This is a genomic window from Spartinivicinus poritis, assembly GCF_028858535.1.
GTDB lineage: Bacteria > Pseudomonadota > Gammaproteobacteria > Pseudomonadales > Zooshikellaceae > Spartinivicinus > Spartinivicinus poritis.
Genome location: NZ_JAPMOU010000007.1, coordinates 1 through 115,343 on the forward strand (window position 1 = coordinate 1; position 115,343 = coordinate 115,343).

Annotated in this window: 101 protein-coding genes (1 of these 101 running past the window's edge); 45 read left to right on the forward strand and 56 right to left on the reverse strand. The window is 40.8% G+C overall.

Translation table 11 applies throughout. From position 1 onward, the window contains the following. The coding region (locus tag ORQ98_RS07475) for an IS630 family transposase (protein ID WP_274688167.1) at nucleotides 1–423 on the forward strand (423 nt) is incomplete at its 5' end. A gap of 528 nt (nucleotides 424–951) precedes the next feature. On the opposite strand, the gene ORQ98_RS07480 is transcribed toward ORQ98_RS07475, so the two are convergent. Together ORQ98_RS07480 and ORQ98_RS07485 are read right to left on the reverse strand one after the other, a co-directional pair. Then, on the reverse strand, nucleotides 952–3,024 hold the full coding sequence (locus ORQ98_RS07480; protein ID WP_274688168.1) for a bifunctional diguanylate cyclase/phosphodiesterase: 2,073 nt from the start codon (nucleotides 3,022–3,024) through the stop codon (nucleotides 952–954). A gap of 66 nt (nucleotides 3,025–3,090) precedes the next feature. Further along, nucleotides 3,091–3,957, reverse strand: coding sequence for a type 2 periplasmic-binding domain-containing protein (locus ORQ98_RS07485; protein ID WP_274688169.1), 867 nt, complete (start codon nucleotides 3,955–3,957; stop codon nucleotides 3,091–3,093). A 276-nt stretch (nucleotides 3,958–4,233) separates the two neighbouring features. Between ORQ98_RS07485 and ORQ98_RS07490 the strand changes: the two genes are divergently transcribed. Together ORQ98_RS07490 and ORQ98_RS07495 are read left to right on the forward strand one after the other, a co-directional pair. Then, nucleotides 4,234–4,836 carry a TetR/AcrR family transcriptional regulator gene (locus ORQ98_RS07490; protein ID WP_274688170.1) on the forward strand — a complete coding sequence of 201 codons (603 nt, stop codon included), beginning with the start codon at nucleotides 4,234–4,236 and terminating at the stop codon, nucleotides 4,834–4,836. A 33-nt stretch (nucleotides 4,837–4,869) separates the two neighbouring features. Further along, the gene (locus tag ORQ98_RS07495; RefSeq protein ID WP_274688171.1) at nucleotides 4,870–6,774 is read left to right on the forward strand and encodes an MFS transporter; all 1,905 of its coding nucleotides are present in this window, start codon (nucleotides 4,870–4,872) and stop codon (nucleotides 6,772–6,774) included. A gap of 17 nt (nucleotides 6,775–6,791) precedes the next feature. On the opposite strand, the gene ORQ98_RS07500 is transcribed toward ORQ98_RS07495, so the two are convergent. Further along, nucleotides 6,792–7,835: a DUF4062 domain-containing protein gene (locus ORQ98_RS07500; protein WP_274688172.1), complete on the reverse strand. Its 1,044-nt coding sequence runs from the start codon at nucleotides 7,833–7,835 to the stop codon at nucleotides 6,792–6,794. A 747-nt stretch (nucleotides 7,836–8,582) separates the two neighbouring features. Here ORQ98_RS07500 and ORQ98_RS07505 point away from each other — a divergent pair. Then, nucleotides 8,583–10,067, forward strand: coding sequence for an alanine/glycine:cation symporter family protein (locus ORQ98_RS07505; protein WP_274688173.1), 1,485 nt, complete (start codon nucleotides 8,583–8,585; stop codon nucleotides 10,065–10,067). Nucleotides 10,068–10,135: 68 nt separating this feature from the next. On the opposite strand, the gene ORQ98_RS07510 is transcribed toward ORQ98_RS07505, so the two are convergent. From ORQ98_RS07510 to pomA, 3 genes are read right to left on the reverse strand one after another with little or no spacing between them, the layout of a single operon-like run. Then, entirely contained in the window at nucleotides 10,136–10,708 is a 573-nt protein-coding gene (locus ORQ98_RS07510) for a PilZ domain-containing protein (RefSeq protein WP_274688174.1), read from the reverse strand. Between the two features lie 15 nt (nucleotides 10,709–10,723). After that, the gene (locus tag ORQ98_RS07515) at nucleotides 10,724–11,695 is read right to left on the reverse strand and encodes a flagellar motor protein MotB (protein ID WP_274688175.1); all 972 of its coding nucleotides are present in this window, start codon (nucleotides 11,693–11,695) and stop codon (nucleotides 10,724–10,726) included. Nucleotides 11,696–11,706: 11 nt separating this feature from the next. Next, nucleotides 11,707–12,465: a flagellar motor protein PomA gene (gene pomA, locus ORQ98_RS07520; RefSeq protein ID WP_274688176.1), complete on the reverse strand. Its 759-nt coding sequence runs from the start codon at nucleotides 12,463–12,465 to the stop codon at nucleotides 11,707–11,709. A 145-nt stretch (nucleotides 12,466–12,610) separates the two neighbouring features. Between pomA and ORQ98_RS07525 the strand changes: the two genes are divergently transcribed. The 3 genes from ORQ98_RS07525 (at nucleotide 12,611) to dxs (ending at nucleotide 15,985) form a co-directional block, all read left to right on the forward strand. Continuing rightward, nucleotides 12,611–12,847, forward strand: coding sequence for an exodeoxyribonuclease VII small subunit (locus tag ORQ98_RS07525; protein WP_274688177.1), 237 nt, complete (start codon nucleotides 12,611–12,613; stop codon nucleotides 12,845–12,847). A 9-nt stretch (nucleotides 12,848–12,856) separates the two neighbouring features. Continuing rightward, complete coding sequence (gene ispA, locus ORQ98_RS07530; RefSeq protein WP_274688178.1) at nucleotides 12,857–13,759, forward strand: (2E,6E)-farnesyl diphosphate synthase; 903 nt, start codon at nucleotides 12,857–12,859, stop codon at nucleotides 13,757–13,759. Between the two features lie 306 nt (nucleotides 13,760–14,065). Next, nucleotides 14,066–15,985, forward strand: coding sequence for a 1-deoxy-D-xylulose-5-phosphate synthase (dxs, locus tag ORQ98_RS07535; RefSeq protein WP_274688179.1), 1,920 nt, complete (start codon nucleotides 14,066–14,068; stop codon nucleotides 15,983–15,985). Between the two features lie 70 nt (nucleotides 15,986–16,055). On the opposite strand, the gene ribA is transcribed toward dxs, so the two are convergent. The 14 genes from ribA to glyA all read right to left on the reverse strand — a co-directional run bounded on the left by ribA (nucleotide 16,056) and on the right by glyA (nucleotide 27,940). Next, a complete protein-coding gene (gene ribA, locus ORQ98_RS07540) occupies nucleotides 16,056–16,655 on the reverse strand; it encodes a GTP cyclohydrolase II (RefSeq protein WP_274688180.1) in 600 nt (199 codons plus the stop codon). A 98-nt stretch (nucleotides 16,656–16,753) separates the two neighbouring features. Then, nucleotides 16,754–17,404, reverse strand: coding sequence for a retropepsin-like aspartic protease family protein (locus ORQ98_RS07545; RefSeq protein ID WP_274688181.1), 651 nt, complete (start codon nucleotides 17,402–17,404; stop codon nucleotides 16,754–16,756). Between the two features lie 78 nt (nucleotides 17,405–17,482). Continuing rightward, complete coding sequence (locus ORQ98_RS07550) at nucleotides 17,483–17,971, reverse strand: phosphatidylglycerophosphatase A family protein (RefSeq protein WP_274688182.1); 489 nt, start codon at nucleotides 17,969–17,971, stop codon at nucleotides 17,483–17,485. Nucleotides 17,972–17,984: 13 nt separating this feature from the next. After that, nucleotides 17,985–18,968: a thiamine-phosphate kinase gene (thiL, locus tag ORQ98_RS07555; protein ID WP_274688183.1), complete on the reverse strand. Its 984-nt coding sequence runs from the start codon at nucleotides 18,966–18,968 to the stop codon at nucleotides 17,985–17,987. A gap of 86 nt (nucleotides 18,969–19,054) precedes the next feature. Continuing rightward, nucleotides 19,055–19,531: a transcription antitermination factor NusB gene (gene nusB, locus ORQ98_RS07560; protein ID WP_274688184.1), complete on the reverse strand. Its 477-nt coding sequence runs from the start codon at nucleotides 19,529–19,531 to the stop codon at nucleotides 19,055–19,057. Between the two features lie 5 nt (nucleotides 19,532–19,536). Then, nucleotides 19,537–20,013: a 6,7-dimethyl-8-ribityllumazine synthase gene (ribH, locus tag ORQ98_RS07565; protein ID WP_274688185.1), complete on the reverse strand. Its 477-nt coding sequence runs from the start codon at nucleotides 20,011–20,013 to the stop codon at nucleotides 19,537–19,539. A 6-nt stretch (nucleotides 20,014–20,019) separates the two neighbouring features. Beyond that, on the reverse strand, nucleotides 20,020–21,141 hold the full coding sequence (ribBA, locus tag ORQ98_RS07570) for a bifunctional 3,4-dihydroxy-2-butanone-4-phosphate synthase/GTP cyclohydrolase II (RefSeq protein ID WP_274688186.1): 1,122 nt from the start codon (nucleotides 21,139–21,141) through the stop codon (nucleotides 20,020–20,022). Nucleotides 21,142–21,155: 14 nt separating this feature from the next. Further along, nucleotides 21,156–21,809, reverse strand: coding sequence for a riboflavin synthase (locus tag ORQ98_RS07575; protein ID WP_274688187.1), 654 nt, complete (start codon nucleotides 21,807–21,809; stop codon nucleotides 21,156–21,158). Between the two features lie 7 nt (nucleotides 21,810–21,816). Then, a complete protein-coding gene (gene ribD / locus ORQ98_RS07580) occupies nucleotides 21,817–22,983 on the reverse strand; it encodes a bifunctional diaminohydroxyphosphoribosylaminopyrimidine deaminase/5-amino-6-(5-phosphoribosylamino)uracil reductase RibD (RefSeq protein WP_274688188.1) in 1,167 nt (388 codons plus the stop codon). Between the two features lie 133 nt (nucleotides 22,984–23,116). Beyond that, a complete protein-coding gene (gene nrdR, locus ORQ98_RS07585) occupies nucleotides 23,117–23,578 on the reverse strand; it encodes a transcriptional regulator NrdR (RefSeq protein WP_274688189.1) in 462 nt (153 codons plus the stop codon). A 275-nt stretch (nucleotides 23,579–23,853) separates the two neighbouring features. Further along, nucleotides 23,854–24,900, reverse strand: a complete 1,047-nt coding sequence (locus ORQ98_RS07590; protein ID WP_274688190.1) for a Mut7-C RNAse domain-containing protein — start codon at nucleotides 24,898–24,900, stop codon at nucleotides 23,854–23,856. Nucleotides 24,901–25,192: 292 nt separating this feature from the next. Further along, nucleotides 25,193–25,531 (reverse strand): hypothetical protein, encoded by a 339-nt coding sequence (locus tag ORQ98_RS07595; RefSeq protein WP_274688191.1) that lies wholly within the window; start codon nucleotides 25,529–25,531, stop codon nucleotides 25,193–25,195. Nucleotides 25,532–25,549: 18 nt separating this feature from the next. Next, a complete protein-coding gene (locus ORQ98_RS07600) occupies nucleotides 25,550–26,425 on the reverse strand; it encodes a carboxylate/amino acid/amine transporter (RefSeq protein WP_274688192.1) in 876 nt (291 codons plus the stop codon). A 258-nt stretch (nucleotides 26,426–26,683) separates the two neighbouring features. Beyond that, nucleotides 26,684–27,940: a serine hydroxymethyltransferase gene (gene glyA / locus ORQ98_RS07605; protein WP_274688193.1), complete on the reverse strand. Its 1,257-nt coding sequence runs from the start codon at nucleotides 27,938–27,940 to the stop codon at nucleotides 26,684–26,686. Between the two features lie 399 nt (nucleotides 27,941–28,339). Here glyA and ettA point away from each other — a divergent pair, with 399 nt between their 5' ends. From ettA to ORQ98_RS07640, 7 genes are all read left to right on the forward strand, one after another. Then, nucleotides 28,340–30,001, forward strand: coding sequence for an energy-dependent translational throttle protein EttA (ettA, locus tag ORQ98_RS07610; protein ID WP_274688194.1), 1,662 nt, complete (start codon nucleotides 28,340–28,342; stop codon nucleotides 29,999–30,001). A gap of 494 nt (nucleotides 30,002–30,495) precedes the next feature. Then, the gene (locus ORQ98_RS07615; RefSeq protein ID WP_274688195.1) at nucleotides 30,496–30,873 is read left to right on the forward strand and encodes a PilZ domain-containing protein; all 378 of its coding nucleotides are present in this window, start codon (nucleotides 30,496–30,498) and stop codon (nucleotides 30,871–30,873) included. Between the two features lie 57 nt (nucleotides 30,874–30,930). Beyond that, nucleotides 30,931–32,301 (forward strand): DNA repair protein RadA, encoded by a 1,371-nt coding sequence (gene radA / locus ORQ98_RS07620; RefSeq protein WP_274688196.1) that lies wholly within the window; start codon nucleotides 30,931–30,933, stop codon nucleotides 32,299–32,301. Nucleotides 32,302–32,303: 2 nt separating this feature from the next. Then, entirely contained in the window at nucleotides 32,304–33,104 is an 801-nt protein-coding gene (thiD, locus tag ORQ98_RS07625; protein ID WP_274688197.1) for a bifunctional hydroxymethylpyrimidine kinase/phosphomethylpyrimidine kinase, read from the forward strand. A 5-nt stretch (nucleotides 33,105–33,109) separates the two neighbouring features. Continuing rightward, nucleotides 33,110–33,757, forward strand: a complete 648-nt coding sequence (thiE, locus tag ORQ98_RS07630) for a thiamine phosphate synthase (protein ID WP_274688198.1) — start codon at nucleotides 33,110–33,112, stop codon at nucleotides 33,755–33,757. A gap of 42 nt (nucleotides 33,758–33,799) precedes the next feature. Further along, nucleotides 33,800–35,083 carry a glutamate-1-semialdehyde 2,1-aminomutase gene (hemL, locus tag ORQ98_RS07635; RefSeq protein ID WP_274688199.1) on the forward strand — a complete coding sequence of 428 codons (1,284 nt, stop codon included), beginning with the start codon at nucleotides 33,800–33,802 and terminating at the stop codon, nucleotides 35,081–35,083. A gap of 157 nt (nucleotides 35,084–35,240) precedes the next feature. Continuing rightward, entirely contained in the window at nucleotides 35,241–35,915 is a 675-nt protein-coding gene (locus ORQ98_RS07640; RefSeq protein WP_274688200.1) for a tetratricopeptide repeat protein, read from the forward strand. A gap of 34 nt (nucleotides 35,916–35,949) precedes the next feature. On the opposite strand, the gene ORQ98_RS07645 is transcribed toward ORQ98_RS07640, so the two are convergent. Further along, entirely contained in the window at nucleotides 35,950–36,198 is a 249-nt protein-coding gene (locus ORQ98_RS07645; RefSeq protein WP_274688201.1) for a hypothetical protein, read from the reverse strand. A 170-nt stretch (nucleotides 36,199–36,368) separates the two neighbouring features. Further along, the gene (locus ORQ98_RS07650; RefSeq protein ID WP_274688202.1) at nucleotides 36,369–36,692 is read right to left on the reverse strand and encodes a DUF1820 family protein; all 324 of its coding nucleotides are present in this window, start codon (nucleotides 36,690–36,692) and stop codon (nucleotides 36,369–36,371) included. Nucleotides 36,693–37,036: 344 nt separating this feature from the next. Between ORQ98_RS07650 and miaB the strand changes: the two genes are divergently transcribed. The 5 genes from miaB (at nucleotide 37,037) to lnt (ending at nucleotide 42,647) form a co-directional block, all read left to right on the forward strand. Beyond that, a complete protein-coding gene (gene miaB / locus ORQ98_RS07655; protein ID WP_274688203.1) occupies nucleotides 37,037–38,395 on the forward strand; it encodes a tRNA (N6-isopentenyl adenosine(37)-C2)-methylthiotransferase MiaB in 1,359 nt (452 codons plus the stop codon). Nucleotides 38,396–38,614: 219 nt separating this feature from the next. Next, the gene (locus ORQ98_RS07660; protein WP_274688204.1) at nucleotides 38,615–39,628 is read left to right on the forward strand and encodes a PhoH family protein; all 1,014 of its coding nucleotides are present in this window, start codon (nucleotides 38,615–38,617) and stop codon (nucleotides 39,626–39,628) included. Then, nucleotides 39,625–40,089 carry an rRNA maturation RNase YbeY gene (gene ybeY, locus ORQ98_RS07665; protein ID WP_274688205.1) on the forward strand — a complete coding sequence of 155 codons (465 nt, stop codon included), beginning with the start codon at nucleotides 39,625–39,627 and terminating at the stop codon, nucleotides 40,087–40,089. Before ORQ98_RS07660 ends, ybeY begins: the two co-directional genes overlap by 4 nt. A 13-nt stretch (nucleotides 40,090–40,102) precedes the next feature. Further along, nucleotides 40,103–40,939, forward strand: coding sequence for a CorC family transporter (locus tag ORQ98_RS07670; protein ID WP_274688206.1), 837 nt, complete (start codon nucleotides 40,103–40,105; stop codon nucleotides 40,937–40,939). 127 nt (nucleotides 40,940–41,066) lie between these two features. After that, complete coding sequence (lnt, locus tag ORQ98_RS07675) at nucleotides 41,067–42,647, forward strand: apolipoprotein N-acyltransferase (RefSeq protein ID WP_274688207.1); 1,581 nt, start codon at nucleotides 41,067–41,069, stop codon at nucleotides 42,645–42,647. On the opposite strand, the gene ORQ98_RS07680 is transcribed toward lnt, so the two are convergent. Continuing rightward, the gene (locus ORQ98_RS07680; protein ID WP_274688208.1) at nucleotides 42,644–43,387 is read right to left on the reverse strand and encodes a YdcF family protein; all 744 of its coding nucleotides are present in this window, start codon (nucleotides 43,385–43,387) and stop codon (nucleotides 42,644–42,646) included. The genes lnt and ORQ98_RS07680 overlap by 4 nt on opposite strands. A gap of 153 nt (nucleotides 43,388–43,540) precedes the next feature. Further along, a complete protein-coding gene (locus ORQ98_RS07685) occupies nucleotides 43,541–43,849 on the reverse strand; it encodes a hypothetical protein (RefSeq protein ID WP_274688209.1) in 309 nt (102 codons plus the stop codon). A 275-nt stretch (nucleotides 43,850–44,124) separates the two neighbouring features. On the opposite strand from ORQ98_RS07685, the gene leuS reads away from it, so the two are divergent. From leuS to holA, 3 genes are read left to right on the forward strand one after another with little or no spacing between them, the layout of a single operon-like run. Further along, nucleotides 44,125–46,731 carry a leucine--tRNA ligase gene (gene leuS, locus ORQ98_RS07690; protein WP_274688210.1) on the forward strand — a complete coding sequence of 869 codons (2,607 nt, stop codon included), beginning with the start codon at nucleotides 44,125–44,127 and terminating at the stop codon, nucleotides 46,729–46,731. A 27-nt stretch (nucleotides 46,732–46,758) separates the two neighbouring features. Beyond that, nucleotides 46,759–47,334, forward strand: a complete 576-nt coding sequence (locus tag ORQ98_RS07695) for an LPS-assembly lipoprotein LptE (RefSeq protein WP_274688211.1) — start codon at nucleotides 46,759–46,761, stop codon at nucleotides 47,332–47,334. Nucleotides 47,335–47,379: 45 nt separating this feature from the next. Next, nucleotides 47,380–48,393, forward strand: coding sequence for a DNA polymerase III subunit delta (gene holA, locus ORQ98_RS07700; RefSeq protein ID WP_274688212.1), 1,014 nt, complete (start codon nucleotides 47,380–47,382; stop codon nucleotides 48,391–48,393). A gap of 43 nt (nucleotides 48,394–48,436) precedes the next feature. On the opposite strand, the gene lipA is transcribed toward holA, so the two are convergent. The 13 genes from lipA to ORQ98_RS07765 all read right to left on the reverse strand — a co-directional run bounded on the left by lipA (nucleotide 48,437) and on the right by ORQ98_RS07765 (nucleotide 61,936). Beyond that, a complete protein-coding gene (gene lipA / locus ORQ98_RS07705; protein WP_274688213.1) occupies nucleotides 48,437–49,429 on the reverse strand; it encodes a lipoyl synthase in 993 nt (330 codons plus the stop codon). A gap of 3 nt (nucleotides 49,430–49,432) precedes the next feature. After that, nucleotides 49,433–50,122: a lipoyl(octanoyl) transferase LipB gene (gene lipB / locus ORQ98_RS07710; RefSeq protein ID WP_274688214.1), complete on the reverse strand. Its 690-nt coding sequence runs from the start codon at nucleotides 50,120–50,122 to the stop codon at nucleotides 49,433–49,435. A gap of 13 nt (nucleotides 50,123–50,135) precedes the next feature. Beyond that, the gene (locus ORQ98_RS07715; RefSeq protein WP_274688215.1) at nucleotides 50,136–50,414 is read right to left on the reverse strand and encodes an HP0495 family protein; all 279 of its coding nucleotides are present in this window, start codon (nucleotides 50,412–50,414) and stop codon (nucleotides 50,136–50,138) included. Nucleotides 50,415–50,701: 287 nt separating this feature from the next. Beyond that, complete coding sequence (locus ORQ98_RS07720) at nucleotides 50,702–51,868, reverse strand: D-alanyl-D-alanine carboxypeptidase family protein (protein WP_425347677.1); 1,167 nt, start codon at nucleotides 51,866–51,868, stop codon at nucleotides 50,702–50,704. 180 nt (nucleotides 51,869–52,048) lie between these two features. Then, nucleotides 52,049–52,876, reverse strand: coding sequence for a septal ring lytic transglycosylase RlpA family protein (locus ORQ98_RS07725; protein WP_274688217.1), 828 nt, complete (start codon nucleotides 52,874–52,876; stop codon nucleotides 52,049–52,051). 63 nt (nucleotides 52,877–52,939) lie between these two features. After that, nucleotides 52,940–53,962, reverse strand: a complete 1,023-nt coding sequence (mltB, locus tag ORQ98_RS07730; protein ID WP_274688218.1) for a lytic murein transglycosylase B — start codon at nucleotides 53,960–53,962, stop codon at nucleotides 52,940–52,942. A 236-nt stretch (nucleotides 53,963–54,198) separates the two neighbouring features. After that, complete coding sequence (gene rodA / locus ORQ98_RS07735; protein WP_274688219.1) at nucleotides 54,199–55,359, reverse strand: rod shape-determining protein RodA; 1,161 nt, start codon at nucleotides 55,357–55,359, stop codon at nucleotides 54,199–54,201. Next, complete coding sequence (gene mrdA / locus ORQ98_RS07740; protein ID WP_274688220.1) at nucleotides 55,356–57,230, reverse strand: penicillin-binding protein 2; 1,875 nt, start codon at nucleotides 57,228–57,230, stop codon at nucleotides 55,356–55,358. Before mrdA ends, rodA begins: the two co-directional genes overlap by 4 nt. A gap of 25 nt (nucleotides 57,231–57,255) precedes the next feature. Further along, on the reverse strand, nucleotides 57,256–57,723 hold the full coding sequence (gene rlmH, locus ORQ98_RS07745) for a 23S rRNA (pseudouridine(1915)-N(3))-methyltransferase RlmH (RefSeq protein ID WP_274688221.1): 468 nt from the start codon (nucleotides 57,721–57,723) through the stop codon (nucleotides 57,256–57,258). Between the two features lie 14 nt (nucleotides 57,724–57,737). After that, nucleotides 57,738–58,085, reverse strand: coding sequence for a ribosome silencing factor (gene rsfS / locus ORQ98_RS07750; RefSeq protein ID WP_274688222.1), 348 nt, complete (start codon nucleotides 58,083–58,085; stop codon nucleotides 57,738–57,740). A gap of 58 nt (nucleotides 58,086–58,143) precedes the next feature. Continuing rightward, nucleotides 58,144–59,400: a glutamate-5-semialdehyde dehydrogenase gene (locus ORQ98_RS07755; protein ID WP_274688223.1), complete on the reverse strand. Its 1,257-nt coding sequence runs from the start codon at nucleotides 59,398–59,400 to the stop codon at nucleotides 58,144–58,146. A gap of 194 nt (nucleotides 59,401–59,594) precedes the next feature. Beyond that, nucleotides 59,595–60,188, reverse strand: coding sequence for a DUF2845 domain-containing protein (locus ORQ98_RS07760; protein ID WP_274688224.1), 594 nt, complete (start codon nucleotides 60,186–60,188; stop codon nucleotides 59,595–59,597). Between the two features lie 158 nt (nucleotides 60,189–60,346). After that, the gene (locus ORQ98_RS07765; protein ID WP_274688225.1) at nucleotides 60,347–61,936 is read right to left on the reverse strand and encodes a M28 family metallopeptidase; all 1,590 of its coding nucleotides are present in this window, start codon (nucleotides 61,934–61,936) and stop codon (nucleotides 60,347–60,349) included. A gap of 424 nt (nucleotides 61,937–62,360) precedes the next feature. Between ORQ98_RS07765 and ORQ98_RS07770 the strand changes: the two genes are divergently transcribed. Then, entirely contained in the window at nucleotides 62,361–63,794 is a 1,434-nt protein-coding gene (locus ORQ98_RS07770) for a bifunctional DedA family/phosphatase PAP2 family protein (RefSeq protein WP_274688226.1), read from the forward strand. Between the two features lies 1 nt (nucleotide 63,795). Here the strand turns inward: ORQ98_RS07770 and ORQ98_RS07775 are convergent, their stop codons facing one another. From ORQ98_RS07775 to mpl, 3 genes are all read right to left on the reverse strand, one after another. Then, nucleotides 63,796–64,383 carry an LON peptidase substrate-binding domain-containing protein gene (locus ORQ98_RS07775; protein ID WP_274688227.1) on the reverse strand — a complete coding sequence of 196 codons (588 nt, stop codon included), beginning with the start codon at nucleotides 64,381–64,383 and terminating at the stop codon, nucleotides 63,796–63,798. A gap of 105 nt (nucleotides 64,384–64,488) precedes the next feature. Continuing rightward, entirely contained in the window at nucleotides 64,489–65,112 is a 624-nt protein-coding gene (locus ORQ98_RS07780) for a flavin prenyltransferase UbiX (protein WP_274688228.1), read from the reverse strand. Further along, nucleotides 65,109–66,479: a UDP-N-acetylmuramate:L-alanyl-gamma-D-glutamyl-meso-diaminopimelate ligase gene (mpl, locus tag ORQ98_RS07785; RefSeq protein WP_274688229.1), complete on the reverse strand. Its 1,371-nt coding sequence runs from the start codon at nucleotides 66,477–66,479 to the stop codon at nucleotides 65,109–65,111. The genes ORQ98_RS07780 and mpl overlap by 4 nt, the downstream gene beginning before the upstream one ends. A gap of 381 nt (nucleotides 66,480–66,860) precedes the next feature. Here mpl and ORQ98_RS07790 point away from each other — a divergent pair, with 381 nt between their 5' ends. From ORQ98_RS07790 to fusA, 3 genes are all read left to right on the forward strand, one after another. Next, entirely contained in the window at nucleotides 66,861–68,126 is a 1,266-nt protein-coding gene (locus ORQ98_RS07790) for a 6-phosphofructokinase (protein ID WP_274688230.1), read from the forward strand. Between the two features lie 185 nt (nucleotides 68,127–68,311). After that, nucleotides 68,312–69,448 carry an acyltransferase family protein gene (locus ORQ98_RS07795; RefSeq protein ID WP_274688231.1) on the forward strand — a complete coding sequence of 379 codons (1,137 nt, stop codon included), beginning with the start codon at nucleotides 68,312–68,314 and terminating at the stop codon, nucleotides 69,446–69,448. 767 nt (nucleotides 69,449–70,215) lie between these two features. Then, nucleotides 70,216–72,288, forward strand: coding sequence for an elongation factor G (fusA, locus tag ORQ98_RS07800; protein ID WP_274688232.1), 2,073 nt, complete (start codon nucleotides 70,216–70,218; stop codon nucleotides 72,286–72,288). 110 nt (nucleotides 72,289–72,398) lie between these two features. Here fusA and ORQ98_RS07805 read toward each other — a convergent pair whose 3' ends face one another. Together ORQ98_RS07805 and ORQ98_RS07810 are read right to left on the reverse strand one after the other, a co-directional pair. Then, nucleotides 72,399–73,127 (reverse strand): hypothetical protein, encoded by a 729-nt coding sequence (locus ORQ98_RS07805; protein ID WP_274688233.1) that lies wholly within the window; start codon nucleotides 73,125–73,127, stop codon nucleotides 72,399–72,401. 48 nt (nucleotides 73,128–73,175) lie between these two features. Then, on the reverse strand, nucleotides 73,176–73,802 hold the full coding sequence (locus ORQ98_RS07810; protein WP_274688234.1) for a c-type cytochrome: 627 nt from the start codon (nucleotides 73,800–73,802) through the stop codon (nucleotides 73,176–73,178). Between the two features lie 358 nt (nucleotides 73,803–74,160). On the opposite strand from ORQ98_RS07810, the gene ORQ98_RS07815 reads away from it, so the two are divergent. Continuing rightward, nucleotides 74,161–74,598, forward strand: coding sequence for a VOC family protein (locus tag ORQ98_RS07815; RefSeq protein WP_274688235.1), 438 nt, complete (start codon nucleotides 74,161–74,163; stop codon nucleotides 74,596–74,598). 94 nt (nucleotides 74,599–74,692) lie between these two features. Then, nucleotides 74,693–75,250, forward strand: a complete 558-nt coding sequence (locus ORQ98_RS07820) for a TFIIB-type zinc ribbon-containing protein (RefSeq protein ID WP_274688236.1) — start codon at nucleotides 74,693–74,695, stop codon at nucleotides 75,248–75,250. Between the two features lie 71 nt (nucleotides 75,251–75,321). On the opposite strand, the gene ORQ98_RS07825 is transcribed toward ORQ98_RS07820, so the two are convergent. Further along, nucleotides 75,322–76,962 carry a Vps62-related protein gene (locus tag ORQ98_RS07825; RefSeq protein ID WP_274688237.1) on the reverse strand — a complete coding sequence of 547 codons (1,641 nt, stop codon included), beginning with the start codon at nucleotides 76,960–76,962 and terminating at the stop codon, nucleotides 75,322–75,324. 294 nt (nucleotides 76,963–77,256) lie between these two features. Continuing rightward, the gene (locus ORQ98_RS07830; protein WP_274688238.1) at nucleotides 77,257–78,585 is read right to left on the reverse strand and encodes an NAD(P)/FAD-dependent oxidoreductase; all 1,329 of its coding nucleotides are present in this window, start codon (nucleotides 78,583–78,585) and stop codon (nucleotides 77,257–77,259) included. A gap of 343 nt (nucleotides 78,586–78,928) precedes the next feature. Between ORQ98_RS07830 and ORQ98_RS07835 the strand changes: the two genes are divergently transcribed. The 5 genes from ORQ98_RS07835 to ORQ98_RS07855 all read left to right on the forward strand — a co-directional run bounded on the left by ORQ98_RS07835 (nucleotide 78,929) and on the right by ORQ98_RS07855 (nucleotide 82,212). Beyond that, on the forward strand, nucleotides 78,929–79,171 hold the full coding sequence (locus ORQ98_RS07835; protein WP_274688239.1) for a hypothetical protein: 243 nt from the start codon (nucleotides 78,929–78,931) through the stop codon (nucleotides 79,169–79,171). 16 nt (nucleotides 79,172–79,187) lie between these two features. Beyond that, the gene (gene mtgA, locus ORQ98_RS07840; protein ID WP_274688240.1) at nucleotides 79,188–79,817 is read left to right on the forward strand and encodes a monofunctional biosynthetic peptidoglycan transglycosylase; all 630 of its coding nucleotides are present in this window, start codon (nucleotides 79,188–79,190) and stop codon (nucleotides 79,815–79,817) included. Between the two features lie 229 nt (nucleotides 79,818–80,046). Beyond that, nucleotides 80,047–80,781: a helix-turn-helix domain-containing protein gene (locus tag ORQ98_RS07845; RefSeq protein ID WP_274688241.1), complete on the forward strand. Its 735-nt coding sequence runs from the start codon at nucleotides 80,047–80,049 to the stop codon at nucleotides 80,779–80,781. Then, nucleotides 80,762–81,232 (forward strand): hypothetical protein, encoded by a 471-nt coding sequence (locus ORQ98_RS07850; RefSeq protein WP_274688242.1) that lies wholly within the window; start codon nucleotides 80,762–80,764, stop codon nucleotides 81,230–81,232. The genes ORQ98_RS07845 and ORQ98_RS07850 overlap by 20 nt, the downstream gene beginning before the upstream one ends. 92 nt (nucleotides 81,233–81,324) lie before the next feature. Then, nucleotides 81,325–82,212, forward strand: coding sequence for a TraB/GumN family protein (locus tag ORQ98_RS07855; protein WP_274688243.1), 888 nt, complete (start codon nucleotides 81,325–81,327; stop codon nucleotides 82,210–82,212). Nucleotides 82,213–82,387: 175 nt separating this feature from the next. On the opposite strand, the gene ORQ98_RS07860 is transcribed toward ORQ98_RS07855, so the two are convergent. Both ORQ98_RS07860 and ORQ98_RS07865 read right to left on the reverse strand, forming a co-directional pair. Continuing rightward, nucleotides 82,388–82,684 carry a putative quinol monooxygenase gene (locus ORQ98_RS07860; protein ID WP_274688244.1) on the reverse strand — a complete coding sequence of 99 codons (297 nt, stop codon included), beginning with the start codon at nucleotides 82,682–82,684 and terminating at the stop codon, nucleotides 82,388–82,390. A gap of 352 nt (nucleotides 82,685–83,036) precedes the next feature. Further along, nucleotides 83,037–83,417, reverse strand: coding sequence for a Mor transcription activator family protein (locus tag ORQ98_RS07865; protein WP_274688245.1), 381 nt, complete (start codon nucleotides 83,415–83,417; stop codon nucleotides 83,037–83,039). Between the two features lie 824 nt (nucleotides 83,418–84,241). Here ORQ98_RS07865 and ORQ98_RS07870 point away from each other — a divergent pair. Beyond that, a complete protein-coding gene (locus ORQ98_RS07870; RefSeq protein ID WP_274688246.1) occupies nucleotides 84,242–85,174 on the forward strand; it encodes a response regulator in 933 nt (310 codons plus the stop codon). 10 nt (nucleotides 85,175–85,184) lie between these two features. On the opposite strand, the gene ORQ98_RS07875 is transcribed toward ORQ98_RS07870, so the two are convergent. Next, nucleotides 85,185–86,183 (reverse strand): helix-turn-helix domain-containing protein, encoded by a 999-nt coding sequence (locus ORQ98_RS07875; protein WP_274688247.1) that lies wholly within the window; start codon nucleotides 86,181–86,183, stop codon nucleotides 85,185–85,187. 490 nt (nucleotides 86,184–86,673) lie between these two features. On the opposite strand from ORQ98_RS07875, the gene ORQ98_RS07880 reads away from it, so the two are divergent. After that, nucleotides 86,674–87,720, forward strand: a complete 1,047-nt coding sequence (locus ORQ98_RS07880; RefSeq protein WP_274688248.1) for an AraC family transcriptional regulator — start codon at nucleotides 86,674–86,676, stop codon at nucleotides 87,718–87,720. A gap of 7 nt (nucleotides 87,721–87,727) precedes the next feature. Here the strand turns inward: ORQ98_RS07880 and ORQ98_RS07885 are convergent, their stop codons facing one another. Beyond that, nucleotides 87,728–88,657, reverse strand: a complete 930-nt coding sequence (locus ORQ98_RS07885) for a LysR substrate-binding domain-containing protein (RefSeq protein ID WP_274688249.1) — start codon at nucleotides 88,655–88,657, stop codon at nucleotides 87,728–87,730. A gap of 301 nt (nucleotides 88,658–88,958) precedes the next feature. Here ORQ98_RS07885 and ORQ98_RS07890 point away from each other — a divergent pair, with 301 nt between their 5' ends. The 7 genes from ORQ98_RS07890 (at nucleotide 88,959) to pbpC (ending at nucleotide 100,076) form a co-directional block, all read left to right on the forward strand. After that, nucleotides 88,959–89,198: a DUF1127 domain-containing protein gene (locus ORQ98_RS07890; protein WP_274688250.1), complete on the forward strand. Its 240-nt coding sequence runs from the start codon at nucleotides 88,959–88,961 to the stop codon at nucleotides 89,196–89,198. 238 nt (nucleotides 89,199–89,436) lie between these two features. Next, complete coding sequence (locus ORQ98_RS07895) at nucleotides 89,437–89,670, forward strand: hypothetical protein (RefSeq protein WP_274688251.1); 234 nt, start codon at nucleotides 89,437–89,439, stop codon at nucleotides 89,668–89,670. 383 nt (nucleotides 89,671–90,053) lie between these two features. Further along, the gene (locus ORQ98_RS07900) at nucleotides 90,054–90,518 is read left to right on the forward strand and encodes an Hsp20 family protein (RefSeq protein WP_274688252.1); all 465 of its coding nucleotides are present in this window, start codon (nucleotides 90,054–90,056) and stop codon (nucleotides 90,516–90,518) included. A gap of 289 nt (nucleotides 90,519–90,807) precedes the next feature. Beyond that, nucleotides 90,808–91,674, forward strand: coding sequence for a hypothetical protein (locus ORQ98_RS07905; RefSeq protein WP_274688253.1), 867 nt, complete (start codon nucleotides 90,808–90,810; stop codon nucleotides 91,672–91,674). Between the two features lie 73 nt (nucleotides 91,675–91,747). Continuing rightward, nucleotides 91,748–92,278: an inorganic diphosphatase gene (ppa, locus tag ORQ98_RS07910; RefSeq protein ID WP_274688254.1), complete on the forward strand. Its 531-nt coding sequence runs from the start codon at nucleotides 91,748–91,750 to the stop codon at nucleotides 92,276–92,278. Nucleotides 92,279–92,593: 315 nt separating this feature from the next. Continuing rightward, entirely contained in the window at nucleotides 92,594–97,465 is a 4,872-nt protein-coding gene (locus ORQ98_RS07915) for an alpha-2-macroglobulin family protein (RefSeq protein ID WP_274688255.1), read from the forward strand. Between the two features lie 310 nt (nucleotides 97,466–97,775). Beyond that, nucleotides 97,776–100,076, forward strand: coding sequence for a penicillin-binding protein 1C (gene pbpC, locus ORQ98_RS07920; RefSeq protein ID WP_274688256.1), 2,301 nt, complete (start codon nucleotides 97,776–97,778; stop codon nucleotides 100,074–100,076). A 205-nt stretch (nucleotides 100,077–100,281) separates the two neighbouring features. Here pbpC and ORQ98_RS07925 read toward each other — a convergent pair whose 3' ends face one another. Both ORQ98_RS07925 and ORQ98_RS07930 read right to left on the reverse strand, forming a co-directional pair. Then, complete coding sequence (locus ORQ98_RS07925; RefSeq protein ID WP_274688257.1) at nucleotides 100,282–101,199, reverse strand: MBL fold metallo-hydrolase; 918 nt, start codon at nucleotides 101,197–101,199, stop codon at nucleotides 100,282–100,284. A gap of 354 nt (nucleotides 101,200–101,553) precedes the next feature. Then, nucleotides 101,554–102,765, reverse strand: a complete 1,212-nt coding sequence (locus ORQ98_RS07930; RefSeq protein WP_274688258.1) for a BaiN/RdsA family NAD(P)/FAD-dependent oxidoreductase — start codon at nucleotides 102,763–102,765, stop codon at nucleotides 101,554–101,556. A gap of 225 nt (nucleotides 102,766–102,990) precedes the next feature. On the opposite strand from ORQ98_RS07930, the gene ORQ98_RS07935 reads away from it, so the two are divergent. Further along, on the forward strand, nucleotides 102,991–103,317 hold the full coding sequence (locus ORQ98_RS07935; RefSeq protein WP_274688259.1) for a type 1 pili tip component: 327 nt from the start codon (nucleotides 102,991–102,993) through the stop codon (nucleotides 103,315–103,317). Between the two features lie 25 nt (nucleotides 103,318–103,342). Here ORQ98_RS07935 and ORQ98_RS07940 read toward each other — a convergent pair whose 3' ends face one another. Beyond that, nucleotides 103,343–104,023 carry a class I SAM-dependent methyltransferase gene (locus ORQ98_RS07940; RefSeq protein ID WP_274688260.1) on the reverse strand — a complete coding sequence of 227 codons (681 nt, stop codon included), beginning with the start codon at nucleotides 104,021–104,023 and terminating at the stop codon, nucleotides 103,343–103,345. 61 nt (nucleotides 104,024–104,084) lie between these two features. After that, complete coding sequence (locus ORQ98_RS07945; protein ID WP_274688261.1) at nucleotides 104,085–104,417, reverse strand: hypothetical protein; 333 nt, start codon at nucleotides 104,415–104,417, stop codon at nucleotides 104,085–104,087. A 326-nt stretch (nucleotides 104,418–104,743) separates the two neighbouring features. On the opposite strand from ORQ98_RS07945, the gene ORQ98_RS07950 reads away from it, so the two are divergent. After that, complete coding sequence (locus tag ORQ98_RS07950; RefSeq protein WP_274688262.1) at nucleotides 104,744–107,215, forward strand: DNA polymerase II; 2,472 nt, start codon at nucleotides 104,744–104,746, stop codon at nucleotides 107,213–107,215. A gap of 19 nt (nucleotides 107,216–107,234) precedes the next feature. Here ORQ98_RS07950 and ORQ98_RS07955 read toward each other — a convergent pair whose 3' ends face one another. The 4 genes from ORQ98_RS07955 to ORQ98_RS07970 form a co-directional block, all read right to left on the reverse strand. Continuing rightward, nucleotides 107,235–110,123, reverse strand: coding sequence for a TIGR02921 family PEP-CTERM protein (locus tag ORQ98_RS07955; protein WP_274688263.1), 2,889 nt, complete (start codon nucleotides 110,121–110,123; stop codon nucleotides 107,235–107,237). 57 nt (nucleotides 110,124–110,180) lie between these two features. After that, complete coding sequence (xrtO, locus tag ORQ98_RS07960; RefSeq protein WP_274688264.1) at nucleotides 110,181–111,761, reverse strand: exosortase O; 1,581 nt, start codon at nucleotides 111,759–111,761, stop codon at nucleotides 110,181–110,183. Between the two features lie 153 nt (nucleotides 111,762–111,914). Further along, nucleotides 111,915–113,855: an ATP-binding protein gene (locus tag ORQ98_RS07965; RefSeq protein WP_274688265.1), complete on the reverse strand. Its 1,941-nt coding sequence runs from the start codon at nucleotides 113,853–113,855 to the stop codon at nucleotides 111,915–111,917. A 77-nt stretch (nucleotides 113,856–113,932) separates the two neighbouring features. Beyond that, the gene (locus tag ORQ98_RS07970; RefSeq protein WP_274688266.1) at nucleotides 113,933–114,922 is read right to left on the reverse strand and encodes an ABC transporter substrate-binding protein; all 990 of its coding nucleotides are present in this window, start codon (nucleotides 114,920–114,922) and stop codon (nucleotides 113,933–113,935) included. Between the two features lie 253 nt (nucleotides 114,923–115,175). Here ORQ98_RS07970 and ORQ98_RS07975 point away from each other — a divergent pair, with 253 nt between their 5' ends. After that, nucleotides 115,176–115,343, forward strand: partial view of a response regulator gene (locus ORQ98_RS07975; protein WP_274688267.1) — the beginning only. Its footprint extends 267 nt past the window's final position; 168 of the gene's 435 nt are visible here — the first part of the coding sequence; the start codon lies at nucleotides 115,176–115,178; the stop codon falls past the right edge of the window.

A 115,343-nucleotide genomic window follows, 5' to 3' on the forward strand; every position in this document is an offset into this window, starting at 1 on the left:
TCTCGTTACAATATTCATGGTGCGATGAATGCAGAAACATTGGAAACAGTAGCTCTATTTAGCGAAGACAATGTTAATGCAGATTCAACCATTGATCTTTTTAACTATTTGGAAAGCGTGTATCCACAAGCTAAAACGATTTATGTGATAGCTGATAATGCGAGGTATCATTACTCAGTCACTGTGCAAGACTGGCTAAAAACGTCTAGGATAAAACTAGTATTCCTACCCGCTTACTCACCGGAGTTAAATTTAATAGAGCGTTTATGGCGAGTGTTCAGAAAGAACGTTCTATATAATCGCTACTATGAGAAATATAATACATTTAAAAAAGCCTGTGAAAATTTCTTCCGAAATCAAGATAAATATTATGAAGAGATTTTTTCAATCATGGGTAATGGATTAGCTGAGTTTGCAGATTAGGTACTCAGTTACACCTAAAAATGATTCGTTATGGGTATAGATAAAGGCTAAAGCTTGACTGCTTATATCCGGGCAAAGCAGACGAAGGCTTAAAAGCAACACCCACTGGTTTGTTTGCACAAGCTACCAGTAGTATGGTTCCACTAATAATGAAGAGAATAAGATAAGTAAGCTTTTTCATTATATATCTTTAGTTGTGCTGTTGTATTACCAATAGATCATTCAAGTTTAATACATCTAGTCACTCACTTTATTAGCTTAGGGGCTGTTAACACTCTACCCTAATACATAAAGCTCTAACCTCAATTAGCCCGACTACCTGAGCGAATAGTATTAACCTAAGCCCGCTACTGAAATCAACTCCTTAAGGTATAAGAGACCACAAAATTAAACAGTTGTTCCATTCTTGCTGATATGGTCATAAACGTGTTACAGATTGGTAAAAAACGGAGGGGAAAGCAGGTTTGCAAACTATTAATCATCAAAACTAGGCAACAGCAGAGTAAAACTCAACCAAATAATAAAAATTCAGCTATTAGCTCGTTTTTTAGGTTTTTTTTCATCTGGTTCTATATGGACGTATCCACCGCTCTGATCCATCCAGATTTCAAACTCTTCAACACTCATCGGTTTGGCAATAAAATAGCCTTGTGCAATATCACAGCCTTCTGCTTTGAGAAATTCATACTGTTCTTGGGTTTCAACCCCTTCGGCAATCACTTCAAAGCCTAAGCTGTGAGCCAGCTGAATAATTGAAGAAGACAAGGCAGCGCTTTTCTTATTATGAGGGACCAACCTTAAAAAGGATCGGTCTAACTTTAACGTACTGAATGGGTATTTCTGTAAATAACTTAATGAAGAATACCCCGTACCAAAATCATCCAGTGACAGTCGAATACCAAGTGAAGATAATTTTAATAAATTATCAACTGACTGGGATCTATTATCAAGCAGCAATCTCTCCGTCACTTCAATTTCTATTGCCGATTTTTTAACACTATATTTTTTTATTTGCTGCGTAAGGCGATCAACAAAATCGGCTTCTTGCAACTCTCTAGCTGAAATATTAAGTGCAATTCTAAACCCTTCCTCCCAGTACAAACTCCACCTAACAACCGTTGCAAATACCATTTCCGTCACCTGATCACCTATACGTACAATCAAGCCATTTTCTTCAGATAAAGGGATAAACCTATCAGGTGGCGTTATTCCCTCCTCTTTATTAAACCATCTAATTAATGCTTCTCCACCTACCACTTTATTCGTTTTCATACATAACAATGGCTGATAATGAATAGTAAACTCATTATCAGATATTGCTTTACGCAATCTTGAACTAATTTCTAAACGCTGCTTAGCCCAAGAGTTCATTTTTGGCTCAAAATATTTATGGCAGTTTCTACCTGCTGCTTTAGCAGTATATAATGCCGCATCGGCATTTTTAATTAATTCTTGCACCGTATTACCGTCTGTAGGGTATATTGAAATACCAATACTCAAAGTAACATAAATTGGGTTTCCGGAAATATCGATAGACTTTACAAAACTCATCTTCAGCTTTTCAATCACCACTTCAATCGCATTAGGTGTTTTTAAGCTGGTTAATACCAGCAAGAACTCATCATCTCCCAATCGACAGGCTATATCTTCTTGCCGGATAGTATTTCTAATGCGATCTGCCGCTTCAATTAGTAAACTATCGCCTGCATCATGTCCTAATGAGTCGTTAATATCCTTAAAGTGGTCGATATCTAAATAGATAACACCTAATGAATTACTATACCGCTTTGACTGTGCTAACAGTAACTCAAGCCGATCAAGCGCACACTTTCTATTAACCAGCTTGGTTAATGAGTCAAAGTTTGCTTGTTGAAATAATTTTTGCTGATTTTCTTCTTTTTGTTTTACTTCTTCCTCCAACTGCTTTTTCATTTTGGCAATCGTTCTAAATAACTCAGATAATTCATCATCACCTTTAATATTCTCAGCATGAAAGTCTTTCATATCAATATCATTCATATCATTCAACGAGAATGAGGATGCAAAATGAATAACCTTATTGATCCTTAGCACAATTAAGTAATAAATAATAATAAGAATAAAAGTTGACACTAAAAATGTCTTAAAAAACTGCGAAACCAAAATAAATACTGATCGATCAATTAGCCGCTGATAAACTCTCTGTAAATCGACAACAACGGTAAGCTCACCTAAGGAGTTTATTTTTCCTTCCACCTCATAATTAATTTTAAATGTTTTTGCTTTAGGGTATCTAACCCCACCAGTATTTTGCTTCGAATACTCTGCTCCATCTTCAGCAACAAACTTAACCGATGAAATATCAGGTAGTTGTGCAATCCCCTCAAGCAAACCGTTCAGCGTATCGATGTCATAATTCCAAACTTGCTCACCAATTGCTGTTAAATAGCTTCGCTCAATATTTCTCAATCGTTCGTCTATAGCACTTATATCTGCATTATAATCAGAGTAAACTTGCGCACAAATAACAAATAGAGTAACGATGGAGCTAATTAATAGAATACGTGCCAAAGATTTTGCGGCTAAAGAATTTCGTCTAGTTAGTTTTTTCCATATTAACATGACTATCTGACACCGCTAACTAACTCTCATTAGCATTTTACCTATTGCATCAAGTTTATAACCTGATCACTGCTGCTTTGTATGCCAGTATTCACCGGGTATCGACATGGTTTCCTGGCTCATTAAAGGATTATTAATCACAAGTTTCAACCGTCCCTCAATATTGGCCTTCTCAAACAAAGCAACAATACTCGGGTGACCACTGAAAAATCCCATAAAGCTACCGTCTTTATAAGCTTTTTTTAACCCTTTCGTTAGTGCCTGAGCAATTTCAGGATGATTAGGACTGACAAAGAAAAATATTGCAAAAGGATAAACAAGTAAAATTTTAGACTCAACTGTTATATTAGGGCTAGTTGTTTTAAACTGCTCTACTTCATCCCAAGCTTCATTCACACCTCTTGGAAAGTAATCAACCCTGTCCCCAGCATTAATAATATCAAAAATGGTTTTATATTTTCTAGCTATTGTTTTAAGGCTGGCATTTTTAAGAATTTTGATATCTGACCAGCCAATTCCCTGCACTGCAACCATTTTTTTTAGATCATCTATTGTTTTAATCTGATTAAATCGTTCCTGATCTTTTTTATGGATAATAAATACTCTATGCCCAAGCAAGCCTCGAAGTATCGGTATACGTACTGGAATCAACTGTTTTTCTTTTTCTATAGAAGTCCCCATCCAATATACATTGACCTGATCACCTTTATTTAACATTGTTTCTAGGCGAGCCTGAGATGTATCAAGTGTTACTTTTTTTAATTGATATTGATAACCAGACTTCTCCAAAGCAAACTCAAGTAATCGATACTGGTAATCAAATGCAGCTGCTCGATAAGACAGTACAGGCACTGTGACATTTAATGAAGATGCGTACACCACACTACACTTTATAAAGAAACTGATTAGTACTGCACCTAACTGAATACTCATCAAAGCAGTCTCTGTAATACAAACCTATGCTTTACTATAGTAGCTGTGACTTTAATGTGTCAGTTTACTTCAGATCAGCCTTATCCAAATATAATCAATAAAAACTATAAATATAAAATTTTCTATAAGTTTTAATAATAAAAAACGTTCGAACCATCAAGCCCATACTTACTTGCTATTCGAGCTTGTATCGATCGATTAAATCAACTACTCTAATTGAACATCGTTCAATTAGAGTAGTTGATTGGAGTAACCACTCCAACCCAAAGCAGAGTTATGGCAAGAAGACACGAACATACCCAGGAACAAATCAAGGAAATGGTTTTAAGTGCAATTGAGCAGTTACTTGATGAACTGCCTGCAGACAAGCTTTCTGTACGAAAGATCGCCACTATTATCAACTACACACCTGGCACTCTATACACCTTGTTTCAGCATCAAAACGATATGCTGCTACAGGTCAATGGTCGAACGCTAGACCGACTATATAAGCAATTGACCAATAGTTGTTCTCAAAATGATCAGTCACCTGAAAAAGCTATCGGTACGCTCGCTAAATGTTACTTACAATTTGCAGTGACCGAACCCAACCACTGGACTTTAGTCTTTACCCACAAAATGTCTAACGATGAGCTTGTACCAGAGTGGCATCAACAAAAGATAAACCGACTCTTTCAACTAGTTGAAGATCAACTAGCTCAACTCTGTCCTAATAAGTCAACAGAAGAGATTCAGCTTACCGCACGCACACTTTGGGGCAGTGTTCACGGCATCACCAGCTTGGCATTAGGTGATAAGTTGTTTATTAGCAATACAACAAGCGCCGAATACATGCTAGAACAATTAATACATCATTTTTTAGCAGGGCTCACCAGCTAAGGCACCCCTGATAAGCATAAAGGAGTAGTAACCATGCACCCTAATGAGGAAAAAAGTCAGTTTGGCTTATTGAAGCGGCGGCGCTTTTTGCCCTTCTTTCTTACCCAGTTTTTTGGTGCCTTTAATGACAATATCTTTAAAAACTCTTTGGTTTTTTTAGTCACTTTCAATATTTCTCAATTTGGTAATCAGACTGCATCAATTTCTGAAGACATTTTAATTAACACAGCTGTTGGCTTGTTTATTTTACCCTTCTTTTTGTTTTCAGCTTTGGCAGGACAAATAGCTGATAAATATGAAAAATCGCAAATTATCCGGCGAGTTAAAATCCTTGAAATATGCATTATGCTTACCGCTGCCGTTGCCTTTTATTTTAATAATCTTTGGTTACTGTTGTTTATCCTGTTCTTAATGGGTACCCAATCTGCTTTTTTTGGCCCGGTCAAATACGCCATTATTCCTCAACACCTATATGAAGATGAGTTAGTAGGTGGCAATGCCTTTGTTGAAATGGGTACTTTCCTCGCCATTTTGTTTGGCACTATTGCCGGTGGTTTATTGGCCAGTTTAGAAATGTCATCTACTTGGATCTCTATATCCGTCATTGTATTTGCCATTATTGGTTATATTTGCAGTCGTGAAATCCCTGAAGCACCTGCCAGCGCCCCTTCTCTAAAAATCAGCTGGAACCCAGTTACCGAAGCCTGGCGCATCATCAAACAAGCTAAGCAGTCTCATTCAGTATTTCTGTCAATTATGGCTATTAGCTGGTTTTGGTTTTTAGGCGCGGCTTATTTAACTCAACTACCTAATTTCACTGAAGAAATATTGCGTGGTGCTGAAGGGGTAGTCACCTGTTTGCTGGCTGCCTTCTCTATTGGCATTGGCTTAGGCTCAATGTCTTGCGAGCGCTTGTCTGGTCACAAGATTGAAATTGGCATTGTACCTATTGGTAGTATTGGCTTAACTATTTTTGGGGTTGATTTATTTTTTGCCACACAACCAAGCAATTCAGCAGTACTGTTAAGCTTTACAGAGTTCTTCCAAACCGGCAGCAACTATCGTGTGCTGATTGACATGACCTTAATAGGCTTTTTTGGCGGTCTGTTTATCGTACCTTTGTATGCCTTGATACAACACCGCACCCCAGAGGAATACCGAGCCCAGGTAATTGCTGCTAACAATATTATCAACTCGATGTTTATGGTGGTGAGCGCATTATCCGGCATTTTATTTATTGGCGTTGCAGGACTTACAATCACTCAGTTTTTTCTGGTATTGGCTTTACTGAATGCAGTCGTAGCAGTGTATGTATACTCAACCGTACCTGAATTCGCCATGCGTTTTTTAATCTACATACTCACTCACACCATGTACCGCGTTCGCAGTGAGAACATCAGTAAAATACCTGATGAAGGCCCTGGTGTGATTGTCTGCAACCATGTCAGTTATGTAGATGCACTCTTACTAGCAGGCACCTGTCACCGGCCCGTCCGCTTTGTGATGTATAAGCCTATTTATGATCTACCAGTACTGAATTTTATTTTTCGAGTTGCTAAAGCAATTCCGATTACTTCGCGCCACCAAAATCCTGATGCCTTTAATACTGCGTTTGATCATATTTCTGAAGCCCTCAAAAAAGGGGAGCTAGTATGTATTTTCCCTGAAGGTAAACTCACCAAAGACGGTGAAATTAATGAGTTTAAAAAGGGCATCGAAAAAATTATCGAACGCGATCCAGTCCCCGTCATCCCAATGGCATTACGCGGTTTATGGGGTAGCTTTTTCAGCCATAAAGGAGGCCATGCCCTGACGAAGCGCCCAAAACGCTTTTGGTCCAAAGTGTCAGTAATAACTGGAGACTTAATTCAACCAGAGGCCGTCTCCGCAGATAAGTTACAGGAGGTTGTGCTCAATCTCAGAGGAGAATCACTATAATATAGCTGATGTATAACTTAGGATTTCATGGTTTCCACCACTGACAAATCCTGCAGTGCCTTGCGACCAATTGGAGTCAGCTGCCAAACAGAGCGAGTCCGACTTGAGCGCAAGGTATCCTTCCGAATCAACCCCATTCGCCGTAGATGCAAGCGAATCATTCGCAGAGAAGTGTCAGTAAACTGGAAGTCATTAATTGCATGAACTTCCTGATTTTGTTCATAAATTGTGTTAGCGAAACGCTCTTCCAAAAAGTGCGCTAATGATTGCTTGATCCTATCTTCAGAGGCGCTTTGCTGCATATGATTAACAAACGCTGTAAAAATATCCTGCCAAAGTAACGAAGCCTTTTCAGTAATCAACTTGCAGTTACCCTGAATATAAATATTACAAATATAAGTTAGCTCAACAGACTGCTTAAGTAAGGCAACAGAGCGGTTTTGCTGTAGCATGTCAGGATAGTTCAATGCATTTTTTACTTCCTGTAACTCAGTCAGTTGCTCAGAAAAGCTCATCTTTGCTGTTTGCTGACCTTGTTGCTCTGGTAGCGCATTAGCTCTTACCCAGCCAACAGCCTCGTGCTTATCCATAAACTGTGGCAAATATTGACGCAGTGACATGATTAAGCTGTCAGTGGTATCCCAAGATAAGTGCTCATGCTTCTGCAAAGACTCACGAAACACCCTAAAACGGGCGACACCATCAGCCGTTCTTTCTTTTTTATTAGGCGCGAGCGGATAGCGTGGATCCCGGATAAAGCACAAAATCGGCTTCTTTAACGTATTTGCATAGGTATACTCACGATGCAAAAAGCTAATCCCACTTTGAGTTAAAGTGCCATAGCGCCCAGAGAGCAACAAAACAACATAGTCGCTTTCATCAATTTGCTGACGCACCTTTGGCCAGCAATCGTCGCTATCATTATCAAACCCTGGGATAAATTCAGGCCCGACAGGAATACAACCCAACCCAAGTAGGGCGAGAAACACCTGCTGGCGCTCATCTACCAAATCACGATAGGTAGAACTAACAAATACTTGAAACCGTTTAGACGTTGACATCCTCTATATCGACCTGACTGTGTGAGAGGTAGAGCTTTAGCATTGCAGTCTATTCAACAATTATAGCGATAAAGATCATACTTCTAGTAGCGTTCTTTGCTATTTTACCCATTCAGGCATTTCCTTAAGCCCATAGCGCCAGTAAGACGCTCACTAAAAACTCATCAATAACCGCTATCTAATGACACCAGCATGCCAATATTTGTTCTGTACTATAATTATTCAAGCTTGGTAATGATTACCTTATCTGAATAAGTCTCTTCTTACTCAAGTTTCAGACATTCTGACTAAATAGCCAGGCCTGACTAAGCATCTAAGTTCACATACAGATAGGTAGTTATACTGAGTTTGTTGAACTTATTTATCTACAAAACAAACTGAAGGCCTTAAGAAGCGTATTCCGCCCCTCATATAGATCACATTTCAAACATTTTCAAAAAAAATGTTTCTATATTAAAACACTTGTTAGATACAAAGCATATGTAGTCTGACAGTATAAATTTCAGCATCAAAATTAAACAATAAGTTATTATATTTCAATAAGTTAACTTTTTTCTGTCTTAATGTCTGGCACTATCAAATTATACCTCACAAGCCTCATCCGCCATATTTTTAATTTCATGTCACTACGTATAAGTACTATTTAAAAAGCGATTTACCACCATTATGCTTCGCCTCCTTATGTATGTCTTATCGGCAATGTCACTATGCATCGCCAACTTAAGTAGTAAAACAAAGGTATGCAGTATGAGTACAACAGAAACAGTGACCAGCCTTGAAGCTTTGGAACAAGCGCTTAGCAGCTTTGTTGACGCCGGTAACGGCCTTATCTGGGGTAACCTTCTGATTTGGTTGCTATTAGCTGCAGGGATTTATTTCACAGTTTTTTCAGGCTTTATTCAAATCAGACGGTTTGGTTATTCAGCTAAAGCCTTGTTTAGCAGCCGCCAAAGTAGTGATGGCAACATTTCCTCCTTCCAAGCATTTTGTACCAGCTTAGCAGCACGAGTAGGCACAGGAAACCTAGCTGGGGTAGCAACAGCTATCTATGCAGGTGGTCCAGGCGCTATTTTTTGGATGTGGGTAATCGCCCTGCTTGGTATGGCTACCAGTTTTATTGAATGTACCCTGGCCCAAGTCTACAAAACTGACAGTGGCGATGGCACTTTCCGTGGAGGCCCTGCCTACTACATCCAAAAAGGTCTTGGCCAGCGCTGGCTAGGCATTGCATTTGCGATCAGTTTGATTATTGCATTTGGCCTGGTGTTCAACGCAGTTCAGTCAAACACTATCTCAGCAGCGATGCAAACAGCATTCAATGCAGGCGACATCAAGTTTGTTGACTACTACATTGGCTTCGCCATTATCATTGTTGCGGCTATCGTGATTTTTGGCGGCATCCGCTCTATTGCCCGTTTTGCAGAATATTGTGTGCCTTTTATGGCTCTGCTTTACCTGCTAATAGCGCTAGTCGTTATCTTCATGAATATCGATAAACTACCTGGCGTGTTTTCTACTATCTTCGACCATGCTTTCAAATTGGAAAGTGCTGCAGGTGGTGCTGCCGGGTGGATGATTAAAGAAGCCTTTATGAACGGTCTGAAGCGCGGTTTGTTCTCTAACGAAGCAGGTATGGGTAGTGCACCAAACGCTGCTGCTGTTGCTAGCCCAAATCCACCTCACCCAGCGACTCAAGGGATTGTGTCAATGATGGGTGTATTCATTGATACTATTGTTATCTGTACAGCGACTGCCGCTATCGTGCTGCTGTCTAATCAACTGGTACCCGGTAGTGAGCTAAGTGGCTCTAACCTAACTCAACAGGCCCTTACTGAGCATGTTGGCACCTGGGGTAGCTACTTTATCGCCTTCGCTATTTTATTGTTTGCTTTCACATCTATCGTTGCAAACTATTACTATGGTGAAACTAACTTGATGTTTATCAAGGAAAGCAAAGCTTTACTGTTTGCTTACCGCATAGTTGTACTTGGTATGATCCTATTTGGTGCTGTAGCAAAAGTAAGCCTGGTTTGGAATATGGCGGACTTGTCCATGGGTGTAATGGCTATCATTAACATTGTTGCCATCTTACTGCTGTCGAAGATTGCGTTTACAGTATTGAAAGATTTTGACGAGCAATTGAGGGCTAACAAGAAGCCTGTATTCGATCGTAAGAAATTCCCATTCTTGGATCGCACTATGGATCCAAATGTGTGGAACAAAAAAGACTAGTTAAGTAGAAAAGCTGTCTTATTTACAAGACCCAATAGCAGATGTTATTGGGTCTTTTTTTATGGTCTTCATTTACGCTGTTTTTTTTGTTTTAACAGCTGCCCTTGTTGTTTGACTACGTATTGAATCAATAACTCCTGAGCATCTGGCTCAATATCGCAAAAGTCCACTCTCACCAAAAACTGCTCAAGACTCTCTGTCTCTTCAAGGTCACTACAGCTCACTACCTTTGCCAGTGCGATTAAAGGTTGTTCTTGTTGTTTTAAAGTAACTTCTAAATACAACAGTTGATCTTGCTGCAAAGATTTCATTGTTCGAAATGCCATACCACAAGCACTGATATTCACATCCATTGACTTAATCAAATCAGGCAGCGTGGTATCTGTAGCAATTAGCTCAACCAAACCGTTTATTTTGGCATTTAGTAACCAGGCTACATCAGCAGCTTCTACTGAAACCTGTCTTAAACTATCAATAGCCTCAGTCAGTTGCTGCTCGAGACCAGGGCAAGGTACCGCTTGCGAGTCAACAATAGGTGCACCACCTGTTTCTTTAAACTGTTCCCATTCTTGCTCAGTAACCACCTTAAAACGAAGGCCCACTTTATCATCTATGCGAAAAAAACGGCGGCGCTCTTCCATCGTCCTAAATCTCAGTTAAAAAATCTCATCTGGCGTTAAGAAAAAGTCAGGCTCTTTTTCCTGTAGTTTTTCAAATAGATCCTTATCTTCTGCTTTTAACTCATTCAAGCCATCTTTTAGCTCTTTATCCTCTCCCTGTTTTATAACAATTTCTACTCGACGATTTTTTGCCCGATTGCTTGGTGTTTCGTTATCCACCAGAGGCCGAGTATCAGCCAGGCCTTTAATTTGAAACCGGCTTTGATCCATTCGAGAGTCTGCCATCAACTCATGCGCCACAGAAACCGCTCTAGCTGATGCAAGCGCCCAGTTCGATGGGAATTCTTCTGTATCGATTGGAATTGAGTCAGTATGCCCTTCGACAGAAATACTGCCGGTATGCTGAGAAAGCACATTGGCTATTTTGGCCATCACAGGAATAAAGTCTAACTGCAACTCTGCAGAGCCTGAAGGAAAAGAGCCTTTCTCTTGAACCCGAATCACTATTTTTCGTCCTTTGGTTTCTACCTCAATATTCCCTTTATCAATTTCTTCCTGAAGTGAGTTGGCCAGTTTCATAGCCTCCTGATCCAACTCATCTTGCAACTCCTGCATAATTTCAATCAACTCTTGAAATTTTTCATTCTGAACACCATCAGCAGCCTCAAATTGTTCAGCACTAGCCTCCAACTCTTGCTTGGTTATATCTGTCGTATGTTGTTGAACGATATTGAGTGGGGTAGGCTCAGGACGCCCAGGGCTGAACTCTTGCTGAATAACACTGGTACCCTTGGGAATATCTTTTTGCTTAATAATATTCTGCACACCGAATGCACTGGCCATGGAACCCGCAATTTGCTTGTATTTTTTAATATCCATTTCAGAGAATGAGAGTAATAAGACAAAAAAGCACATCAGCAATGACATCAGGTCAGCAAATGTCATTACCCAAGCAGGTATCCCGGCCGGGCACGGCGGGCATTCGCACTCTTCATTATCATCAGCCATAGCTTAACCTTTCAGCCTTCCTCAGAGCCACGCACTCCTTCAGGCAGATAAGTTTTCAGCATGGTTTGAATCACTCGGGGGTTTTGTCCTTCTTGTATAGCTAGCAGCGCATCAATAATGAGTGACTTACTTAAGGCTTCTTCATCTCGACGAATAGACAGCTTGTCAGCTATAGGCAGAGCAAACATGGTAGCCAGCATTGCGCCATATAAAGTAGTTAACAGTGCAACAGCCATAGCAGGCCCAATTGACTTAGGATCAGACATATTGGATAACATCTGCACCAAACCGACTAAGGTACCAATCATTCCCATAGCTGGGCCTACATCGCCCAAAGCAGTAAATATTTTTGAGCCTAGTTCATGGCGAGCAATCGCTAGTCGCATATCCTTGGAAAGCACAGCCTTAACCACTTCAGGGTCATGGCCATCCACCAGCATTTGAATACCCTTTTGCAAAAACTCATGTTCAACTTGCTTATCTTCAAGTGCCAGTAAGCCACCTTTCCGTGCCGTTTCAGCCAGATCGATAATCTGTTCCATCAACACATTTAAGTCGACAGAATTAAATTTAAACGACTTACCCAGCACACCAAAAGCACTTAAAAATTGCTTTAAAGTAAACTTCATTAAAACGGCAAAAATACTGCCTACGATAACTATTAGCAGTGAGGGTACGTTAACAAATACCAGCACCGAACCGCCTAGCACCATCGCCGCCAACACGATACCAAATGCGCCAAGTAGCCCTACCAGTGTCGCAAGATCCACCGGTACACTCCTTAATTTATAAGGTTGAAAGTTTGTAGAGATGCCCCAGTTTCAAAGTCTAGTCAGTTTCTTAAAAAACGCACCCCATTGACCGGCAAAGCAGGGTTCGGTACTGTTGCCAACCATCAACAGGGGGAGCATATCTATGGCTAGAAAAAAAGCCTCAATCTCATTTGAGAAATCGCTGACCGAGCTGGAAACACTAGTCGAACAACTTGAATCAGGTGAACTTTCCTTAGAAGATTCATTACAAGCTTTTGAACAAGGTATTAAGCTCACTCGTGAATGCCAGCAGGCTCTAACCAAAGCAGAACAAAAAGTGAATGTATTGCTTGAAAAAAATGGCCTACAAACCATTGAGCCATTTGATACAGAAGAGTAGTTAGCTATTATGATGTCGCAGCAAAAGCAACTTGTTGAACTACAACAGCGAACCAACCAGTTGCTTGATAACCTTATCAGTAGCCACCCCAATACAGCGCCCTACTTAAAAAAAGCGATTAACTATAGCTTAACCCAAGGTGGGAAGCGCCTTCGTCCATTACTCACTTATGCAACATGTCTTGGGTTAGGTGGCAACCTGGAGAGCGCTGACCCAGCTGCGATAGCCATTGAGTGCATCCATACCTACTCACTCATTCATGATGACCTGCCCGCAATGGATGATGACTCGCTACGTCGAGGCCAACCCACTTGCCATATTGCTTTTGATGAGGCCACCGCCATTCTTGCAGGTGATGCACTCCAGGCATTAGCCTTTGAAACATTGGCTACCCATGACTGGTTTCCAGGTTGCACCCTATCATCCTCTGCTAGACTCAAGCAGGTTCAGGTCTTAGCACAAGCAGCCGGCATGAATGGGATGGTTGCAGGCCAGTCAATTGACTTATGCTCTGTTGGTAAACAACTCTCGCTTGAGCAGCTTGAAAAAATGCATCACTGCAAAACTGGGGCGCTCATCAAAGCCAGTATCCATTTGGGCGCACTGGCTAGCAACCAAGTAGATGAAACTACCTGGCAGCAGCTAGGTCAGTTTGCAGATGCCGTAGGGCTTGCTTTTCAAATTCAGGATGACATTTTAGATATTGAGTCTGATACTGAAACCTTAGGTAAAACCCAGGGAGCAGATATTGCTAATGACAAGCCTACCTATCCAGCCATAATGGGCTTATCACAAGCTAAACAAAAGGCCCAACAACTAACAGATGAGGCACTGGCTATTTTAAAACCACTAGGCCAAGCAGCTGCTCCTCTTAGGCAACTGGCATTATTGATTATCCAAAGGAATCACTAACAAAGCACTATCTTGATTACATAGCCTGATATCAGAGATATTAGCTGTAGTGATTACCACCAATGGAGGCTGCAATCCCATTAGCACCTTCAACTTTTCTGCAAATTGGAGAAGTGTTCCAGCTAGAACAAACCCTGTTGAAATGGTCAAAAATTCATAGTTCAGGTAAAATACCCCGCTTTGGGTCACAGGGTGCTAGTGGTGCCCCTTACTTACATTATCGATGTACCACTAGTGCAGTATAAAGTACTTGTCAGCATTACCTGCTAAAAGCCTGAGCTCATCCCCATTTTAGAATGAGTTTGCATGTCAATGTTTAATGAGATTCCTCTAACAAAACCAGCTACACCACTTTTGAATCAGGTGGATTTGCCAGAACATTTACGCAAACTATCTGAAGAACAACTGCCGCAACTTGTAAAAGAACTTCGAGAATACTTACTTTTTTGTGTTGGCCAGACTGGCGGGCACTTTGGCGCTGGGTTGGGAGTCATTGAGCTCACCGTTGCCCTTCATTATGTGTTTAATACTCCATACGACCGGCTAGTATGGGATGTAGGTCACCAAGCCTACCCCCACAAGCTACTGACTGGTAGGCGTCAGTTGATGGATACCCTTCGCCAAAAGGATGGCCTGGCAGGTTTTCCCAAGCGCTCTGAAAGCCCATACGACACATTTGGGGTTGGACATTCCAGTACTTCTATCAGTGCTGCCTTAGGTATGGCTATTGCGTCCAAACTCCAAGGTGAAGACAGAAAATCCATTGCAGTCATTGGTGACGGAGCAATAACCGCAGGCATGGCCTTTGAGGCGCTCAACCATGCTTCTGATGTCAATGCCAATATGCTAGTCATTCTCAATGACAATGACATGTCTATTTCGAATAATGTAGGTGGGCTTTCTAACTACTTTGCTAAAATTCTGTCTAGCAAAATGTATCACTCCATGCGGGAAGGCAGTAAAAAAGTATTAAGCAACATCCCAAAAGCCTGGGAGTTAGCCCGCCGGACTGAAGAACATGTGAAAGGTATGGTAGTACCAGGTACTTTATTTGAGGAGCTGGGTTTTAACTATATTGGCCCTATTGATGGCCATGACCTGGAAACACTGACTCACACTTTAAGCAATATTAAAGACTTGAAAGGCCCTCAATTTCTCCATGTTGTTACCCGAAAAGGCAAAGGCTTTAACCCTGCTGAAGAAGATCCGATTGGTTACCATGCCATCACTAAGTTAGAGCCTGCACCACCGGTTAAATCTGTTCCACCACAAGCGAAAAAGCCCAAGTTTTCCAATATATTTGGCAGCTGGTTATGTGACATGGCTGCGGCTGATAATAAGTTGATAGGCATTACTCCAGCAATGAAAGAAGGCTCAGACCTGATTAAGTTTGCTGAGCAGTATCCTGACCGGTATTTTGATGTCGCCATTGCTGAACAGCATGCTGTTACTCTTGCCGCTGGCATTGCCTGTGAAGGACTTAAACCTGTCGTTGCTATTTACTCAACTTTTTTACAGCGAGCTTATGACCAACTGGTCCATGATGTTGCTGTGCAAAATCTTGATGTCCTGTTTGCCATCGATCGTGCAGGCCTGGTTGGCGAGGATGGTCCTACCCACGCAGGTTGCTATGATATTGCCTACCTTCGCTGCATCCCAGAAATGGTCATCATGACCCCTGCTGATGAAAACGAAACCCGACTGATGCTATCCACAGGCTACCAGCACCAAGGGCCAGCTGCAGTCCGTTATCCTCGCGGGACTGGGATAGGTACTGAAATTATCAAAGAACTTGAAACCCTTCCAATTGGTAAAGGTGAAATTGTCAAACAAGGCAGTGAAGTGGCTATTCTCGCTTTTGGCACTTTACTGGAAAACGCTCTTGAGGCTGCTGATGGGTTAGGTGCAACAGTTGCTAATATGCGCTTTGCCAAACCCTTGGATGAAGAACTCATCAAGCAGCTGGCTGAAAGCCATAAGCTATTGGTCACTATTGAAGAGGGAGCCGTATTGGGTGGTGCAGGCTCAGGTGTTAATGAGCTACTTCATCAGCTGAATAGTAGTGTACCCATGATCAACCTTGGAATTCCCGATCAATTTATAGAACAAGCCAAACGAAGCGAGCAGTTAGCAGCTTGCGGTTTAGATCCAGCAAGCATTATTGCTACAGTTAAAACACGCTTAGCTAATAACGAGCGGAGCCAAGCCCAACCTTCTCTCGCTTGACCAGCTTTGTAAACCCACTAAAAAAGCCAGCAAATTGCTGGCTTTTTTAGTTATATATAAATTGTCATTATTAGGTTTCTGGAGGAGTAATCCAGTGCCCCATTTTATCGGCTTTAGTTAACAAGTAGCGTTCGTTATGAGGGTTTCTGCCCGTTTCAATAGGCTTACGCTCAATAATATTCAAACCAGCTTTTTCCAGTGCGGCTACTTTCGCTGGATTATTAGTCATTAAACACAGGCTACCAATACCTAAATATTCCAACATTGGCTGACACATATCGTAGCGACGCAAGTCTGCTGCAAAGCCAAGTTGCTCATTAGCTTCAACGGTATCCGCCCCACCATCTTGTAAGTGATAGGCTTTGATCTTATTTAGCAGGCCAATTCCCCGACCTTCCTGTCTCAAATAAAGAATAACGCCTCGACTTGCCTCTGCGATTGCCTTTAATGCGGCTTGAAGCTGAGCTCCACAGTCACAGCGCAAACTAAATAATGCATCACCTGTCAAACACTCAGAATGAACACGCGCTAATACTGGCTCACCATCACTCACATTGCCCATTGTTAATGCAACATGCTCTTTACCGGTCAGCTCATCCATAAAGCCGTGCATATCGAACACACCAAAAGGGGTGGGAAGCTTTGATGAAGCAACAAATGATACCGACACAATCACTCCTAAATCGCTACTGCTATGAGATGGTTTAGCCAAAATGTTTTTATCAAGACCTAAAAAAAACAACCCAAACCCTTCGCAGATGACAATTACTAATACTTTTGCTCTAACGTTAATACATTACCTTCTTCAGTCATTTTGACATGACGAAGAAAACTCATACCTAACAGGGTAATATCTGGCATTCTGCCTTCATGAACGCCCGCCTCAACATTGTTGACCTTGATACCGCCAATACTGACTGACTGCAAATTAACTTTAAAGGTTTTGACTATATCACTGGCAGTTGCCGTATTAATTGGAGTACCGCTGGCAATATAATCAACCCCTGCAGCCTTGGCCACTATCGAGTTCATTGCAACAGAAGTAGCACCAGTATCAACTAGAAACTTTGTTGGCACCCCATTGATAGCACCATAAGCATAATAGTGACCATCTGAGGAGCGGTTAAGGGTAACTGTTACTTTTTTGGGTGCAGAATACTGACGGCTATAGTCACGGGACAAGCCAAAGGTGCGGGCTTTACCATTTATTTCCAGCACAGCTTCTGATGCATTGGCGCTGATCAGTTTAATGCCTTTCGGCCCGGTTTTACCCTGCTTTAATATATACCGTTTACCATCAATATTGACGACGGCTTTACCACTAAACAACCCCACCACACTAACTTGTGGTTCTGCAGAGCAGAGCAATGAGAAGCTTAAGCTAGCAAACAAGCTTAGGGTTAGAATACTTTTGCTCATTATCCTCTCCATGACCCACTGCACCAGTTTCAATGGCTGTACTTAATGACAATATTATGAACTAAGTGTAGCGCTATATTAGGCGACCCAATGATAAGCCAGCTGCATCACTCCCAGAGCAAAAAAACCAGCCAATAAATCATCCAGCATAATCCCAATACCACCTTTAAGCTTTTGATCAGCCACTGAAATTGGCCAGGGCTTCCAGATATCAAACAACCTAAACAAAGCAAAACCTAAAATTGGCCAGTACCACCCAGCAGGAGCAGCCCACATAGTAATCCAGTAGCCCACCATTTCATCCCAAACAATGCCTGGATGATCATGCACTTTAAGGTCTTCTGCTGCCTTACCACACAGCCATATACCCACGACGGCAGCAACCAGCACTATCAGGCTGTACCAAACCAGTGGCAACTGACACAGCAATAGCCAAATAGGAACTGCTGCCAAGGTACCGAATGTGCCTGGCGCTTTGGGTGCTGTTCCACTGCCAAAGCCAAAGGCCAAGCAATGAACAGGATTACGTAAGACACTCGCTAGAGTTACTTTAGGGATTTCAGACATACAAAGGGCACCACTAAAAATGTTGATAGCCAGAGTGAGTAACCATAATTGACTGACCTTGGTTATCAACTATGCCTGGTTGGGTGGTAATGTTACCAATAAGGGTAATTTCGCCAGCCTCAACTAAAGGAGAAAGCTGTTGGGCAAGCTCAGTAGATGCTGTAAAACACAGCTCATAATCATCACCCCCGGTTAAGGCTAAATGAGTTGCTTGGGCTTTATTGGTTTGGCTTACTAATGCTTGCGAAATAGGTAAAGCGGTAAGGTCTATTTGCGCTCCCAAAGGCTGTTCTGCCTTAGCACTTGCTTCCAGGATATGACCTAAATCAGCCAGAAGCCCATCAGAAATATCAATAGCACAGTTTACACCTAGTGTTGCTAGCTGCTTACCTAGTAGCAGGCGCGGTTCCGGCTGAAAGTAGCGCTGATACAAAAAAGCAATCGTAGGGGTATCGTTGGCTGACAGCATGGGTTGGGGAATAACATAGTCAAGTGCTGCTGCTGCATCACCCAAGGTACCTGACACATAAATATGATCACCCACCTTCGCATTACTGCGCAGCATGGTTTGCCTGGCGCTTACGATTCCTTGTACCTGAATAGAAATCGTCAAAGGCCCTTTAGTAGTATCACCACCTATCAGCCTGATACCAAATTGATTTGCTGCACAGCTAAGGCCCTTTGCAAACTCAGCCAACCAGCTTTCATTAGCTTCAGGTAGGGTCAAGGCAAGGGTAAACCAGCTAGGGGTCGCCCCCATTGCAGCTAAATCACTCACACTGACTGCAAGCGCACGATAACCAATTTGTTCAGCAGCGGCTTCAGCAGGAAAGTGAACATCAGCAACCAGCGTATCAATAGACACAGCTAGCTGTTGCTGATCAGGAATAGAGAGTAGCGCACAGTCATCACCTATCCCTAATTCTGCAGGACTTTCACCTACTGAGGTTAGGGATGGCTGATTAAAATAATTAGCAATGAGTTGAAATTCGCTCAATCTTTACAAGAATCCACTGATTTGCTGACAACTTGGGTATTCCACCAGATACACTAAGCTCGTTAGAGTTCAATGTACCGTTTGCACTATGGCTTCAGCCGGTGGCTATTGACTTCCTGATAACGGGCTCTAGCAGCGACTTTATCCAGCACCCCATTAACATACCGGTGACTTTCTTCAGCACCAAACCGTTTAGCCAGCTCAATTGACTCATTGATTACTACTTTATAGGGAACGTCAATTCGCTTTAGTAGCTCAAAAGCTCCTATACGCAAAGTAGTCAACTCAATAGGATCAAGCTCTTTTAAGTCGCGGTCCAGATAAGGCTCGATCGCTTGTTGGATATCAGCCAGATCACGAGCCACACCATGAAGCAAGTCATGAAAATAACTGAGATCCACTTTTTTCATGTCATTATCAGTACGAAACTGCGCTTCAATTGCTGCCACATTACCACCAGCCATATGCCATTGATAAAGTGCTTGCAGCGCAAACTGACGGGCCTTACGGCGAGCTGAAGGTTTGGGTTTATCCCCAGTAGGGTGTGATACTGCGTCGCTCACTTAACTTAAGCCTCTAAATTACTTAACAAACTTACCATTTCCAGCGCTGACAAAGCCGCTTCTTCACCTTTGTTACCCGCTTTAGTACCAGAACGCTCGATCGCCTGCTCAATAGTGTCTACTGTCAGCACACCAAAGCTAATGGGTAGTTCGTGGTCCAAAGAAATGGTGCTTAGCCCTTTGGTACACTCGCCAGCCACATACTCAAAGTGAGGGGTACCACCACGAATCACTGCGCCTAAAGCAATAATGGCATCATACTGCCCTTGCTTGGCAACTTTCTTTACAGTAAGGGGGATTTCAAAAGCACCTGGGCAACGAACAATCGTGATATTATCCCGGTCAATGCCATGCCTAATCAGTGCATCAATAGCCCCTTGCAGCAAGCTCTCAACCACAAAGCCATTCCAGCGAGCAACTACAATGGCATACTTACCATCGTTGGGGGTTAAGAAGCCTTCTACTGTGTTAATTTCTGACATTGATTACTATGCCTCTTCAAACGGGATATATTCGCAGATTTCTAATTCAAACCCGGAAATAGCACCAAATTTCATTGGTGAGCTAAGCAGTTTCATTTTACCTACCCCTAGCTCTCTAAGAATTTGCGAGCCGGTACCAACCATTAAGTAAGCTCCTGAACCGGACTGACCTGGTGTTCGCTGGCTATGCTCCGGGTGAAAAAACCGGTTCATGCTACCTTCAAAGTCGAGTGAGGCTGTCGGGTTCAACAACACCACAACCCCTTTACCTTCATCTGCCACTTTTTTAAGCGCTTTTTGAATACTCCAGCTTGTGTGCTGAGGAGGCTGCGCTGCCAGCAAATCACGAATCGGGTCAGTGACATGCACCCTGACCAGCGTCGGCTCATCTGCGTTAATTTCACCAAGCGCCAACGCAATATGGGTATTACCTTGAATAGAGTCTTTAAACGCAGTTAACTCAAACTCACCAAATTCAGTTGCTAAGGTTTGCTGATCCACTTTGGTAACAGTTCTTTCGTTTAATATCCGATAGTGAATCAGGTCAGCAATGGTACCGATTTTCAGCCCATGCGTCTCCGCAAATGTTTCCAGGTCTGGCCGGCGGGCCATAGTACCATCTTCGTTCATAATTTCCACAATAGCTGCAGCAGGTGTTAATCCTGCTAGTCTGGCCAGATCACAACCAGCTTCTGTATGGCCCGCTCTACTCAACACGCCACCCGGTTGTGCTCTCAGAGGAAAAATATGGCCAGGCTGAACAATATCATCAGGTTTGCTATCAGGTGCCACAGCCACTTGAATTGTTTTTGCTCTATCTGCAGCAGAAATACCAGTCGTTACTCCATGAGCTGCTTCAATTGAAACGGTAAATGGTGTGCCATATTGACCACCATTTTTGCCCTGCACCATGGAAGGCAAACCTAAATAATCACAACGCTCGCCTGTCAAAGTTAAACAAATCAGCCCTCGAGCCTTACTGGCCATAAAGTTAACGGCTTCTGGTGTCACTTTTTCAGCGGCAATAATCAAGTCACCTTCATTTTCTCGGTCTTCATCATCCATCAAGATAACCATCTTACCCTGACGAATATCTTCGATTATTTCCTCAATGGCATTTAGCTGCATCGTTTTTCCGCCTGTTACTTCAAGAAGCCATGAGTGGCTAAAAATGCTTTATTTATAGGGCTTTCTGATTGCTGATCAGTTGCTGTTAATAAACGCTCTAAATACCGGGCAATAATGTCCACCTCAAGATTAACCTGAGTACCCAGGGTATAGTGTTTAATAATAGTGTTAGCAATGGTATGGGGAACAATATTAAGCAAAAACTGATTACCACTAACTTCGTTTACCGTTAAGCTAGCCCCATCAATAGTGATCGAACCTTTTTCAGCAATATATTTTGCCAGTTGAGCAGGCGCTTCTAGCCAGAATCGGTGGGCACGGGCATCTTTAAAGTGCTTAACAATCTTGCCAACTCCATCTACATGACCACTGACGATATGGCCACCGAAATGCGTAGTCGGTGTCATGGCTTTTTCTAAATTAACAGGATCACCTGCTTTTAAGTCTGCCAGCGTAGAACAACGTAAACTTTCGGCTGATACATCAGCAGTAAAACTTTGTTGATCAAGCTTTACGACTGTCAAACAGACACCATTAGTTGCAATGGAGTCACCCAGCTGAATGCCTTCTATGCTTAAATCCTGAGTATCAATGGTAAGCGATAAATCACCTGCATGAGGTGTAAGCGAGCGGATCACACCAACCGCTTGAATGATGCCTGTAAACATAAGATAGCTAATTAAGCTTATTAATGGGTTGGATCAGCATTCGCCAGTCTTTGCCTATTTGACGAACATCTTTAATTTCAAGGGCAACATTATCCGCCATTTTGGGCATATCGAAAACCGTTAATAATGGTTTAGCCTCATGCCCCATAATCACGGGAGCCATATACACAATTAACTCGTCCACCAGCCCCGCTTTAACAAATGCCCCTGCGAGAGTAGAACCTGCTTCAATCATGACTTCATTACAATGACCATGGTCAGCCAGGTAATTAAGTAATAAATCTAAAGGCACTTGCTGACTAGCGTTATCACCACCTGCTGGATCTGTCGTACTACTTTCATTAAATACAACAACTTCTGCTCCCAGCTTTTCTATACGACTAATCGCATTGGACTCTTTACAGGTAGTCGCAACCAACACTTTACCTGCACCATTAAATATTTTTGCTGTTACTGGTGTTTTTAGCTGACTGTCGACGATAACTCGCAGAGGTGGCGGGCACGTTTTTGCTGCCTCTATTTTAAGCTGTTCAGAGCGAACTGTTAGGGAGGCATCATCATCTAAAACTGTTTTGATGCCGGTTATCACCGCACAGCTTCTGGCTCGCCACTGTTGTACATCAGCCCTGGCATCTGCTCCTGTAATCCACTGACTTTCACCACTGGCTTTAGCCGTCCGGCCATCGACACTCATCGCGAGCTTACAGCGTACTAGCGGCCGCTTAATAGTCATCCGCTGACAAAACCCTTGATTAAGCTGATAAGCCTCTCCGTACAGCAGACCGACTTCTACATTAATGCCTTGCTGTTGCAGGAATTTTTTGCCACTCCCCGCTACTAAAGGATTAGGATCAAGCATGGCCATCACAACTTTTGCAACACCAGCCTCAACTAAGGCATTAGTGCAGGGTGGCGTTCGGCCAAAATGACTACAGGGTTCAAGGGTGACATAAGCAGTGCTGCCTTTTGCAGCTGCTCCAGCTTGTTTAAGGGCATGCACCTCTGCATGGGATTCACCTGCCCGTTCGTGCCAACCTTCTCCAATAATTTCGCCGTTTTTAACTACCACACAGCCTACCCGAGGGTTTGGCCTGGTTGTATATAAGCCCTGTTTTGCCAACTGTAAAGCACGGCTCATCATGGCATGGTCAGTGGCAGAGAATTCTGTTGACACGCATTCACCTCATTTAGATTGCCACAAAACAAAAAAAGAGGGTGTCGCAAAAAGCTAGCAGATATGGGGTGACATTTACTTTCTGCACCCTTTTGTAACACCTTCAATAGAAAAAATATCGATTTGAAAAGCGTCAGCTTTCATTGTCCTGCCTTAGTCGGTCAATTTCCTCACGAAACTCGTTTAAATCCTTAAATTGCCGATACACTGAAGCAAAACGAATATAAGCAACTTCATCCAGTTTTTTTAGCTCATGCATGACCATTTCACCCACCAGCAAGGACTCAACTTCTCGTTCTCCCCTAGCTCGAACCCGGTGTTTAAGTCGGCTAATGGCCTCTTCTACCTGCTCCATACTGACTGGGCGCTTTTCCAGAGCTCTCAGCATTCCACCTCGCAGTTTATCCTCATCGAAAGGCTCACGACTTCCGTCTTGCTTAATCAGCCGAGGCATCACTAGCTCAACAGTTTCATAAGTCGTAAAGCGCTCGCTACAAGACAGACATTCACGACGCCGCCTTACCTGGTTACCCTCTGTTACTAGCCGAGAGTCTGTGACCTTAGTGTCATGCGCACCACAAAACGGACAATGCATAGTAGTTCTGAGCCCAACCCGATTCCTGCATTTAGTTGCATTCTAGGGCTTATTTTTCAACCCTAGACAATAGATAATTCTGATAATTTATTGCCAAGCATACTACCTATAAATAGCACTAATACAAGCCTGTGGTTGAATTAAGTCCACATGATATAAACAGGAAGATGTAACTCATCAATACAACAAACTGACCAAATCAAACACTTTTAATAGTGCCAAACCAAATAATTCAGTTGTCGTTTTCTATAGCGCACTCTATTTATAGAACACTTCTAAAGCGAAAGAGAAACCTTTTCTAAGATTGCTTGAATCTTTTGGTAATGACTACCTTTCCAGTACACCTGCTGACAGCTCTGGCATTGATTAAACTCATCATAAAATTCAAACACACCATCAGGCACCTGATCATGAACCGTATTTTTATCTACCGCCTTAATCTCACCATTACATTTACTACATAAGGTTAATGGCCGAACCAGATCATAAAGCTGATAAAATGCCATAATCTCAACAAACTGGGCCATTGGATCGGTATTTCTCACCCAGCGCCCATAGCGAACATTACCCCGCTTTAGCAAGCCAACATCCCTGCTTAGCAGAATTCTTTGCTGCTGCTCTGCAACAGATGCAAGCTTTTTATCCCCTAAGTCATTACTTTGATAAAAGCAGTCAAAACCGGCCATCCGCAAATAACGAAGCAACCCACCCAGGTGAACATCAAGCAAAAAACGAGGCCCCAACTCAGGCAGTTGCGGCACAATCGCTTGCGGGTGAGGATAAGAGTGCACTACAACTGTATCCTTATTTTTCAGTAAATAGGTAAAGTCAACTGGTTGGCCATTAACCTCTATGCAAGCTACTTCAACATGAGGCAAACCTAATGACTCAATCGCATCTTTAATAGAGGGTTTATCATCAAATGCAAAATGAATAACGTCATCAGGCAGCAAATCAACACATTCACCAAAAAACTGTATGTCACTGGTATACATTTTTTCGCTAGCCAGCTGGCTGTTCTCTAAAAAACCAGGCCATAGTTGAATAATCAAGTTTTTTGCCTGAATTTCATTAATACTAGCTAAAGTGGCCAATTTTTTTACCCAGCCAGGGTACAACGAAAAAACCAGGGTACGGCTTATCTTCGGAAATAAACCACTTTGTTGTTTAAGGTAATTGATGTAGTGATGGTGATTGTTAAACCCATACAATTGAGCCAGCAACTCTCTTGCCGTGACATGTTTAATTGAGTCACGAGGCCAGTGTTTAACAATTGATTTTGCTTGTTGCTTAAAAGCACGCGCTGAAATGAGTAAGGGCATAACATTTACCTTTGCCAAGCCTAGCAGCGCCAACGTCCCACTCTAAAGGCACCAGACATAATATGCTATGACAATCAGTTAATGTTACTAAAAAGAGTCAAGCTATAAATGCTTCCTGGCTGATTAGCCTTCTCTTGTGGGAAGATGGATGCGAAGCCACCCAATAACGACAGCTTACTGCACTCATAATAAAATGCAACGCCTAGCTCTGTTTAGCTGTTGCGATTCAACACAACTTCGTTGCTGCGCTTTTTGAGACATGCCAGCCCCAAATAAAACCCACCTATACTGGCTATAAAATAAACAAACAACCCACAAGTCCTATAGCAGGAATAAAAAACAGCCAACCAATAAAGCTCACAGACATTAACCCAAGCACTAAAGCAGCAAAAAAATTAAGTGTTTGACCTTCAAACACCCACCGAATCAACTCAGTGATACAAACGACTATCAGAGCAAAAGCAGCCCAAAACACAGCAACAGTAAAGCTAAGCCGTGGATCCATGTCAGGCAGTATTCCTGCTTCTTGGTAATAGGACTGGCGCATATCAATGTGTATCATCGAAGTGGTATACACAACAGTAAGCATCCCAAGCAAAATACCAAAGACTTCAATAAAAAACTTTTTCAACAGACTATTTCCAACAAACTAGGCCTCTACTGGTTTCCTATGCTCAAATCGCTTGGCCAGGTATTCATTTAGCAGTAAAGAAATCAGAATTACGCCCCCCCCCAAACAGAGCTTCAAAATATCAGCATCTCGGTTCCAAATCAGCAAGTTAACCAGAATACCTGTAGGAATAAGCGCATTATTCATGATGGCTAATGCCCCAGCATTAACCAGGGTTGCGCCTTTGTTCCAAAGGAAGTAGCCAACACCAGAAGCCACAATACCAAGCCATAATAAAACTCCCCACTGCAGCCCTGACTCAGGATATTTGGGTTTACCCATAACAGCCCAGGCAACCAGTGCTACCACTAAGGCACCCAAATAAAAGCAACCAAACACAGCATGTTGGGGCAGCTGTTCTGGCTCTCGCTGCATAATGACTTTATAACCCACCTGCCCCAAGGCAAAACAAAGATTAGCAGCCTGAACGACAAAAAAGCCCAACACATAATCTTGGGTTAAATTGTCATAGCGCATTACCGCTGCACCGAATACAGCCAGCCCAGCTGTAAGCAAATAAACTGGCGAAAACCGCCCTGCTAACAGGTCATAAGCCACTGTCACATAAATTGGCGTAAATATCGTAAATACAAGTACTTCAGGTACGGTTAACAATAGAAATGACTGGTAATAAAACACATACATCATTCCCAACTGTACAGCCCCTACCCCCATCAACTTGAGCATTAAACCAGGCTTTAGCCATTGTTTTCTTATAAAAGGCAAAAACACTAAGCTGGCAAGTATGATTCGCGTTAACACCGAAAAATAGGCATCTACCTGGCCCGCCAGATACACACCGATTAAGCTAAATGAAAAAGCCCAGAGTAAGGTGACACCGATTAAGTAATACATATATACCCTTCTCGAATGATTTTTAGGGTTTGTTGTCGTCGCTCTTCACCCCAATCATTTATAAACACATAAACTCATGGGGCTTCATCGCTTGACAGCCGCCCCTAAAAATCCTTCGCTTTGGGTATAGTTCAGAATTCACACAACAGTATTTAGGGGAGGCAATAATGACAAAAACCAGCGTACTATGCCAGATTGAGCAAAACAAAAAGCCCGGCATTTGCCGGGCTTTTTGAGACTTCAGTGATGCTTTAGCAACTAGCTGTAAACAGGCAATTTAGCGCAAATTGCTTTTACCTTCTCTTTTACAGACTCAGCCACTGATTGATCATTGATGTTATCCAGCACGTCGCAGATCCAACCCGCTAGCTCTTTCGCATCCGCTTCTTTAAAGCCTCTGCGAGTAATTGCTGGAGTACCAATTCTTAAACCACTGGTAATAAATGGTGAGCGCGGGTCATTAGGTACTGCATTCTTATTTACCGTGATATTTGCTTTGCCTAATGCAGCATCAGCATCCTTACCGGTATATTCCTTATCGATTAAATCAACCAGGAATAAATGATCATCGGTACCACCAGAAACAATTTTAATGCCTCTGCTCAAGAAAACATCGCACATAGCCTGAGCATTTTTAACCACTTGCTCTTGGTAAGCTTTGAATTCGTCGCTCATAGCCTCTTTAAAACAAACCGCTTTTGCTGCGATTACATGCATTAGAGGACCACCTTGGCTTTCAGGAAATACAGCAAAGTTTAATTTCTTCTGTATTTCTTCATCATGACCAGCGGCAAGAATCAAACCACCACGAGGACCGCCTAAGGTTTTATGAGTAGTAGTAGTGACTACATGAGCATGAGGAACGGGTGAAGGATAAACGCCAGCAGCAATCAAGCCAGCTACGTGGGCCATATCCACTAATAGATAAGCACCGACTTTATCAGCAATTTCACGGAAGCGAGCCCAGTCAACCACACGAGAATAAGCAGAAAAACCACCCACAATCATTTTTGGTTTGTATTCCAGCGCAAGCTGCTCTACTTGATCATAATCGATTTCACCCGTTTCAGGTTTTAAACCATACTGTACGGCATTATAAATACGACCAGAGAAGCTTACTTTAGCACCGTGAGTTAAGTGACCACCATGAGCCAGGCTCATCCCCAAAACAGTATCACCAGGCTTCAGCAGCGCCATATAAACTGCTGCATTTGCCTGGGAGCCAGAGTGAGGTTGAACGTTCGCATAATCTGCATTGAATAAGGCTTTAGCTCTTTCAATAGCCAAGTCTTCAACCACATCAACATGCTCACAACCACCGTAATAACGCTTACCAGGATAGCCTTCTGCATATTTGTTAGTCAGCACAGAACCTTGTGCTTCCATCACCCGCGGACTGGCATAGTTTTCCGAAGCAATCAGCTCAATATGCTCCTCCTGCCGACGGGTTTCGTCTTGCATCGCTTGCCATAGATCTGGATCAAAACTGGCAATATTCATATCGCGTGTAAACATGAAAATCCTCTACTCCCATCTTAAACACAAGGTTACCGCGGCAATGCTCCGCTATTTACTGAAAAGCCAAAGGTGCTATTTACAGTCGTAGTGCCTTTATCAAAAAAGCACTACGACTGTAAATATTATGTGCTAATAAGGTATTTAAACGCATACAGACTTGCTAACTGCAATTAAAGTAATATTGTACCTCATTAGAGCAATGCAAGGCATATGAAATAACGGCAACAACATTAACTATTTTACTCAAGTTTGCTGACAAATGGTTTAATTACGGCACTTTTCGTCTTATATTCGACACATCTATTATCAAAAACTGACTGTTACGGATTGCCATCAGCGACTGCTTTCGGTACCTTGTGCAGCATTTTTAACCAAGCAAAGTGTTAATACATAACAATGGCTCAATACGTTTATACTATGAACCGAGTGGGGAAAGTGGTTCCCCCCAAACGTGAAATTTTAAAAGATATTTCTCTCTCCTTTTTCCCTGGCGCCAAAATTGGTGTTTTAGGCTTAAATGGTGCTGGGAAATCCACCCTGCTAAAAATCATGGCAGGGATCGATACCGAAATAGAAGGTGAGGCTCGCCCACAACCTGGCATCAACGTTGGCTACCTGCCTCAGGAGCCCCAGCTAGATCCAGAGAAAAACGTAAAAGAAATTGTTGAAGAAGCCGTTTCTGAAATTAAAGAAGCGCAACAACGCCTTGATGAAGTCTATGCTGCTTATGCAGAGCCCGACGCAGACTTTGATGCCTTAGCAGCCGAACAAGCTCGACTGGAAAATATTATCCAATCCGCCGATGCCCATAACCTGGAGCGCAAGCTTGAAGTAGCTGCTGATGCACTTCGTTTACCACCTTGGGATGCTCAAGTGAAAAACCTATCAGGTGGTGAAAAACGCCGGGTGGCTTTATGCCGTCTATTACTGTCTAACCCAGACATGTTGTTATTAGACGAGCCCACCAACCATTTGGATGCAGAAAGTGTGGGCTGGATGGAGCGCTTCCTTCATGAATACCCCGGTACTGTCGTCGCAGTTACTCACGATCGTTATTTCCTTGATAACGTTGCCGGCTGGATTCTTGAGCTTGACCGTGGCCATGGCATTCCATTTGAAGGCAATTACACTCACTGGCTGGAAACCAAAGAACAACGCTTAGCCATTGAAGAAAAGCAGCAGCAAGCAAAAGACAAAGCTATCAAGCACGAATTAGAGTGGGTTCGCTCTAACGCCAAGGGCCGCCAAGCAAAAAGCAAAGCCCGTCTTGCCCGCTTTGAAGAAATGAACTCACAAGACTTCCAAAACCGTAATGAAACTAATGAAATCTATATTCCACCCGGCCCACGCTTAGGTGACAAGGTCATAGAATTTAATGGTGTTAGCAAAGCCTTCGGTGACAAGCTCTTGTTTGAAAACCTGTCTTTTGCTATCCCCAAAGGCGCAATTGTCGGTGTCATCGGTGGTAACGGCGCGGGTAAATCCACTTTATTCAAATTAATTTCAGGCCAAGAACAGCCTGATAATGGTGAAGTGACAATTGGTGAAACTGTGGAGCTGGCCTTTGTTGACCAGAGCAGAGATAGCTTAGATGGCAGCAAAACGGTTTGGGAAGAAATTTCCGAAGGTCAGGACATGATCCGCATCGGAAGCTATGAAGTACCATCTCGGTCTTATGTGGGCCGCTTTAACTTTAAAGGCTCCGATCAACAAAAATTCGTTAAAGATTTATCCGGTGGAGAGCGCGGCCGTTTACACCTGGCAAACACGCTGAAAAAAGGCGCTAACGTATTATTACTGGATGAGCCTTCAAACGATTTAGATGTAGAAACCTTACGCGCCCTGGAAGAAGCCTTACTGGCATTCCCTGGTTGTGCGGTAGTAATTTCCCACGATCGCTGGTTCTTAGATCGGATTGCCACCCACATTTTGGCATATGAAGGCGACTCTGCCGTAACCTTCTTCGAAGGCAACTACACTGAGTACGAAGCCGACCGGAAAAAACGTTTGGGCGATAATGCACAACCAAAGCGGGTGAAATACAAGCGACTGGCTTAACCTCCTTATCTCTCACACTCAATCACTGGCACTGCCGCAAAGTCTCTATTCAGCTCTCTATAGGAGGGCAATCACTACAGCCAGTGGATATGGAGTAACAGGGCATTCTGTAGCTGCGACAGGGATGTCGCTTTAGCTCTTGATGGGCCAAGGATGGCACTTCAAGAGCGGCGGAAGAATAGCCTGTTATTCCATATCACAATACTGCGGACAGTTTTATAGGTGTTGTATGTTAGTGTTTACGGGGGGAGTGCTCTACTCTCATATACTTTATTGCAAGATAGCCTGAGGCTTAACATGCAATAAACTCCTCCTTCCTATGGTACATGGCCTGTAGAGCAATGTTTTATAATTCAAAAACTGTCCACAGTATTGATATCAAACACCAATCTTATTTTTTACACTATTTCGCGACAGCCTCTCACCACACCTTACTTGCCCCCTTAACCGCCTTAGCTATAGTTAAGTAAGCTGATCTTGGAATAGGTATCGCTATGGCAAAAGATTCTTCTGGTGATCAAGAAAGGCGCAAGTTTAGTCGTATTGCATTCGATGCGGGCACCGTCCTCACTCAAAATGAGCAAGATTGGAATGTGTCACTGGTTGATATTTCCTTGAAAGGGATTCTTGTAAAGACCCCAAAAGATTTTGATATTAATCCAGATAAACCCCTGCTAGCTAAAATCCAACTGGATAATGTTAGCAACATTACAATGGCCCTGCGCTTTGCCCACAAAGAAGGTGACCATATAGGTTTTACTTGTACTCAAATCGACATTGACAGCATTTCCCACCTACGGCGCCTGACCGAGCTTAACCTTGGCTCAACTGATCTCTTGGAAAGAGAACTCTGCGCACTCGGCTTTGATTGATCCAAGCCAACCCTGCCAGCTAAAATGCTCACTTCTTGATAGCAGGGTTTAATGACAATGGCTAAAAAAGCCAAAACAGCATTCGTCTGCACAGAATGTGGCAGTGAGTCTTCCAAATGGCAAGGGCAATGTCCTGACTGCAAGGCGTGGAATACTTTTTCTGAAATCAAACTGGGGGCCTCTCCAGCCAGTCGTGCAGCTTCAGCCAACTTCAGCGGCTTTGCTGGTAGCCGAACTGACATTACTTTATTACAAGATGTCGATATTTCAGAAGCCCCTCGCTTCAGTAGTGGTATTAGTGAACTTGACCGAGTTTTAGGTGGTGGATTTGTACCCGGTAGCGCCGTATTAATTGGCGGCCACCCCGGTGCAGGGAAAAGTACTATTTTACTGCAAACCCTTTGTCATATTGCTCAAACCCAACCCGCTTTATATGTATCTGGCGAAGAATCCCTGCAACAAATTGCAGCCCGTGCAGAACGCTTAGATTTACCCAAGCATCAATTAAAAATGCTGGCAGAAACCTCCGTTGATCAGATTGTTGAAGTCGCCAAACAAGAAAAACCCAGCATTATTGTTATTGACTCCATTCAAGTCATGTTTCTCGAAGGGGTTGATTCTGCACCTGGCGGAGTAGCCCAAGTTAGAGAGAGCGCTTCATTTTTAACTCGCTTTGCCAAGCAAACCAATACTGTCTTATTAATCGTTGGTCATGTCACTAAAGATAATTCTTTGGCAGGCCCCATGACCCTTTCCCATATTATCGATACCCAGCTGATGCTGAGTAATACGGATGATTCTCGCTTTCGAATTTTACGCGCCACTAAAAACCGTTTTGGCCAGGTCAATGAGCTAGGCATTTTCGCCATGACCGAGAAAGGAATGCGGGAAATCAAAAACCCTTCTGCCATATTTTTATCTCGCTCAGAGCAGCCTACCCCTGGTTCCATTATTAATGTTTTGTGGGAAGGCACTCGACCACTCTTAGTAGAAATTCAAGCCTTAGTGGTTGATTCACAACTAGGTAACCCAAGGCGGGTAACCGTTGGCTTGGATCAAAACCGAATTGCTATGTTATTGGCGGTACTGACTCGTCATGGCGGTATTTTTACCAGCGACCAAGACGTATTTGTCAACGTAGTGGGCGGTGTACGTGTGACTGAAACTAGTGCTGATTTAGCTTCTATTTTAGCGATGGTTTCCAGCTTAAAAGACCAGATAATTCCTCATAACGTTGTGGCGTTTGGTGAAGTTGGTTTATCTGGGGAAATTCGCCCTGTCTCCAGTGGTCAGGAGCGGATTTATGAGGCTGCCAAACATGGTTTTAAGAAGGCCATCGTACCTGCAGCAAATGCTCCAAAAGGGGCTGTTGCCGATATGCAGGTCATTGGCGTAAAAACCTTAGCAGAAGCACTGGATGCTCTGTAGCAATGGCAGAAAAAACTGACAACTCATCACAGCCACCTGTTATTGTTTGTTTTTCTGGCCTTGACCCAACTGGCGGCGCAGGTATTCAAGCTGATATTGAAGCCATTAAAGCCAATGGTGGTCACTGCGCTTCATTAATTACCAGTTTAACAGTTCAAAATACGCATAATGTAAAACAACTAGAGCCGATTAATACCTCATTATTGGCAGAGCAAACAGATACACTACTCAGTGATATTCAACCTGATGGCTTTAAGTTAGGTGTGCTTGGCAGCTCTGAAAATGCAGCACTAATTGCTGACACTATAAAGCAATTTCCTCACTGCCCTGTAGTATTAGACCCAGTACTTGCAGCAGGTGGAGGAACAGCCCTTACGACAACTCAACTAGTTGAGGCTATTAAACATCAGTTATTACCGTTAACTACTATTTGCACCCCAAACACGCTTGAATTACAGCAATTAACTTCAAAACAACCAATAAACCAAGCAGCTCAATTATTGCTTGAATACGGTGTAGCAGCGGTACTAGCAACAGGCGGCCATCTTTTAGACTCAGCCAACACTATACAACATCAGCTGTTTATCAATGATCAGCCAGCACAGGCTTTATTTTCTCCACGATTGCCAGGGGAATTTCACGGTTCTGGCTGTACGCTTGCTTCAGCATTAGCAACTCAGCTAGCCTTAAAAAAATCCATTGCTTTAGCCTGCCAGCAAGGATTGGATTTTACCTATCAAAGCTTGCTAAATGCTGTGAAAATCGGCAGTGGGCAATTAATCCCAACTCGGCACTTCTATTAAAAATTATGACGACCCAGCTTCACGGCCTTTATGGTATTACCGACAGCCAACTGCTTCCTGACACAAACACATTAATAAGTGCTGTTGAAGCTGCCCTCAAAGGTGGCATGAGCGTTTTACAATATCGAGATAAATCTCAAGATAAAATAAAAAGACTCAATCAAGCCAGCCAACTAAAAACCCTATGCCAGCAGTATAATGCTTGTTTAATAATTAATGATGATATTCACCTAGCTGCAGAAGTAAACGCAGATGGCGTTCATTTAGGCCAGCAGGATCAAGCTATCGCTCAAGCAAGAAAAAACCTGGGAGAAAATGTCATCATTGGCGCTACCTGTCATGATAGTTACCCACTAGCAGAAGCAGCCTATCAACAAGGTGCAGACTATATTGCTCTTGGACGCTTTTTCCCTTCTGCTACAAAGCCTAATGCGCCACCAGCAAGCTTAAGCAAAATACAACAAGTCTCAACCAATATTCCTTTACCTATAGTAGCTATTGGCGGAATAACGCTGGATAATGCTTCAATGGTTATCAATGCTGGCGCTCATCTGGTGGCGGTTATTCATGGTTTATTTGCCAGTCATAATATTCAAGACACTGCCCAGCAATTTACCCAGCTATTCGCAAAAACAAACTGTACACCCAAATAAGTGAAAGACGACTACAGCTGTTTTTCCTAAGGAATTAACCCTATGTCCAAATCAGAACATCTTTTCCGGCAAGCCCAACAACATATTCCTGGCGGGGTTAATTCCCCAGTAAGAGCTTTTAAAGGGGTGGGTGGTACACCGATTTTCTTCAAATCTGCACAAGGTCCTTACCTTTATGATGAAGATGATAATCAATATATTGATTATATCGGATCATGGGGACCAATGATTTTAGGCCATAATCATCCAGCCGTGATGGAGGCTATTCAACAGCAAATTAAACAGGGCTTAAGCTTTGGTGCCCCTACTGCTTTGGAAGTCACGATGGCCGATAAGGTTTGTGAAATGGTCCCTAGCATGGACAAAGTACGGATGGTTAATTCCGGTACCGAAGCCACTATGAGCGCTATTCGCTTGGCCAGAGGCTACACTGGCCGGGATAAAATTGTTAAATTTGAAGGCTGCTACCATGGCCATGCTGACTCATTATTAGTCAAAGCGGGCTCTGGAGCATTAACGCTCGGTGTACCCACCTCACCAGGTGTGCCAGCTGATTTGGCTAACCACACGATTACTTTATCTTTTAACGACTTAAACGAAGTTGAAGCCACCTTTAAAGAATTAGGCGAACAAATCGCCTGTATTATTGTGGAACCTGTAGCAGGCAACATGAATTGTATACCTCCCGCACCAGGCTTTTTAGAAGGCTTACGCAGTATTTGCGATCAATATGACAGCGTACTCATTTTTGACGAAGTCATGACAGGCTTTCGGGTAGCCAAAGGTGGGGCTCAGGCTTATTACCAAGTTACTCCAGATTTAACCACTTTAGGCAAAATTATCGGTGGCGGTATGCCCGTTGGTGCATTTGGTGGCAATCAAAAAATCATGTCGCACTTAGCACCAGAAGGACCGGTTTACCAAGCAGGTACATTATCTGGCAACCCTGTTGCTATGGCAGCAGGTCTAGCTACCTTGCAACAACTTGATCAGCCCGATTTTTATGAAAAATTAACAGCTACTACTAGCAAACTTACAACCGGCTTAATTACGCTCGCCAATCAGCAAGGCGTTCCTTTTACAACACAACAAGTAGGCGGTATGTTTGGCCTGTTTTTTACTGAAGACTCTCAAGTTACTAGTTTTCAGCAGGCCAGTAATTGCAACCTTGAACGATTTAAACGCTTTTTCCATGCCATGCTTGAACAAGGTGTATATCTAGCCCCTTCAGCTTTTGAAGCAGGCTTTGTTTCAATTACTCATACTGATGAAATAATTGAAAAAACCTTGAATGCAGCCAAAGCAGCTTTCGCAAAGCTGTTATAAAATACTAGGCCACACCTATAATTTCTTTGCGATAAACCCTACGCGGCTTATTTACGACAACTAGCAGACACTAGTCTGCTAGCTTGTTACACTAGCAAAGCCATTGTCGTCTGATAGATTTACTTTAATTGATTAAAAATTGAAAAAGGCCAGCTTCGTGAACTGCTTTTGCCAGCAACTTCGCATTTACTCCTCATCATTACGAGAGATGTATAATCAAGCTATTCGTCATTTGAGGCCTTCACCACCCCAGTTCCTTTCGCTAATTTTCTGTCAGCTTTTTTTGGTTATAAATATTGGTGTTGCTCATGCAGAGCACAACTCAAATCAAATAGGCATGCCAGAGAAATATGGCTTTAATCAGTTATTAATTCCCGCTTCAGAGCGCTGTCATATAGACCCAGAAACAGAAAATCTGCCAGCGGCAGTCGTTGCTTGTGAGCTAGCAGCCAGTAATGGTGACCCAGAAGCTCAGTACTTATTAGGCCACTTGTATTACCAAGGGGTTGTGGTTGATTTAGATCTTGAGCAAGCTAAATACTGGTTTGAACTGGCGTCATTGCAAGGACACAGCAAAGCTCAATACCAACTTGCCTTTATGTATTATCGAGGAGTTGGCATAAACCAAGACTATACCCAGGCTTATATCATGATGAAAATGGCGGCGGTAAATGGCTATAACGAAGCAATCAGTGTCAGTGATGAAATCAATAGCAAACTATCTCAGGAACAGCGAGCCCTAGCCTTTTATACCCTAAGCCGCATTTTTCAGATGTATGCAAACCAGCTGGAAACAGAAGAAAGTATACCTGCAAGCTCTCCGCTCCAATAAATCAATAAGCAACTTTTTAAAACCTAAGCTGATTTTACTTTTCGGCCAGTTGTTTCAGTAATTGTTTACGCGTTTTAACCATAGTGCGAAAGGTTCTAATCATTGACTCTCGGGAGCAACTATCAGTTGTCACAATCTGCTCAATGCGTTGCTCCAGCTCAGATATTTCTTGTTTTAGCTTTTCTGTCAGTTGCTGTACTTGATGTTCTCGCTCATCACTGGCTTTGAAAGTATAAACTTGATCTTGAAATACTTTCTCAAAATCGAACGACACACACACCATTGCTTGCTTCCCTGCTACAAAGTGACTGTATTATTTTTTGTACACGCACATATATCATTGTGCACATAATTTAAGTCACTTGACTAAAGACATTAGCTCCTTCTAATGTGAGATGCCTGCTTTATTTAGTCCGCTACAAACGACACCTTCAGGCAGCAATGAGGCCATGGTTAGTCCTTTTTACCTGGCACTGGGGGTAGCGGAAATTGGGCAATTTTCTCACCTTTCGCTTCACTAATTTTACTTACCCCTTCTTTAGTTACCTCATCAATTCTGATAACAGCCGTCATTGGAATATAGCTTCGTTTAACTCCTTCAAATTCAGTCTTGAGCTTTTCTTCGCTTGGATCAACCACCACTTGGGATCTTTCGCCAAAAACAAATTCCTCTACTTCAATAAAGCCATAAAGCTCACTTTGAAAGATTTGCCTTGCATAAACCTCATAGACATGACCTTGGTTAAAAAAAATAACCTTAAAAATCGTATTCGTCATATTGATTATCATCTGCCTTGAAGGTGAGACTACAGGCCTATCGCAGACCCTGTTTTTTGGTGGTGCAAGAATAGCAGAAACTCAAGCCTCATTACATTCTCTTAGTTTTGCCTTCCTAGCCAGCTAAGTCCCCAGTATCGTCTTTTATAAAGAAGAACCCCAACAAGCTGGCTACTATCTACAGTATGGTTTGCTGGTATCAGGATTTTAACAAATATTATCCACAGCTATAGGCAATAAGTACTCAGGCAGATATAATGCCCGGTCCGTAATTTTCAACCCTATTGCAATGCTTACTTACCCGCACTGCAAGTTAATATGTGAAGTTTATTAGGTGTCAATCGATGGCCAAAAAGCTTTTTATTAAAACCCATGGTTGCCAGATGAATGAGTATGATTCATCTCGCATGGCTGACTTATTGGGTGAAAGCCATGCGCTGGAGTTGACCGAAAACCCCGAAGAAGCTGATGTACTTTTGTTAAATACGTGCTCAATTAGAGAAAAAGCCCAAGAGAAAGTATTTCATCAGCTAGGCCGCTGGCGAGCCTTAAAAGATAAAAATCCTGATTTAGTCATTGGAGTCGGTGGCTGTGTTGCCAGCCAGGAAGGGAGTGCGATTCAAGATCGAGCCCCCTATGTGGATGTCATCTTTGGCCCCCAAACCCTGCACCGACTACCAGAAATGATTGAAACCAGCCAGGTACAACATGTACCGGTTGTTGATGTCACCTTCCCTGAAATTGAAAAGTTTGATCGCCTGCCAGACCCAAGTGTAGAAGGTGCCTCCGCTTTTGTTTCTATCATGGAAGGCTGCAGTAAATACTGCACTTTCTGTGTTGTGCCTTATACCCGTGGAGAAGAAGTCAGCCGGCCTTTTAATGATGTAATGGCTGAGTGCGTCCACCTTGCCGAACAAGGGGTGAGAGAAGTTAATTTATTGGGTCAAAATGTAAATGCTTATCAGGGGCTGAAAGATGATGGTGATACAGCCGATTTAGCAGAGCTGATTACCTATATCGCTGCAATTGATGGTATTGACCGGATTCGCTTTACTACCTCTCATCCAGTGGAATTTTCTGACAGTCTAATCAATGTCTATGCTGACGTACCTGAATTGGTAAGCCATTTACATTTGCCAGTACAAAGTGGCTCAGATCGAACTCTAGCTGCCATGAAACGTGGGCACACAGTATTGGAGTATAAATCCAAGCTACGTCGCCTAATGAAAATTCGCCCAGATATCAGCTTGTCTTCTGACTTTATTATTGGCTTCCCAGGCGAAACGGATAAAGACTTTGAAGCCACCATGAATCTGATTCAAGAGATTGGCTTTGATACTTCATTTAGTTTTATTTATAGCGCCAGACCAGGCACACCGGCTGCAGACCTGATAGACGACACCCCTGAAGAAACCAAAAAGCAACGCCTGCAAATTTTACAGCAGCGCATCAACCAAAATGCTCAAGCCATTAGCCGCCGAATGGTAGGCAGTCAGCAGAGAATTTTGGTAACTGGTTATTCAAAGAAAGACCCTGGCCAGCTTCAAGGCCGCACCGAAAACAACCGAGTGGTTAATTTTCATGCCACTGATCCTCAGTTGATTGGGAAGTTTGTTGATGTAATTATTACAGAAGCGCTTCCCAATTCGCTAAGAGGCGATATGGTAGGCTCTGAGCTGGATGACAGCACAACCATAAATTAGTAGTGGTTAGCTGACTGTTTCTTACTCTTAGATGGAATCGTTTAACAGCGATTCTCTAAGGGGAAACACAGTGCTTCCAAATTATAAAAGACAAACATAATAACAAACTTAGCACTCCATATAATCCGGAGTCATACATTGCCTTATCCAATCAATTACCACTAAGCTAACAGTATCAAGGCTGAAAAAGAGGTTAAGCCCCCGAGGCTGAAAGACATTTTGAGCGAACCAACAGAACTTGTTAAGTTTTCACTTGAACCCCACGATTCTAAAAGCTTTGCCAATTTATGCGGACAATTTGATGAACATCTAAAGCAAATAGAACAACGTCTAAGCATTCGCATCCGCAACCGCGGCAACCAATTCGAAGTTGAAGGCGAGCACAACTGCATTCTTGCTGCCGAAGAAATCCTTAAGCGACTCTATCGAGAGAGCTGTAATGGCACAGAGCTAAGTCCCGATATTGTTCACCTTTATCTTCAAGAGTCAGGTGTAGAAGCCCTTTATGAAGGCAACGACTCTGAACGTCAGCAGCAAGTTGTGATTAAAACCCGCAAAGCGCTGATTAAACCAAGAGGCCCCAACCAGCAAACATACGTCAAAACCATCCAAAATAATGATATCAATTTTGGCATCGGCCCTGCTGGTACAGGTAAAACCTACTTAGCTGTTGCCTGTGCTGTTGCAGCCTTAGAGCAAGAAATGGTAAGACGTATCCTGTTAGTAAGGCCTGCTGTAGAAGCTGGTGAAAAGCTAGGATTCCTGCCCGGTGACCTAAGCCAGAAAATCGACCCTTATTTACGCCCACTTTATGATGCGCTGTATGAGATGATGGGTTTTGAGCAAGTAGAAAAGCTGATTGAGAAAAATGTCATTGAAGTAGCCCCTCTTGCTTACATGCGAGGCAGAACGCTCAATAATTCATTTATTATTCTTGATGAAAGCCAAAATACGACTGTAGAACAAATGAAAATGTTCTTAACTCGAATTGGCTTTGGCTCAACGGCCGTCATTACTGGTGACACCACTCAAGTCGACTTACCCAAAGGCACTAAATCTGGACTGAAGCACTCTATAGAAGTCCTTAAAGAGGTCAAAGGTATTGGCCTAACTTACTTCAAACCTAAAGATGTTGTCAGGCATCCCCTTGTTCAACGCATCGTGGAAGCTTATGAGCGACATGACAATCAAAAACATAAACGACAACAAGCTGAAGAAGTAAGCAAGTCATGAGTGTTTCTGTCGATATTCAAATAGCCTCAGAATGTCAAGGCATCCCACCCTCAGAGCAGTTTACTCAGTGGGCGACAGCTGCAGTTTATGGCCATAAAGCAATTGCTGAGCTTAGTATTCGAGTCGTAGATGAAACAGAGAGCGCAGAGTTGAATTTTGCTTACCGTCAAAAGCATGGTCCTACTAATGTGTTATCGTTTCCAGCAGAACTGCCTGAGGCTGTTGAGTTACCATTGCTAGGTGACTTAGCTATATGCGCACCTGTTGTATTTCGTGAAGCAGCTGAGCAAAATAAGTCATTAGAAGCCCATTGGGCTCATATGGTGATACATGGCACCTTGCATCTTTTAGGGTTTGACCATATTAATGATAAAGACGCCGAAATCATGGAATCCCTTGAGACCAAGATTTTAATGGAATTAGATTACCCCAATCCCTACCAACCTAGTGAGTCCTTATAGAGTAAATGGAGTCATGAGCGACGATCGATCGAGTTCAGGTCATCACCAAAAAACCTGGTTAGATAAAATTACCCAAGCCTTTTCAGGCGACCCTCGCAACCGCACAGAGCTGCTGGAACAATTACGAGAAGCAGAAACCAATGAAGTGCTCGATGCAGAGTCTCTTAGCATCATTGAAGGAGCCTTTCAGGTCTCTGAAATGCAAGTAAGAGAGATAATGATCCCCCGAGCCCAAATGGTGTGTGTCAGTGTGGACCAATCTCCCCAGCAATTTCTCCCCAAAGTCATCAGCAGCGCCCACTCCCGCTATCCAGTTATTGGCGAGAGCAAAGATGATGTGTTGGGCATTTTGCTGGCAAAAGACCTTTTGCCTCTTGCTTTAGCTCCTGATAAACACTTCGATATCAAAAGCCTGCTTCGCCCTGCAGCGGTTGTACCGGAGAGTAAGCGCCTAAACGTATTACTCAATGAATTCCGCTCCACTCGCAATCATATGGCAATAGTGGTAGACGAATATGGTGGCACAGCTGGTTTGGTCACCATTGAAGATGTGTTAGAGCAAATTGTAGGTGATATCGAAGACGAGCATGATGTTGAGGAAGACACCAATATCAAGCCAATGCAAGATGGTCACTTTATTGTTAAAGCACTTACGCCAATTGATGACTTTAACGAACACTTTCACTCGTCATTCAGCGACAAGGAGTTCGACACCATTGGCGGTATCGTAATGCATAGCTTTGGCCACATGCCAAAGCGCAGCGAAACGGTCAATATAGAAGGCTTCCAGTTTCAGGTTCTCCATGCAGATAGTCGCCGAATTCGACTATTACGAGTAACCCCCGCTTAGCCTTAATTTTTTGTGAGTGGCTTTGTAAGACCAGCTTAGAAGCTCTAAGCTGGTCTGAATAATATTGACGCACACCTCTCTCACCGATAACAATACCTGCCTCACTCAGCAAAACCCCTAATAGCCAATGAACAAATCCACTCCCTGGCCTGGCCATATTCTCACACTCATTGCAGGAGCCATTTATCCACTTGGCTTCAGCCCTTTTAACTGGTGGCCAATCACACTATTAGCATTAGTATTACTCATACCGTTATTGCGCCAATCTACAATCAAAACCACTGCTTTGCGAGGCTGGCTGTTTGGTCTAGGCATGTATGGCACAGGGGTATCCTGGGTGTATGTCAGTATTAATCAGTTTGGTAATGCTCACCCTATTCTGGCTGGATTTCTGACCTTATTATTTGTCGCATTTATTGCTGCGTTATTTGCTGTACCTCAAGCCCTTTTATACCGTTTTCTGAGCCGAAACTTTGTTGCCAATGCTGTTGTTACCGGGCTGGCTTTTACCACTAGCTGGCTATTAGTGGAGTGGGCAAAAACCTGGCTACTAACTGGCTTTCCTTGGCTCTTAGCGGGTTACAGTTTAACTGATAGCTTTGTAAGAGGCTTGGCCCCTATATTTGGCGTGCTATCCCTCAGCTTAGCTTTATTATCCAGCGCCTGGCTGATCTGGCAGCTATGGTTCACTGCCAGCGAAAAACTTAAAGCAAACCAAAAAGTCAGCTGGTCTCTAAACGTAGCTCCACTTATTTTAACCATTGGCTTGTGGAGTAGCGGCTGGCTAGCTCAGACTACCAGCTGGACTTCTCCTAAGTCACAACCACCACTCCAGGTGGCGGCAGTACAAGCCAACATCCCTCAAACGCTCAAATGGAATCCTAACTATGTAAAAACCACCATAGAGCGCTATTTAACGTTGAGTGAAAAGCACTGGAATGCTGATTTATTGGTCTGGTCTGAAAATGCCATACCTGTTTTATACCCACGGGCACAGCGCTTATTAGAAAGCCTGACCAAGCAAGCTAAAGACACCAATACCACATTAATTACTGGGATTCCATTTATCGAAAACACACCGGATAATCACCGTTATTTTAATGGCGTCTTAGCCATCAGCAATCAAGAAACACGGTACCATAAACAAAAGCTGGTTCCCTTTGGTGAATATGTACCATTAGAGTCCTGGCTGCGTGGCTTAATTTCTTTTTTTGACTTACCTATGTCTAGCTTCTCCAAAGGCGAGGCTAGCCAACCACCACTACAAGGCATTAACAATACAACAATTGCTCCCTTTATTTGTTATGAAGTCGTTTATCCTGATTTTGTTGCTAAAAATGCCGCAACAGATGTATTAATCACAATCAGCAATGACACCTGGTTTGGGGACTCGATCGGCCCCCATCAACATTTTCAAATGGCTAGGATGAGGGCTCTAGAGACTCAACGTTATTTAATTCGTGCCACTAATGATGGTATTACCGCCATCATCAATCCTGCTGGCAAAGCTGTTAAACAGCTCCCTCAATTTGATCAGGGTGTATTGATAGGTGAAGTAAAAGCAATGGCAGGAAAAACACCATTCATGCAGTGGCAAAGCTGGCCAATTATCATTTTGACATTAGTGATTATGGCTGGGCTATTAGCTTTCCGGCAGATTACCCTTCATGAAGTGTATACCAAGCAGAAAGTTAATCATGCTAGCTAAAAATAAACCAGCCTATACCACAGTATTCCTATATACTCATGCAGTGCATAGGTTGATTTACTTAGCGCACTAACACTAGGTATAAAGCCCAAAGCAACAGGCAAGCTATCACTGGTAAAACGGGTAGGTGCAGGAATTACCGTAAAGCCTGCTTGTTCAAAACAGGCTTTTGCTCGTTTCATATGCCAAGCATGAGTTACTAGTAAAATAGTCGATACTTCGTTACCAAACTCTCGCCCTGAATTAATGGCATTTTCCCAGGTATTGCGGCTGTTTCCTTCTTGCCAACGGGTAATAATGTGAAAATATTCAAGGAAATAGCGACTCATTATACTGGCTTCGCTTTCCATTTCAGGATCAAAAACAGACCCACCGGCCACCGCCAGTGGCAACTGTAGCTGCTTAACTAAGTGTGCAGCATACAGCATTCTTTCAAGCCCAAACGCTGATGGCGCATCTTTCCCTGAAAACTCTACTGCCTGGGCATGTCGTCCAGCACCAAGTACTACAATAGCCTCTGCATGAGGCTGGCTATTATCACTTATGCCTAATGGCTGAAAGTCAGCTTCGAGATGTTGCAACAGCTTATTGGCTACAAATGGGGTCGCCAAACAATAGGTAAGCAAAAATGTAAAAACCAATAAAAGCAAAGCCATCGTACGCCGCTTAAACCACAACACCCCTACGAACAACAACAAGACTAAATTGATGCCAGGAGGTAGCACCAATAACTTAATCATGGTGTGTAACATTTAATATTAGATCCAAAAAGTCGTCTTATTGGGAAAATATACTTAGCCTAAATACCCGAAGCCTAAGCAATGCTCGGGCAAGCCTCTTACTTACTACTTATGCAGTGTAAAAGGCTTCACTATAGAAAATAAATATTATTTTTACTTTAAAAACCGACAAATCAAGCTGGCATCTTTACGAAAATAAGCACTGACAATTTCCAGCTCATTATGAGACAGGTCAGGTATCTCCACCACCTCGGAAGGCTTTTGATCAGGTTTATCAACCGCTTGCCATTGCCGGGTCTGATAACCTTGCAGGGTTTTTTCTAAGGAGTCAATCAGGTGGTCATATGTTGCTTGTTTGGTTTCAGGCGTTTGCTCATTACTAGCGGGCACCACTGACTGTAACTGTTGTGGTTCATTATGCGGGTATAAAACTCCGTTATCCCAAACCAAATGTAATTTCATTATCCATCCCAGCTCATCATGAGCATTTATTCTATACAGCCCTATTTACTGCGGAGTTACAAAAAATAAGTGATAAACCTTTCTTCAGTGGTAATCCTAAGAAACAACACACTAACGAAAATTTGGTTGCTACCATCCTCTTTTTCACAATTTACTTAATATAAGGTTAGACTATGAATCAGCACTACCCGTTATCTTCTGTCTAATGTATCCTACGCTGTTTAGACTTTATCACTATTTGTTAGCAACCTTTTAGAGAAATCCCGATCATCGCAATGGAAGAACAGTATCAACCCCAGCGTGTTGAAGCCGACGCACAGGCGTACTGGAATGACAATCGTTCATTCGAAGTCACCGAAGATTCCAGCAAACAAAAGTTTTACTGCCTCTCCATGTTTCCCTATCCCAGCGGACGACTCCACATGGGGCATGTTCGCAATTACACCATTGGCGATGTGATTAGCCGATTTCAACGGATGCAGGGCAAAAATGTGCTGCAACCCATGGGCTGGGACGCATTTGGCCTGCCTGCGGAAAATGCCGCAATTCAGCATAAAGTAGCACCGGCAAAGTGGACGGAAGAAAATATTGCGTATATGCGTAATCAGCTAAAAAGCCTTGGCTTTGGTTACGATTGGTCCCGAGAATTAGCCACCTGCCAACCAGACTACTATAAGTGGGAACAGTGGTTTTTTACCCGCCTTTTTGAAAAAGGGTTGGTGTATAAAAAAATGGCCACCGTCAACTGGGACCCTGTAGATCAAACAGTTTTAGCCAATGAGCAAGTTGTTGATGGTCGCGGTTGGCGCTCTGGTGCATTGATTGAGCGAAAAGAAATTCCTCAATGGTTTATCAAAATTACTGATTATGCTGATGAATTATTGTCTGACTTAGAGCAGCTGCCTGACTGGCCTGAACAGGTCAAAACCATGCAAAAAAACTGGATTGGCCGCTCTGAAGGGGTAGAGATGCAATTCCAGTTGGCAGCTCCACTGACTGATGCACCAACTGAATTTTCAATTTACACCACTCGCCCTGACACCGTAATGGGCGTTACCTATGTCGGACTGGCAGCAGAGCACCCCATTGCTTTAGCTGCAGCAAAAAACAATCCAGAGTTGGCTAATTTTATTCAAGAGTGTAAACAAAACGCTGTTGCTGAAGCCGATATGGCCACCATGGAAAAAAAAGGCGTGGATACAGGCTTAACCGCTATTCACCCTATTACTGGCGAGCCTGTTGCTGTTTGGGTAGCTAACTTTGTCTTGATGGACTATGGATCAGGTGCGGTCATGGCTGTACCCGGTCACGACCAACGCGACTGGGAGTTTGCCACTAAATACGGCTTAACCATTAAGCAGGTTATTAAGCCTGAAGTTAACGATATTGAATGTGACCTGTCTAAAGAAGCTTTTACTGAAAAAGGTATTTTAATCAACTCAGATCAATTTGACGGCCTGAGTTTTGACCAAGCATTTGAAGCCATTGCCAACTTCCTGATTAAAGCAGGCAAAGGGAGCAAGCAGGTTAATTACCGGCTAAGAGACTGGGGAGTCTCTCGTCAGCGCTACTGGGGTACTCCTATCCCAATGATTCACCGTAGTAATGGCGAAGCAGTACCGGTTCCCCTGGAACAACTGCCCGTCGAATTACCAACCGATGTCACCTTAGACGGTGTTCAATCCCCAATTAAAAGCAATCCTGAATGGGCTAAAACCAATGCCCCGGTAACAGGTGAGCCTGCAGAGCGAGAAACAGACACTTTCGATACCTTTATGGAGTCCTCCTGGTATTACGCTCGCTATTGCAGCGCTAAATTCAGCGACGGTATGCTGGATAAAGATAAAGCTAACCATTGGTTACCCGTTGATCAGTATATTGGTGGTGTTGAACACGCTGTCATGCACTTATTGTATGCTCGCTTTTTCCATAAGTTACTCCGTGATGAAGGCTTAGTATCCAGTGATGAGCCATTTAAGCGTTTACTCTGCCAAGGTATGGTGCTAGCGGAAACCTATTATCGTGAGGATGACAAAGGCGGCAAAATTTGGATTTCGCCACAAGATGTTGAAGTTGAGCTTGATGACAAAGGGCGCCTAATTAAAGCCACTCATAAAGCCGATGGCCAGCCAGTTGATTACGACGGCATGAGTAAGATGTCAAAGTCGAAAAATAATGGCATCGATCCCCAGGTGATTATCAACAAGTTTGGCGCCGATACAGTTCGCCTGTTTACGATGTTTGCTGCCCCACCAGAGCAATCATTAGAGTGGTCAGATGCTGGCGTAGAAGGGGCTCACCGCTTTCTAAAACGTGCATGGAAACAGGTTTATACTCATGTCAGCCAGGGCCCTGCCGGCAAGGTAAGTCCTGCTGAACTGAATGAATCACAAAAAGACTTACGCCGGAAAACCCATGAAACCATACGCGATATTACCAATGACTTTGCCAACCGGTTAACTTTCAATACTGCTATTGCCAGAGTAATGGAGCTGGTTAATGCATTAGCAAAGTTTGAGGACAACTCTGCTCAAGGTCGTGCAGTTGCCCAAGAAGCCCTTGAAACCATGGTATTAACCTTAGCGCCAATTACACCTCATATTGCGCACAACTTATGGCAAATACTTGGTCATCAAGGGGCAGTGGTTGATGCCACTTGGCCTGTAGTTGATGAAAGTGCATTAACTCGTACCACTCTACAGTACGTAGTTCAAGTCAATGGTAAAGTCAGAGCCAAAATTGAGGTTGCTGCTGATGCAGATAAATCCAACGTTGAGCAAACAGCCTTAACAAGTGAAAACGTGCAAAAATTTATTGCGGATAAAACTGTACGCAAAGTGATTGTCGTTCCAAACAAACTGGTCAACATTGTGGTCGGCTAAGCCGACCTGTTTATTTAGGAGTGAGCTATGCGGATTACCCTGAACAACCTGTTAGGGAAAGCATTAATAACAGTGATAGCAGCTACTTTAATGACGGGCTGTGGCTTTCAACTAAGAGGCTTAGTTGAAGTAGCACCACTACTGTCTACCTTAAAAGTAACTACCCCTGATAATTACAGTCAGTTTAGTCGCAAGCTCGTCCATAGCCTGGAAGCTAATAATATCAGTGTGTCTGACCAAGCTCCCTATACACTTAAAGTGCTTAGCAACGAGCAAGAAAGAAAAGTGGCAAGCTTTTCTGGTAATGCTCAAGCAGCAGAATATCGGGTAAGAGTGACCAATAAATACCAGCTGGAAAATCGCTCTGGACTGGTCATTATTGGCCCATTCAAAGCACAAGCAGAACGAGTATTTCTTCATGAGCCTAATAACGCAGCTGCTTCAGCAAGTGAAGAAAGACTTATTACAGAAGAATTGGATAAAGATATTATCCGTCAAATTCAGCTACGCTTAGCCGCACTCAGCAACACAGATATAGAAAATGCAGAAGCAGAAGCCGAGGCAAAAAAACTAGCAGAAGAGAAAAAAAAGCAGCCTTTATAAATCAACCTTTTTGGCCTGGTAATATATCAGGCCTACAGTCCTGCCATGAAAATTCGTCTTGATCAATTACCTTCCCATTTAAACCCCCTTAAACCTATTTACCTGATAGCCAGTGATGAGCCTTTACAGCAAATAGAAGCCGTTGACCAGGTTCGCGCAGCTGCCCGTCATCAGGGCTTTACCGAGAGAGTATTATTTCATGCTGAAGCAGGCTTTGACTGGGACTTGTTACTTGAGTCAGCCAATGCACTATCATTATTTGCTGATAGAAAATTAATAGAATTGAGAATCCCTAACGGCAAGCCAGGAGAAAAAGGCAATAAAGCAATTGAAGCCTATTGCCAAAATCCTTCCCCTGACAATATTTTATTAATTATTACGCCTAAGCTTGAAGGCGCTATTCAACGCAGTAAGTGGTTCAAAAAACTCGACCAAATAGGTATTTTCCTGCCTATTTGGCCAGTTGAGCCCAGTCGCTTACCAAACTGGTTGAAACAGCGATTTCAACAAGCAGGCCTGTCAGCCTCCCCAGAAGCGATTGAACTGCTGACAGATCGCATTGAAGGGAATTTACTAGCTGCTTCTCAAGAAATAGAGAAACTAAAGCTGTTAGCTATAGATGGCAAAGTCACTGCAGCCCATATTACTGACTCAGTATCAGATAGCGCTCGTTATGATGTCTTTGGGCTGGTTGATGCGGCACTACAGGGTGATATACGACACTGCCTAAGAATTATTTCAGGGTTAAAAGCTGAAGCGTCAGAGACCACCCTTATTTTATGGGCTTTAACCAGAGAAATTCGCAACCTATCAGAATTTAGTTACTTAATACACCAAGGAAACCCAACTGATCAGGTATGTAAACAATTAAAAATCTGGCCAAAACGCAAGCCTCTCGTACAACAAGCAGCTCGACGCCACAGAGAAAAAGACTTCCGCTCAATGCTACAACATGCTGCCAACATTGATACGGCAATTAAAGGACTAGCTAAAGAAAATATTTGGGATGAGTTAACTCAACTAACACTGAAATTAGCGGGAGTTCCGACTCAAATATAGAACATTAAAGCCCTCCAAAAGATCTATGAGGGCTTTATATAAATTAGATAATCAGATCTTCCTTGGCTTGCTGATCTGCATGATAGGAAGAGCGAACTAAAGCGCCACTAGCCACCTTATCAAAACCCAGTGACTTAGCAATTTCTGCCAATTCGGCAAACTCATCAGGATGGACAAAACGATCTACTGGCAAATGATGACGACTTGGCTGCAAGTACTGACCCAGCGTAATCATTTCAATATTATGTTCACGCATGTCATGCATTACTTCAATTACCTCTTCCTTGGTTTCTCCTAACCCCAACATAATGCCTGACTTGGTTGGCACATGAGGTACCCGCTCTTTATAGCGCTTTAATAAATCCAGTGACCATTGATAATCAGAGCCAGGGCGAATTTTCCGATAAAGACTAGGCACAGACTCAAGGTTATGATTAAACACGTCAGGTGGTGTTTCACCTAAAATGTCTAACGCTACTTCCATTCTGCCACGAAAATCTGGTACTAAAACTTCAATTTCCAGTTTTGGGCTTCTTGCTCTGGCTTCACGGATACAGTCAGCAAAATGCTGAGCACCACCATCTCGCAAATCATCACGATCTACAGAAGTAATTACCACATATTTTAAGCCCAAGTCAGCTATAGCAGTGGCAAGGTGAGCAGGCTCATTGGCATCAAGTTGATTTGGGCGACCATGAGCCACATCACAGAAAGGGCATCGGCGAGTACAAATATCCCCCATGATCATAAAAGTCGCAGTGCCTCCACCGAAACACTCACCCAGATTTGGGCACGAAGCTTCTTCACACACTGTATGCAGTTTGTGTTTACGTAGCAGTTTTTTTATTCGATCAACTTCTGGCGAAATTGGCATTCTTACCCGTAGCCAGTCGGGCTTCCGAGGCATATTTTCTTTTTCAGTTGGGATTACCTTTACAGGTATACGGGCAACTTTTTCAGCACCACGTAACTTCACTCCACGCTCAACACGTGCTGGCTTTTTCTTAGCAGGTGGCATTGGTTGCATATCTGTCATTTGCTAATCCCAATCTGTATTCGTTTCAGTTTGAGCAGTACTACCATGAGTCACCACCCTTGTATAACCCAGCCGCTGTTGCAAACCTTGCTGAATAACACCCCTCACCTCAGTCAGGGTAAGTTCAGGCTTGGTTAACAGCCCTGCCATATCAACCATTTTCATACCCGCATAACCACAAGGGTTAATTCGAGCAAATGGTTCTAAATCCATATTTACATTCAAGGCAAAGCCATGATAAGAACAGCCTCGTCTTACCCTTAGGCCCAGAGAAGCTATTTTCGCACCATCAACATAAACGCCTGGTGCATCAGGCTTTGCAGCAGCCTCAAGGCTATATTGAGCTAACGAGTCAATTAAGGTTTGCTCAATTAGCGTAACCAGCTCTCTCACCCCACAGCCCAGCCGCTTTAAATTCAATAATAAATAACCTATCAGCTGGCCAGGACCATGATAGGTCACTTGGCCACCACGATCTGCTTGAACAATAGGGATATCCCCAGGCATTAGTACATGCTCTGTTTTACCTGCCTGCCCCTGAGTAAAAACCGGGTCATGCTCTAGCAGCCAAATTTCATCAGCAGTGTCAGGCTGCCTGCTCTCTGTAAACTGTTTCATCATCTGAAACACATCAGAGTATGACTGCTGGCTAAGGTAACGAAAAATGAGTGGCTGATCTGCTGGTGCCTTCATAAATGCCCCATGTTTATAGCACCATTACTACACGACCACTGGCTTTTAGCTCTTCAAAAATAGCTTTCAATTGTGCTTCACCAGTCGCGGTAATCGTGACATTGACAGCTTGATATTTACCATTACGACTATCACGGCGGGTCGCTTTACCATTAAAGCTGGGATCATGTTTTTGCATAACACCAATAACAAACTGCTCAAAGTCATCAGTTGAAGCGCCCATTACCTTAATTGGATAGTCACAAGGAAACTCTATCTTAGGGGCTGTCTGGCTTTTATCTTGTTCAGTCATAAAGCAACCAGCAATTCTCTTTAAAGCTTATTAGTTAGTACGTATATCCTGCCTATTATACATCCGTCTAGCCAGTCAAGAAATCTTATCTCGTTCTTGCGGGTATTTGCTGAAAAGGATCTTTGTTTATAATAATAAACTAAGTTTCCTATTGTAAACTTTATTACCCAAATCACAAGCAGTCATCGCAAACCATAGTAATAAGCTGATTGAGTTAGCTTTAGTATGATCCAAATACGAAACAGGCCCTCATAAGAGGGCCTGTACAAGAAAGAGAAGAGAAACAATTACTCAGTGAATAATTGGTAAAAGAATAAACGCAGTTGATCCCACAACTTTTTGAAAAAGCCAGCCTCTGCTACTGATTCCAAGGCAACTAAAGGAACCTCTCTAATAAGCTGGTCATTTAAAGAAACCTTTACTGCCCCTAGTGGCTGCCCTTGCTCAAGTGGTGCTTCAATTACAGAGTTAACTTCCATTTCAGCCTTTAGCGCTTTTGACTCTCCTCTTGGGATTGTCACCATTAAGTCTTCAGCAACACCTACTGATACACGATTTGCATCACCTTTCCAGACGGATACTTTTTCTAGTGAAGCCCCTGCTGATTTAACTTTTACATTTTCAAAAAAACGGAATCCATAGGTCAGCAGCTTTTGGCTCTCTGCCGCTCGTGCTTTTGAGCTTTTGGTTCCCATTACCACTGAAATAAGTCGCTGATTTTCTTTTTTAGCAGAAGTAACAAGGCAATAACCAGCCTCTTTTGTATAACCAGTTTTCAATCCATCAACTGATGAGTCTCGCCATAACAGTGCGTTACGGTTAGCCTGGCGCTTTAAAGGCTTTCCTGTGCGCTTATCAACTCCATACTGAAAATATTTTTCAGAATAAACTCCATACCGCTCTGGGTAGTCATAAACAATTGCTTTTGCCAGCTTGGCAAGGTCTCTAGCTGTTGTATAGTGATTCTCTGCTGGCCAACCAGTTGCATTAACAAAGTGAGTATTGGTCATTCCCAGTTTGACTGCAGTAGCATTCATTACATCTGCAAATGACTCTTCACTACCTGCAATATGCTCAGCCATTGCCACGCTAGCGTCATTACCAGATACAATAATAATCCCTTTCAGCAGATCTTCGACTGAAACTTGCTCCCCTACCTCAATAAACATCAAGGAGCCTTTCATCTGCCAGGCTTTTTCACTGACTATGACAGTTTCATTTAGCTGTAAATTACCTGAAGCAATTTCTGCCTCAGCTATATAAGCTGTCATCATTTTAGTTAAACTGGCAGGTGGCAGCTTTTCATCAGCATTTTCTTCCACCAACACTTCGCCAGTATCTGCATCAATTAACAGATAACTCTTAGCTGCTAGTTTGGGTGGCGAAGGAATTACAGCCAGTGCCTGGTTAGCACCCAGCAAACTAATAAGTAAAACAAAAGAAGTAAGTTTCACTGAAAAAAATTTGAAGTATTTCATAATAAGCGAAAATCAAGCTCGCTGACTTAATGTCCCCAATAAAAACCGTTTAGGCCCGTTAAAAAGAAATAATGCCTACAATAACCTAGTTAGAAAGTATGGTAAATTTCTGTTTACTCATCATATCGTCCTTAGTGATAGCATACAAATTAAAATCTATTCGAGCACTACATGCGGGCTTCCCAGCTTGGCATTAGCAATCCTTAATCTTAATTGCTCAAGCTGTTCAGCATCTGAGATTGGGCCAATTCGAACTCTATGCAAAGGATTAGCAGCAGATGGAGCATATAATACCGTAACTGGTAGTTTAGTTAACGCATGTAATCGTTGCTTTAGTGCCTGAGCTGACTCTAGCTTACTAAACGCAGCCACTTGCAAATACATTCGCTTATTTTTGGCATAGTCATTTAGTAAGTTTTTTGCTGGCGCTGTTTTGGTAGTTTTTTTAGCTTGGTACTGTGGTGGAACAATGCCCTCAACTTTAACTCTAGCAGTACCATTCTTTTGGTAACCCAGTTTTTTGGCAGCAGCATAAGACAAGTCGATCAAACGATCTTTAACAAAAGGTCCTCTATCATTTACCCTCACTACAACTGATTTACCGTTGTCCAAGTTAGTTACTTTAGCATAGGAGGGCAATGGCAATGTACGGTGGGCAGCTGACATACCATACATATTGTATGTCTCACCTAAAGCAGTTTTTTTACCGTGAAATTTAGTGCCATACCAAGATGCTACTCCTTTAGCTGTATAGCCAGTAGCTGACTTTAATGGATTATAAGTCACTCCTAGCACTTTATAAGGGCGGCTCTTGGTTTTTCCATAGTGCGGGCGAGGCACTGCATCAGGAACTTTCGCTGCATCAAAGTCGCCTTTAGGCGCTCCATCCTTTTCAATAGAAGGATTAAAAGTACAGCCTGCCAGCCATAAGACAAAAATACTCAGTACAGAAAAAAACCAAGAGTTTTTTTTCAAGTTAAACATGCCGCCATTTACCTTGCTTAAAGTCAGTTATTAACAAAAAACCACTACAGTTTTAAGTATAACTCACCCTTTAGAGTTTGATTGATTTAGCGCTAATCGCTCAGTTTTAATTGCTTGCCCTAATTGGTAAACAGCCATTGCATATAATGTACTGTGGTTATATCGAGTTATAACATAGAAGTTGGGTAGTGTTACCCAATGCTCTACTCCTCGTTTTCCAGTTAACTCTATAGCTCTTGCTTTTGTTTTATCTACAACAGGTGTAGAAAACTCCCAGCCCAGAGACTTAATCTGACTTATTGTTTTTTGGGGTTCTAGTTTTGGTTGTAATGCTTGTCGATAACTTTTCCCTGATACTTTTGCTGTTGCTAATACAGGCTTGCCTGTTTCCCAACCATGGGATTTGAAGTAATTAGCTACACTACCAATTGCATCTGTAGAGTTTTTCCAAATATCTACTTTCTTATCGTTGTTAAAATCAATTGCAAATCTTCTAAAACTGCTGGGAATAAATTGCGGATAGCCCATTGCTCCAGCATAAGACCCTTTGAGCGCTAAAGGGTCTATACCTTGTTCACGACTCATCAGCAAAAAGTTTACAAGCTCCTTGCGAAAAAACGGTCCTCGCCTAGGGTGCTCAAAGCCCAGCGTTGATAATGCATCCATTACCCGAAAACGGCCTGACTGACGACCATAAAAAGTTTCTACACCAATAATCGCTACAATAATCTCTGCTGGAATACCATATTGCTGCTCAGCCCTGGTTAGTGCTTGCTGGTTCTTTTGCCAGAAGTCCACACCACCTTTAATTCGTTTATTGGTTAAAAAGATTTCTCGATACTCACCCCAGGTTTTGGTTTTTTCTGCTGGGCGACTCATTGCATCAAGTATCGATTGCTTTCTTTCAACCTTGGCAAACAAAGTTTCCAGTTTTTTTCGACTGAACTTGTGTTTAGCTTCCATTTCAGCAACAAAGTGCTCAATCACTTGCTTATCAAAAGCAGTGGGTGTTGTCTGCTTAGCCATTACCCCTAGCGATAAAAGGGGAAAAGTAACCATTAAAATTGCTTTTTTTACCAAAACCATACCACTCAACTCAATCAACCTTGTAAGAACTAAGCTGATAGCTCAACTGAAAAATACTGTTTCTTATGACAGCAAAAACAACAAAAAGCTCAGCTGGTTTATTTTTTAAACAACCTTTTCCAAACAACAATTCTTGCTTGTTAGGTTACAACTGTAAACAGTATAAACCTGTTACTTTAACTGCCTTATACTTTAGGAGGCGCGACTTACTAATTTAATTCTAGTGCTAATAAGAGCTATGTGGTTCGGCCTAGCAGCGTTCGATGAGTGTGAATTGACATTAAAATACCAAAACCTGCCATCAGAGTAACTATTGAGGTCCCCCCCCTACTGACTAGTGGTAATGGTACACCAACCACTGGCAGCAATCCGCTAACCATCCCAATATTTACGAAAATATATACAAAAAAGGTGAGAGTCACACTACCAGCCAACAGTTTACCAAACAGTGTTTGTGCTTTAGCAGAAATAATAATTCCACGTGTAATAATAACAGCATAAACACACAACAGTAGCACAACACCAATTAGCCCAAACTCTTCAGCCAATACAGCAATAATAAAGTCTGTGTGACTTTCAGGGAGAAAGTCAAGATGCGACTGGGTACCTGCCAACCAGCCTTTTCCATGTATTCCGCCTGAACCGATGGCTACTTTTGACTGAATAATGTTCCAGCCAGCTCCCCAAGGGTCTTTTTCAGGCTCTAAAAAAGTTAACACCCGCTGCTTTTGATACTCTCGCATGACAAAGTGCCACATGACATACACAGCAGGCACAGCAAGCATGACAGCCCCAAAAATAAAACGCCAGCGTAAACCAGCAAGTAGCAACACAAAAATACCTGCCGCAGCCACTAATAGCGACGTCCCCAGATCTGGCTGCTTTGCAATTAACCCCACTGGAATAGCAACCAACAGTAGTGTACCTATAACAGCTTTAAATGAAGGAGGAACGATATGTTTTGATAGAAACCAGGCAACCACAATGGGCATGACCAACTTCATAATTTCAGAAGGCTGGAATCGCACACTGGACATACCCGGTACAGCAATCCAGCGCTGAGCACCTTTTGCACCCGTACCAAACAACAACACTGCAACAAGCAGTGCCAAACCTATAAGGTATACCCAAGGAGCCCAACGACAAAATATACGGGGGGGCACCTGGGCAAATAAAGCCATCACCACAAAACCAATAGCAAGATAAATCGATTGCCTGGTCATAATGGATTCGCTTTGACCACTGGCACTAAATAAAATGAATAAGCCCCCTGCTGTTAACAACAACAGAGCACCCAGCAAAATTGGATCAAGATGGAGCTTAAACCAAAACCCCGGAGGCTTGCTTAATTGCCCATGGGTAACAGAGGACAGCTGTCTTACATATTCAGGACTCATTCAGACTTACTCACTGCTAATCGCTGTTCTGCCAACTTGGGTAACAAATAAGCATCTAGTACTTTACGAGCAACAGGAGCAGCGGCAGAACTTCCCCCCCCTCCATTTTCAACAATAACTGCAATGGCTATCTGTGGATTTTCAATCGGTGCAAATGCTATGAATAAACCATGGTCATGGTGGATTTTTTTCAGTTTTTTTGCGTCGTAACGCTCGTTTTGTTTAATTCCAACTACTTGTGCTGTTCCTGTTTTTCCCGCCATAGTGTATTGCAGATCTTTACCTATGCGATAATTAGCCGTGCCACGGGGGTCATGAACTACTTTACGCATAGACTCATTAACAAAGTCCCAATAAGCGGGGTTAGACACCTCTATTGATTCTGGTGCAGTAGGTAACTCTCGTTTTATTTCTCCAGAAGCGGACTTAAGTAGTTTAGGTTGGATCCACTTACCTCTATTAGCTATCACAGCTGTTGCCGTTGCCAACTGTAATGGCGTTGACAGCATATAGCCTTGACCAATTCCACTGATTAACGTTTCACCTGGGAACCAAGGCACTCCTTTAACACCTTCTTTCCACTCACGAGACGGAATCAACCCAGGCCGCTGCTCAGCAACATCCATTGCTGTACGTTTACCTAAACCAAACTTAGTTAAATAATCATGTAAATCATCAATTCCCATATTTAAAGCTAAGTCATAAAAATAAGTATCATTTGAGACATAAACCGCTCGCTCCAAATTCACCCAGCCATGACCTCCTCGTTTCCAGTTTCTATATAAACGAGGCTTATTGGGCAGCTTATAGTAACCAGGATCAAAGATTTTAAAGCTAGGCTCTCTTACTCCCAGATCTAAAGCGGCCAATGCCAGCATGGGTTTTATTGTAGAAGCCGGGGGGTATTCTCCTAATGACGCGCGATTGTATAAGGGGCGATCTGGATGATCCCGTAAAACACTATAGGTTTTATAGGGGATACCAGAAACAAATAAATTAGGGTCATAAGATGGCTGGCTGACCATCGCGAGTATCCCGCCAGTTTTAGGCTCAATGGCTACAATAGCACCACGTTTACCAGCCAGCGCTTCATACGAAACTTGTTGTAAATAGCTATCTAAATACAGAGTTAAGTTGACACCTGGTTGGGGATCCTGCTGGTTTAAAACGCGTAATACACGCCCCCTGGCGTTTGTTTCAACTTCCTGGTAACCCACCTGTCCAAGCAAATCCTCTTCATAAAAGCGCTCGACACCGATTTTTCCAATTGAGCGCATACCACTATATTTTTGAGGATCAAGCCGCTTCAACTCTCTTTCGTTAATTTTGCCTACGTAACCAACCGCATGGGCAAAAGGTTCTGCTTGTGGGTAAAAGCGAACCAACTGAGCCTCGATTTCAACACCAGTGAAGCGCTGCTCATTTACAGAAATAATGGCTATTTCTTCTTCTGTTAGACCATGCTTCAATGGTACTGGCTCATAGGGTGCTCGCCGCTTACGCAAGCGCTTATAAAAACCCTGGACTTCTTCTTCTGAAATATTTATTAATGAGGCTAGGTCACGCACCGTAGTATCCAGATCCTTGATGCGCTCCTTGATTAAAGACAGGTTAAAACTTGGTTTATTATCCGCGAGCAATATGCCATGAGTGTCGTAGATCAAGCCTCGGGTAGGCGGGATGGGCTTTAAGTGAATTCGGTTTTCATCCGACTTAGTTGAGAGTTCTTCATATTGAACAACTTGTAGAACAAATAGTCTTGATAGTAATAGCCCAGTTAATAGCACCAGGCAAAATGCAGCAAGAACAATCCGGTTTTTAAAGATTTTAACTTCTCGCCTATGATCCTTCAGAGTATCCCGGTCATTCATTGCTAATTACTAATGCTTTTTTAGCTTAACGGTGATAAGGGTGGTTTTGGAGAATACTCCAAGCACGATACAACTGTTCAGCAACTAGTACTCGAACCAGTGGATGAGGAAGCGTTAACGGAGATAGACACCATTTTTGCTCAGCTCTAGCCAAACACTCTGGGGCTAGTCCTTCTGGCCCTCCCACTAATAGGGCAACATTACGTCCATCAAGCCGCCAGCCCGAGAGCTGGTCAGCAAGTTGCTCCGTAGACCAGGGCTTTCCAGTAAGGTCTAACGCTATCACCCTGTCACTTGGAGCAATAGCCGCGAGCATCTGCTCCCCCTCTTTTTTTTGAGCCCGCTTTAAATCGCTGCCTTTGGTACGTTTTGCTAAAGGAATCTCACAGCTTTCTAGCTTACAGTCAGAAGGCAGTCGCTTGGCATATTCACTATAGCCAGCAACAACCCATGAGGGCATCTTAGTGCCCACAGCAATTAAGCGAACTCGCATATCAGAAAACCTTACTAGTGCTGATGCTCTAAGCTAGCAGTAGAGGTTTCCCATAGCCGCTCCAAGTCATAGAACTGACGAGTAGCAGGCAACATAATATGAGTTACAACATCACCCAAGTCGACCAGCACCCACTCAGCAGAGTCCTGCCCTTCAACCCCTAATGGGCGAACACCATTTTCTTTGGCTTTTTCAATAATTGAATCAGCAAGAGATTTGATATGGCGGTTGGAGGTTCCACTGACAATAATCATATGATCGGTAACGCTGGTCATACCTTTCACATCGAGGCAGGTTATGTCGTTCCCTTTCATATCTTCAAGGGTATCAACAACAAGCTGCTTAAGTTGTTCAGAATACATATAGGTTTTGTTAGTCCTCTTTCTTTACCAAACATAACGCCAGCTAAGCTGGCAAGTGTTACTGACGAATGTGCCCATCCCCCAGTACCACATATTTTTGCGAGGTTAAGCCTTCAAGACCCACAGGCCCTCTCGCATGAATCTTATCTGTAGAAATACCAATTTCAGCACCAAGGCCATATTCAAAGCCATCTGCAAAACCAGTCGAGGCATTAACCATGACAGAGCTAGAATCCACCTCAGTTAAAAAAGCTCTCGCTTTTGTATAATTTTCTGTCACGATGGCATCCGTATGATGAGAGCCATAGTGATTAATATGCTCAATGGCTTCCGCCATATCAGCCACTATTTTCACTGATAATATTGGCGCCAGGTATTCGGTATACCAGTCTTCTTCACCAGCAGGGTTCATACCAGCTACTATTGACAAGGTACGATCACAGCCTCTTAGCTCAACCCCTGTGGCAAGATACATGTCTGCTAGTTTCGGCAACAAACCGGCTGCTTGCTGTTCATTTATTAACAATGTTTCCATTGCATTACAAACACCATAACGGCGAGTTTTCGCATTAATTGCTATTGAGATAGCTTTTTCAGGATCTGCTTCACTATCTATATAAACATGACATACGCCGTCCAGATGCTTTATCACTGGAACAGACGCATCATTACTAATTCGCTCTATTAATCCTTTACCACCACGAGGAACTATCACGTCAACATAGTCAGGCATGGTGATCATTTCACCCACGGCTGCACGGTCAACTGTTTCAACTACCTGCACACTATCTGAAGGTAGCCCCGCTTTTTTAAGCCCTTGCTGAATACACTGGGCAATAGCCTGATTTGAGTGAAAGGCTTCTGAGCCCCCTCTTAAAATGGTGGCATTACCAGACTTTAGGCATAAGCTAGCAGCATCAATGGTGACATTAGGCCGTGACTCGTAAATTATTCCAATCACTCCTAGCGGAACACGCATTTTGCCCACTTGGATACCACTGGGCAAATATTTAAGATCAGCGATTTCACCAATGGGATCAGGTAAGCTGGCTACTTGATTTAAGCCATCAATCATTGCGTCAATTCGTGCGGGAGTTAACTCTAAGCGATCGAGTAGCGCTGCATCCAAACCTTTTTGCTGGCCTTGGGCAAGATCTTGTTGATTTGCAGCAAGTAATGACGAGCGAGAAGCACTTAACGCTTCCGCAATATGAGTTAATGCGGCATTTTTTTGCTGTGTGGGGGCTTTGGCTATTACTTTTGAAGCTTGGCGAGCTCGCTGGCCTACATCTGCCATATACGCTTTCACATCCATACAGCTATCCTAAAGTTGTTATGGTTTAAGTTCAAGCGCTCGATTATAGCCAGCTTCCAGCCTTCTGCACATGATTTGTTAGGATAATTCAACAATTGGCGTTATAGCACCTCTTTTATGAATATCTATAAATTAAGACTAGCAGTTGTGAACACAACCACACTACTAGAGATATCACAGAATACTTGCCTTACTCAGTAAATATCCTCATCACGAATAGAATCTAAAATACCATCTCTAAAGCGATAAACTCGTTTACGATTAGAGCCTTTTTGAAAATAGTCCCACTCTTCAATAATTTGATTGGCAAAGTTATAACCTCGATAAAAATAGCGACCTTTAATGCGCCCGACTAACCTGGCCCTGGTAGGCTCACCACACAAATAAGCGACCAAGGCTATGTTATCACCTTGCTCAATTGCCCCCTTTGGCTCTATACAGTTGACTCGTTTAGCTATATGACCGCCATAGCCACCTGTTTCAATTTTTACTAACTCATCATCTTCAAATGTCAAAATACGTATAAAGCGACTAGAGCTGGCACCATACACCCAAAACTCTTTTGTTATATAGTTTGAGGCCTCAAAACCATCATGATAGCGGCGAATATGCTCAACCACGATTTCCTCTCGAATAGCAGGCTTACCACAACGATTAATCACTTGTCCTGTTGTATACCCCTCAACCACTAGCTTGGTTTTACAACGGAATGCATGACTTGGTAAAGATAACGCCCAGCCAATTACTAAAGAAATGGTTACTGCTATGGCACGAGGAAAATGAAGCATTGAGTTACCTGTGGGTGTTGATTTCTAGTAAGCCCTCATATAACTATACGATCAAAATTCGACCAACTTTGTTTCAACCCATTTCTATACCCACTTGCTATAAACACAAAAGCCAGGAATAACCTGGCTTTTGTGTTTATAGATAAAGAAGCGTTACGCTACTTTAACCACATATGTCCCAAACGCTCTGGCTCAAGTTTAGGCTTAGCAGTTTCATCAGTCAGTGACCGGCGAAGAGCTCGTTCAGGCTGATCTTCTGAGGTTGCTTCCCCTCCATTCACAGATTCTGTAGAGAAGGCATACCACAAGGTCGATAAGCCAATAGCATCTGCATTAATTTCCAAGGCTGCTTTACTGATGTTATCAGTGGTATCACAGGCCGCATGATAGCATGGGTCAAACGGCTCTCCGGCTTTACCACCATACAGTTTCGCTTGGGCTTCGGTCTTTACCCCTTCTGCTCCTGTAAACAAGCCACCAAATGGAATGCCTGCATTAAAGAACGCTGCATAGTCAGAACGGAAGCTGATTTCTGATGGAGTACTCTGAGTACCTTGCATATTGAAGTACAAGTTAAATAAAGCTTCTATCGCATCTGACCCTTTCGGACCTTTCAGCCCAAACTCAGAGCCATCTCCATCGTATACACCCAGCTTATAGTTGGGCGAGCCAACCATATCGAAGTTAAGGTAGAGAGCAATTTTATCTTTTTCAGCATCAGATAAAGACTCAACATACTTAGTTGAACCAATCAAACCAAACTCTTCAGCTCCCCACCAGGCAAACCGCAGTTTATTCTTCGGCATCACCCGCTTCATTTTTAATGCCACTTCTAAAATTGCAGCACTACCAGAACCATTGTCATTAATACCTGGCCCATCATCAACAGAATCTAAATGAGCGCCAACCATGACAACATTATTTGGATTGCCCAAACGGCTCTCAGCAATCACGTTGTAAGTGGTGGTTTCAGTACGATCGACTTTAACTGACATATTCAGCGTTAATCCAGAAGTGTCAGCCCAGCTCACACCTTTGTCGTAGGTAGCGAAAAAAACCGGGATACCTCCACTATAGTCAGATGATAAAGTACCACTCATCAAACCTTTTCGGTCATCAGAATTACCCTGGTTAAAAATGATTGCACCAACAGCACCTGCATTGGCTGCATTTTCAGCTTTTTGTTGAAAAGAGCAACTTCCCCGCTGAATTAACGCAACATGGCCTTGAGGAAACCCAACAAAATCATCAGCCTCACAGCCACTGCTTGACTTGTTATCTGGCCCTAAGTCAAGATCCACAGCAGTAACCAACGCTGTTTCATCCCCACCATCACTATGGGACATAACCCGGAAATCCTTATCTTCCTCATAAACATCGCCTCTAGGTGAGGTTTGCTTCAACGTAGCAGGACCTAGTTTTTTAAACTGCCGAAAAGAAAAAGGGTTAAGCTCTACCTTATAACCGGCAGCGGACATTTTATGAGCAATATACTGCACTGACTGGGTATAACCATTTGAACCAGAAACCCGAGTACCATTATTAGCGTCAGCAATTGCCTGCAACACATTTAAATGCTGCACAACACCATTTGCTGTTACACAACGCATTAAACGCCAAGGGGTGTTATTTGCACGATATTCACAAGACCAGCCTTCATCAGAGTCATGAACAGGCCCATCGTTAGCTAGCGCATTTCCAGAGGCTCCTATAACGCTTAGCATAATAGGGAGCAGTGTTTTCTTCATGGAATCCCTCCATTTTATTATTTTTTTAATGTCCTAATTTCATGCATGTACATAAAATTATATGACTAGACAACACTGATTTTATTTAAAATAAGTACTTACCAGCCTATCCCTTTCAATTTTGTAATTTAAATATCAAATAAAACCAGCAGTATCAACAACCAACAAATTGTCGATATACTACTTTTTAACACCTATAAAAAGATTTGACGATTAAAAAATTAAATTTTCGACAAAAGTATAAAAAACGAACGGCAGTACAAATATATTTTTATTAATTCATTTCTTTAGTAATGCCAGTAAATGCTTGAAAACCTCAGTATAAAAAATTTTATAAAACGACTAATCATCACCGTTAACAAGCTATCATCTACTCCCTTTTTTTCGGTAAGATAGCGCTTCCCTTTGATAGATCGGAAGCTCTATGGACCTTTCTGCCGTACAACCTCTACTTGACTGGTTATCTGCAAACCAACAGTGGCTTGCTATTGCAATCTTGCTGTTTGCCTTTTTTGAGTCTCTCGCTATAGTCGGAATTATTATACCAGGGGTTGCCTTACTTTATGGTGTAGCTGCTTTAGCTGGCAATCTGGAAATGAGTATCTGGCTAGTTCTTGGGTGTGGGTTTATAGGCGCTGTTCTAGGAGATGGTATTAGCTTTTTAGTGGGCCATCATTATCACGAGCAAATTAAGCAACGTTGGCCGTTTAATCGTTACCCTACATTTATTGAACGTGGTGAATCCTTCTTCAACAAACATGGCGGTAAAAGTATTGCAATTGGCCGTTTTGTTGGCCCCATCAGACCAGTAATTCCTCTGGTGGCAGGTATTTTGAACATGCCTGTTGGCCGTTTCCTATTAATCAATATTTGTTCGGCAGTCGCTTGGGCACCTGTCTATTTATTACCAGGTTATGTTTCAGGGCTTCTATTACAGGCTTCATTTGAGCTACCCCGATCCTTTTACCTGGGGCTGACAATTATCACCTTAGGTATAGGTGTCATCTGTTGGCTAGTCAGCCAAACCACTCACCAACTCACAGCAAATCAGCGAGGCTACCAGTGGTTTGCCCAACATTTTGTTAACAAGCCCTGGTGGCAACGGTTTTGCTCCCCTCGACAACAAATCAACCATAGCTTTCCATTAGCAGACTTATTAGCCAGCATAGTTTGCGCAATTCTGTTCATTACGCTATTTATCACTATCACACAAAACTGGTGGGATGATATTAATCAGGGTTTACTCAGCTATTTTATTAATCTGCACCAACCATTAATTGATAATGCAGTAATTGGGATTACCTTACTGGGTGACACTCAGAATATTTTACTACTTACTGTATTCGCTGTGTGCTGGCTATGGTTTAGCCAGTATCGCGCTACTGCAATATACGTGGGTGGATGCATGATCACTGCCCAACTTATTACTTGGGGCCTTAAAGTCTCATTGGCCTGGCCTCGTCCCGATGTACTAATGCAACTACCAAGCCCCTACTCTTTTCCTAGCGGTCATACTACACTGCTCTCCACTTTAGCGTTAACTATTAGCTGTTTAGTTGCTACTGAGCAGCCCATAAAAAAACGTTGGTGGATTTACTTTCTAGGCATATTACCAGGCTGCTTGGTGGGCTTTAGTCGAGTTTACTTAGGTAGCCATTGGTTCACTGATATTCTGGCTGGATTAATTCTTAGTATTATTATCACCGCACTAGCTCGGTTCTTTTATACACCTCACGACAAGACCAGCCTCCACACGAATTTTGCTTTATTTGTATTGCTAGCAGGTGTATTACTAATAAGCTCTGCTTATGTTGTGTTCACTTTCCCTGAAGCACAACAGCTTTATCTTCTTAAATAAGTTAAACAGCAGCTTGGGCCATGTCATCCAGTAAATGGCTGATCTGTGCTAACCGCAGTAAAGGGTTATTGAGTTCCAGCAACAACTGTTTCTGTTGTAAGCTAAAGGGTAAATAGTTTGCTAGTTGCCAACCAACTATCAGTCCATTGTTCAGATTACTTGATACGTCTAGATCAGCCACCACAGGATGAGCCAGCAACGCTCCTAACACTTCGGCCAAACACTGATATTTTTTAGGTAATGATATCGACTGCTCAATAGGTAAAGGAGAAACTTCTGCCACCATTAAACCACTGCCTTCCAACCAGCTGGAGCCAATTACTACCTTGTCTTGCCCCATGACTGTTACCCCTAAAAGTCCATTAGGTAATTGGCCAAAATCCACTATTTGAGCTAGCGTCCCTACGCAATAAACTTTAGGCATAATTGCTGCCTGGTGGGTAGATTTAACCAGCGCAATAACAAAACCACCCCCTGCTTTTAAGCTTTGTGACAGCATATCTAAATAACGTGGTTCAAATATTTGTAATGGGAGTTTGCACTTAGGAAAGAGTACGGTATTGAGGGGAAAAATGGGGATTGACGCCATCTGCTATGCTCCCTAACCAAGTATTTGCAACCACTACTTAATAAGACCGCAGCCCGTTTGGTTTATTCTCAAACGTCAATCCACACCACTTATATGTATACTCAGTTACTCTCCCCAACGGGGTAGCAACTGATGATCAATACCTAGTTGGTTTAAAATCCGAGCCACTACAAAATCCACCATATCATCAACTGACTGCGGCTTCTGATAAAACCCTGGGCTGGCTGGCAAAATGGTCACACCTAGCTGAGCCAGCTTTAACATGTGTTCTAAGTGAATGGCTGAATAAGGAGCTTCTCTTGGTACCAGAATCAGCTGGCGACGCTCTTTCAAAGCAACATCAGCCGCTCGCTCAATTAAGTTATTGCTGGCGCCTGTGGCAATAGCTGACAAGGTGCCTGTACTGCATGGGCAAACCACCATTTGACTGGGGGCACCTGAGCCTGATGCGACTGGCGCCATCCACTGCTCACGACCAAACACCTGGATTTGCCCCTGTTTTGCCTGAAACTTTTGCTGAAAATGCTCTGCAAGCAAGTTCGGTTTACCAGGCAACTTCCAGTCTGTTTCAGTTGCCACGACCACTTGGGCAGCCTTGGAAATCATAAAAAATACTTGAACCTGGTGCTGCACTAATACTTCCAGCAGCCTTAAGCCATATTGAGCACCTGAAGCCCCCGTCATCGCTAAGGTGACTGTTTTTTTATACGTTGTACTCAGTTCGGTCATTCTGCTATGGCCTTCGCTATTTGTTGGTGGATACCTTGAAAGCCACCATTACTCATAATAACCACATGACTACCTGGACCAACCTGGGCTTGTACTTGGTCAACAATCTCTGATACCTGTTCACAACACACAGCCTTGCCATTAGCTTGCGCTAAAGCAGCACTAAGATCCCACTCCATCCCCTGCGGTTGATACCAGAACACCAAATCAGCGGCTTGGGTAGACTCTACCAACTGTTGTTTATGTACTCCCATTTTCATAGTGTTAGAACGAGGCTCAATGACTGCAATAATTTTTTCATTGCCCACACTGGCTCTTAAGCCCTCCAACGTGGTAGCAATTGCTGTGGGGTGGTGAGCAAAGTCATCATAGACTTGCACCCCATTTACTTCTGCTATCAGCTCTAGTCGTCGTTTAATTCCTTCGAACTTGCACAGTGCCTTACTGGCTACTTCAGGCAACACCCCCACATGACGAGCAGCCGCAATAGCAGCTAAACCATTCGCCATATTGTGGATGCCTCTTAACTCCCAGTTAACCTCACCTGCCAGTTGCCCATTAAGGTATACCTCAAAGTGACTGGCATCAGGCTTAATCAGCTGCACCTGCCAGCTGCCTTGCGAATCTGAAGAACCAGTTAAATTTAAGGTTTGTGTTGAAGTCCAGCAGCCTTTTTCTATCACTTGGTCAATGGCAGACTCTCCTTCAGGATAAATAACCAAACCATTGCCTGGCACCGTACGAATCAAATGATGAAACTGGGTTTGGATAGCGGCTAAATCAGGAAAAATATCAGCATGATCATACTCAAGATTGTTGATGATCAAGGTTCTTGGCTGATAGTGAACAAATTTGGAGCGCTTATCAAAGAAGGCGCTGTCATATTCATCAGCTTCAACAACAAAAAACGAGCTTTCACCTAAACGGGCTGAATAGCCAAAGTTTTTAGGCACCCCACCAATCAAAAACCCTGGTGACATACCAGCATACTCAAGAATCCAGGCCAGCATGCTAGTAGTGGTGGTTTTACCATGAGTACCAGATACTGCTAACACCCAACGATTCTGCAGCAAGTGTTGAGCTAACCATCCAGGACCTGATATATAGGGAATTCCAGTGTCTAACACGTATTCCACAGCAGGGTTGCCACGAGACATCGCATTACCAATCACTACCAAGTCAGGGGCTGGTGTCAGATGCTCAGGCAAATAGCCCTCTTTAACGTCTATGCCCTGCTCTGAGAGCTGAGTACTCATGGGCGGATAAACATGTTCATCAGACCCTGTTACTTGATAGCCCAGCTCTTTTGCCAGTAAAGCTAAGCTACCCATAAATGTCCCACAAATACCTAAAATATGTATATGCATAAGGGTTTTATCACCTGTGGTTATCTCGCGGTGTTAGACAACACATGAAGGGGGATTATTCAGCTAAGTATAAATCTTGTGCTAAATCCTATAAATAAGGGTGTTTAATCAAAGTAACCAAAATACAATTAAACAAAACTTGTTACCTTGATTCACCTGTGCAACTTTTAACCATGCAAAAAAAGTTAAATTGCTTTATCATTCGCCCCTTTGTGGAAACTGCCTCAGTTGAGAAGTGGCCACTCTACAAGTAAAGCAGCCGCAGCCTAGGACACTTGGGAGCTTAAAACGTTACTTTCTTCAAGAAAGACTCTTATATAATAAAAACGTTATACAGTTTTAGATGCGGTGACAAGAACTCATAACTGGAGTTTTAATTAAATGGCAAAAAAAAATGCCTTTTACGCCCAGTCTGGTGGTGTAACGTCTGTTATCAACGCCACAGCTTGTGGCCTGATTGAAACCGCACGCCGCTATCCTGACTTAATCAATAATGTCTATGCAGGTCATAATGGGATTATTGGCGCACTGACTGAAGACTTAATCGATACCAGTGCAGAAGACTCTGCTACTATTGCCGCACTTAAACATACACCTGGTGGTGCATTTGGCTCATGTCGTTACAAACTGAAAGACCTGGAGAGCAATCGTGCAGAATACGAACGATTGATTGAAGTCTTCCAAGCTCATGACATAGGTTATTTTTTCTACAACGGTGGTGGTGATTCTCAAGATACTGCTTATAAAGTCTCTCAAATCAGTGAAAAGATGGGTTATCCCATTACTTGTATCGGGATTCCTAAAACTATTGACAATGATCTGCCATTCACTGACACCTGCCCTGGCTTTGGCTCTGTTGCAAAATATGTAGCGATTTCTACCAAAGAAGCGGCTTTAGATATTCAATCTATGTGTAAGTCATCCACTAAGGTGTTTATCTTAGAAGTCATGGGACGCCATGCTGGCTGGATTGCTGCTGCAGGTGGTCTTGCTGCTGAAAAAGCTGGTGATCCACCACATCTGATCTTATTCCCTGAAACCGCTTTTGATGAAACTAAGTTTCTAGCCAAAGTAGATGAGGCGGTTAAAGAGCACGGCTACTGCGTTATTGTTGCCTCAGAAGGCACCAGCCATGCGGATGGCTCGTTAATCTCAGCATCAACCACCGTAGTAGATGCTTTCGGTCACCAGCAGCTAGGTGGAATTGCCCCAGTACTAACCAAGCTAATCAAAGACAACTTAGGCTATAAATACCACTACGCAGTTTCTGATTATTTACAACGCGCCGCTCGACATATTTCGTCTAAGGTCGATGTTGAACAAGCCTATGCTGTAGGTAAAGCTGCAGTTGAATTTGCCGTTAATGGTAAAAATGCTGTAATGCCTGTTATCCAGCGCGATAATCAAGCACCTTATCAATGGTCAATTGGTGAAGCCTGTTTAAGCCAAGTAGCTAATCAGGAAAAAATGATGCCTGCTGATTTTATCACTGAAGATGGCTTTGGCATTACCCAAGCTGCTCGCGATTATTTAGAGCCATTAATTCAAGGGGAAGACTATCCTCCTTATAAAGATGGCATGCCAGTATATGCTCGCTTAAAAATGGTGCCTGTCGTTAAGAAACTAAATACTGATTTTAAAGTATAACGCCTAGTGTATAACACCTAATAAGTGGCGCACTGTCGCCACTTATTTTATTCTTTTATGCCTCTCCCCCTAAAACATACCTATTTAAAACCTTTACTCCACTTCTCAGCCTTACGACACCTTCTATAAGCAACTTTTCCCTACTTAGCCTACTATTATTTTAAAGTTTCAAGGATGAAATAAGAATGGAAAATAATAACTCACAACGTTCGTATGCGATTGATGCTTTTCGCGGTATTACTATTGCTTTTATGATCTTGGTTAATACACCTGGCAGCTGGTCTTATGTATATGCTCCATTAAAACATGCCGACTGGCATGGCTGCACACCCACTGATTTAGTATTTCCTTGTTTTTTATTTATCGTTGGTATTTCTATTTACTACTCATTTAAAAAGAAAAATAGCCAACAAGTTATTTATTATAAAATACTCAAACGCACAGTTATTATTTTTGGTATCGGTTTACTATTACATGGCTTCCCCTATTTTAATAAGAGCTTAGCTGATTTACGGATTATGGGGGTATTACAAAGAATCGCTTTAGTCTATTGCTTTAGTGCATTATTAATTCAATGGTTAAAACCCAGGCAGCTAGTTATTGCTGCTTTGATTATTTTACTTGGATATTGGTTAGTTTTATGGGGCTTTGGAAGTAATACTCCTTATTCCATAGCAGGCCCTTACAGTTTGACAGGCAATATCGCTCGCGAGGTCGACCTATGGTTATTAGGTGCCAATCATATGTGGCAGATTAATAGAATACCTTTCGACCCAGAAGGCATTTTAAGCACTTTACCGGCTATCAGTACTTGCTTAATAGGCTATTTGACCGCTTATATAATTAATGAAAAGTCATTAACCAAGCCACAAACCTGTTATTATCTATTGAGTAGTGGCATCCTGCTATCTTTATCAGGTTTGTTATGGAATAGCTATTTTCCTATTAATAAATACCTTTGGACAAGCTCCTATGTGCTTTTTACTGCTGGAATAGCACAGGTTATCCTAGCTTTATTTATTATGGCCGTCGATATAAAAGCCTGGCTTAAGTCAGTCAGACCTCTCCTGATATTTGGTGCAAACCCACTGCTCTCTTATATACTTGCCGATTTATGGGTGCGAGTTTTATTCTTTGTTATTCAAATAAAAGACGACCAGAGTCAAATAATATTTAATGGGTATCAAGCCTTTTATCAAATAGTTTTTGTTCCCCTAGCCGGCAACTGGAATGGTTCACTGCTGTTTGCTTGCTTTCATGTGCTTGCAGTGTGGGCAGTTATGCTGGTTTTCTATAAGAAACGGATTTTTTTTAAAGCTTAGGGATATACACGCTCCTTAGATACTCTTGAGCTGTGGGGATGTCTACTAAAAACCCTAGTGGGCCATGTGCAAAATAAGGTAACAACTTCTTCCCTATTTATCTTCTGGCTGTGTTACTTTTTCTTGACGTAGACTCACTATGCCTGCAAAAAAGCGCCTTACCAGAAAATAAATGGCTTTGAAGACTGTTACCCAACTTTACGCATGGACCACTAGCCCAACAAGGCATCCTTATTTCGCACATTCATTTAGTTACAACGAACTCCCATACAAAAGTGATTGCAATCACTTAAACATTCTATTAACATCCCGCCTAATTATCAGAATGCAGTTTTAAACTTATTCAATCTAAACAGACTTTGAAATGAAATCATTACTCACACAAGCCAACTCAAGACTCACTTTGCATAGCTTAACTGCTGTGAAGCGTGCTGTGTGTTACGTAATGACAACTGCTGCTAGCACTTTAATTATTAATAAACGATCGCCTTCTTAATTTATAAAGAATTCAAGGAGGCTTAGGCCTCCACAAAAACCCTGGTAGGCCTAACAATCACCAGGGTTTTTTTATGCCCTAAAGAAAGTGAACAATATGAAAACCTACGACAAGTTAATAGAAAAAATAGAGTACCGCCAGGGGTTCGTCCGCCTGTGCGACACTCTTGGCTGCGTGGGGTTAAGAATATTTTAGCCTCACTCTGAATCCCACAGGCAAATGGTTGGGAGTTTAATTCCCATTTGCTAGGTATTCGAAAAAAGAGTCTAAAATGAACATCAATAAATTACACAATTTAGGAATAATTGCCCACGTTGATGCGGGAAAGACAACTTTCACTGAAAGGTTGTTATTTGTCACAGGTAAACGCCATTATACCGGTGAGGTCCATAATGGTGAAAGTATGATGGACCATCGACAGCAAGAAAAAGATCGTGGTATCACTATTGAAAGTACCGCTACTTCTATTTTTTGGAATGATGCTCAACTTAATATTATCGATACTCCAGGACACATTGACTTTAATATAGAAGTTAATCGCTCCTTGCGCGTTTTAGATGGAGCTGTTGTTGTATTTGATGCTGTAGCAGGTGTAGAACCACAAACTGAGGTTAATTGGATATTAGCCGACAAGTATCGAGTACCTCGTATTGGTCTGATTAATAAAATGGATCGTATTGGTGCTAATTTCTCTAAAGTAGTGCAGCAAATGGAAAGTACATTTGCACAAAAACCACTACCTTTACAGATGCCAATTATTGATGAGGATGGCTTTACTGGCATCATTGATTTACTCAATATGCACTCCGCTCAGTGGAGTCATTTAAATCAAATTGATGACTTTGTAATAACAGAAATACCTGAACAGTATAAAGTTGAGGCAGAGTTAGCTCGCGAACAATTGGTTGAAAGGTTAGCTGCTGAAGATGAGGCCATTTTAGAATCTTGGGCAGAAGGCAAAATACCAGCTAATTCTGAGTTAGTGGCAGCTATCAGAAGGCAAACCATTGCAGGTAAAATAGTACCTATTTTTGCAGCATCAGCCTATAAAAATATCGGTATTCAGCCTGCATTGGATGCTATTACTCAGTATTTACCAATGCCGATAGAGCGCCCTGAAAGTGTTGATAACCTAACTCAAAAACTGGTAACTAACGAGCTTGATGGTGCTTTTGCTGCTTTAGTGTTTAAAGTGGTCAATGACCCTCACGGTTCTTTGGCATATACCCGAGTATATCGAGGACAACTACAGCGTGCTGATAAATTACTAAATACTCGAACAACTAAAGTACAAAAGGTTGGTCCTATTTATGAAATGCACGCCAATATCCGTACAGAAAAACCAGCAATGGTCTGTGGTGATATAGTAGCTATTGCAGGGTTAAAAGACGTACAAACTGGCGATACCCTTTGTGCAGAAGATATGCCCGTTGCTTTTGAAACAATCACAGCACCTGAACCAGTAATGGAGATGGCAATAGAGCCTGGTGAGCGCAAAAACCAAACTAAATTTAGTTTGGCATTGCAAGCCTTATGTCGTGAAGATCCTAGCTTGCAAATAAAAACAGATAGTCGTACAGGGCAGACCTGTTTAGCAGGTATGGGAGAATTACATTTGGAAATTGCCATAGATCGCTTAAAAACTGATTTTGGCATTACGACCAGGGTTGGAGCTCCACAAGTAGCGCACCGGGAAACACTGATCAAGGCGACAGAAGTTCATGCATTGCATCGTAAGCAAACCGGTGGTCTTGGGCAGTTCGCTGAAGTAAAACTACAGTTTATTCCTTTCGCCAAGGAAGAGCTTGATTCATCAAATGCATATGAGGAGGTAATTTTTGAAAATAAAATTATTGGTGGGGTTATTCCTCAAGAGTTTATCCCTGCTGTAGAGGCAGGTATCCGCCAAAGCGCTAATGAAGGCATTGTAAGCCTCTACCCTTGTGGAGGCTTTAAAGTTGAATTAATTGATGGAAGTTATCATCAAAATGACTCATCACCAATGGCCTTTTCATTAGCTGCAAAACAAGCGGTTAAAAAACTCAAGGAAACAGCCTGTATTCAATTACTAGAGCCCATAATGAAAATAGATATTAATATCCCATCTGAGCATATAGGCTCGGTTATTGGTGATATTAACCGTCGACGTGGGCAGGTCATTGAACAAAACAACGAGTCTCAACGGGCAGTTTTAAAAGCCCAAGCACCATTAGCTGAAATGTTTGGCTACATTGGCTGTTTACGAGCTCTCACAGCAGGAAGAGGACAATTTACCATGTCCTTCTCTCATTATGAGACTGTCCCAAGTATGCTAATCACAAATATTATAGGAGATAAAACATAATCATAAAAAGGCTGCTAGTTTTGGCAGCCTTTTTATTAGTTATGATTTAAATATTTGAAAAAGATCATTAGTAGAATAAATAACTTTGTCACCAACAGATATCTCTTGATTTAACGACTATTATCCTCAGAAGCTTTCTCAGCAAAACTAATTAACTCTACATTAGGAAATATCTGTTGGACTGTTATCAAAAGTTTCTTGTAAGCGTTATTCACTAGATCAGGAAAATATGTGATTGGCTTTGCATTAAAAGTCAGTTGACTGGCATCCAACCCTGTTACTGTAGCTACTTGAAGACCTTGAGTTTGCAGTTCAGCTAAGCGTTGTTGATCTTGTTGGTACAGAGGATTCATTAACGAAGAGAGATAAAAAACTGTTTTATATGGGTAAGCACAATAGTGGTTACCTATATCTTCAAGCCACACTGCTACGGGTATTTTATGGTATTTACCTTCATTTTCGAAAGCGCGGAATTGCTGATCTATTTCTTCACTATGTGAAAAATAAAGATACTCGCCTACCTGACAAACATTGCGATTAAGCTGTTGCTGTTCTTCAACATTTAATGCACAGTACTGACCTTTGCCTTGCAGATCTTCTATTAATGCACTGTAACTAATCAAATTATCAGTTTTAAAGCCACGCATAATACTGTTAAAGTAACTTAGACCACTTTGTGACTTTTCTGTATATAACTTACAAAGCCGCTCATTATTGGCAGTCGCCTTACCAGTGCAAGCTAAAAGCAATATCAAACAACTTATGGCCAAACCAAACTGTTGAAAAAATGTGACCTTTACCCTGTCAATTTTATTATTTTGACTAAATTGTCGCTGCATAAGAAACCCTCAAGGTTACCTATGCAACCCTAGCACAGCTCTATCAGTCTACATACTAGTAATATAGGCAGCGACTGCAGCGATATCTGGTTTTGTTAACCCTGCCGCAATCCCCGGCATGGAGGAACCAGGTAGCTTCCGACGCCCCTGCCTAAATGTGTTTAGGGTATTGATAATATACTGTTCTGGCTGCCCAGCTAAACGAGGAAGGCTATTTTTACCTAATCCTTCAGAACCATGACATGTAGCACAGCGACTGGAAAACAGCACTTTTCCTGCTTGCTTCTGCACATCGTCTGTACTGACTTTTGATGGCTTCACCTGCAAACTTGCATAGTAAAGTGCTAGATTAACTCGCTCTTCTACAGACAAGTTCTTCGCCAGTTTAGCCATGACATAATTATATCGACTGCCTTGGCTAAATGCCTCAAACTGAGTAACCAAATATTCTGGATGCTGGCCCGCTAAATTAGGGATATATTCTTTTACACTATTACCGTCTTTCCCATGACAATAGCCACACAATATTGCTCTTTCTTTACCCAGAGTTATTGACTGTTTTAAGCTATTAGCAGATGACTGTTTATTATTTAACAACTCAACCATTCTTTCAATTTCATTGGCACTATTTAAAGTTGACATCAACAAACCAATAACTACCAAGTACCACTTCATGAAACACCTCTTACCCACAGGTTCAGGGGTAATCCCCAATCCACACCTGCTAACACCAAACTAACCACTATTTTTTTTGTGATACAAATCAATAAATTAACAAGGGGGCCTAGAGTACTTCATTAGAAAGAAAGGAAGTTGACTTAAGTCAATGAAAGATATTCATAAAAGTGACCAAACACAAACTGTTTTATATCACAGCTTACGCGATGTAAAGTTAAGTCAGCCTCTAATATAGCCAAAATTAATGGCAAAAATAATTCAAAAATATAACACAAAAAATAAACCAAACTAAATGTGCGTAGTTGTAACACCGTTATAAAGTAGCTATTTTTGCTAATAATTAAGGAGCTAGCTTATGACCGAGAAGCTTACTAGACTACCCAGTTTGACGCATATTGCCTTACATGTTCAAAGTCTTGATGAATGCATATTATTTTACCAGTCTTATTGTAATATGCAGATTATTCATCAACGTCACAATGATCATTCAACCGTTGTTTGGCTAGCAGAAGCAGGCAGAGAAACAGAAATGATTTTCGTATTAATGTCTGGCGGCCCCTTGCGCCAACAAAATGACCAAGGCTATGGACATTTAGGCTTTGCAGTTGCAAGTCGACAAAGTGTTGATGATATTGCAGCCAAAGCAACACAAGACAATTGCCTTATCTGGCCACCAAAAGAAGACCCTTTTCCTGTTGGTTATTATTGCGGCGTTGTTGACCCAAATGGTAATTATGTAGAGTTTAGCTATGGGCAACCACTTGGCCCAGGAGCAAAGCCTCTCCCCTCATAAGGATCGCAAAAAGTTAGAAAAATTTGCAACGTCAACCAGTTAGACATAATATGTCAGTACGTTACACAATAATACCTAAAGGGGTGTACATAAAATGAAGTGCACAAAATGTAAACAAGGCTTTCTTACACCTATCAAACTCGAACCTGCTTTCCCCTGCCTTGAGTGCAGTGAATGTCAAGGTCATTGGTTATATATGGAAGACTATCTTCGTTGGCTAGAGAAATCTGCAACTGAGGAGACATCTGAGCCACAAGTGAATGAACAGGTTGAAGTTGATGACAGTAAACTCGCTTTATTATGTCCTGAAACAGGCCGAATAATGCTCAAATATAGAATTTCAGCAGATAACTCCCATAAAGTTGACTTAAGCCCTGAAGTTAATGGTATTTGGTTAGATAAAGGTGAATGGACCTTATTAAAAAATGAAGGGTTGGCTCGCAAATTAAACCAAATTTTTACCGAGCCTTGGCAGCGTAAAATTCGAGAACAAACCGCTCAACGTAACTTCGCAGACCAATATAAAAATACGTTTGGCAAAACCGATTATGAAGAGCTCAAGCGTATGCGAGAATGGCTCAATAGCAAAGACAATAAACAAACAATGATAGCTTATTTATTAGCAGAAACCCCTTATTCAGCTCTTCATTAGTTGGCTAGAAAAAGTTGATCCCCTTTCAAAGTTAACTTAAAAGGGGATATATCCCGTGAGAAAATTATTTATTAAAACTCGTTATTATTCCAGTCACCTTTAGTGCCTATATTTGTTGGTCCGCCTTGGCTTTCTGTATAGAACTTGGAAAATAATACTGCACCGATTTCACCTGCAGGAGAGTTCCCAATAAATGAGCCGAAGAAATCACGAGCAACCTTCTGTGCTTGCTCTTTAGTCATGCGAACATCTTTGGTTGGTCCCCAACGGAAAGCTAGTTCAGCCCAATCAGTAGACTGATAGTTCACTACATGATACTTACCCTCTTCATAAGTGTTAAAGCGAGTACCTTTGGCAGTATAGTTTTTCAAATCAACATCCAAGTGTCCTATACACTGACCAAATATTTCTTGAATGCACTTATGAAGTACTCGATGAGAATTATCACTTTGGTTTGCATAACTGGCATGACCATTTTTAGATGAGTAAATAACAACATGGCTGCCATCCCACTCTAGCTGATTAGCATTTCTTTTTTCACCATAATTATGCTGAGAAAAGTAAGCAGAAATTAGTTTTTTAGAACTATTTTCAAATCTGAAAGTAACATGCTCCCAATCGCCAGTGTGCTCACCAAATGGTTTCAGCTCACCTGTATTATTATATATCTCACCAAATCTTACTTTAGCAGTACCAGGCCCATTGTAAGCGTAGAAGAACCAGTATTGAATGTCAGTGTATCCAGGTACGGTATCTTTAACATGCACAATTGTTTTGGCTGCTGCGACATTTCCTGGTCTAGACGCACTGCCGTTAACAGGCTCTAACCAAATATTATCTACCACATTGCCATTAATATTTCCTACAGACTTAATATGGTTATAATCATTCTTAAATGTAGCTAAAGAGGTTTTTACTTTATTGCCTTTAGAACTCACCAAATAAGCATTATTTAAGTAATTAAAGGGAGAGTCTAATTTATAATTTTCGCTCGGGTGCAGATATAAAATAGGCCCATGATTTTTAATTAACGCCAATACTTCTGCTTTTGTTAGCTTTGAATTGCCACTGGCATGTTTATTCAGCACATAAAATAGAGGGCTACTGCTAGGGGCATGGTGGCTTCTATTCCCCACAAACATATTTAAGTTAATACCATCAGCGTGATTAGACACTATCTTCCAAGAGCCAAAGTCATCATCCGCACCCGTATCATCATCATTCCAAATAAATCCACCTAGCTTACCAGGAACAACCAGTTCATTTTTTACACAGCGCACTTCATCGATAGATGGTTGATGATGATTACGTGTAGCTACTGTACCTAAACACTTATAACCTTGTGGTGGGTTTGGTTGCCAGAACGAGCCATCCCAATCAGCTCCAGAGCCAGAGTCATCCCAAATTTTAGTATACCCAACTGGTCTTACTAACATTCCTGGTTTAAGCTCTTTTACAACAATAGAGGCTTCAGTTGGTGCACCATATCCCCCCTTACCATAATGGCCTAAACGATAATACCCAGCTGGGGTTTTCGGCCGATAATAACTTCCATCATGGTCCCCTCCAGAACCATCATCCCACCATACTAAATCATATTCATTAACATATTTTATATCTAATGAACCCGCTATTGAGTTTGCACTCACATATGAAACGGTAGCACCATATGCACAGGCAACAAATGAAGCAATAGTAAGTACTTTTTTCATTCGAGTTTTTTCCTTTCTTTATTAAACAAAACATCAATGTAATGAGAAGTAATTTAAAGCCACTTAATGGCCGCATTGGAAATGCTCTAACAATACTTTTCAAATCTCTGAAGATGATTTTTATTGTGAGGTGTCTACAGCAGATTTGAAATGAGCTTGGGATAAATACAACTGTTTTGGGATATTAGAAGACGGCTTTGGGATAACGCAGTTATAAACTGGGATAAAGCTAATGAATGGGAAAATACAGCAAGGCCTGTATACCATATACACAGGCCTTAATTGTGAGTAAAACTAGTGTAACTTAAGTCTTGGTCTTAATACTTTATTAAGCTTGTCACTCAACCAATAAAGTACGGTTAAAAAGTAACCGTGAAGACTACTTTGATGCATCCGATAAAGCATTTGGTATGACCAACGGGCAAGAATCCCTTCTAACAACAGTGAGCCTTTTAATAACCCTCCCATTAGTTGCCCAACAGCCCCATAGCGGCTAAATGAAACTAAAGAGCCATGGTCTTTAAAGCAAAAGTCGGCATAGTTATTAACCATATCTTCTGAGTTTTGGCTTGCTATCATGTGAGTAATTGCTTTCGATAAATAAACTGCCTGCTGATAAGCTACCTGAGCTCTGGGTGCTAAAGGACTTGCTCCTTCTTGTAAAATACACTCTGCACAATCACCTAATGCAAAGATGCTTGAGTCTTGCTTGGTTTGTAAATTAGGCATTACTTGTAACTGATTAAGCCTGTTGACTGTTAAACCTTCAATTGAGGTTAATATTTCAGGAGCTTTTACACCAGCCGCCCAAATAAGCAAATCACACTCAACCAGATTACCGTTACCTAGCGCCACTCCTTGTTGGGTAACTTTGACCACTGATTCACCAGATACAATATTCACAGACAGCTTTGCCAATTCATGCTCAGCTGCACGGCTGATTCGTTCAGGTAGTGCAGGTAATATTCTGGGAGCACCTTCAATAATAGTTATTTTTACTCTATCAACAGGAACCTGTTGGTTATTATAGTGAGCCAGCTCAACAGCTGCATGTCTTAGCTCCGCAGCTAGCTCAACTCCTGTCGCACCAGCACCAACAATGACAACATTTAGTGGCTTATTTGGGTCTTGCTCTAACAGGTTATATTGCCTAAGAAAAAGATGATGAAATCGCTTAGCCTGATAGAAACTATCCAGGGTTTTGCAGTGTTCTGCTACTCCTTCAACTCCCAAATTATTACTGGTACTACCAATAGCAATGACTAAGTAGTCATAGCCTATTTCTCTAGCAGGTATAATTTCTTCTCCTTCAGTATCTAGTAAAGGGGCTATAGATAGCTTCTTTTTTGTTCGATTAACCCCGGTTAACTTACCTTGCATAAACATATAATGATTTCGTTTAGCATGCGCTTTGTAGCTTACTTCGTTTGCCGTATAGTCAATGGAGCCTGCAGCCACCTCATGTAATAAAGGTTTCCACAAATGGGTTTCAGCTTGATCGACCAAGGTAATTCTAGCCAACCGCTTTTTTCCTATTTTTTTGCCAAGGCGAGTTGCTAACACCAACCCCCCCGCACCACCACCAACCACCACAATATGGGGTACAGTCTTGCTACCATTCATTAGGTTAACCTCATAAGTCCAAAAAGTTTAAGTCATTCGATGGTAACGCAAGCCAATAAAATTCAGTAGCTTAATAATGGATAAAAGATTTAATAAATATAATTAATGTGTATTTTAAATACTCAACATATTTCGTTAAACTGACGGTTTTATTTTTCCAACCTTAAATAGTCGTATAAATACGCATCTCCAATCACTAGCCAATCTTGTAGGCTACAGGGCATCACTAATAATTGTTTATGCTTCTCGGGTTCTTCCGCTAACACAGTGCTAGAGCCCGTCAGGCACCTTCTGTAAATTCTCACTTGGTGTTGCTGCTTTTCAACAAGCCACCAGCAACGCCTTGATTGCGAATTTACCTGAAGCAAACAATGTATTAGAGGTGCCCTACACTCAAAGCGAGGGGTATGCAAATGCCGAACTTCCCTGCTCAGAACTAGTCTTACCAACTTTTAGCTTTTTTAGCTGTGGAGAAATAAGTGGCCAAAAAAAAGCCATCAAAAACAAAGAAATCCTGGTTATCACAAGCTTTGATAAAAGTAAGACAATTCTGCTTAAAGCTGGTCGTCTTTTTATTGGGGGTTAGCTGTAGCATAACAGTTATGCTACGTTGGCTTGACCCACCCACAACCGCTTATATGATTCAACGTAAACTAGGTGCAAACCTTCCAGGACCAGCTTGCCAGAATATTTCTTATCGATGGCAAAACTGGCAAAATATTTCACCAGAATTAGCCTTAGCAGTGATAGCTGCTGAAGACCAGCGCTTTGCAGAGCATATTGGTTTTGACTTTACCGCTATTCAACAAGCAATCAAAGATGGCATCGCTGCCAAACGGTTACGCGGTGGCAGCACTATTAGTCAGCAACTCACCAAAAACTTGTTTCTTTGGCCAGAACGCAGCCTGCTACGAAAAGGTCTGGAGGTTTACTTCACTGCTCTCATCGAGCTAACTTGGCCCAAACAACGTATTCTTGAAGTATATTTAAATACTATTCAATTTGACTCTTGCACGTTTGGCGTAGAAGCAGCCAGCCATGCTTTTTTTAACCAATCAGCCAGCCAAATCAATCGTTCTCAAGCCGCATTGATGGCCGCTGTACTACCCGCACCTCACCGATTAAAAGTGACCCGTCCAACTCAACACCTCCGACGGAAGCAGTCCTGGATTGTTCGCCAAATAAAGCAGCTTGGTGGTAAACATTATTTGACTCAGATAGCAAACAACTAGCTATACCCTAACTTCCAAGCAACTATTGCTTAATGCCATTTGTAAGGTATTATATTTTAATACTTCCTCTAAAAAAGAAGACCAAACTAGTGCCTAGCCCTGTTAGCAATGCGTCACCGTATAGGTCTAGAGGGTTGAATTAAAGGAAGAATACACCACAGATTGCGACTTATCAGTCTGTTCAAATGGAGCTTCTCAAGTGTCACTTATTTACAGGATGCAACACTAGATGTCTCAAATTAACGAAATTATTGCAACCCTGAAAAAAACCTTAAAAGCCCATGGCTTAACTTACTCGGATGTTGCTGCACATCTTAACTTATCTGAAGCAAGTGTTAAGCGATTATTTGCAAGTAAACAGTTTTCTCTAGACCGATTAGAGTCTGTCTGCCAATTGATGAATATGGAGATAGTTGACCTAATCAGCCAAATGAAGCAGCTTAAACAAGCCCCAGAAGCACTGACCACTGAGCAAGAAACCAAATTAGTCTCTGATATCAAACTATTACTGGTTGCTATTTGTGTGTTAAACCACTGGCGATTTCAAAATATTTTAGAGGAATACAAATACTCCGAAGCCGAGTTAATTCAATTATTAGCAAAATTAGACAAACTAGGTATTATTGAGTTACTACCAAAAAATAAAATAAAACTATTAGTAGATAGCAACTTTTCATGGCTAGAAAATGGCCCAATAAAACAGTTCTTTCTTAAACATGTTAAAAGCGATTTTTTTAACGATCAGTTTGACAAACCCAATGAGCTACTGCTGTCAGTTAATGGCATGCTAAGCCAAGGGTCTATATCTATTTTGCAAAAAAAGCTCTCTCAAATTGCTAATGAGTTCACCACCCTTCACCATGAAGATTTAAAGTACCCATTAGCAAAACGAGAGGGTACCTGCCTGGTAATAGCAATGCGGCCATGGGAGCTTGAAGTTTTTCATGCTTATCGAAGAATATAAATCTCTTGCTAAAGCATCAAAACATAGCAGCAAACCTTGTTGGCTTGGCGCACTGCTTGTCACAACGTTAGTATTTTGCTTATTTACTTCTCGCCTTTGTTTGGCTGATAGCTATCAGCGACTACTTGAGATAACCAGTAACCCTGATGTTACTATCGCCCCCTTTACTACAGACGGGTGCAGTGGCGGTATGTCAACTTTATGGAGTTTATTTGATCAAAGCCCAGTTTGGGAATATTGCTGTATTTTACATGATAAAGTTTACTGGCAAGGTGGAACAGCCCAACAACGACTTAAAGCTGACAACAATTTACAACAATGTGTAATCCAAGCAGGCTACCCTCGTTTAGCAGATCTCATGTATCATGCTGTTCGGGCTGGTGGAGGTCCTTGTACGGGGCTACCTTGGCGCTGGGGATATGGCTGGCCTCATTGTACTCTTATAGAGTGATAAATTGTAGCTCTAGAGTGAAACCAATTGTAGCACCTATAATAAAAACTATAAGTAGTTTTTCATTCATAAAAAAACGGTTATTTACATTTATGATAAATTTAATTAGACGAATCATTTTTAGCGTATCTTGGCTTTTAATGCTGTTTAGCCTGCCAGTACTCTGTGCTAATGATAAAGTATTTTTTTGGTCAATCGAAAGTAATAAAGCAAAAGTTTATTTGTTTGGTTCTATCCATCTTGCTAATCAAGCAATTTATCCTTTACGCCCAGAAATCACTCAAGCATTTGCCAGTGCTGACACCTTAGTTGTTGAAGCTAATCCAGAAGCTATTAAACAGTCCGAGCTAATTCGATTAGTTAAGCAATATGGGCATTATCCTGGCCAGGAGACCCTACAAGACCATATCAGCCCTAAAACCTACCAGGCGCTAGCTGATTATGCTAAAAATTTAGGCGTTCCTATTTTGACCTTAAAAAAAATGCGGCCAGGTTTTGTTATGTTAAACCTAACTACCGCACAACTGATGAAACTAGGTTATATGCCAGATAAAGGATTAGATTTACACTTTATCAGACAAGCAACTAATAAGAAAAAGATTGTAGAACTTGAATCATTGGCTGAACAACTTGCTATCTTCTCAGATTTACCCGAACCAGACCTTTTTATCAAAGTTACCCTAGAAAGTTTAACAAATGCCAATTCTCAGTTTGTTCAAATGATTGATGCTTGGAAACGTGGTGATGATGAAGTTCTTTTTAACTTTATGTATAACGATCAAATAAACAAATACCCTCAATTCAAACCAGTAATGGATAAGCTTCTATTAAAACGCAATATAAAAATGGCCAAATCAATAGAGGATATGCTTAACAAAAAAGGCATATTTTTTGTAGTCGTAGGAGCAGCCCACTACATTGGAGAGGATGGTATTATTGAGCTATTAAAGCAAACGGGCTATTCAGCCAAACGACTCTGAGTTAGTCATTTATAATAACGTCTAATAGCCAAAGCAAGAATAGTGTCTTGAAGACCATCATTTACTTTGGCTTTTCGAATAAGCCTTTTAATCCTAAGGCTTAGGTTATGAATAACGTCATAGTGGTTACTCTATATTATATAAGCAACTTCATATCTGCTAATACATGACTAGATTAGTTGTTGTATTTTTTCATCACTTGAATATCTGTATGTAAAATTTGGTTTTTGGTTTTATTTCGGTATGCCTTTATATGAGGCGATGCTAAATGAGCCTGCAAAGCTTCTTTACTTGCCCACTCTTCATAAAAAATAAAGTGTGCATTCTCATTATAGCTTTCATGCATTTGAAAAGTAATGCATCCTGGCTCTTTTAATGTAGGCCGAATTAGTGAGATCAGTTCCTCCCTAACTTGCAACTTAGCATCTTCACTCACCTTAATAGATACAAAAACAGTTAATTTGTTTGACACCCTTATCACCTACTGTATTTCCCTTTTTTCGGCTTGTGAAGTTATCACTGCCTATTATGTTAAAACACTTCACTCAGAGTAGTAAGTATAAACCTACATAAAAGCAACAATCACTACTTCAACTACAAACTTCTAGCAACTTCCAGTTATCTGAAACTTAGATATGATGGTTATTAGTTTAGCTACGTCAAGCAAAGGTATATATACACCCAATATAGAGTTAAATCAATCGTAGAGGTACTATACTATTAGAGATAGTACAACTATATACTCAATGTGAAGCGTATAAAATTCCAATCCAACTACTTCATCAAACATGCCATTCATTTCAGGGTATATATTTATATTTTAATCAACTTACACTGATAATATTTTTTCTAATATTACCAATATGTCTTAGGCATAAACCATATTTTTGAGATAACTCCCTTCGAGATGCTCCTTGCTGTGTTTCTTGAATAATAGCAATATCTCTTAACTGCCGGTCAAAATGATCATGTTTAGGAATTTCAAGAGTTGCGCCTGCAAACTGGAGAGATAGTTTATGCAGCGCTTCATGATCTATTTTATCTTGTAATAGCGACCGTTCAGGATACTTTGGTACATATAAAGGGCGGCCACCAAAGTGTAATGACAACTGATAGGTAGCAGTTACACCAATACAGTCAATAAGGTCTCGTAATGTTGCGGGAAGCTTTTCTAAATTAATTTGATGGAATAGCTTGCTTTGCATATCAATATACCTTTCACGGTATCCCCATAGTAATTAGCATGCTTATCAAACGTTAAAGGTGCCCTAAAGTTTTTAATATCTAAAAATATTCGGGCTAATAATGCACACCTAAAAAATAACTAAAACAATCTGACTACATATGTAATTACATAAACTTCAAAAATATCGACTTTCTTTTACTCATTCTGCCATAGCAGTTGGATACTAAGCAGCCAGTCGTATAATCACTGATTACATTAGTTATTTTTAAGTCAATATAAAATTCTACAAGAAAAGAAACCATGAACAGGCAGTTCTAGTTTGCGCTCTAATTTAATACATCTACTCACTGGTACAAAAAGCAGGCAAAAGAGTCTACTAATACTAAGGTACTATCAAATAAAATTTGACTTGTTCTACTGACGTGAGACAGATAAAATTTTGTTGTCACTGGTAAGCTAATCAGATCACTGATCTTGCTGCTGCTAGTACCAAAGAATTAGTACTAAAGTACAATTTATACACTTAAGTAACACTTATTTTATAGGCTCGCTTTATAGCAGAGAATAACAATAGTTATCCCTTAGAAAGGCTTAACATACTCGCCACAAGCTAAGGGCTAAAGACTTAGTACCTTTTACAGTATATAGCCAAAGAAGTAGATTTAGGGTCCGATTTGGAGCTGGAGCGCTGCAAGCATTTTTATGCATTGCATAAAAAATGTACATATATCACTTATTTAGTGTAGACCCAAAAACTAGTAAAACGATTGATAAATGTAAAAGTTGACGAGCCAATAAAACCGCTCTCTGCTTTAATAGTAAGACAACACACAGGTTGTAGTTATGGTTAATAACCTCCATGAGATTGATCTTTTCAAGGTGGCTTTGCATGACCAGCAAATAGCTACAGCAGATAAGTTAAGAAGCTCTACCACAAGTGTACAAAGAAAGAACAAGCCCACACTATCAAATAACCATTCTCACTCAACTTTAAGAACAGTAGCCAGCAAGCCACTAATAACGCCATCAGATCAAAGTGGCACACAACTGAGCAATAAGCGATTTGCTTTAATTGTTTGCTCACACCAAACAGCCGTTAATAAGCTTGAGGATTACTGCCATCACTTGAATGTTGGAACTTATGTTGCTCAGGATGGCTTAGAAGCACTTAAGTGGCTTCGAATACAAAAACCCAACCTATTAATTATTGGCTCTGTTCTGCCTAAGATGAATGCCTCACAACTGATCGCCTTAATTCGCCGTAATCAGTCACTTCAAAACATTCCTATTATTTTGCTTAACCAGGATAATGACTTATTTATTTCAGCTATCGCTAAATCACTAGGTGTTGAATCTTGTTTAAACACCCCTATCAAGCAATCAACGATCGCCAAGCAGATAAAAAAATACTGTACCCACAGCACTCCTCGTAACAAGCCCATGCTGGGCATCATTTCTGATACGCCCAGCCATCGCCTAGTCTTAAGGCAGCGCTTGGTAGAGTATAACTATGATATCTGCTTTAATGCCGATCCATCTCAGCTAGAGGGCTCGATAGAAAATTTAGATAAGATTGTTGATGGCTGGATTCTAGACATCACAGGAGAAGAATGGCTTGACAATATTGACCAACTTCTTGAGCGTTTAAATTCGCCTGTGTTATATGGCCTAGAACCACCTCCTATCTACTCAAGTTCATCGCAGCAACTTAAAGACCCTAAATACGTGAAATGGGAAAGCAAGCTAATTAGCAAAATAAAAGACACAATTAAGTAAAATAACCCCTTTATCGTATTTTATCTCGATATTGCGCCGGTGTCATTCCCGATGCTCGCTTAAATGCCCGATGAAATGCTTGAACAGAAGTAAACCCAAGACAATATGCAACTTCCTTAATACTATAACTGGGATTATTCAAAAAACGAGCACCACTTTGGTAAATAGCCTTCCGTTGAATATCTGTAAATGATACGCCTTCATCACTTAACTTTCTTTGAATAGTTCTTGGACTCATTTTAATTTTTTTGGCAACTTCCGATAAATTTATTTTTGCCACATAGTTCATATCAAATATTGCATTATAAATTAACTCTTGCAGACTTTGTTCTTGCTTAATATCTATTTCTTCTACAAGCTTTGATTTTAGTGTTTTATGAAGATGCTGATGATAATACACTGCTTTTGTATTTAGATGCGAGCTAGAAAAGCCAATCTCCCATAATAATTCACCATCATTTAGCACACAAATATAGCCAAACCGTTTTAGCAAGTTTAAGTTGGAGTAATGCTCTTTTTTTAGTAGTTTCAATTGAGTATAATTAATTTTCTGATAAGTCATTGAAGACAGTATAAAGTCAATAAAAGATAGAAAATAAACAGATAAAAACTCAATTGCAAGACTGTATTCTGTCTTAAAATAAAAACTAAGCTTACAAACAGGAGAGTCACTATCAAACTTTAACTCTGCTTCAGACCCAATAATATTCCTGCAGTACTTCATTAGGCAATGAATACTGTTTTCAACATTCATCGAGTTTAAAGCAAGCAGACCTGCAACACCAAGGCTGCTCACTGTTATGCTATTGGCAACCTTTATATGGATATCAGGGTCTTTAGTAATTGCATAAATGAAAACTAGCGCTTCATCTAGTTGAGCTAATGAGATATAGCCATTTTCCCCATCATTACTAAGGATACTCGCCAAACTTTGCTGCTGCTCTTCAGCCAAGTTAAAGCAAAGCATGTACTGTTGAATATGATTAGCTATTTTATTTGAAATTAGCACTTTCTTATATTACTTATCAAAACTTTATGCATTCGACAGCTTCTAATTAATTAAGTTTTTCACTGTAGCTATTTTGTTTATTTTTTAGTTACAAACAAGTTCAAGTACCTGTTTCCCCTAGTTTATTAAGCAACTATAGCATTTATCATAAGCCTATACTCTCAAAAAATAAATATTCTCTATGGATAAAGCAACCCCTCTATACTTGCGCAAGTATTCTCATAAGCAACAAAAGCTTTATACAAACCAATAGCCGTAGAGATTGTAGCACTTTCACAATCATCAACATTTGCTTGGTAGTTGCACAGTCCTCTATTTACCTAGCGAGATGTTTCAATCAGAACTATCACTGAAAAATATAACGTGCCTCACACAACATAACTAACAATGATTTTACATGATGCATAAACACCATTATTATCAAGGGACAGCCTGGAAGTTCTCTATTCATGGAGGTTAACAATATAACCTGACCGAGTAATTTACTATCATGCATGTCGCTGCCTCTTACCTTGAATCTTTGTTTTTAACCCTTGAAGACTATGGCATTGATAGAGAATCTTTTTTCAAGGAAATTGGCATTTCAAAACCCACCAATTTTGGCCATATTTGCGGCTATAACGGAGAGCAATTTGAACGCATTATTCTTGGTTCTATTGCCATCACAGGTGACTCTAATTTTCACCTAAATATAATGAAAAACCACTCATGTTGTAGTTGTGATATTGTAGGTTTAATGGCACTATCTGCCCCTACACTAGGCAAAGCTATCCAGGTATTTATTCAGTATTACAATGAGTTTATGGATATTTATGCGCCACCTGAATTAATAGTCCGCTCAAACACTTGTGAACTCATATCTCCTAAGCTGATTGATCATGTAAATATAATCAATATTGCAGACGAATTAAGGGTGAGTTCTTGGGTATATGCTATAAAGATGTTTATCAGATCACACCCGACAATCAACGAAATCTGGTTTACTCACCCTGCACCTATCAACCATACCCAATATGAAGGTCTATTCCAGTGTCCTGTTTACTTTGATATGAACCAAACTAAACTACTATTTCCTTCTGTATTATTAAGCTATCAAAACTCTAACTATAATGAAGATCTATTCTTGCTTTTACTTGAAGAGGTGCATAAACAAAAAGTGGTAAGAAAAAAGACGACACCACTATCCGAATATCTGTACGATTTATTCTTAAAAAAACCCGAATTTATCCGTATGCCTGTAAAGCATGTGGCCAACCAATTAAAAATGAGCGAAAGAACGTTACAACGCAAATTGCAAGCCGAAGGCAGTAGCTATAAAAAAATTTCAAGCAAAGCATTTTCTTATCTAGCCAAAAAGTTATTAAAACATACCAGCCTTCCCGTTAAAACGATAGCTTTTGATCTTTGCTTCAATAGCCAGCAAAACTTTAATCATGCCTTTCGTGCAGCCACGGGCCTCTCTCCCAAACAATATCGAGAACTTGAACTAGCTACTACCAAAGCAAGTGGCGCGTCACCATATACTCCTCACAAATGACAATAGCCTATGCAGTCACTCCCGATATATTTTCAAAATTAACTTGTTTAATTAACCATTCCTTAAAAGACTCAATCAGCTGTGGATTCTCGTGATCAGGTCGAGACAACAGAAAGTAACCTGCTGTTGTTTCAATTTCTTCTTGAACAGGTTTAACCAGAATTTTATGTTTAAGTGCATCTCTCACCAATGTAGACTGACTTAATGCTACGCCTTGTCCACTAATAACAGCCTCTAGCACTAAGTAACTATGGCTATAACGTGTTTTAGAAGCAATTTTACTATCCATACCAAAAGACTGGAAAAAGAAAGACCACTCTTTTTCAGGAATATCCCAAAGTTGAGCATTTTCAACAATAAGCGGTAATTTTTTCAATTGTTTGAGGGAAAGAGGTCGCTTCAACTCTTTTAATAAAACAGGGCTACATACAGGCATAATAACCTCATTAGTCATTCTTGTCACAAGCAAGCCTGAATAGTCACCATAGCCAATTCGTATACATACATCTACATCCTCTTTATGTAAATCCACTGACCGTGCTTCAGCAACCACCACTACCTCAACATCTTGGTGCAGCTGCTGAAATTCCGACAGCCTAGGCAGTAAACAACGAGATGCAAATGAAGGAGTACAAGATATAACCAATCTATTATTTACAACAGAAGACAAGTGTTTCAAGGTGTGTCTTAATTCTAATAAACTGTGCCGAACAGCTTGTGCTAAAAGCTCTCCCTGTTTAGTAAGTATTAGTTTTCTTGTTTTTCTGACAAATAAAGGAATATTTAAGTCAGCCTCTAATGCCTTAATTTGATGGCTAACGGCACTTTGAGTCACAAATAATAACTCGGCAGCTTTAGTAAAGCTGAGTTCATTTGCAGCCACCTCAAAAATGGCAAGGCGACTTAACATAGTAGGCGTTAAACGAACTTTATGCATGAGAAATACTAATCCATAACATGATAATTACTCGTTTGCAGAATTTGGCTTTTCATACAAATATTAACATCATTGTTTTTCCAGCTGATATTACCTTTTGTTTTTTAAAGATTAAATGGTTAGCAAATACTTACATCTTATACCCAGGTAATAGTCTTGTTTACTACATTAGATTAACTTGAATTAATAAGGTTTGGCTGAGTACTGTCACTGAACTATCTTCAACTGTTCAATAAACAGCCACTAATCCATGGCAGTATATGCCCTCTTATGGAGCCTGCCTTATGCATGGAGTCATATAATGAACAACTACTACACCCAAAACTCTCAATTAGAGTCCGATAGCTTCAGTAGCCTAGCACTTGAAGAGGTCTCGACAGGCCAATTAATTAGGAATATTCGTCATGAATTTATTCACTGGTTAAAAAGAAGACAAACACATAAAATGCTATCTCAACTTAGTGATCGACAGTTGAAGGATATTGGTTGGTATCGTGAAGGTGCTAATTTTTTTCCTTTACATCGATTTAACCAACACTAAGACAAAATATGATGCAATATTCATCATATTATTTATGCATTTATTTCTGTTTAAGCTCATATTTGCAAGTTAATAAGCTGTGCTAAATTTGCTATCTATTGCTCAAATTAACAATCACCATGAGCTTAAACAAGGATCCTGGCCACATCGTTTTCAAAAGTACCAATAATTATTACCAAGCATCAGCCATTACCGTAATAGGATACAATCTCTACAGGGATAGTAACAGGGGAGTCTTATGAACAAACATGAGCCTAGCCAGCTTAGCTCACATATAACAGATACAGGAATTACACCCCCTGGAACATCCAAAGTAAGTCCAGCCCAATTGATTAGTTTTATAAAAAGTAAACTACAAGAGCACCGTAAGATGAAGCGGTGTGAACATGTATTCAATCAGCTGACTGATAAAGAACTAAGGGACTTAGGCTTTTATCGCTATGGGAATCGGTTCTTCCCGCTTGATGACTAAGACATTCCAAAATGCATCTTCACCTTGACTGTCGCCATTCCCTATTTGCAGCCTAAGTGCAACCAGTCAATTAATAAAAAATTTATATTCGGAGGGGTTGAAAGCATACGTTTCAACCCCATCTATTTATTACAGCTGGTTAATAAAGGAAAGGTCAGCTTTCCTAACCACTGTAATAAAGTAGTTGTAAAGTAATAAATGCAGTCAATGTAGTAACCAAATGGCAAGGTCTTTTAAGAGTTGCCAGAAAAACAAAGTATTTTTGCAAATACTTTTATTTAACTGTTGAGTCTGTTTTATCTATTAGCTAACCGGAAGGTTACACAAGGATATAAAGATCAACACTCAACTTCATATTGCTTATTATTCCGAGGATATGATAAATGCGTAACAATCATGACTTTTCACCTTTCTACCGCTCTGCAATTGGTTTTGATCGGCTCTTTTCTTTGTTAGATAACGCCTCTAGAACAGAGCAAAACCAACCAGCTTATCCACCTTACAATATTGAGTTAATTGAAGAGAATAAGTATCAAATATCCATGGCTGTGGCTGGATTCAGCCAAGATGAATTACATATAGAAGTCGAGCAAAATACGCTTAGTGTTTCAGGCAAAAAACAGACTGAAACCAATAAGAAAACGTTCCTCTACCAAGGTATTGCAGCCAGAAACTTTGAGAGACGCTTTCAATTAGCTGACCATGTAAAAGTTATTACTGCTCGACTGGAAAATGGGTTATTGCACATCGAGCTGGAACGTGAAGTGCCAGAAACGATGAAACCGAGAAAAGTTGCTATTGAGTCGACTGAAAGCAAGCCTTTTTTAACTGAAGCAAAAGCCTCATAAATCCAAACTACTTTTTACCGCAAGCCTGAGTAATTCCATGGCTTGCGGTGTATAATTATACAAGCCGTTGATACTAGAGCAAACCCAAAGTCTGTTTAAAAATAATCCAACCTAGCCAATTAATAGTCTACAATACTTGACCTAAAAGTCAGACAATCTTCACAACAAACAGAAAAGCTTGACTTTTTGACCACATTAACCAAAATATTTCACTGCACATCAAAATAAGCATTTATTGCTCATTGTTTTCCACCAAATACACTCAAGGTGTTGAATAATAGCAACAACCATGAAAAACAAATTTTGGGCCCAACTTCAAGCATGGTTGATGGCTTTAATACTACCTACCTGCTTTGCTTCTAATAAGTCAGCCATTATCTGGGGTATGAATGACTGGGAGCCTTATTTCATCGTACATGGTGAAGATCAAAGGCTCGGGGTTGGTGACTTACAAATTCAAGCCTTTATCGAGCAAATAAAAAATTTTGACCATAAGGTCATTTTTATGCCCCTGACTCAATTCAGCACTAAAGCCAAGTCTGGCCGGCCCTTATGCTTTACTGGGCTGCTCAAAAGCGCCGATAGAGAAAAGTATTTATATTTTTCAAAACCTAATTCCATTTTACTTACTCAACAACTGGTTGTATCTAAAAGCCTATACCAGTCACTTGGCTCACCGAAAACCATTAGCTTAACTGAGTTCTTAAACCAAACCAGCCGAATTGGTTTATTACCCCAAAAACGACTCTTCGGACAACCAATAGATCAAATATTAAACACATCTTCAACAAATAAAGCCCAGTTTATTTTGGCAAATACCAGACAGTTACTAGAAATTATTAGCTCTAATCGTTTTGGCTGGACTTTGGAGTACCCCAATTTTGCAAGCTATGTAGCTAATAAGCACAACCATACAGATAAACTCAAAATGATCCAGCTCACCGAAATTGCACCTTACTTGCTCACTTATGTTGGCTGTAGCCGAAGCCCTTTTGGAAAACAAGCCATTGCAGCAATTAACCAAGCCATTGATAAGTTACTACCAATGGCTCATTATCGACACATTGCTGAAAGGTGGTATCCACTACAACAACGTCGTCAAATCAGGCGATATTATAATCAATACCTACTGCAACAAAACAACAAAACTGATTAATATTTGTACTGGCTAAATACCCTTAATGCTTTTATAATCGCGCCCTAGTCTAACGAGTTAAAGGCATTTGAAAATGAGCTATAACGACATCGCCCCAGGCAAAGACGTGCCTAACGATATTTACGTCGCCATTGAAATTCCAGCCAACAGCAATGTGCCTGTCAAATATGAGATTGACAAGGATAGTGACCAGGTATTCGTTGATCGTTTTATCGCCACCCCAATGTTCTACCCAGCTAACTACGGCTATATTCCTCAGACACTTGCTGATGATGGCGACCCTCTAGATGTTTTAGTTGTCACCCCATTTCCTGTTGCTGTCGGTTCTGTTATCCGTTGCCGCCCAGTAGGTGTACTGAATATGAGCGATGAAAGCGGTGAAGACGCAAAATTAATTGCAGTTCCTCACGACAAGCTGACTACGCTTTATAAAGATGTCAAAGAGTATACTGACCTTCCTGAGCTACTTATCAAACAAATTGAACACTTTTTTGAAAACTACAAAGATCTTGAAGAAGGTAAGTGGGTAAAAATTGATAACTGGGAAGGTAGCGAAGCTGCCAAACAAGCGATTCTTGACTCCGTAAAAGCGTACAAAAAATAGTCGACAGGCAGCGCCTTTATGTTTATAGCCCGCCGGGTAAAATGACCAAGCGGGCTTCACCCTCTCTTCAGAAGGCTTCTTCTCTTTTCAACTCACCATTTCTCACTGCCATAATTTGCCATATTTAAACCAATGAAATGGCAAGTTTTTTTGTTAGTATACTGTTCAAACACTATATGGATTGTTAACACTCATATGCAACGTCCTAACAGTGTCGTATAGCTCTGTCATGCTTTCATAACAAAGCATATGCCCAGTGTGAGACTATCCACTGAAGCAAAACCGTTTGTCCCATTTGCTTAACAAGGACATATAATGAAAAGTTTCAAATTAAGGTGTATAACTAGCATTTTTCTCAGCTTATATTTGCTTTCTATATACCAAGTTGTAAAAGCAAGTAATGATAATGTCAGTGTATACAAAACCATTCCTTTTCAGGCTGCTAATATCTCAGCCAAACTTTACAATGGTAGCCTTTCAGCAGTTATCACCTTTAGTACACCGCTTGATGCTAAGCAAAATCTCAACCAGTTTGTACGCATTATTGATGAAAAAACGGGACAATCGATAACAGGCAAGTGGATTCTTAATAAAACAGGTAATACCCTCTATTTTCCAAATCTATTACCAGAGCATAAGTACCAAATATTTATTTCATCTGCACTCCCAAATATTATTAATAAAACCTTAGCTAACCCTGTTGATAAAGTAATTACTACACCACCTTTACCAGCCCATGTTACCTTTAAAAGCAATGGTTTCATCTTACCTGCTAGCTTAACTGATGGTTTACCAGTGTTGGCAACTAATACCAACGATGTCATTGTTGATTTTTATCAAGTTAAACCAAATAAGCTAATTGAGTTTCTTAAAAGTTATGGTAATCGCCAAAATGTCTATAGCTATCAATTTAATCGCTATCTAAACAAATATATTGACTTTGCCTATAACGGTCGCTTTGACTTAAATACGAAAGTTAATACGCAAACTGTATCCTACCTACCCATTAGTGATATTCCTGCTTTAAAGAAGCCTGGTGTTTATATGGCAATATTAAAGGAAACAGGTAGCCAGCTTTACAGTAATCCTAGTGTTTACTTTACAGTGAGTGATATAGCATTACATGCGCGCCGCTATCAAAAACAACTTGCCATTTATGCTAGTCACATCAGTTCAGCCAAGCCAGCCACCCGAGTCAACATTACCATTTTTGATAAAAACAATAAGCCTATCAGACAAATCACTACAGACAGTGATGGTATTGCTACCACCTGGATGGATAGTAATGAAGGGGCATTAGCTATTGCTAGCGATAATCAACAATACAGCATTTTGCCTCTATCTCAAGCTGCATTGGATTTAAGTGACTTTACTACAGGCAAGCAAATCAGTCAGCCTCAAACATTATTTCTTTATTCACCAAGGGATATCTATCGGCCCGGCGAAACCGTGCAAATCAGCGGTATTTTAAGAGACCACGACGGTAAAGCTCTACCTCAAATGCCTTTATCTGCCAGCTTACAGCGACCTGATGGCCGAATTGTGAGTAATATCAGCTGGCATAGTGAAGCCGCTGGTTACTATAGCTTTTCATTTTCTCTACCTGCAGATGCTCCCACAGGAGATTGGAAGTTTGTTGCTCATACTAATGACAACAACCAGCATAGTTATAAAATTAAAGTTGAAGAATTTCTGCCAGAAAAACTAACCTTAGACTTAGGCGGGAATCCTCTTAAGCCAACTGTATTATTAGCGTCGGCTAAAGATGAAATTACCTTTACAGCCAATGCACAATACTTATATGGAGCCCCCGCTGCTGGTAATAAACTATCAGCAATGGCACAAGTACGACCAAACCGCCACCCATTTAGCCAATGGCAGGACTATCATTTTGGCTTGGAAAATTATCGCGAATATAACCACCACATTGACTTAGAAGATGCTGTACTTGATGACCAAGGTCTGTATGAAATCAATTTGGTTTCTGAGTGGCAACAAATAAAATCTCCATTAGCTGTTAGGTTTGAGGTAAGTGTCCATGAGTCTGGAGGACGCCCTCTCACTCGACAGCGTCAATTTAATTTATTGCCCACTAATCAGCTAGTTGGACTTCGACCACTTTTTGGAAAAAGTGGTCCAGATTATGATACCCAAGCCGAGTTTGAAGTCATTAGCGTTGATGACAAAGGACAACTACAACCCGCTCAAAACCTAGAAGTCAGCTTCTACAAAGAAGAGCGTAATTATCACTGGTATTTCAGTAATGATGATGGCTGGCAAAGTGAATATACAGCGGAGCAGGTCAACTTGCTGAATATGCCAGTCACAACCAATGATAATGGTAAAACAAAGATTTCATTACCTATTGAGTGGGGCCATTATCGTGTTGAAATTAAAAATACTGCTAGTGGTGCTATTAGCCAATATAACTTTAGAACCTCTTGGCGAAGTGGCGAGACATTAGGTAATCGACCAGACCAAATTAAGATTGAACTTAATAAACCCCATTACCAAACTGGTGATGAAGTCATTGCCACACTCTATGCACCGATAAAAGGTAAAGGCTTTGTCAGTGTTGAAAGTGACCAATTGTTATGGAAACAAACGGTTGAGTTTAATCCTGCAGGTACCCAGATAAAGTTTAACTTACCCAAAAATTGGCAACAGCATAATATCTACTTATCAGCTCTCGCAGTACAACCAGGCAAAGCTGCTAAACAAGGCGACTTTCCAGTAAGAGCTGTTGGGCTTAAGCATCTTCCTCTGGATCGTACTCAACAAAAGCTCAAGGTAACACTACAAAGCCCAACCAAGCAGCTACCTGAGCAAACACTCAAAGTTAAAGTTAATGTTACTGATAAACAACAGCAACCAGCTAAACAGGCTTACGTTACCTTAGCTGCAGTTGATGTAGGTGTATTAAATATCACCAACTTTATTACTCCAGATCCACACAAATACTTTTTTGCCCCAAGACGATATGAGGTTGATCAACTGGATGTATTCAACCAATTAATGCTAGCGGCCAAAGGGGTGAAAGGCAGTTTACGCTATGGTGGGGATGGCGACTTATTAAAAGGCGGTAAAAAGCCTGATACCGTTGTTAAAATCGTTTCTTTATTTTCTGGATTGGTGCCACTCAATGAACAAGGTGAAGCAGAAATTGATCTGGAGATTCCTGACTTCAATGGCAAGCTTCGTTTAATGGCCGTTGCTTTTAATGAGGAACAATTCGGTTCTACTGAAAAAGAAGTAACTATTGCCGCTCCAGTCGTTACCCAGCTAGGAATGCCACGATTTTTAGCTAATGGAGACCAATCACAACTGGTATTAGACTTACATAACCTGTCAGATGCTCAACAGGATTTAACAGTTAACCTAACCACGACAGGTGCAATTCAAACTGAGACCACAACAGAATCACAAACTATTCAACTGGCTGACCAAGCTAAAACGCAATTAGTTTATGCTGTAAAAGCTAAACAAATGATGGGACAAGGAATTATCAACCTATCAATCAATAATATTAAGCTTGCAGATCAAAGTGAACCTCTTTCTATTAATCGTGAATGGCGATTAGGTACACGCCCTGCTTATCCAGCGATTGCCAATAAGCAATTTGCTGAAATAGCACCTAACCAACAGGTTTCACTTGCCCCAGACAGCTTTAACTGGCTGGAAGGAACAGCTATCGGTCGTTTGGCTTTACATAGCATGCCTCCGTTGAATATATCCTCACATATTGATGCGTTAAACGCTTATCCTTATGGCTGTCTTGAGCAAACTACCAGCGGTATTTTTCCACATGCCCTGATTGAGCCAGATGCTTTCCAACAGCTAGGTGTTTCAACTAAAAATGCCGAAAGTAAAATAAAAGCAGTTAATAAAGGCATTAGTCGTATTTTAGGGATGCAAAAATCCAACGGCAGTTTTGGCCTATGGGATAGCCACAGCCATGAGGAGTTCTGGCTCACCGCTTATGCAACCGACTTCTTAATGCTGGCACAAAACAAAGGCTTTACCGTACCAGCTAATGCTATTCAAAATGCCCAAAACCGGCTGCGCCAGTATGTTCAAACCCGACATACTTTGACTACTTACTATAATGATAAAAACCAGTGGGATGCGAGCATTAAAGCTTATGCTGGATATGTGTTAGCAAAAGCCAATAAAGCACCATTAGGTAGCCTGAGAAATCTTTATCAAAAAATTGCTGACAAGGATTTTGCTGCGCTTACTTACTCTCATTTAGCAGCTGCTTTTAAATTACATGGTGACCATCAACGTGCCAGCGAGGCTTGGGAAAAAGCTAAAGGCCGTTTATTGAAAGATGATAGATACTATATTAACTACGGTGGTCGCTTAAGGGATTTAGCTTTATCTATTTATCTTGCAAATAGCTTGGAATTTAATGATAAAGCCAATGGAAAGCTGATCAATCTATTACAAACTCTGCTAAGAAATCGCCAGTACCTAAGCACTCAGGAGCGTAATGCTTTGGTTATGGCTGGCTACAGCTTGCTTTCACATAAAGACAACTGGCAAGCTACCATTACTATTGCTGGAGAAAAAATTGAACATCAATCTAACCAAGCGTTTTATTATAAGCTTTCAGGTGATCAGTTAGCCAAGGCAATCTCTATTACCAGCCAAACAGATAAACCGCTATATGCATCATTTTATTATAGTGGCTATCCAATTGATCCTCCCAAACCGATGAATAACGGCGGGCTTGAGGTAAGCCGTAACTTCTACAGTCTAGATGGACAACCCATTCAACTTGATCAATTAAAAAGTGGCGATTTGGTCATTACTGAACTGGTGGTTAATAGTGACTATTATTCACGGGATATTTTGGTAGTAGACTTATTAGCAGCAGGGCTAGAACTAGAAAACCAAAGCCTTAGCCACAGCATAAAACTAGATCAAATCGAGATTAATGGTAAAACCATTGCTAAGTGGCATGAAAGTGTTGAGTTTAATCATGTCGAATATCGTGATGATCGCTTTGTAGCTGCAATCAATACCACCGGCTATGCATACGATAGCTACCATATCTTTTACTTAACCCGAGCAGTTACACCTGGAAAATATGCAGTTCCCCCTTCTTTAATTGAAGATATGTATCTACCTGAAAAAAGAGCAATAGGCAAAACACCTGACAAGCTAGAAATTATTAGTGAGTAATGTTTTTAGCACCCTCTGGGAGATCTCGGGAAAAAGTAAATTAGAGCGAAAGCAAAATCCAGCCGCCACCCCCTTTGAAAAAGGGGGATTTTTACAAACAAATAAACAGGAGATGGCTCAAAAACTACAGTCATTTTAAATCCCCCCTAGCCCTCCCTTTATTGAGGGTGCCACAAGAGGGTGTTGAAAATAAGTCTAGTGTTCGATATGGAATAACAGGATATTCTTCCGCCGCTATAGAACATCCCGTCACCCCATATCCGCTAGCTTTTGCGACAACCTCCAGAAGGAGTTAAAACAGAAGTAAAATATGAAATTAAAACTATTAACAAAACTAATAGCAGTTATCACAATTTTGTTATTACCTATTTTTTTACTATTTGACTGGCTTTTTCCTCTAACATTGCCACAAGCATCCGATTATACCCAAGTAGTTGTTGCTGAGGATGGTACACCTTTACGTAATTTCCCTAATAAAGCAGGTCACTGGCAATATCCAATCACAATAGACCAGGTTTCAGAAAACTATTTGACTGCATTAATAGCATATGAGGACCAATATTTTTATTTACACCCAGGCGTGAACCCCATTGCATTAGTTCGTGCTTTTTGGCAAAACATAAATAATAAAAAAGTTATTTCTGGTGGCTCTACATTAACTATGCAGGTTGCGAGAATTATTGATCCACATCAGCGCTCGATACCAGGTAAAATAAAGCAAATTTTTCGTGCACTGCAATTAGAATGGCATCTGACTAAAAAAGAAATTTTAACCATTTACCTAAATAATGCTCCTTTTGGGGGAACCATTATTGGTATTGAAGCAGCAAGTTATGCTTATTTAGGGAAGTCTAGTCAATTTTTATCCGATGCTGAGGCGGCTTTATTAACCGTTTTACCTCAAGCGCCTAGTCGCCTTAGACCCGACCGCCACCCAGAACGGGCAGAACAAGCTAGAAATAAAGTCTTAAATCGCCTTCAACAGTTTTCATTATGGACTCAAGAGCGAGTTAAATCAGCCAAACTAGAACCTGTTTATGCCAACAAACTGGCTCATCATTTAAACGCCCCCTTATTGGCCAGAAGGTTAGCTCAACCTAAACACAGTAAAATACAAACCTTGGTTGACTGGCAGTTACAAGTTACTGCTGAAACCGTAGTTAAAGATTATGTAAGTCAACTTCCCAAAAAAACTTCAGCAGCTGTTCTAGTTGTAAATAATAAAACCATGGCAATCAAAGCCTATATTGGCTCTGCTGATTTTACTGACACCAAACGACTAGGCCATGTCGATATGATTTCCGCGATTCGTTCCCCTGGCTCAACGTTAAAGCCTTTTGCTTATGCCATGGCATTGGATGAAGGATTGATTCATTCCGCGTCTTTACTTACCGATGCCCCTCGATTAAATAAGCACTACCGACCAGAAAATTTCAGCCAAGGGTTTCATGGCCCCGTATCTGCTACTGATGCATTAAAACGCTCATTAAATATTCCAGCAGTGCAATTATTAGAGCACTTATCACCAGAAAATTTTGCAGCTCAACTGCAAAATGCAGGTCTTGGTTTGCACCTCCCTAATCAGAGTAAGGCCAACCTAGCGATTATACTCGGAGGTGTTGGTATCAAGCTTGAAGAGTTAGTAGGTAATTATCGTGCCTTGGCAATAAATGGCCTGGCTGCTACACCCCGCTTAACCGCAGATCAACCACTGCAACAACGCTATTTAATGAGTCCAGGAGCAGCTTGGATTGTAAGACAAATGTTAACTGATCAAAATTACCGCTCACACCAGGCCAATTACTTGCCCTTAGTTTGGAAAACAGGCACTAGTTATGGATTTCGTGACGCATGGGCAGTTGGCGTGAGTGATCATTATACCATTGGTGTTTGGTTAGGCCGACCAGATGGCAGCCCAATGCCAGGCCATCATGGCAGAATCACAGCTGTGCCATTATTAAAGCAAATATATCAGCTACTTCCATACAAAAAGCCTTATATAAAACGCCCAGCAAATGTCAGTGAAGAAACTATTTGCTGGCCACTGGGCACTTCAAAAAACCTGCAAGAAAATCAACAATATTGCTACCAAACAAAACAGGCCTTTGTATTAGATAAACAAGTACCACCTACACTAACCAACCCAGACATTATTCAAAACCCTTTAAAACTAAATGTGCCTATTAATCCTAACACTGGCAAACGAGTCAGCATTAATTGCACCAGCATCAATTACAAGCTTCAACAAATTGTATTATGGCCTAGAGAGTTGGACCCATGGTTACCTCGAAAATGGCAACGGCACCGTTTAATTCCTGCTACTGATACAGACTGTAAAAATGTACAACCCATCCTAGCTAATGGTGTGCAAATTAATAGCATTAAAGATAAGACACTAATTCCTGCAGCTAAAGCTAAACAAATTGCTATTAACTTGTCAGCCAATGGCGGAATTGGCAAACACCTGTGGTTTATCAACGGTCAGCTAATTGCAGAAACCACACCTAAACAGGCTTTTCAATATGAGTTTACCAAAGCAGGTAAATATCAGGTTAGTGTAGTAGACAGTTTAGGTACAACCGATATGGTATCAGTAAAAGTCAAGATGTGAATAGTGGTCCATGCGCAAAATCAGATAACAGCTTCTTCTCCATTTATTCTCTAGCTGTATTACTTTTTCTTGACGTAGGCCCACTATGCCTGCAAAAAAGTGCCTTGCCAGAAAAAAAATGGCTTTGAAGAATATCACCTGACTTTACGCATGGACCACTAAATACCGGGAAAACTCCCTGTATCTGATATGGTTAAGATAACCTCTAATCAAGGTTAAAACACTTCAGATCTTCTGCTAACTCAACTGACCCCGAATAGCTTGCCTTAATTATTTTTATATTTTCATCCAAGGTATCTAAGCTTCTTTTCATAAAGTGAGAGAGTACTAGCCGCTTAACGTTAGTCTCTTTAGCCAACTTGCCAATAACTGATGGCCGGGCATGTAACCTTCCAGCGACAGGATCTGCTTTTTCTGGTACCGCATGGGCCATGAACAAAATATCAGCATCTTGAATTAGTTTGAGAAAGGCTGGATTATCACCGTTTTGATCGCCACTGAAAGCTATTCGTCTACCACCTATTTCTACTAAATAACCAACCGTAGGAATCGCCCAATGATTAACCCCTACACTTGATACTTTTAGCCCCTCTTGCTTTAGAACAGAGGTTGGCTGTTCTGATTTATTGTCTATTTCCAACAGCTCTGCTTTAAACAGCCCACCTTTACCACTGAGATAACCGGATAAATATCGAAATGCACCAGACTTCGGGTTAAACAATGCATCCATAAATTCAAGCAAACCAGGAAAGCGAGAGCCTCCTGCAGGACCAGAAACAAGTAGGCTTTCTTTCCGATTAATAAAAAAACCGCTTTTTAGTAAGGCTGGAAAATCAGCTACATGATCTGTATGAAAGTGTGTAATCCCTATTAACTGTAAGTCTACTATTTTTGCCTTTGCTTCACCAAAGCGATGAAAAACACCACCACCCACATCAATGAGTGCAATTGACTTATTTTTACTCCAGATTAAATAGCCGGAACTAGCACGACTATCATCTGCAATTGGACCACCAGAACCAAGTACTTGTACAGCTAAATCCGCTTTGTGACACTCTGCATAAGCAGTAATTGCAATTAGATTGATACCTAATAATAGTATTAAGCAAATTTTATTGAACATTATCATAAAACCTTTTTAATTCCGACCAATGGAAGTGCTTTATATTATAGAGTGCAAAAGCTAAGTTTGACTATTCAAAGACCAGTCATTAGGAATAAATTTTAAAGCTCAACCAATGCTCTAAAACTACTATATCCTGTTCAAATCCTTTATAATCGACTTTACCTTCAGGATTGACATATTTTGTTAATATTAATTGCCATTGTGCCTAGGCTGCCTGATAGTTATTTATTGATTGAAGAGATATCTTCAATACTAGTGCGACACCCATCAATAGTAGCACAATCAAATAACTGAAAAATTTAATTAAAATCCTTTTATGCATGTTACTTCCCTAATCTTTTTATTTAATACTTAAGCATACTTCCCTGCCGCATAGCCCGAGGCCCATGCCCATTGGAAGTTAAATCCACCTAAATGCCCTGTTACATCCAAAACTTCACCAATAAAATATAAACTCTCTACTAGCTTACTTTCCATTGTTTTGGAAGATATATCATTTGTATCTACCCCTCCTAAGGTCACTTCTGCAGTGCGATACCCCTCAGTGCCCCCAGGCATAAATTGCCAATGATTTAACTGGTTTGCAATCAAGCTCATTTCTTTGCTATTTAGTTCAGCTAGTTTTTTATTATCAAAATAGCGTTCCATTAATTTATCAGTCAATCGTTTAGGTAACCATTGATTTAACACTGTTTTCAACTGAACCTTACCATCAGTTTGCTGACGTTTTTTTAATTCTGCTAATGCTTCAACATTCGAACATAAATTAATTATGACTGATTCACCCGGCTGCCAATAGTTACTAATCTGTAAAATAGCTGGACCACTTATACCTCGATGGGTAAACAACAGTTGATTAGTAAATTGCTTGCCTGATTTAGCAACAACAGTAATAGGCAAGGAAATACCTGATAACTCGGAAAACCAAGGTTTATCTTCATTATTCCATGTGAAGGGTACCAATGAAGCACGATAGGTATGCACTTTATGGCCAAATTGCTCTGCTAGCTGAAAGCCAAACCCTGTTGCTCCCAGAGTGGGGATAGAAGGCCCGCCCGTGGCAATAACCAGCGACTGGCACAATACTACTTTCGTATTAATAATATTTTTCTTTTTATCTAACGTTTCAAGTTCTAACTTAAAGCCTACAACCTGCTTTTCCACTGATTTTAACTGTGTTAGTACTTCAACTGTTGCATTAACCTTTGTTACTTCAGCGAGTAACATATCGAGAATATCTTTACTGTTATTGTCACAAAATAGCTGGCCTTCTTCTTTTTCATGCCAAGGAATCTGATGCTGATCAACCAGACTGATAAAGGCCCACTGGTCATATCCTTTTAATGCCGATTTACAGAAGTGAGGATTACTGGATAAAAAACAATCAGGTTCAACATAGAGGTTGGTGAAATTACAGCGCCCACCACCAGACATTAAAATCTTCTTACCAGGCTTGTTGGCATGATCAATTACTAATACGGACCTGCCACGGGCTCCTGCCTGAGCAGCACACATCAACCCCGCTGCACCAGCACCAATTATTACAACATCTTTTGAATGCATTCAGCTGTTCACCTAAAGCCAGTTTTTTAGCAAAGCAAGATAAGCAAATACTTACTTATGCTCATTTTAAGTGAGCCAAATTATCAGTGAATAGAGGCTCTAAGTCGAGTAACCAACCAATCAAACATACCCTCAATCAATAAATTACTTAAACCACTAGCTGCCTTGATCAACTCTTGTCTACTATTAATACCAAACAAACTACTTTTGAGTAGGAAAATCACTATGAAAATCCGCAACTTACTTGAGCTATGGGGAAGTCCAGACAAGGAGCAGCGCACTCGCAAGTTTTATGAAATTCGCTTGACCCAGCATGATGCGGCTAAAGTTGCAGCTATTGCTGACTTATACAAAGGCCGCTCAGAACAGCAGATAATAACCGACTTATTAACTGCCGCATTAGATGAGCTGGAAGAAGCTTTTCCTTATCAACCTGGCGCAAAAGTGGTTGCCCACGATGAAGATGGTAACCCAATTTATGAAGATGTTGGCTTAACGCCCCAATTTATATCACTGACAAAGCAGCATTTAGCAAGTATGCAATCAGAGTAACCATTCAGCCCAGGAAGTCCAATAATTAAGGCTTAACAACAAATATTGCTGTACAGCCTTCTACCTGTAATTCAACATGGCTAAAACTTGATGACAAGCAGTCTCTTAGCTCTTCTAGGCTATCATGTTTGTTGTTAAATACTCCTAGCTGATTCATGATAGCCAGTACCAGCTTTGCAAATAGCCCTTTCGGTACATTTTGAAACAATACTGTCGTACCAAATAATACACCACCCTCACTCAACAATGATTTTAAATGCTTAAAAACAATACCTTTTTCTTTAAAGCTTCCTGGTACACAATGCATGACATAGTTAATACTGATTGAGTCGAAAGGCTCAATTGAGTCAGTTATTGGTTCAAGTAGATTTTGCTGGTAAATTTCTGGCTGATAACGGGCTACTTTTTTCGCTGTTTTTTGTAAGCAGCTTTGGCTTAAATCCATCAAGCCTAAACGCACTTTTCCTGAGTGAAACCTTACCCTATTTAATAAATATCCTGTTCCTACACCTACTTCAAGGTGATTATTGCTAATATAGTTTGCATAATGGTCATCCAGCCGCTTTGTTGAGCAACCCCAAGCATACTTGGAAATAATGCCATAGAGTATCCAGTCATAAAAGAACAAACTGAGTCTATTAAAATATTTCTGGGATTTTTTTACTTGATAACTGAAGCCCTCATCTCTATCTGTGCTAGAAACCATTCTAATTCTCAGCAATTTATTCTGACATTACAAAATACTTTTTTGAACAAGCCCTTTTGCCTCAAGCGGCAAGATACTCTTCTATATAGTCGGCTAAATGGTCATGCAGCTCATCCTCAAAAGCATTTAATTCTTTAGAAAAGAGTTGTAAATATTTATTCGCCATTGCCGGCGTAATCTTACGATTATCAATTTGAAACTCAAACTCAGATAAGTCCTTATCATATCGAGGAATAAATGACCAATTAACAAAGTGGTAGTCTAGAGCAGACTCTTTAGCATAAATAAATTTACAAAACTCTTCAATATGACTCATGCCTTCTGGCCCAAGACAACCAGGCTCTACTCTGACAATAACAGTTAGTTTTCTATTTTCTGAAACTGAACTAGCCATAGCTTATTGTATCTGTTGATAACAGCAAAACTTCTTTTACAGCTTAGTTTATGTTGTTACAAACTTCATAACAAAACCGTCATACAGGCAGTCATTCTCGGTAGCACTATTAAAATATTTTTAAATAAAAAGCTGATTTTTTATCGGATTTATGAATTAATAGCTACATTAATGAAACTAAATGCTCCTCGTTAAATACTCCTTTCTTGCCACTAATTAGTGACTTTCGTGGTGCTATGAGTAAAGCTAAAAAAGGTTGTTGAAAGCTAGCCATCAACTTTACTGGCATGTCAAAATAGAAGAAAAGTAGCAGATATAGTTTAAAAATGACAGAGACTCTTGATGGTTTTTTAATCACTAGACAGTGGAGTGACATTACCGATACCACAGGTAATACACACTTACAATTGAGCTTTTGGCTAACTACCTCACAAGGCCCTGTTCTTCTACGCTACATCAACCAGCCAGCCGTTTTCTTTATTGAGTCAAGCTACATAGAGCAGGCTAGATATATCTTATCTAGCCAACTTTCAAAAAACGGCTGGCGTGACAAACCCATTACCCTAAAAACCTTTCAAGGAAATACCATACATGCTGTTTATTTTAATCAGCAGCGACTTTTATACGATGCTAGAAAGCTCTTGAAAGAACAAGGTATAGTGCCACTAGAAGCAGACATTCAACCGACTGACCGCTTTTTAATGGAGCGTTTTATTACTGGTACCTTCTCAATAAATGGAATTTTTTTACAAAAAAATGGATTTCTTGAAACAATCAACCCCAAAGTAAAACCCAGTCGTTATCAGCCAAGTTATACCATTTTATCACTGGATATTGAAACAGCAATCACTGGCAATCAGCTTTATTCAATTGGGCTAATATCGACCAGTAGTTCTACACCACAACAAACACAACAGTATGTGTTTATGCTTGGCAACAATGATTGCCATACAACAAAGCCAGATTACCTTTGCTTTTGTCATGATGAAACAGCGTTAATGACTCAGTTCATCAGTACTGTGCAAACAATAGACCCGGATATTATTATTGGCTGGAATGTTATTAATTTTGACTTTCGCTTTCTACAACGGGTTGCTGATCGATTACAAATCCCTCTCAAGCTGGGTAGAAACAATACATTACTCAATTGGCGCCAGTCACGCACTAATAATGATCACTATACACTTACCTTACCTGGCCGGTTGGTATTAGATGGTATCGATACCCTTAAATCAGCTACTTATAACTTCGAAAGTTTTTCCTTAGAGAAGGTTGCTAACGAAGTATTACAACGGGGAAAACTTATTCAATCGGAAGATAATCGTGGCAAGGAAATTACTAGACTGTTTACTGAAGATAAGGTGGCACTTGCTGCTTATAATTTAGAAGATTGTCAATTAGTATGGGATATCTTCCTAGCAACTGAGCTTATTGAATTTGCCATTGAGCGCGCCCAATTAACTGGGCTGGCAATGGACCGTTTTGGTGGCTCGGTTGCCGCTTTTGACAACCGTTATTTACCCCGCTTACATCGTGCAGGCTATGTAGCACCTAATATCCCTGATAACCCTCAAGGGGTTGGTAGCCCAGGTGGCTATGTTATGGATTCCTTCCCAGGCATTTACAACCATGTGCTAGTGCTAGACTTTAAAAGCCTGTACCCCAGCATTATCCGCACTTTCAAAATCGACCCACTCGGGTTGATTAAAGGTATTGAAAGCTGTCAGACTACGCCAAAAACAGATAAAGCAGAAACATCAGTAGAAAATAAAGAAAAACTTGTTCCAGGCTTTAATGGCGCTGTATTTTCAAAACAAGAAAATATTTTACCTGATATTATTGGTGAACTTTGGGCAGCAAGAGACGAAGCTAAATTACACAACCATACCGCCATGTCCCAAGCCATTAAAATACTAATGAACTCCTTTTATGGTGTACTAGGTACTCCTGGCTGCCGCTTTTTTGATTACCGTTTACCTAGTTCTATCACCCTGCGCGGACATTTTATTTTATACAAAACCAAAGCCTTAATAGAACAAAAAGGCTATCAAGTCATTTATGGCGATACAGACTCTGTGTTTGTTTCCTTAAAAGGCTATCATCCCAATATTGCATCAGAAACTATTAAAGATATTGGTAAACAACTAGCTAAAGAGCTTAACCAATGGTGGGCAGACTATCTTTATACAGAGTACCAAATAAAAAGTTTCTTGGAAATTCAGTTTGAGACACACTTCAAGCGCTTCATTATGCCGACTATCCGAGGCTCAGAAAAAGGCAGCAAAAAACGCTACGCCGGATTGGCTATCAATAAGAACAATGAGTCTGAGCTCATTTTTAAAGGTTTAGAAACCGTTAGAACAGACTGGACACCACTAGCAAGGGAGTTTCAACGGGAACTCTATCGCCGTATATTCCACAATGAACTTTATCAAGACTATATACGTTCACTAATAGCCGATATTTATAATGGACAAAAAGATAATTTACTCGTCTATAGAAAACGCATCCGTCGTAAACTAGCCGATTATCAAAAAAATATTCCACCCCATGTACAAGCGGCCAAACTAGCAGAGTTGAGAAGACAGCAAGAAAATAAGCTACCAAAATATCACCGAGGTGGCTGGATAGAGTATTGCTTAACTACCAGTGGGCCAGAACCAGTTGAATATCTGCAATCAGCACTGGATTATGACCTTTATATTGAACGACAAATCATGCCGATTGCTGATAGTATTCTGCATTTTTTGGATACTTCGTTTAGTGAAGTGGTGGATAAACAGATTGGTTTGTTTTAATTACTCCACATAAAAATTATTATACAGCTACTTTCATGATCAAATGTTGATCTCTCTTCCTTCTAAAATAAGCAGTCCCTAACATAATAGCAACCAACCCCATTAACAACCACTCTTCTGGCTCAGGAACAGCTTGTACTGAGAAAACATCTGTAGGTGAGGTAATATCTTCACTACCTCTTTCCACTTCTCGATCAAACCGGTCATCCTTTGCTTCAGCTTCCTTCAAAGCTTGCTTCTGACGCTCATTCACGAGTACCAGCATGGATGAATAGTCGGTAACTAGTTGATTTTCTTTTGCTATTGAATGCAGCTCATCTAATACAGGTAAACTACTTGTGTCTTTATTCACTGCTAAATACTCAAGCCATTGTTTACTTGCTAATTTTGTAAAGAATTCATTATTATTTGAGACATTAAAATTATCACCGGTAGATGCGTACCACAAGTAATGATCTGTTATAGCAAAAGGAATGGTTTGGCTTCTATCATTTATTTGTTCATTTTCCACTTTTACTTCTATATTATTGTTTAACTCTTTACTGCTTTTATCTTTTTCTACAAACTGCTTACGATGGTGTTGCCTTAAAAAAGCTTGCTCAATAGATTCTGCTATACCACCTTGACTTTTCTTTATTGCTTCTAGCATATTATCATTGTAAGCATAAGGCAATTCACTATTTAGATGCACTAACCATAAAGGCGCAGGCATAATTAATTGATCGTTATTATCTTTTTCTAATTCGTAGCTGCCTTTATCGGTCAACATAATCAGCATATTGTATTGATCAAATCCTAGCAGCTTTTTCCAAAGAGAAAGCTGCTGATAAGGTTGCTGATTACTTAGGAAGTCAAAATCACTTTTCTTATTTGCTAGTTGAGTACAAGCGACATTACAGCTATACAAATCATAATTAACATGATTTGCCTCTAACCAAGATATCGCTCTGGTTACAGCTTGCCTGTTAGTATTCATACTGTATGAGCTATCAACGAGTACACCCACTGTAATATCTGTATAGTTGTGTTGAGCTTGATGATTTTCTAACACTCTTGGCTTAGCAGTAATGATGGTATTGCCAAACGTTGCTTGCATTGGTTTTCTTTGTGTATTTTCAGATTCATAATAAAATACTTCAGGTAACCAGGTTTCTCCCTTTACTAGCTTCTGTCCGTTTAACGTTAGCTCTAAGCTATGATTCCAAAATAAGTTTCGCTGTTCCAATAGCTCTGGTAAAGGCCAACTACCATCATTATTTGCAGTTGTTGTGTATTCAAACTCAACAAATAAAGGGTCAGTTTTGCAATTATGGCGAATATAGAAAAACCTTGAGCTACGCTCACAATTTTTAGCTAACACCGGAAAAGCGCGTAACCGATATTGTCTTGGCCCGACCTTTTCTAATAAAGAAGGGTCAACTCGTCGCTTAACCTCATCGTTATACACCTGCTGTGCTGCTCCTCTCGGCGCTATAACAAATGGGTATTTACGAGGCTTTGATTCATCATCACTTAACCATAAACCTGTCAATACCGCTTCTTCAGGCAGTGAGAAATGCATAACCACTTCCTGGTTAGTAAAGGTTTGGTTTTCCAAGCGTTGTACGATATTAATTTTTGCAGTATCAGCAACTGCTTTTACCCAAATCTGCTGTTCTGTTACTAACACATGTCGATTAGCTGCATTGATTAACCCTGCCGCCATTTCTTCCCGCTCCCAGGTTGCCTGAATAGCATCAATAATGGCATGTTTTTCGGCTTTCTCAATTGGAGTATCAAATAACCGTTTGTACATAGCCGCAGCTTTTGCTTTGTCCTGTCGAAAATTTTTGCCGTCATAAAGAAAAGGACTAGCCATAGTATTAAAGAATGCTTGAGATATTTTTGCCAGCATATAATCAGAAGAACCCAGCGCTGTTTTATAAGCAGCCAGTACCGCTGTACTTTTCTCATCTGTAGACACATATCGATAAGCACCAAGATAAGTATTCACTAGCGCTGTTCGAATACTATCCTTTTCTTCTAAAAAGTAATTGACTTGCTCAATACTCAAGGGTTTTTGATCTGTAATTTCACCAAGTTCGTTGAATATATGCTGCTGTGGCTGCTGATTAACTACGATAAAGGTACCAATATTGGCTACTACTAGTAAAACAACTGCAGCAGAGACAAGTGGCATATTTAATTGTTTATTTGCTACTTTCCACTCCTTGATGAACTGACTTATATAGAGGGAAGTCATAGCAAATGGAAGAAAAATAAATAAGCTAAAGCTGTAAACCCCTAATAATACTGCAAAAAATATAGCTGGAAATAAGAACAAATTCTCTAACACTTCTAGCCAATCTATTTCAGCCAACACTTTTATAGTACTAATAAAAAAGGGTATGGCAAAAGGCAACATCAGTGCAGCTAAATAGCAGCCTGTCATTAGGGTGATTACCGCAAGAATAACCCTAACATAAGGTAGAGCAAGTAATTTCAATTTTTTGGTATCAGCAATACAGCTTAAAAAGAAAAAAGACCCTATTGCAATAAAAATATTAAATAACAAATGGACCATGCCAGGATTAATATCTCTTAGCAAGATCAATCGCATCAAGATTAAAAATACCACTGGCATTTCAAACCCGTAAAATAGCTTTAGTAACATTGACGGGTTTCTTCTATATACAGTAACACCTAAAGCCATTGTTACTATTGGGATAACAATAACAAATAACGCATAGCCTGCTTGCCCCCAGGTGCCTGCTCCCAACATGGCGTCATTAATAGCCACCACCACAACATAAGGAACTAAGATAAATAAAGCAACAATACAGAAGATAAGATTCCAAGACCAAAATAGTCCATAGTTAAACAATCTTATCAACTTATACATAATTTTTTTTAGCTGCTGACTACTCATAATCTAACTCCATTATCACTATTCTTTTCCGACGACCATATAACTAATGTGAAGGATTTAAAATTGACTCTTTATATGGCTATATACTTTGCCAACAAATTTTTCAGTTGCCAAAGCACTTAACTCTCCCTCCCAAGCGACTGATACCATTACCCAAGGCTCACTGGGAGTTAACCAGCCTGAGAATACACGAGATGAATAATCAGCTGTCTGTTTAGTCGGAGACTGAAACCAATAAAAACCGGAATTTTGTCCACCATTAAGATGCAGGTATTTTATTTCTACTGGCTTACTATCATACTCTGCTGATAGCGATAAAATTTTTTCATAATCAACCGTAATATTTTGCGAAAGATAACAGTTTCTTGGATCATGCTGAGACTTCCAGTAATGGCTATAGACAAAAATTAAACTGCCTTGATGGCCACTCCACTCAAACTGATATTTAACAGCACTAGCTGAATTCCTTTTAAAAAATTTCTCTTCTATCGGTAGAAATGCTACCTCTTTACCATTAAAGTCAACTGGTAGTTCGATACTTTTATTAGTTATTGATTGCTGCTTTGGTAAAGGCTCATAGAGAAAGATGCTCCCTGTTATAATGATAAATAGTAGAACCAAGCCGTAACAATCTCTTTTTATAAAGCCTACACTTATCAAAGACAAATTAGGTGGGTTGGTATTCATTGATTCTTGTTTTGGTGATATTTGAATATTTCCACTTTGAAGCCTCATCAGTAGCCATCCAAATAGGCAGGAAAAAACAAAACCTAACACACCAAGCATTGTATGGGCATAATTAGCTAACTGAGGAAGGTTAAGCACTAAATCTAAAGCAACCAAGCTAATAATTCGGAAGATATTGAAACCAACCAAGCAGCAAATAAATAGCATCAAACTAATTAGCCAACGTAAAGAAAGCTTTTTACTCTCTATCCAAGTTAAAAATATATAAAAAATTAACCCCGCCCATAGCCCTTTTAAACCACTACAACTTAAATCGACTATAGCAGCCTTATTTTCAATCAAGATAACCGACTCACGGGTTAATGCAATAACTCCAAAGCTTGAAAGAAAGTGTTTAGCCATCTCTGCTGAAAATAACCTGAGAGGAAACCCTAAGTAAATATCTAAATAGCCTTCAAAGGGTAGTAATAAAATCAGTAGTGCAAATGGTAAAAATGCTTTGGCCCAGGATGTAGCTTTTACATATAATCCTAAAAAACCATATAGCGTAATCAGCATCAAAGTGGCAGAAAAAATATGAATGCCCGTCAATCGCTCATTTAATAAAAAAATCAAGCAACCTACAGTGAATACGACTAATGGCAGTTTTTTAATTTGAAAGCTCAGCGTCAACAGTAGTTTCTTTGAAACAACACTATGTATGGCTAAACCAACTAGTAACCCCACACCAATAATATGAAAGCTGTTTTCAGCAGTTTGTATCTGCTTCCAAACCCACAGTAATGTTGGTTTAAACAAGTAGATGAGGCTAATGACAACCAGTAACTGGCTAAAAATAAAAGCAGCATTCCATCGAACAGCGGTTACCAATGGGTTCTCAACTAGTTGTTGTTCAACTTGCCGGCAACTTGTAGAAATACACTGTTTATTTAAACTAGCTTGCATCATCATATATCCTGAATGCCTGATTCAAAATATAAAAAAAACTTATGCAAACATGACGAATGGGATGAGCAATTACACCGTAGATTTTGTGCAGATTCTGTGCATAAACAACTTCACTGACTAGTCTTACACCATAGAAAAACCTCTAATTCATAGCTTTTATCCCACTTCCTTTTGTGGGATTACAATTATATCGCTAGGAAAACTACATTCAAATGTAGCACCATGGCCTTTTTCAGATAAAACACTTATCTTTCCTCCATGCTGCTCAACAATCTTCTTACATATTGCTAACCCAATTCCTGTACCACTGTATTCATTTTTTCCATGTAAGCGCTGAAAAATTTTAAATATCTTAGTGTGATAGTCAGGCGCAATACCAATACCATTATCTTTTATACTAAAAACACCCCAATCTCCTTTCCAGTTGAATGCTATTTCAACTACAGGAGCTTTATCGCAATACTTTAGAGCATTACTTATTAAGTTCTGGAACAACTGTAACATCAGTGTCTGATTTGCGTACAAACTTGGTAATAAGCCATATTGAATCTTAGCTCCAGTCTTATCAATCACACTCTGTAAGCAATCAGATACACTTGCCAAGGTATCTTCTATATTAACCAACTCCAAACGCGCTTCAACATCCAGTCTTGAGTAAGCAAGGATATCGGTTATTAACTCCTGAGCACGAGTAGCACCCTCTGTCATATAAAGCATATATCGGCTGGCTTTTTCATCTAGAGTTGTCTTATCCAATTTAACTTGCAATTTTTCTGAATAACTGCGAACCATACGCAATGGCTCTTGTAGGTCATGAGAGCAAATAAACGCAAAACGCTCTAATTCCTCATTAGACTGGCTCAGCCGCTTAATTAAATTATCTTTTTCTTGCTGAGCAGCAAGGCGTTCACTAATATCAGTAACAGAAGCAAGAAAGTTTACCCCTGATGCAAATTCTATGGGGCTTAGTACAACTTCTACTGGAATAGTATTTCCTTTTTTATGCAAACCAAATAGTTCTTTTCCTTTTCCCATCGATCGCTTATTCATATCTTGCTTAAATCTTCGAAAATGCTTTTTATGTACCTCTCGCAAGTTTTTTGGCAATAGTACTTCTATAGGTTGACCAAGTAACTCTTTTCGGTCATAACCAAAAATAACTTCTGTTTGGCGATTCACCATAGTAATAAAACCACTCTCGTTAGCTAGAATCAGAGCATTTGACTCACTTTCAACCACAAGACGTGTACGTTCTTCAGCTTTTTCAAGATCTTTTTCTAAAGCTTTGCGACGTTCAATTTCATTCGCAAGAGAATCTCTGGAAACGGTTGTATGAAGTAAGTCTTTAGCCATTTTATTAAATGACTTCGCTAAGTTACTAACTTCATCATTTGAGTCAATAAAATCTATATAGTCTATATTATTATCTGTCTTTTTAATAGAAAATTGATTCATTTTACTACTAAGAGCACAAATTGGCTTTACAATGAAATAATGATAATAAAAAGAAGATAGTATTATTATAAAAACCAAAAAAACAAGCATACTACCTGTAGTAATTGCAAAATCTTTCTGCAGCTTATTAAATTCATCAACTACGTCATTTATTCTCTTTACATTAAAATTTGTCAAATCTTTTAACACTGCCTCTGCTTGTAACGACAGCACTTCCCACTGAATAAATGTAGACTCAGTTTTTTTTATATCTGCCTGTTGTATCGAGAGTATCAATTTATCTTGTATACTTTGACTACTTTTTTTAATTTTTATAAATTGCGATAAAAGCTTTAATGCTGCCTCATCTTTTAGATGCTCTTTAAGCTGACTAAGCACAACATACATTTCAGCATTTGATTTTTTAATTACTGACAAAGTTTGTTTTTTTTGAATAAATTTATAAGACAACAAATTTATATCTTTAGCTTTCTGAAGAGCATTTATATAATTCAAGGTTTTATTTGCATACTCTACTTGACTAATTGTTTTGCGCAATAAGTTTTCAGCCATTCTCATATCTAAAAAAGCATAAGAAATACTTACTACAGCAAGAAACAGTAATATTACATTTGGCAATAATAATTTTGTATTTACTTTCATCGCAAATACCAATATTTATATCTAAACTCAATATTTACCATTACGTTCAAGTCACAACCCCATAATACATTAGTAAATCAATTATAAATTGTTACAGACTTAGGCTTTACTACCTCCAAAAACTCCGGATAAATTATCGACCTAAAGTCAGGTATATCTTCATCAAATACACCTTGCTCTTTAAACCAATTTGCTTCTACTTTCAAAGTAGTTAATAGAACATTATCAAGCTTTAACTCTAAGTTGAAATCATTCCAAACATTACGAATTGTTTCTTTAGGTATTTTTGATAAATGATTAATAACTATATCAATGGCTTGTTGCGGTTTTTCCTGCAAAAATTTTTCTGCACGCGCCAAAGCTCTAACACAACGCTGCAGCGCCTCTTTTCGATCTTTTACTTTATTTTGCTTACCAACTAGCACTGACAGCTCAGTATATACTTCTGAGTAAAAAGCGACTGATTTTCTGTCACCAAGAACTTTTTTAGCGCTATACAGGTGGGTATTCCATATCGCAACAGCGTCAACTACTCCCCTTTTAATGGCTGGCGCCATCACATAAGGCTTTAGATCAAGTAATATTACATCACTTTTTGACATTCCATGACTTTTTAGAAAGAAGTCTAAAAAAAACTCAGCATTGGTATTTTTTGTGACACCAATTTTTTTACCTTTAAGGTCTTGTGGCAACTCAATACCACTGTCTCGCCTTGCAACAAGAGCAGTGTTTTTAGATGAGTTGTGCAAACCTGTAACAATAGCCAACTTGTGGCCTGCTATTGTTTGAAGCACAACAGGTGTTTCGTAAACAGTTGCAAGATCAGACTCCCCTGCAATAACACTTGCTAAAGCATCACGACCAGATGAAAATGACTTATAAGATATTTCTAGATTCTCGTCCTTAAAAAAACCTTTAATTTCAGCAATATAAATCAATGCAAAAACTGGTTGTGAACCCTCAGCTATGATAAGTGTCTCTTTAGGATTGTGAGTAAATATACGAAATCCGAATAAAGCAATCGCTGAAGTTATTACGATAGCAAAAATACCTCTCCATTTATTCAAAACAATCATCCCTTGACTATGTAACTAACTTGCAACTTTATTTTATTATAGCTTATCACTAGCAATGGTAACATGTATATTTACTAAACCAAATAAAGCATCACCTATAGTTTTAATTTTTTATTAAGCTTACTTTTCTCTATTAAAATACTAAATACTTTCTTGTTTATTTAATGTATCTCCCTAACTTACTTTACTATATACTGTACTACAATAGTTAGTTATACAAGCTCATATTATAAGGGGCTACTTTATGAATTCTATTAAAATATTACTAATTGAAGATAACCCTGGAGATGTTGAGCTTACTCGTGAAGTACTAGAAGATGGGAGGTTAAAAAACGACCTGCAAGTTGCAATGGATGGTGAAGAAGCCCTAGATTACCTCTTTCAAAGAGGTAATCACGAAAATGCTTCTACT

Excerpts from the sequence above, each read along its gene's own strand:
- ORQ98_RS07480 (WP_274688168.1), bottom strand. The coding sequence starts at position 3,024 with ATGTTAATATGGAAAAAACTAACTAGACGAAATTCTTTAGCCGCAAAA.
- ORQ98_RS07485 (WP_274688169.1), bottom strand. The coding sequence starts at position 3,957 with ATGAGTATTCAGTTAGGTGCAGTACTAATCAGTTTCTTTATAAAGTGT.
- ORQ98_RS07490 (WP_274688170.1), top strand. The coding sequence starts at position 4,234 with ATGGCAAGAAGACACGAACATACCCAGGAACAAATCAAGGAAATGGTT.
- ORQ98_RS07495 (WP_274688171.1), top strand. The coding sequence starts at position 4,870 with ATGCACCCTAATGAGGAAAAAAGTCAGTTTGGCTTATTGAAGCGGCGG.
- ORQ98_RS07500 (WP_274688172.1), bottom strand. The coding sequence starts at position 7,835 with ATGTCAACGTCTAAACGGTTTCAAGTATTTGTTAGTTCTACCTATCGT.
- ORQ98_RS07505 (WP_274688173.1), top strand. The coding sequence starts at position 8,583 with ATGAGTACAACAGAAACAGTGACCAGCCTTGAAGCTTTGGAACAAGCG.
- ORQ98_RS07510 (WP_274688174.1), bottom strand. The coding sequence starts at position 10,708 with ATGGAAGAGCGCCGCCGTTTTTTTCGCATAGATGATAAAGTGGGCCTT.
- ORQ98_RS07515 (WP_274688175.1), bottom strand. The coding sequence starts at position 11,695 with ATGGCTGATGATAATGAAGAGTGCGAATGCCCGCCGTGCCCGGCCGGG.
- ORQ98_RS07525 (WP_274688177.1), top strand. The coding sequence starts at position 12,611 with ATGGCTAGAAAAAAAGCCTCAATCTCATTTGAGAAATCGCTGACCGAG.
- ispA (WP_274688178.1), top strand. The coding sequence starts at position 12,857 with ATGATGTCGCAGCAAAAGCAACTTGTTGAACTACAACAGCGAACCAAC.
- dxs (WP_274688179.1), top strand. The coding sequence starts at position 14,066 with ATGTCAATGTTTAATGAGATTCCTCTAACAAAACCAGCTACACCACTT.
- ORQ98_RS07545 (WP_274688181.1), bottom strand. The coding sequence starts at position 17,404 with ATGAGCAAAAGTATTCTAACCCTAAGCTTGTTTGCTAGCTTAAGCTTC.
- ORQ98_RS07550 (WP_274688182.1), bottom strand. The coding sequence starts at position 17,971 with ATGTCTGAAATCCCTAAAGTAACTCTAGCGAGTGTCTTACGTAATCCT.
- ribH (WP_274688185.1), bottom strand. The coding sequence starts at position 20,013 with ATGTCAGAAATTAACACAGTAGAAGGCTTCTTAACCCCCAACGATGGT.
- ribBA (WP_274688186.1), bottom strand. The coding sequence starts at position 21,141 with ATGCAGCTAAATGCCATTGAGGAAATAATCGAAGATATTCGTCAGGGT.
- ORQ98_RS07575 (WP_274688187.1), bottom strand. The coding sequence starts at position 21,809 with ATGTTTACAGGCATCATTCAAGCGGTTGGTGTGATCCGCTCGCTTACA.
- nrdR (WP_274688189.1), bottom strand. The coding sequence starts at position 23,578 with ATGCATTGTCCGTTTTGTGGTGCGCATGACACTAAGGTCACAGACTCT.
- ORQ98_RS07590 (WP_274688190.1), bottom strand. The coding sequence starts at position 24,900 with ATGCCCTTACTCATTTCAGCGCGTGCTTTTAAGCAACAAGCAAAATCA.
- ORQ98_RS07600 (WP_274688192.1), bottom strand. The coding sequence starts at position 26,425 with ATGTATTACTTAATCGGTGTCACCTTACTCTGGGCTTTTTCATTTAGC.
- glyA (WP_274688193.1), bottom strand. The coding sequence starts at position 27,940 with ATGTTTACACGCGATATGAATATTGCCAGTTTTGATCCAGATCTATGG.
- ettA (WP_274688194.1), top strand. The coding sequence starts at position 28,340 with ATGGCTCAATACGTTTATACTATGAACCGAGTGGGGAAAGTGGTTCCC.
- ORQ98_RS07615 (WP_274688195.1), top strand. The coding sequence starts at position 30,496 with ATGGCAAAAGATTCTTCTGGTGATCAAGAAAGGCGCAAGTTTAGTCGT.
- radA (WP_274688196.1), top strand. The coding sequence starts at position 30,931 with ATGGCTAAAAAAGCCAAAACAGCATTCGTCTGCACAGAATGTGGCAGT.
- thiD (WP_274688197.1), top strand. The coding sequence starts at position 32,304 with ATGGCAGAAAAAACTGACAACTCATCACAGCCACCTGTTATTGTTTGT.
- thiE (WP_274688198.1), top strand. The coding sequence starts at position 33,110 with ATGACGACCCAGCTTCACGGCCTTTATGGTATTACCGACAGCCAACTG.
- hemL (WP_274688199.1), top strand. The coding sequence starts at position 33,800 with ATGTCCAAATCAGAACATCTTTTCCGGCAAGCCCAACAACATATTCCT.
- ORQ98_RS07645 (WP_274688201.1), bottom strand. The coding sequence starts at position 36,198 with ATGGTGTGTGTGTCGTTCGATTTTGAGAAAGTATTTCAAGATCAAGTT.
- ORQ98_RS07650 (WP_274688202.1), bottom strand. The coding sequence starts at position 36,692 with ATGACGAATACGATTTTTAAGGTTATTTTTTTTAACCAAGGTCATGTC.
- miaB (WP_274688203.1), top strand. The coding sequence starts at position 37,037 with ATGGCCAAAAAGCTTTTTATTAAAACCCATGGTTGCCAGATGAATGAG.
- ybeY (WP_274688205.1), top strand. The coding sequence starts at position 39,625 with ATGAGTGTTTCTGTCGATATTCAAATAGCCTCAGAATGTCAAGGCATC.
- ORQ98_RS07670 (WP_274688206.1), top strand. The coding sequence starts at position 40,103 with ATGAGCGACGATCGATCGAGTTCAGGTCATCACCAAAAAACCTGGTTA.
- lnt (WP_274688207.1), top strand. The coding sequence starts at position 41,067 with ATGAACAAATCCACTCCCTGGCCTGGCCATATTCTCACACTCATTGCA.
- ORQ98_RS07680 (WP_274688208.1), bottom strand. The coding sequence starts at position 43,387 with ATGATTAAGTTATTGGTGCTACCTCCTGGCATCAATTTAGTCTTGTTG.
- ORQ98_RS07685 (WP_274688209.1), bottom strand. The coding sequence starts at position 43,849 with ATGAAATTACATTTGGTTTGGGATAACGGAGTTTTATACCCGCATAAT.
- leuS (WP_274688210.1), top strand. The coding sequence starts at position 44,125 with ATGGAAGAACAGTATCAACCCCAGCGTGTTGAAGCCGACGCACAGGCG.
- ORQ98_RS07695 (WP_274688211.1), top strand. The coding sequence starts at position 46,759 with ATGCGGATTACCCTGAACAACCTGTTAGGGAAAGCATTAATAACAGTG.
- holA (WP_274688212.1), top strand. The coding sequence starts at position 47,380 with ATGAAAATTCGTCTTGATCAATTACCTTCCCATTTAAACCCCCTTAAA.
- lipA (WP_274688213.1), bottom strand. The coding sequence starts at position 49,429 with ATGACAGATATGCAACCAATGCCACCTGCTAAGAAAAAGCCAGCACGT.
- lipB (WP_274688214.1), bottom strand. The coding sequence starts at position 50,122 with ATGAAGGCACCAGCAGATCAGCCACTCATTTTTCGTTACCTTAGCCAG.
- ORQ98_RS07715 (WP_274688215.1), bottom strand. The coding sequence starts at position 50,414 with ATGACTGAACAAGATAAAAGCCAGACAGCCCCTAAGATAGAGTTTCCT.
- ORQ98_RS07725 (WP_274688217.1), bottom strand. The coding sequence starts at position 52,876 with ATGTTTAACTTGAAAAAAAACTCTTGGTTTTTTTCTGTACTGAGTATT.
- mltB (WP_274688218.1), bottom strand. The coding sequence starts at position 53,962 with ATGGTTTTGGTAAAAAAAGCAATTTTAATGGTTACTTTTCCCCTTTTA.
- rodA (WP_274688219.1), bottom strand. The coding sequence starts at position 55,359 with ATGAGTCCTGAATATGTAAGACAGCTGTCCTCTGTTACCCATGGGCAA.
- mrdA (WP_274688220.1), bottom strand. The coding sequence starts at position 57,230 with ATGAATGACCGGGATACTCTGAAGGATCATAGGCGAGAAGTTAAAATC.
- rlmH (WP_274688221.1), bottom strand. The coding sequence starts at position 57,723 with ATGCGAGTTCGCTTAATTGCTGTGGGCACTAAGATGCCCTCATGGGTT.
- rsfS (WP_274688222.1), bottom strand. The coding sequence starts at position 58,085 with ATGTATTCTGAACAACTTAAGCAGCTTGTTGTTGATACCCTTGAAGAT.
- ORQ98_RS07755 (WP_274688223.1), bottom strand. The coding sequence starts at position 59,400 with ATGGATGTGAAAGCGTATATGGCAGATGTAGGCCAGCGAGCTCGCCAA.
- ORQ98_RS07760 (WP_274688224.1), bottom strand. The coding sequence starts at position 60,188 with ATGCTTCATTTTCCTCGTGCCATAGCAGTAACCATTTCTTTAGTAATT.
- ORQ98_RS07765 (WP_274688225.1), bottom strand. The coding sequence starts at position 61,936 with ATGAAGAAAACACTGCTCCCTATTATGCTAAGCGTTATAGGAGCCTCT.
- ORQ98_RS07770 (WP_274688226.1), top strand. The coding sequence starts at position 62,361 with ATGGACCTTTCTGCCGTACAACCTCTACTTGACTGGTTATCTGCAAAC.
- ORQ98_RS07775 (WP_274688227.1), bottom strand. The coding sequence starts at position 64,383 with ATGGCGTCAATCCCCATTTTTCCCCTCAATACCGTACTCTTTCCTAAG.
- ORQ98_RS07780 (WP_274688228.1), bottom strand. The coding sequence starts at position 65,112 with ATGACCGAACTGAGTACAACGTATAAAAAAACAGTCACCTTAGCGATG.
- mpl (WP_274688229.1), bottom strand. The coding sequence starts at position 66,479 with ATGCATATACATATTTTAGGTATTTGTGGGACATTTATGGGTAGCTTA.
- ORQ98_RS07790 (WP_274688230.1), top strand. The coding sequence starts at position 66,861 with ATGGCAAAAAAAAATGCCTTTTACGCCCAGTCTGGTGGTGTAACGTCT.
- ORQ98_RS07795 (WP_274688231.1), top strand. The coding sequence starts at position 68,312 with ATGGAAAATAATAACTCACAACGTTCGTATGCGATTGATGCTTTTCGC.
- fusA (WP_274688232.1), top strand. The coding sequence starts at position 70,216 with ATGAACATCAATAAATTACACAATTTAGGAATAATTGCCCACGTTGAT.
- ORQ98_RS07805 (WP_274688233.1), bottom strand. The coding sequence starts at position 73,127 with ATGCAGCGACAATTTAGTCAAAATAATAAAATTGACAGGGTAAAGGTC.
- ORQ98_RS07810 (WP_274688234.1), bottom strand. The coding sequence starts at position 73,802 with ATGAAGTGGTACTTGGTAGTTATTGGTTTGTTGATGTCAACTTTAAAT.
- ORQ98_RS07815 (WP_274688235.1), top strand. The coding sequence starts at position 74,161 with ATGACCGAGAAGCTTACTAGACTACCCAGTTTGACGCATATTGCCTTA.
- ORQ98_RS07820 (WP_274688236.1), top strand. The coding sequence starts at position 74,693 with ATGAAGTGCACAAAATGTAAACAAGGCTTTCTTACACCTATCAAACTC.
- ORQ98_RS07825 (WP_274688237.1), bottom strand. The coding sequence starts at position 76,962 with ATGAAAAAAGTACTTACTATTGCTTCATTTGTTGCCTGTGCATATGGT.
- ORQ98_RS07830 (WP_274688238.1), bottom strand. The coding sequence starts at position 78,585 with ATGAATGGTAGCAAGACTGTACCCCATATTGTGGTGGTTGGTGGTGGT.
- mtgA (WP_274688240.1), top strand. The coding sequence starts at position 79,188 with ATGCTACGTTGGCTTGACCCACCCACAACCGCTTATATGATTCAACGT.
- ORQ98_RS07845 (WP_274688241.1), top strand. The coding sequence starts at position 80,047 with ATGTCTCAAATTAACGAAATTATTGCAACCCTGAAAAAAACCTTAAAA.
- ORQ98_RS07850 (WP_274688242.1), top strand. The coding sequence starts at position 80,762 with ATGCTTATCGAAGAATATAAATCTCTTGCTAAAGCATCAAAACATAGC.
- ORQ98_RS07855 (WP_274688243.1), top strand. The coding sequence starts at position 81,325 with ATGATAAATTTAATTAGACGAATCATTTTTAGCGTATCTTGGCTTTTA.
- ORQ98_RS07865 (WP_274688245.1), bottom strand. The coding sequence starts at position 83,417 with ATGCAAAGCAAGCTATTCCATCAAATTAATTTAGAAAAGCTTCCCGCA.
- ORQ98_RS07870 (WP_274688246.1), top strand. The coding sequence starts at position 84,242 with ATGGTTAATAACCTCCATGAGATTGATCTTTTCAAGGTGGCTTTGCAT.
- ORQ98_RS07880 (WP_274688248.1), top strand. The coding sequence starts at position 86,674 with ATGCATGTCGCTGCCTCTTACCTTGAATCTTTGTTTTTAACCCTTGAA.
- ORQ98_RS07885 (WP_274688249.1), bottom strand. The coding sequence starts at position 88,657 with ATGCATAAAGTTCGTTTAACGCCTACTATGTTAAGTCGCCTTGCCATT.
- ORQ98_RS07890 (WP_274688250.1), top strand. The coding sequence starts at position 88,959 with ATGAACAACTACTACACCCAAAACTCTCAATTAGAGTCCGATAGCTTC.
- ORQ98_RS07895 (WP_274688251.1), top strand. The coding sequence starts at position 89,437 with ATGAACAAACATGAGCCTAGCCAGCTTAGCTCACATATAACAGATACA.
- ORQ98_RS07900 (WP_274688252.1), top strand. The coding sequence starts at position 90,054 with ATGCGTAACAATCATGACTTTTCACCTTTCTACCGCTCTGCAATTGGT.
- ORQ98_RS07905 (WP_274688253.1), top strand. The coding sequence starts at position 90,808 with ATGAAAAACAAATTTTGGGCCCAACTTCAAGCATGGTTGATGGCTTTA.
- ppa (WP_274688254.1), top strand. The coding sequence starts at position 91,748 with ATGAGCTATAACGACATCGCCCCAGGCAAAGACGTGCCTAACGATATT.
- ORQ98_RS07915 (WP_274688255.1), top strand. The coding sequence starts at position 92,594 with ATGAAAAGTTTCAAATTAAGGTGTATAACTAGCATTTTTCTCAGCTTA.
- pbpC (WP_274688256.1), top strand. The coding sequence starts at position 97,776 with ATGAAATTAAAACTATTAACAAAACTAATAGCAGTTATCACAATTTTG.
- ORQ98_RS07925 (WP_274688257.1), bottom strand. The coding sequence starts at position 101,199 with ATGTTCAATAAAATTTGCTTAATACTATTATTAGGTATCAATCTAATT.
- ORQ98_RS07930 (WP_274688258.1), bottom strand. The coding sequence starts at position 102,765 with ATGCATTCAAAAGATGTTGTAATAATTGGTGCTGGTGCAGCGGGGTTG.
- ORQ98_RS07935 (WP_274688259.1), top strand. The coding sequence starts at position 102,991 with ATGAAAATCCGCAACTTACTTGAGCTATGGGGAAGTCCAGACAAGGAG.
- ORQ98_RS07940 (WP_274688260.1), bottom strand. The coding sequence starts at position 104,023 with ATGGTTTCTAGCACAGATAGAGATGAGGGCTTCAGTTATCAAGTAAAA.
- ORQ98_RS07945 (WP_274688261.1), bottom strand. The coding sequence starts at position 104,417 with ATGGCTAGTTCAGTTTCAGAAAATAGAAAACTAACTGTTATTGTCAGA.
- ORQ98_RS07950 (WP_274688262.1), top strand. The coding sequence starts at position 104,744 with ATGACAGAGACTCTTGATGGTTTTTTAATCACTAGACAGTGGAGTGAC.
- ORQ98_RS07955 (WP_274688263.1), bottom strand. The coding sequence starts at position 110,123 with ATGAGTAGTCAGCAGCTAAAAAAAATTATGTATAAGTTGATAAGATTG.
- xrtO (WP_274688264.1), bottom strand. The coding sequence starts at position 111,761 with ATGATGATGCAAGCTAGTTTAAATAAACAGTGTATTTCTACAAGTTGC.
- ORQ98_RS07965 (WP_274688265.1), bottom strand. The coding sequence starts at position 113,855 with ATGAAAGTAAATACAAAATTATTATTGCCAAATGTAATATTACTGTTT.